General features: G+C 41.1%; 69 protein-coding genes and 1 CRISPR repeat array. Of the genes, 34 read left to right on the top strand and 35 right to left on the bottom strand.

Features of this window, described 5'->3' with window-relative positions; all coding sequences use genetic code 11:
- Positions 1-112 precede the first annotated feature (112 nt).
- From RM049_RS22155 to RM049_RS22145, 3 genes are all read left to right on the top strand, one after another.
- Positions 113-907 (top strand): hypothetical protein, encoded by a 795-nt coding sequence (locus RM049_RS22155; RefSeq protein ID WP_322691168.1) that lies wholly within the window; start codon positions 113-115, stop codon positions 905-907.
- Positions 908-1,309: 402 nt separating this feature from the next.
- Positions 1,310-2,530, top strand: coding sequence for an MFS transporter (locus RM049_RS22150; RefSeq protein WP_322705697.1), 1,221 nt, complete (start codon positions 1,310-1,312; stop codon positions 2,528-2,530).
- A 244-nt stretch (positions 2,531-2,774) separates the two neighbouring features.
- A complete protein-coding gene (locus tag RM049_RS22145; RefSeq protein WP_322705696.1) occupies positions 2,775-3,752 on the top strand; it encodes a hypothetical protein in 978 nt (325 codons plus the stop codon).
- A gap of 319 nt (positions 3,753-4,071) precedes the next feature.
- Here RM049_RS22145 and RM049_RS22140 read toward each other — a convergent pair whose 3' ends face one another.
- A complete protein-coding gene (locus tag RM049_RS22140; RefSeq protein ID WP_322705695.1) occupies positions 4,072-5,517 on the bottom strand; it encodes a deoxyribodipyrimidine photo-lyase, 8-HDF type in 1,446 nt (481 codons plus the stop codon).
- Between the two features lie 361 nt (positions 5,518-5,878).
- Here RM049_RS22140 and RM049_RS22135 point away from each other — a divergent pair, with 361 nt between their 5' ends.
- Positions 5,879-6,433, top strand: a complete 555-nt coding sequence (locus RM049_RS22135; protein ID WP_322705694.1) for a cupin domain-containing protein — start codon at positions 5,879-5,881, stop codon at positions 6,431-6,433.
- A gap of 30 nt (positions 6,434-6,463) precedes the next feature.
- Here RM049_RS22135 and RM049_RS22130 read toward each other — a convergent pair whose 3' ends face one another.
- The 9 genes from RM049_RS22130 to RM049_RS22090 all read right to left on the bottom strand — a co-directional run bounded on the left by RM049_RS22130 (position 6,464) and on the right by RM049_RS22090 (position 16,443).
- The gene (locus tag RM049_RS22130; RefSeq protein ID WP_322705693.1) at positions 6,464-7,513 is read right to left on the bottom strand and encodes a glycosyltransferase family 2 protein; all 1,050 of its coding nucleotides are present in this window, start codon (positions 7,511-7,513) and stop codon (positions 6,464-6,466) included.
- Positions 7,514-7,640: 127 nt separating this feature from the next.
- The gene (locus RM049_RS22125) at positions 7,641-8,663 is read right to left on the bottom strand and encodes a glycosyltransferase family 2 protein (RefSeq protein ID WP_322675031.1); all 1,023 of its coding nucleotides are present in this window, start codon (positions 8,661-8,663) and stop codon (positions 7,641-7,643) included.
- Between the two features lie 261 nt (positions 8,664-8,924).
- The gene (locus RM049_RS22120) at positions 8,925-9,059 is read right to left on the bottom strand and encodes a hypothetical protein (protein WP_322705692.1); all 135 of its coding nucleotides are present in this window, start codon (positions 9,057-9,059) and stop codon (positions 8,925-8,927) included.
- Positions 9,040-10,029, bottom strand: coding sequence for a glycosyltransferase family 2 protein (locus RM049_RS22115; RefSeq protein ID WP_322682867.1), 990 nt, complete (start codon positions 10,027-10,029; stop codon positions 9,040-9,042). The genes RM049_RS22120 and RM049_RS22115 overlap by 20 nt, the downstream gene beginning before the upstream one ends.
- A 69-nt stretch (positions 10,030-10,098) precedes the next feature.
- Positions 10,099-11,067, bottom strand: coding sequence for a glycosyltransferase family 2 protein (locus RM049_RS22110; protein ID WP_322675029.1), 969 nt, complete (start codon positions 11,065-11,067; stop codon positions 10,099-10,101).
- 153 nt (positions 11,068-11,220) lie between these two features.
- On the bottom strand, positions 11,221-12,285 hold the full coding sequence (locus RM049_RS22105) for a polysaccharide pyruvyl transferase family protein (RefSeq protein ID WP_322705691.1): 1,065 nt from the start codon (positions 12,283-12,285) through the stop codon (positions 11,221-11,223).
- 101 nt (positions 12,286-12,386) lie between these two features.
- Complete coding sequence (locus RM049_RS22100; protein ID WP_322675027.1) at positions 12,387-13,658, bottom strand: lipopolysaccharide biosynthesis protein; 1,272 nt, start codon at positions 13,656-13,658, stop codon at positions 12,387-12,389.
- 47 nt (positions 13,659-13,705) lie between these two features.
- A complete protein-coding gene (locus RM049_RS22095; protein WP_322705690.1) occupies positions 13,706-14,998 on the bottom strand; it encodes an O-antigen ligase family protein in 1,293 nt (430 codons plus the stop codon).
- Entirely contained in the window at positions 14,995-16,443 is a 1,449-nt protein-coding gene (locus RM049_RS22090) for a hypothetical protein (protein ID WP_322691180.1), read from the bottom strand. Before RM049_RS22090 ends, RM049_RS22095 begins: the two co-directional genes overlap by 4 nt.
- 373 nt (positions 16,444-16,816) lie before the next feature.
- On the opposite strand from RM049_RS22090, the gene RM049_RS22085 reads away from it, so the two are divergent.
- From RM049_RS22085 to RM049_RS22075, 3 genes are all read left to right on the top strand, one after another.
- The gene (locus tag RM049_RS22085) at positions 16,817-18,955 is read left to right on the top strand and encodes a hypothetical protein (protein WP_322705689.1); all 2,139 of its coding nucleotides are present in this window, start codon (positions 16,817-16,819) and stop codon (positions 18,953-18,955) included.
- 391 nt (positions 18,956-19,346) lie between these two features.
- Complete coding sequence (locus RM049_RS22080) at positions 19,347-20,798, top strand: ATP-binding protein (RefSeq protein ID WP_322692130.1); 1,452 nt, start codon at positions 19,347-19,349, stop codon at positions 20,796-20,798.
- Positions 20,788-21,468, top strand: a complete 681-nt coding sequence (locus RM049_RS22075) for a response regulator transcription factor (RefSeq protein ID WP_322701013.1) — start codon at positions 20,788-20,790, stop codon at positions 21,466-21,468. Before RM049_RS22080 ends, RM049_RS22075 begins: the two co-directional genes overlap by 11 nt.
- Positions 21,469-21,470: 2 nt before the next feature.
- On the opposite strand, the gene RM049_RS22070 is transcribed toward RM049_RS22075, so the two are convergent.
- Positions 21,471-21,764 carry a hypothetical protein gene (locus RM049_RS22070; RefSeq protein WP_322705688.1) on the bottom strand — a complete coding sequence of 98 codons (294 nt, stop codon included), beginning with the start codon at positions 21,762-21,764 and terminating at the stop codon, positions 21,471-21,473.
- 1,082 nt (positions 21,765-22,846) lie between these two features.
- On the opposite strand from RM049_RS22070, the gene RM049_RS22065 reads away from it, so the two are divergent.
- From RM049_RS22065 to RM049_RS22055, 3 genes are all read left to right on the top strand, one after another.
- The gene (locus tag RM049_RS22065; RefSeq protein ID WP_322705687.1) at positions 22,847-23,731 is read left to right on the top strand and encodes a WecB/TagA/CpsF family glycosyltransferase; all 885 of its coding nucleotides are present in this window, start codon (positions 22,847-22,849) and stop codon (positions 23,729-23,731) included.
- Positions 23,732-23,829: 98 nt separating this feature from the next.
- Positions 23,830-24,087: an STAS domain-containing protein gene (locus tag RM049_RS22060; protein ID WP_322705686.1), complete on the top strand. Its 258-nt coding sequence runs from the start codon at positions 23,830-23,832 to the stop codon at positions 24,085-24,087.
- 275 nt (positions 24,088-24,362) lie between these two features.
- Complete coding sequence (locus RM049_RS22055; RefSeq protein WP_322682876.1) at positions 24,363-25,022, top strand: sugar transferase; 660 nt, start codon at positions 24,363-24,365, stop codon at positions 25,020-25,022.
- A gap of 395 nt (positions 25,023-25,417) precedes the next feature.
- Here RM049_RS22055 and RM049_RS22050 read toward each other — a convergent pair whose 3' ends face one another.
- Positions 25,418-26,215 carry a hypothetical protein gene (locus RM049_RS22050; protein WP_322705685.1) on the bottom strand — a complete coding sequence of 266 codons (798 nt, stop codon included), beginning with the start codon at positions 26,213-26,215 and terminating at the stop codon, positions 25,418-25,420.
- Between the two features lie 628 nt (positions 26,216-26,843).
- On the opposite strand from RM049_RS22050, the gene RM049_RS22045 reads away from it, so the two are divergent.
- Positions 26,844-27,290: a molybdopterin-binding protein gene (locus tag RM049_RS22045; protein WP_322675018.1), complete on the top strand. Its 447-nt coding sequence runs from the start codon at positions 26,844-26,846 to the stop codon at positions 27,288-27,290.
- A 289-nt stretch (positions 27,291-27,579) separates the two neighbouring features.
- Here RM049_RS22045 and shc read toward each other — a convergent pair whose 3' ends face one another.
- Positions 27,580-29,496 (bottom strand): squalene--hopene cyclase, encoded by a 1,917-nt coding sequence (gene shc, locus RM049_RS22040; protein ID WP_322705684.1) that lies wholly within the window; start codon positions 29,494-29,496, stop codon positions 27,580-27,582.
- Positions 29,497-29,620: 124 nt separating this feature from the next.
- Between shc and RM049_RS22035 the strand changes: the two genes are divergently transcribed.
- The 3 genes from RM049_RS22035 (at position 29,621) to RM049_RS22025 (ending at position 31,949) form a co-directional block, all read left to right on the top strand.
- Positions 29,621-30,856 carry a glycosyltransferase gene (locus RM049_RS22035; protein WP_322705683.1) on the top strand — a complete coding sequence of 412 codons (1,236 nt, stop codon included), beginning with the start codon at positions 29,621-29,623 and terminating at the stop codon, positions 30,854-30,856.
- Between the two features lie 80 nt (positions 30,857-30,936).
- Positions 30,937-31,173, top strand: coding sequence for a hypothetical protein (locus tag RM049_RS22030; RefSeq protein ID WP_322705682.1), 237 nt, complete (start codon positions 30,937-30,939; stop codon positions 31,171-31,173).
- Positions 31,170-31,949: a nucleotidyl transferase AbiEii/AbiGii toxin family protein gene (locus tag RM049_RS22025; RefSeq protein ID WP_322705681.1), complete on the top strand. Its 780-nt coding sequence runs from the start codon at positions 31,170-31,172 to the stop codon at positions 31,947-31,949. The genes RM049_RS22030 and RM049_RS22025 overlap by 4 nt, the downstream gene beginning before the upstream one ends.
- A gap of 59 nt (positions 31,950-32,008) precedes the next feature.
- On the opposite strand, the gene RM049_RS22020 is transcribed toward RM049_RS22025, so the two are convergent.
- The gene (locus RM049_RS22020; RefSeq protein ID WP_322705680.1) at positions 32,009-32,359 is read right to left on the bottom strand and encodes an ArsR/SmtB family transcription factor; all 351 of its coding nucleotides are present in this window, start codon (positions 32,357-32,359) and stop codon (positions 32,009-32,011) included.
- Positions 32,360-32,439: 80 nt separating this feature from the next.
- Here RM049_RS22020 and trxA point away from each other — a divergent pair, with 80 nt between their 5' ends.
- From trxA to RM049_RS21990, 6 genes are all read left to right on the top strand, one after another.
- Positions 32,440-32,763: a thioredoxin gene (trxA, locus tag RM049_RS22015; protein WP_292829099.1), complete on the top strand. Its 324-nt coding sequence runs from the start codon at positions 32,440-32,442 to the stop codon at positions 32,761-32,763.
- A gap of 218 nt (positions 32,764-32,981) precedes the next feature.
- The gene (locus RM049_RS22010) at positions 32,982-33,776 is read left to right on the top strand and encodes an SDR family NAD(P)-dependent oxidoreductase (RefSeq protein WP_322689702.1); all 795 of its coding nucleotides are present in this window, start codon (positions 32,982-32,984) and stop codon (positions 33,774-33,776) included.
- 118 nt (positions 33,777-33,894) lie between these two features.
- Positions 33,895-35,007, top strand: coding sequence for an alkene reductase (locus RM049_RS22005; protein ID WP_322705679.1), 1,113 nt, complete (start codon positions 33,895-33,897; stop codon positions 35,005-35,007).
- Positions 35,008-35,235: 228 nt separating this feature from the next.
- A complete protein-coding gene (locus RM049_RS22000; protein WP_322705678.1) occupies positions 35,236-35,667 on the top strand; it encodes a YybH family protein in 432 nt (143 codons plus the stop codon).
- Between the two features lie 98 nt (positions 35,668-35,765).
- Positions 35,766-36,431, top strand: coding sequence for a nitroreductase family protein (locus tag RM049_RS21995; RefSeq protein ID WP_322705677.1), 666 nt, complete (start codon positions 35,766-35,768; stop codon positions 36,429-36,431).
- Between the two features lie 385 nt (positions 36,432-36,816).
- Positions 36,817-38,106 carry an MFS transporter gene (locus tag RM049_RS21990; RefSeq protein ID WP_322705676.1) on the top strand — a complete coding sequence of 430 codons (1,290 nt, stop codon included), beginning with the start codon at positions 36,817-36,819 and terminating at the stop codon, positions 38,104-38,106.
- 14 nt (positions 38,107-38,120) lie between these two features.
- Here RM049_RS21990 and RM049_RS21985 read toward each other — a convergent pair whose 3' ends face one another.
- Positions 38,121-39,014: a phosphorylase gene (locus tag RM049_RS21985; protein ID WP_322705699.1), complete on the bottom strand. Its 894-nt coding sequence runs from the start codon at positions 39,012-39,014 to the stop codon at positions 38,121-38,123.
- Positions 39,015-39,337: 323 nt separating this feature from the next.
- Here RM049_RS21985 and RM049_RS21980 point away from each other — a divergent pair, with 323 nt between their 5' ends.
- Complete coding sequence (locus RM049_RS21980) at positions 39,338-40,594, top strand: HhoA/HhoB/HtrA family serine endopeptidase (protein WP_322689697.1); 1,257 nt, start codon at positions 39,338-39,340, stop codon at positions 40,592-40,594.
- A gap of 364 nt (positions 40,595-40,958) precedes the next feature.
- Complete coding sequence (locus RM049_RS21975; protein ID WP_322705675.1) at positions 40,959-41,210, top strand: hypothetical protein; 252 nt, start codon at positions 40,959-40,961, stop codon at positions 41,208-41,210.
- 396 nt (positions 41,211-41,606) lie between these two features.
- Here the strand turns inward: RM049_RS21975 and aroF are convergent, their stop codons facing one another.
- The 8 genes from aroF to ldpA form a co-directional block, all read right to left on the bottom strand.
- Positions 41,607-42,665, bottom strand: a complete 1,059-nt coding sequence (aroF, locus tag RM049_RS21970) for a 3-deoxy-7-phosphoheptulonate synthase (RefSeq protein WP_322705674.1) — start codon at positions 42,663-42,665, stop codon at positions 41,607-41,609.
- 282 nt (positions 42,666-42,947) lie between these two features.
- Positions 42,948-43,418 carry a PAM68 family protein gene (locus tag RM049_RS21965; protein WP_322668932.1) on the bottom strand — a complete coding sequence of 157 codons (471 nt, stop codon included), beginning with the start codon at positions 43,416-43,418 and terminating at the stop codon, positions 42,948-42,950.
- A gap of 11 nt (positions 43,419-43,429) precedes the next feature.
- Positions 43,430-43,699: a 30S ribosomal protein S15 gene (gene rpsO / locus RM049_RS21960; protein WP_041565894.1), complete on the bottom strand. Its 270-nt coding sequence runs from the start codon at positions 43,697-43,699 to the stop codon at positions 43,430-43,432.
- Between the two features lie 313 nt (positions 43,700-44,012).
- Positions 44,013-44,333: a hypothetical protein gene (locus RM049_RS21955; RefSeq protein ID WP_322689695.1), complete on the bottom strand. Its 321-nt coding sequence runs from the start codon at positions 44,331-44,333 to the stop codon at positions 44,013-44,015.
- A gap of 13 nt (positions 44,334-44,346) precedes the next feature.
- Positions 44,347-45,259: direct repeats of the CRISPR family, unit length 37 nt; unit sequence GTTTCAATCCCTAATAGGGATTTTAGTTGATTGCGAT.
- A 346-nt stretch (positions 45,260-45,605) separates the two neighbouring features.
- The gene (locus RM049_RS21950) at positions 45,606-45,929 is read right to left on the bottom strand and encodes a hypothetical protein (RefSeq protein WP_194046858.1); all 324 of its coding nucleotides are present in this window, start codon (positions 45,927-45,929) and stop codon (positions 45,606-45,608) included.
- 179 nt (positions 45,930-46,108) lie between these two features.
- Positions 46,109-46,288 (bottom strand): high light inducible protein, encoded by a 180-nt coding sequence (locus RM049_RS21945; protein WP_322705673.1) that lies wholly within the window; start codon positions 46,286-46,288, stop codon positions 46,109-46,111.
- A 449-nt stretch (positions 46,289-46,737) separates the two neighbouring features.
- A complete protein-coding gene (locus RM049_RS21940; RefSeq protein WP_322701928.1) occupies positions 46,738-48,471 on the bottom strand; it encodes a R3H domain-containing nucleic acid-binding protein in 1,734 nt (577 codons plus the stop codon).
- An 83-nt stretch (positions 48,472-48,554) separates the two neighbouring features.
- A complete protein-coding gene (gene ldpA, locus RM049_RS21935; protein ID WP_322705672.1) occupies positions 48,555-49,715 on the bottom strand; it encodes a circadian clock protein LdpA in 1,161 nt (386 codons plus the stop codon).
- Positions 49,716-50,021: 306 nt separating this feature from the next.
- Between ldpA and RM049_RS21930 the strand changes: the two genes are divergently transcribed.
- Positions 50,022-54,743, top strand: a complete 4,722-nt coding sequence (locus RM049_RS21930; protein ID WP_322705671.1) for a PAS domain S-box protein — start codon at positions 50,022-50,024, stop codon at positions 54,741-54,743.
- A complete protein-coding gene (locus tag RM049_RS21925; protein WP_322705670.1) occupies positions 54,740-56,365 on the top strand; it encodes a response regulator in 1,626 nt (541 codons plus the stop codon). Before RM049_RS21930 ends, RM049_RS21925 begins: the two co-directional genes overlap by 4 nt.
- A gap of 61 nt (positions 56,366-56,426) precedes the next feature.
- Here RM049_RS21925 and RM049_RS21920 read toward each other — a convergent pair whose 3' ends face one another.
- From RM049_RS21920 to RM049_RS21910, 3 genes are all read right to left on the bottom strand, one after another.
- On the bottom strand, positions 56,427-56,693 hold the full coding sequence (locus RM049_RS21920) for a hypothetical protein (RefSeq protein WP_322705669.1): 267 nt from the start codon (positions 56,691-56,693) through the stop codon (positions 56,427-56,429).
- Positions 56,683-58,437, bottom strand: a complete 1,755-nt coding sequence (gene mutL, locus RM049_RS21915) for a DNA mismatch repair endonuclease MutL (RefSeq protein ID WP_322705668.1) — start codon at positions 58,435-58,437, stop codon at positions 56,683-56,685. Before mutL ends, RM049_RS21920 begins: the two co-directional genes overlap by 11 nt.
- A 252-nt stretch (positions 58,438-58,689) precedes the next feature.
- Entirely contained in the window at positions 58,690-59,739 is a 1,050-nt protein-coding gene (locus tag RM049_RS21910) for an adenosine deaminase (protein WP_322675189.1), read from the bottom strand.
- A 387-nt stretch (positions 59,740-60,126) separates the two neighbouring features.
- On the opposite strand from RM049_RS21910, the gene RM049_RS21905 reads away from it, so the two are divergent.
- A complete protein-coding gene (locus RM049_RS21905) occupies positions 60,127-60,336 on the top strand; it encodes a hypothetical protein (RefSeq protein WP_094352741.1) in 210 nt (69 codons plus the stop codon).
- A 364-nt stretch (positions 60,337-60,700) separates the two neighbouring features.
- Here RM049_RS21905 and RM049_RS21900 read toward each other — a convergent pair whose 3' ends face one another.
- Together RM049_RS21900 and RM049_RS21895 are read right to left on the bottom strand one after the other, a co-directional pair.
- The gene (locus tag RM049_RS21900; protein WP_322705667.1) at positions 60,701-61,012 is read right to left on the bottom strand and encodes a threonine dehydratase; all 312 of its coding nucleotides are present in this window, start codon (positions 61,010-61,012) and stop codon (positions 60,701-60,703) included.
- Between the two features lie 106 nt (positions 61,013-61,118).
- Positions 61,119-61,994, bottom strand: coding sequence for a phosphodiester glycosidase family protein (locus RM049_RS21895; RefSeq protein ID WP_322705666.1), 876 nt, complete (start codon positions 61,992-61,994; stop codon positions 61,119-61,121).
- Positions 61,995-62,412: 418 nt separating this feature from the next.
- Between RM049_RS21895 and RM049_RS21890 the strand changes: the two genes are divergently transcribed.
- The 3 genes from RM049_RS21890 to RM049_RS21880 all read left to right on the top strand — a co-directional run bounded on the left by RM049_RS21890 (position 62,413) and on the right by RM049_RS21880 (position 67,409).
- Positions 62,413-63,603 carry a sigma-70 family RNA polymerase sigma factor gene (locus RM049_RS21890; RefSeq protein WP_322705665.1) on the top strand — a complete coding sequence of 397 codons (1,191 nt, stop codon included), beginning with the start codon at positions 62,413-62,415 and terminating at the stop codon, positions 63,601-63,603.
- A gap of 25 nt (positions 63,604-63,628) precedes the next feature.
- Entirely contained in the window at positions 63,629-64,822 is a 1,194-nt protein-coding gene (locus RM049_RS21885) for a DUF1822 family protein (protein ID WP_322705664.1), read from the top strand.
- Between the two features lie 208 nt (positions 64,823-65,030).
- Complete coding sequence (locus tag RM049_RS21880; RefSeq protein WP_322705663.1) at positions 65,031-67,409, top strand: CHASE2 domain-containing protein; 2,379 nt, start codon at positions 65,031-65,033, stop codon at positions 67,407-67,409.
- A 180-nt stretch (positions 67,410-67,589) separates the two neighbouring features.
- Here RM049_RS21880 and RM049_RS21875 read toward each other — a convergent pair whose 3' ends face one another.
- The 5 genes from RM049_RS21875 to RM049_RS21855 all read right to left on the bottom strand — a co-directional run bounded on the left by RM049_RS21875 (position 67,590) and on the right by RM049_RS21855 (position 73,160).
- The gene (locus tag RM049_RS21875) at positions 67,590-69,092 is read right to left on the bottom strand and encodes an HlyD family efflux transporter periplasmic adaptor subunit (protein ID WP_322705662.1); all 1,503 of its coding nucleotides are present in this window, start codon (positions 69,090-69,092) and stop codon (positions 67,590-67,592) included.
- Between the two features lie 29 nt (positions 69,093-69,121).
- Positions 69,122-71,320 (bottom strand): peptidase domain-containing ABC transporter, encoded by a 2,199-nt coding sequence (locus RM049_RS21870; protein ID WP_322705661.1) that lies wholly within the window; start codon positions 71,318-71,320, stop codon positions 69,122-69,124.
- Between the two features lie 290 nt (positions 71,321-71,610).
- Positions 71,611-71,970, bottom strand: coding sequence for a hypothetical protein (locus tag RM049_RS21865; protein WP_322705660.1), 360 nt, complete (start codon positions 71,968-71,970; stop codon positions 71,611-71,613).
- A 325-nt stretch (positions 71,971-72,295) separates the two neighbouring features.
- The gene (locus tag RM049_RS21860) at positions 72,296-72,652 is read right to left on the bottom strand and encodes a hypothetical protein (protein ID WP_322705659.1); all 357 of its coding nucleotides are present in this window, start codon (positions 72,650-72,652) and stop codon (positions 72,296-72,298) included.
- A gap of 148 nt (positions 72,653-72,800) precedes the next feature.
- Entirely contained in the window at positions 72,801-73,160 is a 360-nt protein-coding gene (locus tag RM049_RS21855; RefSeq protein WP_322705658.1) for a hypothetical protein, read from the bottom strand.
- A gap of 287 nt (positions 73,161-73,447) precedes the next feature.
- Here RM049_RS21855 and RM049_RS21850 point away from each other — a divergent pair, with 287 nt between their 5' ends.
- On the top strand, positions 73,448-76,285 hold the full coding sequence (locus RM049_RS21850) for an S-layer family protein (RefSeq protein WP_322705657.1): 2,838 nt from the start codon (positions 73,448-73,450) through the stop codon (positions 76,283-76,285).
- Entirely contained in the window at positions 76,251-78,875 is a 2,625-nt protein-coding gene (locus RM049_RS21845; protein ID WP_322705656.1) for a CHAT domain-containing protein, read from the top strand. Before RM049_RS21850 ends, RM049_RS21845 begins: the two co-directional genes overlap by 35 nt.
- Before the next feature lie 39 nt (positions 78,876-78,914).
- Here the strand turns inward: RM049_RS21845 and RM049_RS21840 are convergent, their stop codons facing one another.
- Together RM049_RS21840 and RM049_RS21835 are read right to left on the bottom strand one after the other, a co-directional pair.
- On the bottom strand, positions 78,915-79,754 hold the full coding sequence (locus tag RM049_RS21840; protein ID WP_322705655.1) for a DUF928 domain-containing protein: 840 nt from the start codon (positions 79,752-79,754) through the stop codon (positions 78,915-78,917).
- A gap of 347 nt (positions 79,755-80,101) precedes the next feature.
- On the bottom strand, positions 80,102-80,284 hold the full coding sequence (locus RM049_RS21835; RefSeq protein ID WP_322705654.1) for a helix-turn-helix domain-containing protein: 183 nt from the start codon (positions 80,282-80,284) through the stop codon (positions 80,102-80,104).
- Positions 80,285-80,429: 145 nt separating this feature from the next.
- Here RM049_RS21835 and RM049_RS21830 point away from each other — a divergent pair, with 145 nt between their 5' ends.
- From RM049_RS21830 to RM049_RS21815, 4 genes are all read left to right on the top strand, one after another.
- The gene (locus RM049_RS21830) at positions 80,430-81,278 is read left to right on the top strand and encodes a prohibitin family protein (RefSeq protein WP_322675310.1); all 849 of its coding nucleotides are present in this window, start codon (positions 80,430-80,432) and stop codon (positions 81,276-81,278) included.
- 269 nt (positions 81,279-81,547) lie between these two features.
- On the top strand, positions 81,548-81,964 hold the full coding sequence (locus RM049_RS21825; RefSeq protein WP_322675311.1) for a DUF1824 family protein: 417 nt from the start codon (positions 81,548-81,550) through the stop codon (positions 81,962-81,964).
- Between the two features lie 72 nt (positions 81,965-82,036).
- Entirely contained in the window at positions 82,037-83,965 is a 1,929-nt protein-coding gene (locus tag RM049_RS21820; RefSeq protein WP_322705653.1) for an ABC-F family ATP-binding cassette domain-containing protein, read from the top strand.
- Between the two features lie 27 nt (positions 83,966-83,992).
- Positions 83,993-85,755, top strand: a 1,763-nt coding sequence (locus RM049_RS21815; RefSeq protein ID WP_322705698.1) for an NB-ARC domain-containing protein, incomplete at its 3' end; no start/stop codon positions are given.

Raw genomic sequence — 85,755 nt, 5'->3', positions numbered from 1 at the left:
ACTCGCGAATAAATTGGTCTTTTCACCCTCTTTTTGCAAAATTGGGATGCTCCCGAATATTTAATTGTTGCATTTTGATGATATTATCTTAAAAAATTAAGGAGAAAACTTTGTGAGAGTTACAATAAATAAATTATTTAAGTTATCTGTAAAATATTTTTCAGCAATCGCAGCTATAATAACGGTTCTCCCATTACCAGTTAAAGCCGCTACATTTTTAGTAACTGACCGCGCTGGTTTAGGAGGCAATGATGAAGTTAATTGGGAAAGTTTAGGTAAAGTCTTTAATCCTTCTGCCCCTGATTTTTCGGCTTTTCTACCTAACTCTTTTTCAGCAACATCGCAACGTGGTTTAGGCTTGAATATAAATATAACTCCAACTAATAAGCCTCAAATTACTCCACCATTTGTTTTTCAAACTTTACCTCCACCTGGCATTCGGAGTAACTTCGCTCTAGGTGATTTTATTCTCTTCGGAGGTATAGACCCAACAGGTTTTATTCCTCTTCCTCCCGGTACTCCCGATCCTGGTACTCAGGGAAACGGCGGGCCTTTTTCGATTAGTTTTGCCCAGCCAGTTTTTGGCGCTGGAACTCAGATAGCTGTAGACACTAGTAAATTGAAAATTGAAAATTCGATCGCCGCTTTTGATAAAGCTAATAACCTATTAGGTACTTTCTCAGTTCCAAATATTTCGTCTTTAGCATTAGATAATTCGGCAGTATTCTTGGGGATTCGTAGTGATACTCCAAACATCTCACGGCTTGTTTTTAGCAGTTCTGCTCCACAATACGGCTTGGCTATTAATCAGGTAAGTATTCTTGCAACTCCCGAACCAACTTATACCTTAGCGATATTAGCTTTTGGTATTTCAGGTGGTGTTTTGAAACGACGTAAAAGTTCTTGACACTCGCACTGCATTGAAATAGTTTTCATTTAATAAGTTAGACATAAGTTAGAGATTTCGGACATACTCTAACTTATGTAAGTAACGTAAGTTTCAGATAATTCTTGTCTTTAACCAAATTCAACTCAATGTTATACAAAGAATTAGAAAATATCATAGACGCTAAGATACAAAAAGCCATACGGAAGCACGAAATTATTGTTGCTTTCATTAGTAGTATTATTGGCTTGATTTTTATTATGGGTTTGTTCCATGCTATTTTGCTCAATCACACTGAAATTCATACACTTTGCTTGTACTGATTACTGGTTGTATTCAATAGGTCTTTACGATCGAGCATTCACTGCTGTGCAGAAAGCTAATTCAAGTTACACATCTTTTTTATAAAATGGCATTGCCCAGATGGAGAGTAAAAATAATCGCAGGGCTATATTCGTCTTATTTTTGACTGTATTTATAGACTTGCTCGGCTTCGGAATTATTCTGCCGATACTGCCTTTGTATGCCGAACAATTTGGTGCAAAACCTAATGAAGCGACTTTACTTGTAGCTATTTATTCTTTAATGCAGTTCTTATTTGCACCATTATGGGGCAGATTTAGCGATCGCTACGGTCGCCGTCCGATTTTATTACTGACTTTATTCGGTTCGGTAATTGCATACGCAGGTTTAGGTTTTGCCAACTCTTTATGGATTTTGTTTATTGCTCGTAGTCTAGCTGGGATTATGTCAGGGAATATTGCCACTGCTCAGGCGTACATAGCAGATATTACTACGCTAACTAATCGAGCTCGTGGCATGGGTGTAATCGGCGCAGCTTTTGGTCTTGGCTTCATTCTCGGCCCAGCGATTGGAGGTCTTCTAATCGGGTCAAATCCGAACAACGCTAACTTTCATCTACCGTCATTGTTTGCAGCCGGATTATCTTTATTGGCATTTCTTTGTGCTTTAATATTACTTCCAGAATCTCTAAATTCTGAGACTAAAGCCAAAATCCAACTTCATCGCCACCGTCAGCAATCCCTAAACTTGTTACAGTTGTCACAGCGATCGCAGTTTTGTGTACTTGTTGGCATCTACTTTTTAGTCACCTTTGCTGTTGCAGCTATGGACTCTACATTAGCTTTATGGTCTAAGCAGCAATTAAATTGGGGCCCTCAACAAGCTAGTTATCTTTTTGCCTTCATGGGGATTGTCAGCACAATCATTCAAGGAGGACTAATCGGATTTCTCAAGAAACAATTAGGTGAAATCAAGTTACTTATCTTGGGGATATTAGGATTAGGTTTAGGATTACTGTTAATTGGATTCTCGCAAAGCTTAATTTTATTATTAGTCGCCGCCACACTTGTGGCATGGGGAATTAGTGTTAGTCAACCAATATTGAACAGCTTGATTTCCCAGATGACAGCCCCAGAAGAACAAGGACAAATATTAGGAATTGCCAGTTCTTGCTCTGCATTGGCACGCATCGCTGGGCCAACATGGGCAGGGGCGAGTTTTATGAAATTTGGAAGTTCTGCTCCTTTTTTGAGTGGATTTTTAGTAATGCTAGTAGCTTTAACTCTTAGTTTTCGAGTAACGAAAAGTGCATCTGAATCAAAAACAGAACGTATCGCCTGACAATCTTGATTTCAAAGTTTAACAATTTTTTGAAACAGCCTTGTATTAACGTGAGTTCGATGAACCTCTCCCTCCCAGCCTCCCTCTCCCACGGGAAAAGGGAGGAGCAACGAGAAATTAGGGTTTTGGCTCCCCTCTCCGACACGGAGAGGGGTTGGGGGAGAGGTCAAAAAAGGGCTTATCGAACTCACGTTGGATTAAAAATTTTTAATCTAAAATCAAAAATCTAAAATCTAAAATTACTATGACTGGTCGCCGAGTATTATTTTTAGGTATCTTTGTAAGCATCCTCCTCACCTACGGAATTTGGATCGGTGGGAGCATTCCTGCAAGCATTATCAAACTTCCTGACCAAGGATTAAACTGGTACTACTGGAAACTTCCCCAACCAACCTTTTGGAGTCGAGCAACGGCTTGGGGTATGTACATTGGGCATCAGTTTAGCATCTGGGCGTGTATCTTGTGGGCGCAGCGATCGCAGTTGAAATACAAATCGGCGTTGCACCCGATAAATTACCTCATGCTTGCCATCAATGGTGGATTTATCGCTTTACACTTTCTCCAAACATATATTTGGTACGATGCTCTAGCTCAAGATACTTCAATTTGGGCTTCTCAAGGTGCAGTTGTACTTTTACTAGTCTTCGTACTGATTTTAGAAACACCTCGACGCGGTTTGTTTTTTGGCAATTCTGTTCCATTTCATCAACAGTTTTTGCAAATTATCAAACTGTACCACGGCTATTTTTTCTCTTTCGCCGCTATCTACACCTTCTGGTATCACCCAATGGAAGCGACTTTGGGGCACTTGATTGGTTTTCTCTATATGTTCTTCCTTCTGCTCCAATCTTCCTTGATTTTTAACCGCACCCATGTAAACCGTTGGTGGACATTTACTTTGGAGGCTTCAGTGCTTTTACATAGTGTAATCGTGTCATTAATACTAGGACAAAGCAAGTGGCCCACATTTCTCTTTGGTTTTTTTGGTATTCTCGTGCTTACTCAGCTTCACGGTTTACCTGTGGCTATCTGGGCTAAACGTACTATCTACGGAGCCTTTTTAGTGAGTGTCCTGGCCGTTTATGCACTGACTGAACGCGGCTTGGGCAGAATTTACGAAGTAACCTACATTCCTCTGATTGAGTTTGGATTAGTTGGTGCAATTTACTTAATCTTCCTACTCATCTTATGGACAATTTCTCATTTACCTGTCAAGACATAATGTCATATAGCAATCTGATTTGATTTCTGAATTAATCGTAGGGACTAGGGACTGGGGATGGTGGGGCCCCTGAAGGGGATAAGGGGTAATGGGGACTGGGGACTGGGAAGAAGGAATAAAGCTGTACTGAGTTTTTTTCAAAAATCAAATATGAGTCCTATATATATCAAAATACCCATAGGTTTGTAGTAAGGACTTTAGTCTTTTATCCAAAGCACTATATGAACAAAATCAGGATTAAAGTCTTGACTACAAACATTTTTGAAGGAAGGTTGATTAGCCAAAAATACTATCAATAAACATTAAAAAATTAGCAATTTTACTCACCACTACTAAGGATTTTTTGCTGTTGATAACGCAGTTTAAACTGCTGTTGCTGTATTTTATGATCCACAATTGGGTCAGGGTAGCCAACAGCATGACGTTCTAAAGGTGGAATTTTCCCAGTAACTAAATATTCTGTATCTACAGACCGCAATTCTGATACCCATTGCCGAATATATTCCCCATCTGGATCGAATTTTTGTGTTTGACTGGCTGGGTTGAAAATCCGCACAGGTTTGGGGTCCATACCGCTAGAAGCACTCCATTGCCAACCGCCATTATTGGCAGATAAATCACCATCAATCAGGTGCTGCATAAAGTATTTTTCTCCCAATTGGGGATTAATTAGCAAGTCTTTGGTAAGGAAACTGGCGACAATCATTCGACAACGGTTGTGCATCCAGCCACTTTCATTCATCTGGCGCATTGCTGCATCCACAATGGGATAGCCTGTTCTCCCCTCACACCAAGCTTGGAAGTGTTCTTCGTTAGTTTGCCAAGGAAAGTTTTTAAAGGCGTCGCGGAAAGCACCATCAGCTAATTCCGGGAAGTTGTACATTGCGTGTTGATAAAACTCCCGCCAAGCTAATTCCTGTTGCCATGTGCGGATATTAACTGCTGTTTCCTCACTGCGGCTATTTTCCTGTGCCTCTATAGTGGCTTGCCAAACGGTGCGAATGCCAATTACGCCAAATTTTAAAGCTGCACTCAGTTGTGATGTTCCGTCAACTGCGGGAAAATTGCGCTGTTCTTGATATTCAGTAATAGCTTTATTTGTAAATTCTTCTAATCGTTCTTGTGCCGCCGCCTCTCCTGGTGAAATAATCAAGTCACCATCCCAAATAAATCCTAAATCTTTCGCTGAAGGTAGTGCGATCGCTCCTGCAACTTTGGCAATTTCCTGTTCGGCTTCCGTTAATCCCTCAACATTTTGCAGTGTTTCTACTGGTTGAGCTTTCGGTTTGGCAATCCAATTTTTCCAGAAGGGTGTGTAAACCGTGTAAGGATTGTTACTACCCGTGCGTAACTCCTCTGGAGAGTTGAGGATTTGATCCCAGTTTTGGTTAAGAAACTCAATACCTTTTTCTTTGAGGGCATTTATAATGGTGCGATCGCGTTCTTGTGAATAAGGCTCTACATCCCAATTCCAAAAAACAGCTTTGGCATTTATTGCTTCGGCTAAAGCTGGTATCGCTTGTACAGGATCGGCGTGGAGGATTAACAACTGGCTACCAACTTGAGCATATCGCTCTTGGAGTTTCTGCAAACAGCCAATCATATAAGTTATTTTCACAGGAGCAACATCATCCCGTTCCAGAAGATTTGGATCTAGGCAAAACACGCCCACTACCTTCGGACTTTGCCGTTTTGCCGCAGCCAGTCCCGTATTATCAGAAATGCGTAAATCGCGCCGATGCCAAAACAGAATTAAGTCAGACATTCCATGCTGGATATAGTTCACCCGTACTAGCTTAGATGCTAGTGGTACCAATAAGCATCATTCTGGCGATAAATTTATTCTTTTAATGGGTATTGGGTATTGGGTATTGGGCATCGGGCATTGGGCACTGGGCATTGGGTATTGGGCATTGGGCATTGGTTATTTTTGTTGTCCCTCTAAAATTCTGATCTAAGGAAGCCTTATCTTAGTTTTTGTATACATTCCCTATTGCCCATGCCCCATGCCCCATGCCCTATTCCCTATTCACCATGTCTCATTCCCCGGTTTCTCAGTCGGGAATAGTGGTTTTTCATTTCAAAATTGAGTATACTCTTCTTAACAGTTAATTAGTCTTTTTGTCATGGCTAACCTACTACTTGACGACGGTACGATTGAGAGTGATTTAGACGAAATAGCCCGCGAACTTGCGCCTCTTGGCATTCAACTCAAACACTACGACCCAGGAACATCGCTACTCTTCCCTAATCTGCGAGACCAGGACGTTTTAACTGAGACCGAGAAACGTTATTGCATAGAACTCCATAACAGCGTCTTTGAATTTCTTCAGCAAGAAAATGGCGCTCTCTGGTGTGACTTACTAAATGTGCATCCAGGTTCGTTCAATCTTCACCACCTGATCGCAACCTACGGTCGTTACCATACTCATCCTGCGCCTGAACCCCTGTATGTGTTGTCAGGAGAAATGATTTATGGCTTCGTGCAACCTGATGGCAGCCAGGTACAGCTTTTAGTTCAGGCACAAGACTATCTCTACATCCCGGCTGGAGTTGAGCATTGGTGCAGCCCAACTGCATCGTTGAATTTCAAAGGGATACGCTATTTTGCGATCGCAGAAAGTTGGGTTCCCAATTATACAGGGACTCAAGTGAGTGATTCGATCCAAAAGCCGCGTTAAAGCTCATTTATGCACGTCCTTTGGCCGAGGTCACGAAATCGCGTTGCTCCCCCCTAAGCCTTGTGAAATGCGCTGTCTTTGAGTATATCCTGTAGTCTTTAAAGCAACAGTCTCAATTCGACTGTAAAGGAACTGGGGCAAAAGACGAAGGAAATAGGCAGCTCCCAGGGTCAAAAGTGTACGGCGTGGTTCTTTAGAGAGAATATGCCAGTTGGTTGCTAATGCTTGATTCACCAACTTCACAGCCATTGCACCATCTTGCAGGCTGACTGCTCTGCGGGCTAAGTAACGCAACATATAGGCTCTAGCTAGTGTTTCCCATTGATTAACTATTTCTGGAGCATATAAGCGTGCCCTACTAACCATTAATTCCCAAGCATCTAACTGCTTGAGAACGTTTGCTGATAGTCCCCCTGAATTTACCCTATATAAAGTCAAAGCTTCAGGAATACCCTCTATTTCCAGATCGCTCTTAACAGACATCCGAAACCAACATTCAACATCTGTTGTGTCACCATTAGGATGGCGCGATCGCTCATCGAAATAAAAATTTTCAACTGTACCGTAAAGATTGTCTTGGAATTCAATAGCTTCAAAAACTTCTCTTTTAATTACTGCTACCGAACCATTGCTAATTGGATTGCGGCAAAAGACAATTGCTGGAGTTATTCCTTCCATCTGAGGCATTTGATAAATACCTAAAGGGTTGCCATTATCATCAATAAAAGCAGAGCGGCTAAAGCTTACCCCGACATTAGGCGAATTATCTAAATGCTTAACGTGTTTTTCTAATTTTTCTGGCAACCATAAGTCATCAGCATCTAAAAGAGTTAAATATTCTCCCTGTGCATGGCGAATCCCAGTGTTTCTTGCCCCAGGTAGACCCCGATTTTTTTGACGAATAATTTTAATTCTAGGGTCTGTAAATTGCTGACAAATTTCTATACTTTTATCAGGAGTACCATCATCAATAATTAAAATCTCGAAGTTATCGTAAGTTTGTTCAAGAGCCGATTGCAGTGTAGCAGCTATATATTTTTCTGCTTTGTAAACCGGAATAATGATAGAAACTTTCTTCATTGTTGACTATTCCCATTGATTTAATTTAATTAATCTCTAATTAAATTTACTATGCATTATTAAGAAATCTAATTATGCTTTAGCATAGAAACTTCTTAATTATTTATAGAAAAGTTATTAATTATTTCTAGATATTTTCTTGAAGAATACGACGTTTTTGGTTAGCCCCTACTATATTATTTGAAACCAGAGCTTCAAATTTATTGTAAACATTTTGAGGTAAGAGTAAAAGTAAATAGGCTGCTACCAGTGTCAAAAGTGTACTTTTGGGATTTTCAAGAAGAATATGCCAATCAGCTATTAAAGCCCGATTAATTAATTTTACAGCCATTAAACCTTCTCGTAGTCTTACGGCATTACGAGCTAAATACTGCAACTGGTAAGCTCTAGCTAGTGTTTCCTCTTGAGTAAATATTTCTGGAGCGTAGGAGCGTGTCTTTTCAATTAGCTTTTCCCAAAAATCTAACTGCTTGAGCATATTTGCTGAAAGCCCTTTTGAATTAACCCGATACAAGGTCAAGGGTTCTGGAATGCCCTCTATTTGCCAATTGCTTTTAATGGAAATACGAATCCAAAATTCGTTATCTTCTGATTGGAGTAAGCGTTCATCAAAATAACAATCTTCATTAGTACCGTAAAGATTATCTTGAAATTTAATCGCTTCCAAAACTTCTCTGCGCATTACCGCAGCCGAGCCATTACCAACCGGATTGCAACTGAGCAAATAGGATGGCGTGATTTCTTTAAGCTTGGGCATCTGATACGTACCTAAAGCTTGTCCAGCTTCATCAATAAAAGCAGAACGACTGAAGCTAACACCGACTGCTGGTGAATTTTCTAAGTGAGCAATTTGTTTTTCTAACTTTTCTGGCAACCAAAGATCATCTCCATCCAAAAAAGCTAAATATTCTCCTTGAGCATGGCGAATACCAGTATTCCTAGCTCCAGATACCCCTCGATTTGCCTGACGAATAATTTTAATTCTGGGGTCAGTAAATTGCTGACAAATATTTATACTCCTGTCCAAAGAAGCATCATCGATAATTAGAAGCTCGAAATTTGTATAGGTTTGCTCAAGAACAGATTGTACAGTAGCAGCTATATATTTTTCGACTCCATAAACCGGAATAATTACAGAAACTTTTTTCATTTTCCAGACTGACTTTAGTTTCAGTTTGCTCTCAGGTTTTACTAGTAGTACAGTAATCTTTGATATGGCAATGGGAATACTATCTGATGGATACGATCGCACCTTCTAGTGATAGCATCTAAAAAAGTGAGATATTTATCCACTTGGCTATCCGTCTAGTTATAAGACGAATCCGACTTCCTAACTTTTCACCGGATCATGTAAGATATTTCCTTCTAGTATGCGTTATAAAGCAATTGTTGTAGTTAATGATACATTTTTCTACGTGTGGATAGTCTGATTGAAATTCTTAGCAAGCGATCGCTCCACCATTATCCAGAATAAGACTGAGTAACTATCCCATTGAGTTACCAAGTGGCAAGTACTACAACTTACCTCAACCGATTCTTTTTTCATGAATATTCAACTTTTGAACGTGAGCAACGCGAATTTTACTAATAATCTGGAGCAAGTATGCAGAAATATTTTCTACAAGTATTTTTTTCAACAACAATTTAATAATTAGCTTTTGAGTTTCCTTTTCCAGGAGAATTTTTGGATATAGCTGAATTGCCTTCCCCAATTTTTGACTTGCTTTTTCAACTCCTTCATCACCTGTAATTCTTGTTAAGCATAGCTTACAAGAATATCGGTAAACATAAGCTAAACTATAATTTTTCAGTATTTGAATTTCTGGCGATCCTGATTGAAAAGCTCGCTCCAATACTTGGAACTGACAGTCTTCCATAAATTCAACTTTAGATGACATTGAATTTGAAGATTGACGATAAAAAATCTGCGGTTTGCTAACTACAACAAACGACCATTTTGCAGCTAAACGTAGCCAATAATCCCAGTCTGCTGCTCCTGATACTGAAGGTTCAAACTCTCCTACAGATTCAATCGCTTGCTTACGGATTAAGGGATTTGAACCACTAGCAATAAAGTTCCAGGTTAATAAATTCGCCAAAACCTTACCTTGGAAAAAGATCGGCCGATCCAGATGGCAATTTCCAGTTTGTTCATCCATAAAATAAGTCCAGCTATAAGCAACACCTGCCTCTGGATTTTTTTGCAAAGCTTCTAACTGAAGTTCTAGCTTGTCGGCTGTCCATAAATCGTCAGCATCAAGAAAGGCTATAAAATCTCCCTTAGCATGAGAGATACCACGATTACGAGCTACTGATAAACCCCCATTCTCATAGGAAAAGACTTTTATACGACTATCTTTCAACTCATCCAGTAGCTTAAGAGTTCCGTCTGTTGAACCATCGTTGATAACAATTATCTCAAAATCAGAAAAAGTTTGTTGTTGTACCGAGACAATTGTATCGACAATTGTGCGCTCAGAATTATAAGCGGGAATAATGACAGATATAGTTGGCATATGATTTCAATAAGTTGCTAAATTCTACTAGCGAATTAGTATCAAAAGATTGCTTTCTAATAACAGCCTCTATTGCAGCCTTGGAACCGCAACAGACCTAGCCAAAGAAAAAGGTCGAGTCAAGTACTTAGCAATTTGAGGAGAAAGGACTTGCATTACTAGCCATTTCATTAAATAACGCTGAGTTACTCTTTCTCGCAAAATCTGAGGATATAAAGAAACCGTCTTCCACAATTTACGACCAGCTTGGTTGAGCTGTTCTCTATTAGTCACATGAGCTAGTTCCATACCCGTTAAATATTGATAGATATTTGCTAGGCTTTGATTTTTAAGATTTTGTAACTCTGGCGGTGCTGCTTGAAAGCCTCTCTCCAAGACAATAAGCAAATATTTCTCCATCTTCTCAACTTTTGTTGACATAGATTTTGAAGAGTGACGATAGAAAATTTGAGGTTTGGGAACTACTGCAAAATCCCAGTGCTGTGCTACACGAAACCAATAATCCCAATCTTCCACAGAAAAAAGAGTTGGGTCGAATTCTCCAGCAGATTCAATTGCTTGTTTACGAATTAAAGGATTAGAACCATTGGAAATAAAGTTACTAAGTAATAATTTGTCATATACATTACCTTCGTAGACTACATTATGACCAGGGTGAAAAATCTCTGCTGTTTCACTCATGTTCAGAGTCCAGCTATAAGCAAGTCCTGCCTCTGGATGTTTTTGCAATGCTGCTAGTTGTAGCTCTAATTTATCAGGTGTCCATAAGTCATCGGCATCGAGAAATGCCATAAACTCTCCCGTGGCATGAAAAATACCACGATTACGAGCTACTGATAGACCAGCATTGCTGTATGAAAAAATCTTGAGACGAGAATCTTCAACAGTCTTCAATAGTTCTAAAGTCCGGTCGGTTGAGCCATCATTAATAATAATTAACTCAAAATCAGAAAAGGTTTGTTGAAAAACGGATTTTATTGTTTCTAAAATAGTGCGTTCAGCATTGTAAGCGGGAATAATAACGGATATAGTTGTCACGTTGCTTCGCTCCGAATTCAAAATTCAAAATTAATGATCCCTATAAATAAATTTAGTTGCTCTGTATCATGAGTCGTTTTCGGTCATAGAGTTTAACCAGATGGAAAGTAGAAAAATTTTTGTAATTTTTCGTGTAGGCAGAGCATAAACCAGTTAGTTTGCGAATAGTTCCAAGAGTTCTTGTGCAGCCACCTGAATTTGTGAAGATTCTTTTACAAATCTGCAAAAGGGAATTGAGTAAGTCCAAGCTTGATAAAATGCCTCATTTTTATGGTAAGCATTAGGTAGAAAGACATGAGGAATACCCATAAGAATGCAGAGAATATGTCCGTGCAGGCGGTTTGTAATAATTAGACGATGCTGTTTAAATTGATACATCCCATGATGCATATAACTTAAGGATTTAAGATGCATTGAGGAGTTATATAAGCTATTGAATCCAAAGGAATAATGATGGAAGTATTTCCAAAGATGTCGATATATCCACTCACCAGGAATCACTGTACCTTTTTGCAAGCCTTCCCGAATTCGCTCCATACGTTCAGTTGTGTCATATTTGAAAGAAGTCCAATCTTCTACAACTAAATTAGGGAGATCAATAGAAGTCTGAGAATTACTTTGATTCAACTCTTTGTCATTTCTATAGTGATATAAAATAGAGTTACTACGGTTAGACCTAGATAAGAGACCAGGTAGATTGACCATTTGAAAAGCCATATCAGGTGCTTGAATTACCTGACAGTTGTAGAAATATTTTAGAGCAAGTTCATAGCTGTATTCGTCACGCACAAACAAAGTCAAATTAGGATGTGAGTTGAATACATTTGCTGCTTCTATTAAATTGGTAGGTTCAACAAAATAAATACTTTGTGGTAGGATAATTATTGGTCGATCTCGATATTTAGAAATAATCTGTTCGCGAAATTTTTGATGAGCAGTCCAAAGATCGCCTAAATTCCCTCCTCCTTGCAGGAAAATAGGAGATTTTCCAATTCTTTCTTCCATTACTTTGCTAGAAAAGTTATTAGGACTAGCAGTATATTTAATTTTTGTTTTTTGCACATTAATTAAATAAAGTATAGTACCTAAACCGATAAGGTGATCGCCAATATTAGGATAGTCAGGATAGTCTAGTAATGCACACTCTGGAAATGTCTCTAATTTCCCTAGTGATTTATGCAGAAGTTCTTTCAGCTGTTCCGGTTGGGGGGTAGCCATTAATTTTAGTTCCTCGTTGTTATTCGTTATGTCTCAATGAACAAGTGTAGTTAGAAAAAGGTATTTTTCTAACAAGCCAAATTTTTACTCAGCTTTAGTTTTTATTTTGCAATTGATAAAGATTGAGTTCTAGATAAAACATATTTACTAACCCAAATGCTGTAAAGAGGTAATGCTAATATATGAGCCATGAACACCGCAACAGCTACCCAAAAAATTCCCCATTTCACAGCTACTAGTAATGAAATTGTAAAAATTACAGTAAAAATTAAGTTCCAGTAAAGATTAATATGACTTTTATCTACAGAGTTAAGTAACATAGAAGCGCCATCAGCAAATGGGCGTGGTATGGCTGACAAGCAGATAACTATCAATACTGGAATTGCTGTTATCCACTTTTGCCCAAAAACAATTGGGACATAAAATGGAGCTAGGCTTGACTGTAGCAAAACCAATGGAAAGACAATTAAGGCAAATGTTTTGAGGCTACTAAAATAACGTTCTCGAAGCTGCTTAACGTTTCCCCGAGCAGCACAAAGATGCGGGTATAAAGACCAAGTCATTGTATTTATTACATTCATGCTGATTCCTAAGCCAGCATTGAAAGCAAAATAGTAAATTCCTAGCGCCTGGACTCCTAAAAAACGTCCAATAATCAGGTAATCAAGATTAGCTCTTAGCTTATTTAGTAACTCAACGCCAAGAATATTTCTAGCATAACTAACAACTTCCTGCCACTTATTAAAACTAAAGAACATGGTAGGACGCCAAGGATGATTCATTAGATTGATAACAATCCAGACTGGAGTCGTAATAACAATAGGTATAACAACAGCCCACATTCCCATCCCTAATAGAGCTAAACATATAGTGAGAATATTGATTAGAAACGACTGAGTAGCATTACATAATGCTGTGATTTTCAGGCGGTTCTCTCGCTGGATTAAGGCAGATTGAACTGCAAAGATTGGTAGCATTAAGTAAACTAATGCCATAATGCAGATAGGCAAGATAACTTGGTTATTACTATAAAATAAAGCAACTGGTAAAGCGGCAAGACACTGAAGAATAAACATTACTCCACATAGTATCCAATTAAGGCAGTAGGATGTCTGACAAATAATTTTCAGATCCTTCTCTGCTGCCTGAACAATCTTAGAGCCAATTCCAGCTCTTAAGGTAAAAACAGTTGCGAATTCATTGGTAGTCAAAACGATTGCTATCAATCCATAATCGTAAGGATTTAACAGTTGAGATAAAGTAACTGTTGTTCCCAATCGGAAAACACGATTTACTAACTCTGCTCCCCCCATCCAACCAATATTACGCACATATTGACTAGATACTTTTTGCCTTAGCTTTTTGATTAACATGAGGGCATCCTTAAGAGAAAATTAGATATTTTTTATCAATTTTAAATTTAAGTATAAGCAGCTTCAGGCTTCTTATTAAGAGAAGATTTAGGAAGCTGCACTTCTTCTTTAAATGCAATTCCCATGATAATTAAACCGGGATAGTATAAGTAACCTAAAACCTCTTGGCTATCATTAAATGTAAAAAGTAATAGAGTGACAAGAAAATATAATGCTACCCTAGCAGTTGTGCTTTTCTGTGCTTTAATCAGCAAAACTATAAAACTCAATAAAATTGGTACTAAAAAAGCAATGAAGCCAACTATCCCTTTCACAAACAAGAGACCAAACCAAGTATGGTGAGAGCCGATAGGCATTTCCGCTAATGCTTTAGGCCCTGGTGCTTCTCGAAAACCATGACCCCATATAGGAGCTTCTTTCCATTTCTCCAAGGCAATCATACCTAAAGCTTCATGCACTCGTGAAGAGTCCGGTCTAGCATTATAAAATGCTTCTTTAGCATCCCTAATAGTACCAAGAAGTGCCGTGCTAAAAATACCTGCTAAAAAGCTAACAAATCCAAGTGCAATTTGTGTAGTAGGTTTAGTAATTTTTGTAAGTAACAAAACTAATATGAAAACTATTGGTAAAGCTATAAAAGATAAGCGAGAAACAGATACTATACTCATCGCTAAAGAGCCAGCTATACCAATCCAGCGCCACTTTTTGTTACGTTCTTCAAGAGCAAGGAAGAAGTAGATGTTTCCAATAAGACCGAGCGCAGGTGCCCAAGGTGCAAATAGAAATAGACGGATATCATTCGTACCGTAATCACTACCATAGAGATTTACATTGTAAAAAAGCTCACCATTCTGGATTAATCTTTCAATTGGAGAAGAATATAGGTGTGCAGGTAACTTTAGTATCCAAGCTAGATAAAAAAAGGGAATTAAAATCAAACTTTGAAGACATAAGATGCAGACGGCCCTATAGATTAGTTGTGGTCGAATATTGAGACAGCCGCTTAATGGAAATAGTGCTAGCAAAGCCCAATCTGTAAACCAGTTAATCAATGACCTAAGAGTTTGATTTGTACCTACATCATAAGTTATACAGCCTACAATTGTAGCGATCGCTACGATCAGAATAGAGACAATCCAAATCCAATGTATCCAATAAACTTTGATTCTTTTTTCAATACGAGTTTGCGCTGTTTGGTTCCAAAGCCGCTTACATAAGTAAAAAAACAGTATCCAGGCTAATACAAAGTTTACAGGATATAAAATACCAATAAAATAAAATACATAGGTACTAATTATCCAATACCAAACAAGACTTTCTTCAAAGTTTTGAGGTTTCATTGTTCCATTCTCTTCCTCTCTGTACTCACAGTCTTATCAGATATTAAATTTTTACGTTCGCGCCACCAAAGTAACACCAGTCCAAGGGATACGAAAAGGGAGCCTAAAGTTGAACCTAGTAAAACTAATTTATCTTTTGGTGAAGTCGGTTTCTCAGGTAATGTAGGCTGTATAACAAGTTGAATCAGTGGATAAGATCCAAAAGTATTCGACTTGCCAATATCCAGTCTGGTCAAATTTGAAGAAAAGACCGCTCCAGCAATTTGCGTATTTCGCTTCAACGAATCCAAGGTGCTTTCCAACTGTGTTAAATTCTTGAGCCTACTCTCAAGCTGGTTAATCTGTTGTTCTATTGCTTGAGCTTGAGCAGTGAATCCCTTTTGGTCTGCCTGAACTATAACTAGTTCTTGGGAAAGAGCGTCTCGAGGAACGTTGTTACCAGAGTTATTGCTACTAAGGCTTAATTGCTTTAGAACTGCCAAAGTGAATTTTCGCCCTAAAAGAGACTGACCTCGAACTAGCAGGGCCTCTTGAGCAGCGTCTCTTTTCGCTTTCTCTGTAATTAATGTCGGATGGCTAGGCAGAAATTTGGATTCTAAAACTACCACAGAAGCGCTAGCATCACTATAATTTTTTAAGTTTTGTTGAAATATCTGGTCTGTTTGAAGGGTAAAAGCATCTGTAGCTTGTCCAGCAGATAGTTTTAAATTATTCGATAATTGTGCCAAACGAGTAGTAGCCTGTTGCTGTTGACCGATTATTTCAGCTCGTTGTCTGCGGAGCTGTTCAATGTTGGTTGTCAAATCCTTAATTTGATCTTCAGAATTCAAACCCGAACGTGCTTTGTAATCGGAAAGCCGCTTATGAGCATCTGCTAATTTTTTTTGCGAAGAAATCAGGGACGTTTGATAACCTATATCTCTTTGAACAGCTTCTTGATTTCGTAGCTTGTTGAGTCTTGTTTGCAAGGCTTTGTAAAAAGCTAAAGATTTATTTTGAGCTTCCTGGGGACTCGCGCCTTCGAAGTCAACGCTCATCATGGAAGTATTAATTATTAGCTTGAGCCGAGGTTTGCCAAACTCTTCTAAAGACATATTAAGTTGCTCGGCTGCCGATCTTAATATAGGTTCGCTTTCAGCTATAAATTTATAAATTTCTCTTGGATCTTGAGAAGAAAGAGCAGCGTATGGAGACACATTTTCATAATTAGCATAGCCAATGTCTGGTAGATTAATATTGGCATTTGACCATGCTCCTGGCAGATTAATAGCTGAAGAACTAGTGTAGGTCGGTGGTGTAAGTTTTAGATAAAGAAAAGTTGCAGCCCAAAATGCTATGTTTGTTGTTATACCTAGAAGTAAGTAACGCTGCCAACATCCTTTTCTCGCTACTAATTTTCTCAAACTGCTAGGGTAACCCGCAGAGATTTCTGTATGATTGGCCATTAAAAATCCTCTAAAGTCGGGAACTGGCTGCGGAATTACAAAGTCTAGGTGGGTTTTACGATTTGCCTAAGTAAACTTACAGGATCGTACTACATTGTTACTTAAAAATTGATTAATAATTCTTAGTAAAGTTTCCTTCCTAAACAGCAATGACAAAACCGCCTGATGGTCAATATTGCATCCATGCAGACAGCATCCTCTAGGGTTCAATAAAATTATCCACCCGGATATCCACTTAGTACTGCAAGGCAAAATTCAAAATTCAAAATTAATACAGCGTAAGCGTTTCATTGATTTTGAATGGGTGTACCTGATTTACTTGACTTTAATTTACTTCCTGTAACGTCAATTAAAATAAATACGTGCAAATATCATGAAAATAGCAATGAGCGATCGCCGTTTCTGGAGACTGCTAGGGAAAACAATTTGTATTGCTATACTTGCGCTGGCTATTATCGTCAAATTTACACCCCTCAAGTCTAGTTGGAGTACTACATCAAGGTATCACTGGAATAATGTCTCTATCGGAGGAGGTGGTTATGTTACAGGCATTTATTTGCATCCACAAGAGCGAAATTTAGCCTACATCAGAACTGATATGGGTGGCTTTTATCGTTGGAATTCAAAAGATTACAAATGGATTCCGCTAACAGATATATTTAGCTTGCAACACAGCAATTACTACGGGGGAGAAGCCTTAGCACTTGACCCAAATAACCCAGATATTGTATACATCGCAGCAGGGAAATATACTACTAGTTGGGGTGGATTAGGAACAATCTTCAAATCGAGCGATCGCGGTCAAACCTGGAATAAGCTGAAAATAGACTTGCCAATGGGTGGCAATGAAACTAAACGTTGGCTCGGAGAGAGGCTAGCCGTTAATCCCTTTAATTCCCATGTTATTTTATTTGGTTCGCGATTGAATGGGCTATGGAAGTCTTCAGATGGTGGTACAACATGGGGCAAGGTTAGCTCCTTTCCCGAAAAGCCGGAAACAAAGATTGGAATTACAGGTATTGTATTTAGCAAAAATGTATCTGAACTAGTCTATGCCAATGCCTATGGAAATGGCATATATGAATCCACTGATGCGGGTGTTACCTGGAGCAAAATACCAGGAAGCCCATCAAAAGTGAATCGAATGGCTCTGGCAAAAGACAAAGTTCTGTATGTAACGCATACGTCGGGTGTCAGCAAATATGCAAACAGTATTTGGAGCGATATCACACCAAGTAACGCGAAAACTACATTTAATGCCATTGCTGTAGATCCAAACAATCCCAATCATCTTTTAATTGTTTATGACCAGTATGTTTCCACAACAAACAATCGTGTCATATTTCAATCTACTGATGGTGGAGCTACATGGCAACAGAAAAAGCATACTTTGAAACCTCAAGTGCCCTGGTGGCCTAAGTGGTTTTTTGCCTCCTCAACCTCAGCGATTGAGTTTGACCCAAAAGCTGCTGGACGATTATGGTTAACAGACTGGTATGGAACATGGCAAACAGACAATATCAACGCAGAGTCATCTGTTTGGTCAAACTATGAAAAAGGACACGAGCAGCTAGTTAGCTTCGCCCTAGTCTCACCTCGAAGTGGCTCTAAATTGTTGAGCGGTGTTGCTGATACGGATGGGTTTGACCACAGCAATGGATTAGATGTCTACCCATCTACGCAGTTTGGCGGCAAAAATAGTCCTCGGTTCCAAGATACCTATGGTCTTGCTTATAGCGAAAGCAATCCTTCACAAATGGTACGTGTTGGTGGTAATCGGTGGAACAATACTTATACGGGAGCAACTTCGCAAGATGGGGGACTGACATGGAAACAATTTTCCTCGTTTCCGAAGAACACAATCCCGTTGCGTGTAGCCATGTCAGCAACAAATTCAAATCTATTTGTCGCAATTATTAATCAAGGACAGCCTATTCGTACAACCAATGGCGGATGTTCTTGGAGCAAAGTATCAGGATTACCCAAAGGCCCCAAAGGCCCGTGGTACTGGGGTCAACCATTAGTAGCTGACAAATTAGATGGCAACACTTTTTACTACTACAGTGGTGGCAAGTTATACCGCAGTAAGAACGGAGGCGCATCCTTTAGGATTGTAAACTCATTATTGCCTTCTGAAAGTTGGTCTATGCTCAAAACAGTTCCGGGGGTTAATGGCGAAGTTTGGCTCAGTCTTAACTCTCACGGACTTTATCGCTCAACAAATGGCGGTGTAAAATTTGCCCAGATTCCTAAAGTGAAGAAAGCTTACTTATTCGCCCTTGGTAAGGCACAAAAGGGAAGCAAAATTCCTGCACTGTATTTGTATGGGGAAATTGCTGGTATGGGCGAAGGAGTATTTCGCTCTCTCGACAAAGGAAAAACATGGATAAATATCGCCTATTTACACCAACCTATGGGCAATGAGCCTAATGTCATGGAGGCTAGCTGGCAGAAATTTGGACTAGTCTTTATTGGCACTAACGGTAGGGGAATCTACTATGGAACTCCGTAAAAAAATACTCTTGTGTTTTTCTCTCACGCAACTGACATCAGTTGCAAAAAAACCACGAAGCTAAAAGATTATTAATTTTTGTGCATTATGTTAATTTTTGTAAAAAAGGTAGTAGTATATTTTTGCTACATTATTTAATACAATTAAGTTGTTAATATGAAGGATATTGATATGTAACACACGCATAGTTAACGCTTTTGAATCACAGCTGAACACCAGCAAAGCTTTTTCAGTACTGGTGTATAAGGGTTTTAAGTAGTATTCTAGGTAACTTTAATTAAGGTGGTAGAGATATTAAATAGTGATAGCTATTAGCTTGATACCTTTCTTAATTCACTCATCTAGGAAAGGTAATTTTTTAAACCCTCTGCATACTAGTATTTTACTGCTAGTGTTCTTTTTATTTGGACAGCAAGTCTTCAATCTCTTGATAGCACACCTAAATCATGAGGCATATAACCAGATAACCCATGCTTTATTCATAGGGCGAGAAGGAGAACGTCTACTTAATGCTGTAATAGATAATCAAGAAAAAGGTTTTCTAGAAAATTCTAATCAGGGACAAACTAATCCGATAAGTTCTCGTCAGAAGAAGCCCAGCTTCCACAACAGCTTCAACCATCTGTACAATCTCGTACAAGACAACCCTGCTCAAATAAAGCAACTCGATAAAATTAAATATATCTATAACCAGTGGCAAAGGGAGTTGAAGCAAAAAGCGCTTTCTGGGTCTGTAAGGAATTCTGCTTTGACAAAAAGCACTTTATTTGATTCTTTGCATAAGGAGATTGAGAAACTCATTCAGCACGAAGAGATGCTTTTGAGAGTTCGCAAAAATCGTATACAGCAATTGAATAGTATTAACAGTGCGATCAATATTTTCAGCACATTCATCATTTTATTAGTAGCAATTTTAAATATCCAGTTGTTGCATTGGCGAGTCAAACTTCCATTAAACAAATTGACACAAGTTTGTAAACTTTGGCAAGCGGGACAAATGGAAGTGCAACTATCCCATTCTTCTATAGATGAGATCGGGCAACTAGCTGGAGTTCTTAACGCGATCGCTGATAAGACTCGTCACCGTCAACAAAGTATTGAGGTGCGTAACCAACAGCTTGAAGACATGATATCTGCACTTTCCCACGACCTACGTATTCCTTTACTTGCGACTCGTAACACTTTAGACTGTATGCTCAAAGGAGCTTTTGGTTCAGTCAATGACACTTGGAAGGAAGTTTTTGAAGAGTACCATGAAGCCAATGAGGATCTGCTTAAGCTTGTGGAACTCCTTTTAGATATCTCCCGTTATGAAGCAGGCAGCACTTGTTTAATGTGCGATCGCCTAAACTGGGAAAAGATTTTAATTAAAGTAATTAGTCAGATAAAAGCAACATCTACACGTGAGTTAGCCTTCATTTGTAAAACTTCTCAATTGCTGCCAGCTGTCTATGGTGATGAATTAGAAATTCAAAGAGTTCTACAAAACTTACTTGATAACGCTGTGCGGGTAAGTAAGCCTAACGGGGAAATTCTGATTGAGATAATGCCTTATGAACAAGAGCAAGTGCGGATTTCGGTGCGCGATCGCGGTTTGGGAATTGCACCGCAAGCTCAGGAAAAGCTGTTCCACCGCTTTATTCAAGGACGAGGGCATCGTGGAAGAAGTGGGCTTGGTCTGTACTTATGTCGTCAAATTATTGAGGCTCACGGAGGAAACATTGGTGTTGAAAGTTCTCTTGGAGAGGGAAGTACTTTCTGGTTTACTCTCCCAAGTGCCATAAATCAAGTTGATAGTAATGATGAACAGAATATAACCAGATGTAGCAATAATGATATCTAATATTGACGAAAAGAAAACTGTACGGATTCTATTAGTTGACGATCACGCTTTAATCCGCCGAGGGATAAAAGGGCAATTTAGCTTAGAACCTGGTTTTAGTATAGTTGGAGAAGCATTGGACGGTGGAGAGGCTGTTGAATTAGCTAGTCAACTCCAACCAGATGTAGTTTTAATGGATATCGATCTACCAGTTATGGATGGGATTACAGCCACCCAGCATATAAAAAGCAACTGCTTGACTACTTGTGTTTTAGCCTTAAGTGCCTTTGACGACGATATTCAGGTCATGGGGATGCTTGCAGCTGGTGCTGATGGTTACTGTCTTAAAACCATTGAATGGGAACAGCTCATCGCCGTTATTCAATTGATACTCCAAGGTGGCGCTTATTTAGATCCTCTAATCGCTCAAAAAGTTGCTCGGATGCTTAGGTCAACCGCTGTTGCTCCCGATGTTCCTGTATCTCAGGTAATAGCGCAACCTATTCTCAGTAATCGCGAACGCGAGATTCTTAAACTTATTGCACAGGGGCGCTCAAACCAGCAGATTGCAAACCAACTCTACCTCTCACTCGGAACCGTCAAGTCTTATGTACGTATGGTTCTCAACAAACTTAGCGTTGACGATCGCGTTCAAGCAGCAGCTTTAGCTGTACGCCAAGGGTTGATTTAAGCTTAGAGGAATTTATGTAAACAGTCAGATAATTCTGTAAAAGTAGTAGCCAGTGGTGAGATGTCATTCACGAGTTGTTCTGACCACAAAATGTAAGGCTGAAGTAGTTGATGCTGGAATTGCTCAGGTATGGGTAGACATAACACCAATATATGAGGTTCAAACAAAGTTATCTCTTCCGGCGTGGGAATACAATAATATGGAAAAACTTCTGCATTTTGTTTTAAGCAATGACTGCTGACGCGCTGCACGGTCATGACATTTTTACCAATAACCATAATTCGGTGTCTTTTCATATTTCTATACTTATCTGCAAACGGGAAATGCCTACTATACAACAATGGTTTTAGCGATCGCAAAGGAAGTGCGATGGCGTAACCGCCCAGCGTTGAATGGATGTAACAATAAGGCTTGGGCCAATAAGTTGAGCTAAATCATCAGTTAAGAGCAAAAAGATAGAAAGAAGAAAGATTTATTTTTCTCACAGAGGCTCAAGTCATTAACAGATAAAAAGCATAAGCAATTAAATTGCAATCTGACAACTCTACAGACTGCCATTATTACCTGAATATAAAAATGACGAGAGAAACAGAAATTCTCACTCGCTACTGGAAATATTTTCACTCAACATATCATCTGTTCAACATCAATTCTGGGTGGCAATAATTGTTTGTTATCTTATTTCTGTAGTTGTCAAAGCTCTGATTTTTTTGGTTTTTTATGTCCTGTAGTCAGTCAATCAGTGTTAAAAAAGTAAGCTATGTAAAGAAATGTAAATTCGCTGAATAGCTTATAAGTTGGTTACTGTACAGGTTTGAAAAAACTAAACATACGTTTGTTTTTCCGTGCCTAATTATCTTATTATGAAATTTATACTATCTGTACGCCACAGCCAAACGGATAGTTAGCTGGATAATTTTATTCCTCATTAGGATACTGTATAAAAAATAATTTAAGTAGCCATCAGATAGTATTTTCTATCGGTATTTGCGTAAGAAAGTATACGTAGAGTTCACTAAGTCTTGACTCAACCTCGCGAACAAAGTCTCAAGTCCTATCAAATCTATGGCGTTGCATGAATGCGGTATAAATTGGCAGTTGAAACAATTGAAAGGCCGTTCAAAACTGAGTGAAATCATCCCATAATTCAGCAACACCAAATCTTTTATGGTGCTTATGCGTAGCAATGCAACTGTATTAAAAGCTTTGACAGATAAAAATTGAAGTCTGGCAACAGACATTGTTCATATTTTTAGCATTTATATGGTTTGATATCACCCAAACGTAACACTCTAAATATACCCGCATAAGCAGAAAACATCGGCAATGTTCTAAATTTTACTATTTCTCAATTGTAGATAGCGAACTTCAAAGTTATATGGCACAAAAAAATAGTCTCTTTAACATTCGCTTTGACCGTATTTTTTCATCTGAAACACTCAGTTTTTTCCTAGTACAGCTTTTAAGACATCAGGGTAAATCCTTTGAATGGAAGAACAACCAAGTACAAAAGGTTAATCTCTTAAATATTGAGATTAACAATGTCTTAACAACAGAAGTTTTAGAAAATCTTAAATATGGTACTGTATTTACTCCCAATGTAGATCACATAATGAAATTGCAAAACGATCGTGAATTTCTTGAAGCTTATAAGACTGCTGATTACAAACTATGTGATAGTCAAATTTTAATATATGCATCTCGTTTCTTAGGTCAGCCCATCCAAGAAAAAATTTCCGGTTCTGACTTTTTTCCAGCATTTTATAACTTCCACAAACAAAATGAAACAATTAAAATATTTTTATTAGGTGCAGCACAAGGTGTAGCTATTAAAGCTCAAGAGAAAATTAATGCCAAGGTTCATAGAAATATAATTGTCAGCTCATATTCACCACCTTTTGGATTTGAAAAAAAAGAAGCGGAATGTAGAAAAATAGTTGAGATGATTAATTCTTCAGACGCCACAGTATTAGCCGTTGGGCTAGGCGCACCAAAACAAGAAAAATGGATATATAAATACAAAAACCAACTGCCAAATATCAAAATATTTTTAGCAATAGGTGCCACTATTGATTTTGAAGCAGGTAATATACAAAGGGCACCAAAATATATAAGTAATATGGGTTTTGAATGGTTATATAGAATGGTATCGGAGCCTCAAAGATTATGGAAAAGATATTTAATAGAAGGATTACCATTTTTTTGGTTAATTTTGCAACAGAAATTTCAGATAAATAAAATAACAAATAATCCTGGCTCTTAAATACCTTATCAGTTAAATATAATGAAACGAGTATGTGTGGTTTACCACACAGTTTCATGCTTTTGAAAGTCAGCTTCTTAGTTAAATCTATAAAACTTATGACTCTGACACAAGAAAGGCAACCGATCGTGATTCAAACTCAGCAATGCTTAGATTTTGAGCATGGCAATACCTTAAGGGAACAGCTATCTAGCTTAGTACCTCACCCCAAACATCTTTGGGTGATTGATCTAGTCAAAGTAAATTTTATGGATAGTTCAAGCTTAATCGCTTTACTTAAGGAGGTTTTGTCTAGACGTTCAAGTGCCTATTGTTCGGTAATTTGCAAGCACTTGTTCGGACGATTTTTGAACTGACTCAGATGGATTCAGTGTTTGAAATTTATGATAACTAAATGCCGTCGTAATGATGTTGAATGCTTAAATATGAAGCATCGATCGCTACCGTCATTGCAAATATCTTAAAGAACAGATTGACTGGTGACATATTTACTTGCTTAACCTATTAAAAAATCTCATTCTCGCTTTTACAGGGTACTGAAATAAGTAAATGTACAGACGATCGAGTTGATCGACTTACTACTGAAACTGCAATTACCATGTCTAATACTTTTACTCCCCATCGTTTTGATATGCAAGTTCTAGATGATACCCATACTCTTCCTAAAGTTAAAGTTCCAGTTCATCCCTCTGTCATCAGTAAAGCCAAGCGAATGATTGACATCTTGGGTGCTGTTATTGGGCTATCGATTACAGTATTCTTAGCAATTCCGATTGCGATCGCGATTAAGTTAGATAGCCCAGGTTCTATATTTTACAGTCAAATTCGCTGTGGTTTGAATGGGCGTCACTTCCGAATTTGGAAGTTCCGTTCGATGTCAGTTGGAGCTGACCAACTTAAGCATCTAGTTAAGAATGAAGCTCAAAGCGATCGGATATTCAAAAATGAGAATGACCCCCGCATTACCTGTGTAGGAAGGTTTCTCCGCCGCACTAGCTTAGATGAACTCCCTCAGTTTTGGAACGTGCTGCTGGGGGAAATGAGTCTAGTAGGCACCCGCCCTCCTACTCCTAATGAAGTGATACACTACTCAAAGCACCACTGGGAACGTTTGAATGTCAAGCCGGGTATGACTGGTGAATGGCAAGCTCATGGTCGCTCCAGTATTAAAGACTTTGAAGATATTGTTCATATGGACTTAGACTACCAACGTAAGTGGTCTATAGTTTATGATATTAGTCTAATCTTCAAAACTTTAAAAGTTGTGTCAGATAAGAGTGGTGCTTGCTAACGCAGAGTTAATCGAAAAAAGTTATAACTTCACTGAAAAATAAGCTTGCAACAGTTCCTCCGAAATTGTGTAGGCGAACGCAAGTGCATCTCGAAAAAAAACCGTCGTAGACATCGCAGATTGAAGTATTGTCTCTGACTCAATTAAAGGATTTAAGAGGTTGTTTGAAAAGTATTTTGTTGTGACTTTAGGCACTTTTAGATCCGTCCTAACCCACCTGAAAAAGGGAATTTAGAGGAAGCTAAAACTTTTGATAACGACAACGAACTTTTCAAACATCCTCTCAGTTCAACTTTATTCAAACAAGACACGATTTATTACGTCTCTACATGAGTATTTTGGACAGCAGCGGATTTGATTTGCTAGTTCAATAATTTTAAAAAAACCTAACTAATTTACTCAACTTCCTCACAATGAATTAACAGCTTTTCCATCGCTTCTGCTAGAGAAATCAATTCTGTCCAAGAGGAACCACTAACTAAATTTTGGGCGTGAGCTAATCGGTTTCGCAACTGTTCAGCAGACTTGAGGAAACGTTCGCCAAACCGTTTTGATTTTAGTCCTAGTTGCTGGAGAAGTTCTGGTTGATTTAAAATCAACTCTCGCTTATCGCAGAATTGTAGATAATCTAATAAATCGGTGGCTTCGTTTCTTTCCTGACTTTCTCGCCATAGTCGTTGAGCAACTTCTAAGCGCTCAGGTTTAAGGACTTTTTGCCAAGAATCTTGAGGATAGTAAATCCGCACCAGCCGTAGTAAATTCATTTCTAGCAGCGTTACTAAGCCAAATAGTAACATTCGCACCGGTGCTTTCTGCAAGTCACCACAGGTGACAATACCACTTACCTGATTGCAATCCAAGACAAACAATCGCGGAGTTTGTTGCAAAATGGGTAGCAACTTTATCAGTGGGGTGGAAATGGCAATTAGTTCTTTGGGATGAAACACCCGTTGATAGTCGCTACATTTACCTTTTTTGTCTGGGATCAAACTAGAGCGTTCTACATAACCGCTAATAATATCTCCCGTCTCAACACCGATAACATCAAAATTTTGTGCTTGCATCCAATGCAGCACTTCTTTCGCCTCCGCATCAGCTGGCATAGCTTTTAGGGGTTCTGCCACGTATTCAATGGTGATATTGTTCTCAAATAAACTCCGCAGGTCTTGAGAACGTGATTTTAGGTGTTTCATCCCCTGGCTGTGAACTCACGTTAAATAATCCTACGGCACTCACGCGATGTCTGCGACGGGCTATTCGGCGTCGCCAGTGGAATTTTCTGTTAGGGACTGACAAATAAAAAAATATCCAATTAACTCTTGTGGGGTGGGCGTCTCGCCCGCCCTATGGACTGGGCGGGCAGGATGCCCACCCCACAATATTGGATAATTTATTTCTTGGAGTTCTCTTAGGGACTTCCAATTAAAAAAATATTCCGTCGCTTAGAAGGCAGGGGGCAGGGAGCAGGGAGCAGGGGGAGAGAAAGTCGTATTGATAGGGGTGAAATGGGATAATTTATTTTCTGGAAGTCCCTTAGATTATCCTTGCGTAAGCGTAGCTATCCCAACAAATACCATAGACTAATGTTATACCATCTTAGTTGGTATCATGTTCGTGATGATTTAGACAATCTCAAGTAACAAAATATTTCGCATCTAGAAAAAAATAAATATATATGTAGTTAACTATATGAGAATAGTTGATTAATTGCGGTAGAAATGCCGAAAATACCGACAAAAAAATGTTATTACTAAAACGACGTATCGAATTGATACTTGGTAGAATTTTACCAAGATAACCAAAATTGATAATAATATTATTATGCCAAGAAAAGAACAAGGATGGGTTACATTTCAAACCTCAGAGGACGAGCGGAAGATTCTAGAGGAGTTCTGCGAACAGTCTCAACGCACTAAGACTGAGATTCTGCGGGAACTCGTGCGTAGTCTCACTCAGCAAAACTTAGCACCAATATCACCACCAACTCAGCAGGAACAACAGGCAGATATCTATTACACTCAAAAGCCTAACATAGAAAGTAGTATTCAAAAAAAACCACTAAAAGTTAGCTCTCGCAATATTCTTAAAGGTGTGGTTAAACGAGTTGTTTATGGAGCAGTTAATAGTGAGGTTACTTTGGAGATTATTCACAAAGTAGAATTAACTTCGATTATCACCAGAGCTTCCGCAGAAGAGTTAGAATTATCTGAAGGAAAAGAAGCTTATGCAGTTATTAAATCTAACGATATTGTCATTGCTAGAGAATAGAAATACATTGATTTTGGGCATTAAATATTAAAAGAATAAACTTTCTTTACTTGAGTAAATATAGTTGATGCGATCGCTTATGTAATAACCAATACTTTTGGGTTAAGGGGGAAAGGAAAAAGGGAAAAGGTTTGAATTTACCTTTATCCGCAAACCCATTAGCCTTACCCCCAGACCAAAAAAGAGATTGTTGGGTTTATCCGAAAAGTATTGATGTAATAGCTGGTTTTCGTATTAATGAAATACACGATAAGGTAGCATAGGCGTGCTACCTTACTAAAAACGAATATTAACCTTCTTTAATCGCTGCTTGATAGCGACCTAGTGCGATTAAAGGAAAGTATTGTTGATACAGATGATACTTGAGATAAAAATGGCAAGGGAAGCCAGTACCTGTAAAGTCAGCCTCAAACCAAGTACCATCTGGCTTTTGAGTTGTCACCAGATAGCCAATTCCCCGCTCGATCGCACCAAGAGCTAATTTACCTGTTGCTTCACCTGCTGCTATTAAGCCTATTATTGCCCAAGCAGTTTGAGATGCAGTACTATTTCCTTTGCCTTTGAGACTGGGATCGTTGTAACTACGGCAAGTCTCGCCCCAACCACCATCTGGGTTTTGACATCCAACTAACCAAGCTGCTCCCCGTTCTATACTGAGTTTGTGTCTTTGAGGATCGATTAACGCCAAAGCTGACAAAACGCCACTGGTGCCGTAGATATAATTTACACCCCAACGCCCAAACCAACAGCCTTCGGTTTCTTGTTCGCGCAGAAGATAAGTAAGCGATCGCTCCAAATTATCACTATCAATTGCCAAATCACAAGCACCAAGCATTTCTAGTACTCTAGCCGTAACATCTGCGGTGTTTGGATCGATCATGGCTTTCAAATCGCCATAAGGGATGGAATTAAGCCAATCTTGGTCATTATCCAAATCAAAAGCAGCCCAACCGCCTGGTTTACATTGCATAGATGCAATCCAGTTTAACGCACGAGCGATCGCAGCTTGCTTGATTTTTTCATTTGGGAGTTTGACCAAATGTAGAGCCATCACCACCACCGCCGAGTCGTCTACATCGGGATAAAAGCGATTCTCAAACTCAAAAGCCCAAGCCCCTGGTTTTCCTTGGCGATTTTTGACAGCCCAATCACCGTAATCTAAAATTTGTTTTTGCAGCAACCATTCTCCAGCCTTGACGACAGCTGGGCGATCTGGTGCAAAGCCAGATTCTATCAAAGCACGTATCGCCCAAGCTGTATCCCAGACGGGTGAAACACAAGGCTGAACTCGATAACTATCTTCTGTTTCAATCACAAAGTTATCAATTGCTTGCAAACCTCGTTCTACAATCGGGTCGTTTGTGTCATAATTCAGACACCGCAAAGCCAGCATGGAATTCAACATCGCCGGAATAATGCCGCCCCAGTCGCCTGTAGCTTCTTGGCGCTCTAAAATCCATTTTTCGGCGGCTTTGATGCCTTCTTCACGAAAGGGTACTAAATTAAGGCTTTCTGCCAACTTAAAACCTTTATCGAGAGTGAGGAATAAATCCGTCCAATCGCCACTTTCAGGTAATTCCCACTGAACTCGATCGATACCTTCAGCGTATAGCTCATCTAGGTTGATAGCGGAGTCGGTGAGAAAAACAGGTTTGCGATCGCATACAATCAGTAATGGTACTGTACTAGAACGTGCCCAGCTAGACATCTCGTAGATATTGACAGGGAAAGCTTTCGGCAACAGCATTATCCAAGGTGGTAGCGAGGGAATACCGCGCCAGTTGTAGCAGCCAATCAAGGCTAGGTGCAACTTGGTAAAAATCCGAGTTTTGCCGATCCCACCCCGTTGAAGAATAAAAGCTTGCGCCCGAATCATCGTCGGATCGGTTGCTGGTACACCTAGTAATCTTAGAGCCATGTAGGCTTCAACCGAAGTGCTAAGTTCTCCGCCATCACCGTAGTAAAGTTCCCAGCCGCCATGCTCTCGTTGCTGTTGACGCAAATATGTTTCAACTTTGTGCAAAGGTCTGGTTTGGTCTGTTCCCCAAATTTTATGCAGGAGGACGACTTCAGCAGTGATGGTGACATTAGACTCCAACTCTGCCCACCAGTAACCTGCCGGATTTTGAATTGAAAGCAGATATTCTTGGCTAGCTGCGATCGCATCTGCAACTTTATTGACTTTTACCCTGTCTTGTGTTTGCATGAAAAACTATTTAACCTCAACACCCAACACTAGATATAAACGCGGTATTACAGCAAAAAATTTTTTTTTCCTCTATCAATAGACATAGTATTCTGTCTGAGTCACTGATAATTTGCAATAGGTCATGGATGTAATTGTATTAGGATTGATGCTCTTATCGTTGACAATTTGGTTAGTATTACTGGGTTTTTGGGGACAGTTTTGGCGAACAGATCAGCAATTAGAGTTTACAGAAACTCAGCTAGAATCGTTACCTGTGGTTTGTGCGGTCGTTCCAGCGCGTAACGAAGCTGAGTTAATACCAACTAGTTTGCGATCGCTCCTACTCCAAGATTATCCTGGTTCTTTCAACGTGTTTTTGGTAGACGATCGCAGCACAGACCGGACAGCAAACTTTGCCGAAGGAGTTGCACACGCTGTTGGGAAACCTCAGCAATTGCATATTATTTCTGGCGCTTCACTACCTCCTGGTTGGTCGGGTAAACTTTGGGCAGTTGAGCAAGGTATAAAAAGTGCGAGTTTATTAGCACCTGACTATTTTTTGCTGACTGACGCAGATATCGAACACGATCCTGGTAATCTCCGCCGACTCGTGAAGAAAGCTGTGCAGGAAGATTTAGACTTGGTTTCGGTAATGGTGCGACTCAGGTGTGAGAGCTTTTGGGAAAAACTTTTGATTCCAGCTTTCGTCTTTTTCTTCCAAAAACTCTATCCTTTTCGCTGGGTGAATAATCCCAACAATCCCACAGCCGCCGCCGCCGGGGGATCTATTTTGATTCGTAGAGAAGCTTTAGAGCGAATCGGGGGAATTCAAGTGATTCGTCAAGCTTTAATTGACGATTGCACCCTGGCTAAAGCTGTTAAGAAGAGTGGGGGACAAGGGGACAAGGGGACAAGGGGACAAGGGGACAGGAAGATTAACTCAATGCCCAGTCAAGGTCGTATCTGGCTGGGATTGAGTGGCTTGACTCGAAGCTTGCGCCCTTATGACTCGCTAGCGACGATTTGGGATATGGTTGCTCGTACTGCCTATACCCAACTGAATTATTCACCATTAATATTATTGGGAACTTTGGTGGGAATGCCTCTGATTTATTTAACTCCACCTGTATGTGTGATTCTCGGTGCAGTTTGGAGCAATTGGGCGATCGCACTTACAGGTATATTAGGATGGCTATTAATGATTTTCGCTTACTACCCGACGATCCGCTTTTATAAATGTTCTGTCTGGTTCGCTTTTAGTTTACCTGCGATCGCTTTTCTCTATACTTTAATGACTCTAGACTCAGCACTACGTCACTGGCAAGGACGCGGCGGCGCTTGGAAAGGAAGAGTTTATCCCAACACAGATAATTTATAGTTAGAATAAAATTGAATTTCAAAATCGTTAGTGCTAATCTAAAATTAAAGTTAAGCCTAAAGTGGTTGATTAAAAGAGTTATGACAACCGCAACACCAATAACTAATCCAGTTATTGTACCCAAAAAACTGCCTTTTCTGGAGTCGATTTGTTGGCAGACCGCCGATGTATATCGCTTTACTTCAGAACAAATGCTGAGTCGCTATGAACGTGGCTGGCAATATCACGACCTATTCAATAATCTTGAGGGTGAAGAACTCAATTTCCTTAAGGAACTTGCCAGACGCTATAAATCCTGGTTACAAGTTTCTTTATGACCTTTCGGTTAGAACACCATAATCAAATTCTCACAGTTCTTGAATCCTTAGATTCTGAAATACTTAGCAAGGGTTCTGCTTACTTCGGTGGCGGAACCCTTCTTGCATTTGAGTTTGAAGAATATCGCTGGAGTAAGGATGTTGATTTTATCGCTTCTGTTGGTACAGAAGGCTACAAATACTTACGGGAAGTAATATTTGAAGATGGGCATGAAGCATTATTTCGGGATTTAAGTAAAATCCAAGTTGGACGTAGTACAACTGACCAATATGGAATTCGGATGATCGTTTTTGTGGATGATGTGCCGATTAAAACGGAAATTATTGCCGAAACTCGTTTTCAACTAGACCCACCAAGATATCCAAAGTGGTCAGTCGTTCCTTGCTTAAGCTTCAATGACTGTTTTACCTCTAAGCTGCTGTCAAATTCTGACCGTTACGCCGATCATAGCGTAGAGGCAAGAGATTTAATCGATTTAGCTGTTCTCAGGCTGCGATCGCCAATACCTCAAGTATCAATTGAGAAGGCTGAAAAAGCTTATCAGGTTATGCGCCCTTTGAAAAGAGCGATCGCACTTTTTCAAGGAAGACCAGATTACAGGGAAAAATGCTTTCTTGGTCTGCAAGTCGATCGACCTCAGATACCCAAAATTATCGACGGTATTGATTTGCTATCTACAGATTTAGGTTTATCTCACACTCCAAGGACTTTTCGAGAACAACATGATATCTTGGCTGATTTAGAAACACAAATTGAAAAACAAGCAGATTATTAAACAGGTAGCGATCGCCCAATGCCCCATACCCCATGCCCCATACCCCATGCCCAACACCCCTAAATCCTTGAAGCTGTTTGTTTAGTACTGGCGGATTCAACAGGTAATGGTTGAGCAGCTTTCAATACCACATCCAACAACCCTGGAAACAGCATCTCTAAATCTTCACGCCGCAGGATGTTAATATGGTGTGTCCCTTCTTTGCGTGTCAAGACTATCCCCGACTCCCGCAAAATCTTAAAGTGGTTGGACATAGTTGATTTGGCGATCGCAAAATCAAACTTCGCACAGCATTGTTCCCCCTCACTCGCTAACAGCCGCACAATCTCTAGCCGCACCGGATCGCCCAATGCATACAACACGCCTGGTAAAGAAATATTTTTTCTATCTGGATGATAAAGGAATCTCATAGTTGCATTATCTCATCAGGTGGCATATATTTTTATTATTCGATATTATCGAATTATAGAATTAAGTAGGAAGGCAATTTATGTCATCCATTACAAACGTCACAGAAGCCACATTCAAGCAAGAAGTCTTGGAAAGTGAAATTCCGGTATTAGTAGACTTTTGGGCACCGTGGTGCGGCCCTTGCCGGATGGTGGGCCCAGTCGTCGATGAAGTTGCTGTTGAATACGAAGGACAGGTGAAATTTGTGAAGTTGAACACAGATCAAAATCCTACTGTCGCTAGCCACTATGGAATTCGCAGCATTCCGACATTGATGGTTTTTAAAGGAGGTCGCCAGGTTGATACTGTCGTCGGGGCGGTTCCAAAAACTACCTTGAATAAGACCTTAGCACAGCATCTTTAATTTAAGTTAAGGGGATTAGGGACTGGGGACTGGGGACTGAGGATTGGGGAGAGACTTGTTGAATATTCTTTGTCCCCCTTCCTTGTTCTTCTAAAGTTCTGAGCGCCGACTTCCGGCGCTTAGACCTTTGTGCTTGTCCCCCTCGCATTCTCCCCAGTCCCCAGTACCCAATCCCCAATCCCAGATCATTTTGTTTCAAATAACGGGGAAAGAGCGAAATGGACTTGAAATTGCATGGTAAATCCGCACTGGTCAGTGGCTCAACCGCAGGTATTGGTTTGGCGATCGCTCTTGGGTTAGCTCAAGAGGGTGCATCAGTAATTGTCAACGGTCGGTCTGAAGAAAGAGTAGCTCAAGCGATCGCTAAAATTAAGCATTCTACACCCGACGCAAAAGTTTCTGGTGTTGTTGCTGACACAGCCACTGCATCAGGGATAGAGAAACTCATTCAAGAGGTTCCTCACGTTGATATACTCATAAACAATGTGGGTATTTATGAGCCAAAAACCTTCTTTGATATTACTGATGAAGACTGGTTAAAAATATTTGAGGTTAACGTTCTCAGTGGAGTTCGTTTGAGTCGGCAATATCTGCAAAAGCAGCTAGAGCAAAACTGGGGGCGGATAATTTTTATCTCCAGCGAATCTGCTATTCAGATCCCAGTGGAAATGATTCACTACGGCACAACTAAGACGGCACAACTTGCCATTGCCAGAGGTTTAGCCGAAATGACTGTGGGGACTGGAGTTACAGTAAACTCTGTCCTCCCAGGGCCAACTCGTTCCGAAGGAGTTGAAGATTTTATCACCAACCTGGCACAGGAACGCGGTATTACTCGCGCTGACGTTGAGGCGGAGTTTTTTCAAAATGTGCGTCCAAGTTCCTTAATCAAACGCTTTGCAACTAATGAAGAAGTAGCAGCGATCGTAGTTTACCTTTCTAGTCCCGTAGCATCGGCAACTAATGGTGCAGCTTTGCGGGTAGATGGTGGCGTTATTCGATCGATTGTTTAGTGTGTGGGATTAGGGACTGGGGACTGGGGAATGGGGAATGGGGACTGGGGAAGAGTTACCAATGCCCAATGCCCAATGCCCAATGTCCAATGACTAAAATAATTTGGAGATATAACCAATGACTACTGAGATCGACTTATTCTCTCCTTACCAATTAGGAAATCTGGAACTACCTAACCGGATAGTGATGGCACCCTTAACCCGAAACCGCGCAGGTGAAGGAAACGTACCACACCAACTGAATGCTACTTACTACGTCCAACGTGCTTCCGCCGGACTGATTATTTCTGAAGCAACACAGGTAACTCCTGAAGGACAGGGCTATCCCGCGACACCAGGAATTCATTCACCAGAACAGGTAGAGGGATGGAAGTTAGTAACCGATGCCGTACATCAGCACGGCGGCAGAATTTTTCTGCAACTATGGCACGTAGGCAGGATTTCTCACCCTGATTTACAACCGAATGGAGTTTTACCTGTGGCACCTTCTGCTATTGCTCCTAAAGGTGATGCCTCAACTTATGAGGGGCCAAAACCCTTTGTTACTCCCCGTGCTTTAGAAACTTCGGAAATACCCCAGATAGTCGAACAGTACCGTCAGGGAGCCGCAAATGCCTTAGCGGCTGGGTTTGATGGAGTAGAAATTCATGCAGCTAATGGTTATTTAATAGATCAGTTTCTCCGGGATGGCACGAATCAACGCACAGATAAATACGGGGGTTCGATTGAGAATCGCGCCCGATTTCTGGTAGAAGTGACAGAGGCGGTAACTAGTGTGTGGGATTCTAATCAAGTTGGGGTGCGTTTCTCTCCCAGTGGGACTTTTAACGATATGCATGACTCCAATCCCCTGGAGACATTTGGTTATGCGGCTCAAGCCTTGAACCAGTTTAATTTGGCATATCTGCATATTTATGAGGCAACAGAAGCAGATATTAGACATGGCGGGATAATTGTACCCACTAGCCATATACGCGATCGCTTTACAGGTACACTGATCGTCAATGGCGGTTATACCCGTGAAAAAGGTGATGCAGTACTGGCAAATAAAGCAGCAGATTTAGTTGCCTTTGGCACATTATTTATCTCAAATCCCGATTTACCCCGACGCTTGGCTTTGAATGCACCACTAAATGAACCAAATCAAGCAAGCTTTTATGGCGGCGGTGAAGAAGGATATACAGACTATCCATTTTGGTCGCCTGCTAACGAACAGGTGGTCAATGCCTAATTCCAATTCGTAATTCGTAATTCGTAATTCGTAATTAAGAAAGTCAGGTAGGGTCAGGGTTTCGGGGTTTGAATCTGTTGCCAGATTTTAGAGAATTGGTATAATTCTTCTCATCTAAATAATCAAAACCCACTTTCTGCACTCTAAAGTATCAAATCAAACTGAGGATTTTTAGATTTTTCCCAGATACAACATCAGTAAAATGATTGTAAAAATTGGTTGTGAACTATGAAAGATACTTTAGATGCAGTAAAAATCAAAGAACGCGTTAACGATTGGCTAGCTGCGTTTAGTCCAGGCAACAAATCCTTTGATTTTTCTCTTTTAGACAATCTCTACTGGCAAGATGAACAATTCCTCGCCTTCGATACCCTCTCACCCCAGACCACTCGAATTCAAGGATGGCAATCCTACGAGGAAATATGGAAGCCGTTCATGACAGCAATAACCCAGTGGCAAGTTAAATCAGTTGGGGATATTCAGATATTTCCAGGTGATAACATTACCGTCTCTGCTTTGATCTTCTACAGTACAGCAACCACCATAAAGAATGAGGCGGTTGGAATTACGGCTCATGCGACACTTGTATGGGAAAAGCGAGAGGGACAATGGCGCATTATCCACGAGCATATCTCTAACCCAGTTAACATTGCCAATTAGAGAGGAACATATTTGGATTGTCCTGCTCTTTAGAGCTTTTAATCACTTGAGATATAAAATCCGAAACCCTCTTATAATCCAACTATCAGGAGAATATCATGAGTTCCATCATCCAAACCCAACCTTTAGATGTACCCAGTGCGATCGCTCAACGTCGTTCTATCAAAACTTTTAAAACAGACCCCATCGCCCCAGAACTGCTCAAGCAACTGGTAGAGTTAACCGTAGCTGCACCCAGCAGCTATAATCTCCAGGACTGGCAAATTATTCTTGTGCAAGATGAAGCGCAAAAGGCAGCACTGTCAGCAGCATCTTTTAATCAACAGCAAATTGTTCAAGCACCTGTAACCTTCGTTTTTGCCGCCGATCCTAACGCAGGCGAAAAAAACTTGGCCCCAATTATAGAGCAAGGACTGGAAACTGGGGCATGGAATGAAGGCACAGTAAACTACTTTAAAACCGCCGTTCCGCAATTTCAAGCAACGCTAGGCGATAAGCGACGCGAATATGCGATCAAAGATGCGATCATTGCCGCTACCCATTTGGTGCTAGCGGCAGAAAGTCTAGGATTGTCCACTTGTTTTATGAATGGTTGGATTGAGGATCGAGTAAAACAAGTGATTGGTGCAGGAGATAATCCAGATTTAGCGATCGCTGTTTTAGTTCCTGTGGGTTATGCAGCCGAACCACGGTTAAATCCAGGTCGTTTGCCATTCTCTTCTAACGTGTCTGTAGACAGAATTGGCAACCCTTATGCAGGGTAGTTCTCTCTAAATTGGCAATGGGAAATGGGGAATAGAGAATGAGTCTTTGATACTCGCCGACGAGTCTTTGATACTCGCCGACGAGTGTTTGATACTCATGAATGAGTCTTTTATACTCGCCGACGAGTCTTTTATACTCGCCAACGAGTCTTTAATACTCGCCAACGAGTCTTTTATACTCGCCAACGAGTCTTTGATACTCGTGAATGAGTCTTTTATACTCGCCGACGAGTCTTTGATACTCGTGAATGAGTCTTTTATACTCGCCGACGAGTCTTTGATACTCGCCAACGAGTTTTTGAACCTGCTCCCCCTGCCTCCCCTGCTCCTCTGCTCCCCTGCTCCCCTGCTCCTCTGCCCCCTGCTCCCTACTCCCCTCCAAACCATGTCCTTACCCTCCTTCCTAGCGCGTCGTTCGTTCCACTATGGCTGGATCGTCGCGGGTCTAACATTCCTAGCCTTGCTGGTGGCAGCCGGAATCCGCTCTGCTCCTGGGGTTTTTATAGTGCCTCTCGAACAAGAGTTTGGCTGGAGTAGAGCGACTATCTCTTTGGCAATCTCCATTAACTTAGTACTTTACGGATTAATTGGCCCTTTTGCTGCCACAGTTATGGAGCGAATCGGCATTCGTCGGATGATGGTATTCTCACTTGCTGTCATCGCGCTTGGTGTCGGTTTAACCACTTTGATGTCAGCTTCCTGGCAGCTAGTTTTGCTGTGGGGTGTAGTTGTCGGTTCTGGTAGCGGAGTTATTGCCCTAGTTTTGGGTGCTATTGTCGTCAATCGCTGGTTTCTGGAAAAGCGGGGTCTAGTTCTGGGGATATTAACCGCCAGTACAGCTACGGGGCAACTAGTGTTTCTGCCGATGTTAGCCTCAGTAGCCGATCGCTTTGGGTGGCGAACTGCGGCTCTGGCTCTGACTGGTGCAGCACTTCTAATTATTCCAGCGATCGCAGTCTTTATGCGCGATCGTCCGGCAGATGTCGGTTTGCGAGCCTTTGGCGACAACAGCGAAACTGTAGAAGTATTACAGCCTAGAGCAAATTCCATCGCTTCCACTCTTAACGCCCTTTGGCTGGGAATGCGTAATCGAGACTTCTGGCTGTTATTTGGTAGCTTTTTTATCTGTGGCGCAAGCACAAATGGGTTAATTGGAACTCATTTAATTCCTGCTTGTATTGACCACGGTATCCCTGAAGTCAAGGCTGCTGGGCTTTTGGCAATTATGGGACTATTCGATTTTTTTGGAACTACCATGTCCGGTTGGCTATCTGACCGTTGGAACAATCGCTACTTATTGTGCTGGTACTACGGACTGCGGGGTTTATCTTTGATTTTCTTGCCCTTCAGTTTCAACTTTTCCTTCTATGGACTTTCCATTTTTGCCGTCTTCTATGGACTTGATTGGATTGCTACCGTACCACCGACAGTACGTCTTGTTGCCAACATCTTCGGTAAAGAAAATGTCGGCGTGATGTTCGGTTGGATTGTCGCAGGACACCAGCTTGGTGCAGCTACAGCCGCATTCGGAGCCGGAGTTTTGAGAACTTGGACGGGTAGTTATTTACAAGCGTTTATTTTATCAGGCGTTCTCTGTCTGATTGCCGCAGTTTGTGTGCTGCAAATTGGTCAAACTCCCACTAAAGATAATTATCTCGTAGAGAAGAATTCGTAGAGTATGCGTAAGTATTAGGATACAGCAACATTTTTGAGGATAGTCATCGGCCCTTGGGTTTTGAGAATCTCCATTTCTGCTGCGTTTCGCACCAGCAGCGCACCAGCGAATCCTAATGAATTCACAGAGATAGATTGGAAATGCTCTTGCGATCGCGGTACGATTAACATCCATTCTCGTGTCGCTAACAGATTGTAAGCACCAGACTGCTTGTCATCTAAACCGACAGCGTGACGCAAAGTGTGATAAAGTTCCAATGTTGCTTGACCCCCTGCCAATGGCGATCGCACCCAATTAGAATTTAATGGTGCGAAAGCGTGTACAAAAGGAAGTTTTGCTGAAGGTGGGTTCGATTGAAATTGTGCTGATGTTAGTAAAGTTTCAATCGGTATTTGCAACCCTGAAGGGGCAAGTGGTAGAGGTACTAATTGTAAGTGCTTGTGTCGCTGACTAGCACCTGCGGTTTTGCTACTGTTGTAAAATGCTAAACCATCGAAATCAGCCAAACACGCCCACATAGCCGTAAAATCTTCCAGGGTGAGTAAGCTTTCTTGTTCCTCGAAACCACGGGTGATAATTAGCAGATGATAATCTACAACATTGAATTTATTTAAAATACATACATGGGTATCGGAGATATCCGCCACAAATAAATCTTCTTCGTAGGGCAAAAAAGGATTAAACTCTACACCAGAAGTAACAGATTGTTTTTTCTGTTTATCCTTCGCTACTTTTTTGCGATTCAGGTTAGATAAAATCCGTACCAAAAAGCGCACGCCATCCTGTTCAACAAATTCAAATTCTGTCGGAATCGAGAGTAGCGCCCCGCATTGCAAAGCATATTCAGTTCGTTCTTTAACACTTGTCCATAAAGTGTCAGATTTAAGTAAAATTTTCCCCTGTGCCATTTTCATTCCTTCAGGCATGATGAAGAGTAGACTTCTTGCAGAAGTCGGGTAAAGGGGAAGGGTTAAAGGGGAAAGGATGGAATTTTCCCTTCCCCTTTAACCTTTAACCTTTCCCCAACATCTTGGCATTTGTTACTTTTGTAAGATGTCTAATGCTAAGTTTGGTAAAGAGTACGCAGCGATGTAGGTCTCTACTAATGACTATATTCCAATACGGTTCAATAAAATACCAAAGCTTTCACAACAACGCAATACCTTTGCAACAAAACTGTCATAAATCATATCTACATTAGTAATACATCTAAATATCCTTCCAGACAGCAATGCAAAACGAATCTCGCGACAGAGAACACCCATCAAATAGCATTTTACATAACACTGCTGATGCCAAATATTATAAACCCTGGCGAAAAGCTGCCGCCTCTCTATCGCTGGTGCTGCTGGGATCGGGGATGACATTGGCAGGCGGTTATATAGCTGGACACTCTCAGCAGGTGTCTGAAAATGCATCTAATTTGGCAGTAAGTCGAGTAAATGCTGCTCCTCCAATACCAGCAGGCACAGATCCTAACTTTGTTACCCAGGTGGTGCAAAAGGTAGGGCCTGCTGTAGTGCGAATTGACTCTTCCCGAACCGTAAAAACCCAGTTACCAGATGAATTTAACGATCCACTCTTCCAACGCTTTTTTGGTTCTCAAATACCGCAACAACAGGATCGCGTAGAACGGGGTACAGGTTCAGGTTTTATTATTAGTGCCGATGGTCGTATTCTTACCAACGCTCACGTAGTTGATGGTGCTGATACCGTAACAGTAACACTCAAGGATGGGCGTAGCTTTAAAGGAAAGGTATTAGGAAAAGACGAGTTGACCGATGTTGCTGTTGTGAAGATTCAGGCAGATAATCTTCCGTTAGTAGCCTTGGGTAACTCAGATCAACTGCAACCCGGAGAATGGGCGATCGCGATCGGCAACCCCCTTGGATTAGATAATACAGTAACTACCGGAATCATTAGTGCCACCGGACGCAGTAGCAATCTAATCGGCGCTCCTGATAAGCGAGTAGAGTATATTCAAACCGACGCAGCAATTAATCCCGGTAACTCCGGCGGGCCTTTGCTAAATTCTCGCGGCCAGGTAATTGCCATGAATACTGCCATTATTCAAGGGGCACAAGGATTAGGCTTTGCTATTCCTATCAACACAGCACAACACATTTCCAGTCAACTAATAGCTACAGGTAAAGTACAACATCCTTACTTGGGAATTCAGATGGTGGGGTTAACACCTCAGCTAAAACAAAATATCAACTCAGATCCTAATAGCGGTTTGAGTGTGAATGAAGATAAAGGTGTATTGGTTGTAAAAGTTGTACCAAATTCACCAGCCGCTAAAGCAGGGATACGTGCTGGTGATGTGATTCAAACCCTTGGAGGTCAAGCAGTCACAGATGCCAGCAGTGTCCAAAGGGCAGTAGAAAATAGCCAAGTCGGGAGCGATTTACGTATGGAATTACGTCGCAATGGGCAGAATCTTAACATAGCTGTGCAACCTGGTGCTTTCCCCACCCAAGTGCAATAAAAGTTTTGCGATCGTTTTCTATCAATTGAATAAAAGTGAATTTTCTGGGATGGGTATTTTACCCGTCCCTTTTTTTCAGGTGGCAAAATTGAATTGCAGTAACCGTATTGCCGTCAGATAGGCACTGCCCCAAACATCAGAATCGGAGTTTTCAGTATTAACAGTTCTACCTTGTAAAAATAGTTTTATTCAATAGCGAGTCATCTTTACAATTTTTATCCATGACATTAGTCACGGTTCAACTAATGACCTTTCTCACTAGTGAATAGCTCTTTTCAATCCTAGTATTTATTTGTCAAAGAGATTAATATTTTGGCAACTATTAATCTCTTTGATGCCAATATCATAAAAGGGAAGTTTGCGAATGAGTATTAAAAGAATGCTTGCTAGTGCGGCACTGATTTTACCAATTGCTGTTACCTTTATTCCTTTTCAAGCTGATGCTCAAATCAGACGACCAGTTAGGCGATCGGTTCCAGCTAGAATAATCAGAAGACCAGTACGATTTAGAGTTCATACCCCTGTTCAAGCGAGAAGGAGAATAGTGGTTCCTGGACGTTGGGTGCAAACAAATCGTGGTCGCCGCTGGATACCTGCTCGCTCTGTATATAGATAAGAAGTTTTACAATTGCAAAAAATATTGTCTATCAATATTGATTGCAGATTTCTTTTTTCATAGCTTTAGTTAGTGTTTAAAAATCCCCCTTTAGAAATATTCTAAAGGGGAATTATTTCACTTTTACAATAGACCTCTTGCATAAATCAAAAATAAGAAAGAACCCCACCCCGCCAAAGCTACGCTTTGTCTCCCCTCCGCGCAAGCGGGGAGGGGTTGGGGGTGGGGTGTTAGAGACTTTTGCAAGAGGTCTAATAAATAGTTAGGCATAATTAAACATCTAAGAAAATCTTAGTTTGTAGTGAGCGATTTTCCGCTTCTTCAGATTTATCAAAACTCAAGTCCTGACTACAAACTTTAATTTATTTATGCCTAGCAATAAGTTGCAACTGAATTTTAAGCTAGAGCTACAGCTGGTTGTTGCCAGCGTCCCACCGCCTTACCAATTACTGCCAATTCTTGCATCAAGTTATCGAAACGGTCTGGTGTCAGAGATTGGGGCCCGTCGGATAAAGCTTTGGCAGGATTAGGGTGAACCTCTATCATCAGGGAATCTGTGCCAGCTGCGATCGCAGCCATTGCCATTGAAGGCACAAACTCAGACCAACCTACGCCGTGGCTGGGGTCAATCATGATTGGCAGGTGAGTCAGTTTTCGCAACACTGGCACTACCGATAAATCCAGTGTATTTCGCGTATACTGACGGTCAAAGGTGCGTATTCCCCTTTCACACAAAATTACATTGGGATTGCCAGATGCCAAAATATACTCGGCTGCCATCAACCAATCTTCAATAGTAGCTGCCATTCCCCGCTTCAACAGAACTGGTTTCGGTTGCGCTCCCACTTTTTTGAGCAAGGAGAAATTTTGCATATTTCTTGCCCCCACCTGAATCACGTCAGCAACTTCGGCAATTTTCTCCAGGTCTACCGCATCCATCACTTCTGTAATAATACCTAGTCCGCTAACTTCCCGCGCCTTCGCTAATAAATCTAAAGCACTCTCGCCGTGTCCTTGGAAGGCATAAGGTGAAGTCCGGGGTTTGTATGCCCCTCCGCGCAAAAACGCGGCTCCAGCAGCCTTGACGCGCCGCGCCGTCTCTACAATCATTTCTTCATTTTCTACGGAGCAGGGGCCAGCAACGACTACCAAAGGCTGATGTTCGCCAAATACTACCGCTCCATCAGGAGTATTAACCACCACATCTGAAGCTTCGCCGTGGCGGTACTGACGGCTAGCTCGTTTGTAAGGCTGCTCTACCCGTAACACCTGCTCAATCCAGGGGCTAAGTTCCTGAATTTGTAACGGGTCTAAGCTGGCGGTTTCACCTACTAGACCAATAACTACTTTGTGTTGACCTACAATTTTTTCTGGAGTTAGCCCCCAGCTACTAAGTTCCTCATCAATGCGGTTTATTTCCGCCTCTGGGGAACCACTTTTCATTACTATAATCATCTGAAAGTTCCTGATTAATTGAGTAAAATTTTATGTGAATAGGCTAACTTTATTGTTGCCTATTGGCCTAATTACAAATAGTTAAAAATAAAATTTGTTTACAAAATAAATAGATAGAATGTAGCGCTCAGTCAGTATTTTTACTGCTAAATAACTAGATATCAGGTATAAAAAATATTTTAAAATTTTAACTAGCAATGTTGAAGCGATCGAATTTCAACTTCAACATTAACTTTTTCATTTACCCAATATCACAGTTACTTAATACCTGAGCGCCGTTCATCATAAGTTTTTTTGCCGAGTTTCGCGCCAAGCCGCCACCATTCGTCCCAAATTGGTGTTGAACTCACCCAAACCCAGAAAACTTCCGACTTTTTCTTCATCCCAAGAGGCAGAGAGAACGCCATAAGTTATCCCTAAAACCCCCAAACCAAATAATCCCATGTTCACCAATAACACGGCGATGGGAGGTAGTCGGATATCAGAGTAGGCAGCAAGCAGATAGCTAGCAACCAAAGCGCTAATGCCCAAAGCTGTTGGTACACCAGAGAACCCAGCTACCCGTCGGATCATCCGTTGGCTGACTACTTGGGGAATTGCCATCTCTTGTTTGGTGTAAACCACTTTTTTATCAGCCTTTTTGACAGATTCTTGGGGCTGTGCTGCTGGTTTACTTTGAGCTTTTGCGGGTTTTTGGCGCTTTTTGTTCGGTTCAAAAGGCAAACGACTGCGTTCAGATTCTTCAGCAGACATAAGCAGTAGTCCTATCCACGAATACCGAGACGAGCAATCAAAGCTTGATATTTTTCCCGGCTTTCCTGCGATATATAAGCTAGAAGACGCTTACGCTGTCCGATTAGCTTCAACAGTCCTCTTCGGGAAGAATGGTCTTTTTTATTTGCTTGGAGATGTTCGCTGAGGCGGTTAATGCGCTCAGTTAGCATAGCGACTTGGACATCGGCCGAGCCAGTGTCAGTTTCGTGAACTTGGTAGTTGGAGATTATTTCTTGTTTCCGCAGTTGCGTGAGGGCCATGGTCGATTCAGTTTCTAGTTTTTCTAAAATGTATGCAGCAGTCTCCTATAATATCACAGCCCTCAAGCTGGATGTGGAATGACCCTTGAAATAATTTTTGTAATTTTTAATACTATTTTCAGAGGCTAGCTCTCGGTATACTTCGTTCCAATACCTGATAGGGATATTGATTGCGATCGTATTGCACCATCAGGCGATCGCACCAAGACGATAGAAGAAAAGTTTCAATGCCTAAAGGGATTTTAGTTGATTGCGATCTCTACAACATCGATTCTGGCTCTGAGAGTTTCTGTTTCAATGCCTAATAGGGATTTTAGTTGATTGCGGTCGTTGGATCTTCCCGTCCAATTCCTAAGTCTAGTAACTTACTTTTTACTCCCACTGGCTCAGTCCCACAGTAGTAATATTTTTTGTTACGGAGATCAGCCAGGTAATAGCCAGCTTTGTCGCTGTTAATTTTGCGTAGCTCAACCGCTACCTGTTGCTTGCTGATGCCGTACAGAAGCTCAAAGTCGCTCATGTCAACAGCAAATGGTAATGTTGTGTGAAATAATTCACCTTTCTTAAATAACCATCCATTAGAGACGCGCTCAATTATGCGGTAGTAATCAGGATGATAAACAATTGTATTCATAAGCTATGATCCTATTTCAATCCCTAATAGGGATTTTAGTTGATTGCGATCCAATCTGGAAATCATTGGCGGTTGCCGATGTGTTTCAATCCCTAATAGGGATTTTAGTTGATTGCGATCCGATTATCCTCAAACGCGATCGCGCCTTCATGCGGTTTCAATCCCTAATAGGGATTTTAGTTGATTGCGATCTGTTGAAGCTGCTTTAACTAGTGGCGGCACTTACAAGTTTCAATCCCTAATAGGGATTTTAGTTGATTGCGATGCTGTTGGTCGCTATCACCTGGAAAAGGAGCGATCGTGTTTCAATCCCTAATAGGGATTTTAGTTGATTGCGATACGCATCGCTGACGAGCGTCTGTTCACGATTCAATATTACAGTTTCAATCCCTAATAGGGATTTTAGTTGATTGCGATACGCATCGCTGACGAGCGTCTGTTCACGATTCAATATTACAGTTTCAATCCCTAATAGGGATTTTAGTTGATTGCGATGATATCGAACAACTTGATGAAAGAATTTCTCAACGTGTTTCAATCCCTAATAGGGATTTTAGTTGATTGCGATCTTGGAGGGGTTCAGTTGTACTAGTTTTTGAATCTAATGTTTCAATCCCTAATAGGGATTTTAGTTGATTGCGATAGTGCCAATGAGTGCCAATACACTATTGTCTTCGTTTCAATCCCTAATAGGGATTTTAGTTGATTGCGATTCTCTTTTGAGCAAAGGATATATTTATGCAGGTAAAAGTTTCAATCCCTAATAGGGATTTTAGTTGATTGCGATCTTAATATTGAATCAGCAGATACTAATATAATGTTTCAATCCCTAATAGGGATTTTAGTTGATTGCGATTTTGAGCGGTATTCAGCAGTCCACTCTTCTTCTGTTTCAATCCCTAATAGGGATTTTAGTTGATTGCGATGCAGGCGTCTGAAAGACTTGTGTTATTTGGTTTTCAAGGTTCAATAGCGCGAATGCAAAAATCATAACATAAGGAGTGGCAATTGTGCTAAATGTAAATAGCTGAAACTCAGTCTACATAAGGTGCGCGGATGGTTTGAAGATGCTACAGCCCTCAAAACCTTACATATAGGGCAATTCAGCTATTTTTGTATTCCCCCCTTCCTCAACACCTACCCATCCGCGCATTTAGCTAAAAAACTAATTTGATTAGAAAGCTGTTTACTATAGATATCCCACTCAACTAGGTCAGATGGCTTTAAGGTGATGCCTACGCTTACGCAATTCCAACATCCCCATAACTAGCCTTATTTGGCAACGTCTTCAAAGTCTGTTATCGCATAAGCAAATTCTCTAAAAGCTGTTTTAATCAGAACCTCTTTCGTTCCTCTTTCCAGAGAAGAGTTGCGGATGAGGTCTGTTAATTCTATGAACAACAGAGAAAACATAAAACGATCTTGGCGGTCAACTTGTTTTAAGCAAGACGATATAAACTGATAAAGCTCTGTTTTTCTGGGTTTAGTTTGTTCATCCCATATTTGCAACCCAAGCCGAAAAGTTCTCAAGCGGATTTCATTGGTGTTGAAGGACGCGTCTTTGTAGCGGACTGATACGCGTTGGGGTAGTTCCATGAGTTTTAGCTATACATATTCAATGTAAAGTAATTATTCACTTATATTTTGGCTTAACCGGAAAAATCTGATATTTTGCACCAATGGCAATAGCCGCCAGATGTTAGAAACGAATGACTGGCGTAGAATATAGAGAATTTTGCAGGGTAGTATAGCAGTTCTACCCTGCGATCGCCAATTTAGAGGATACCCCAGAAATGGAGTAGCCCTTGACCAGAAAAAGCTTCAATTAAAATTGCAGAGATAAAACCAATCATTGCAAGACGACCATTCCAATTTTCACTCTGAGGAGTGAAGCCAAAACGCACAGCATTAGGATCTTCTGAAACAATAGACGCAGAATTCTTAAAATCTGACATGAGCATAACTCCAAAATTCAAGTGTTGTAGCAGTTATAACTGTCTGTAAAGTAATGTAACAGATGTTTAAAAAAATGCAAGATTGAGTGAATTAGGGCTTACTCACTCTTTACGAATTCTTTGTCTATGAGACGCTGCGTAATGTTGATGATAACAGCGAATTAGGGCGAGAAAATTGGACTATTAGCTTGAGTGTAGATCACGATTTTGGCGATTTTTGATAGTTAAAGCGCTTTCCAAATCCATAAACTTTTCTCCTAAAAGGTTACGCTGTACACATAAGTTATCCGATTACCCAAAAGTCCTCCAAAACCTCACCCTGTCTTATCCTTAGTCAGGATAGGACAGGGTGAGGTATCTCAGGGGCTATCTACGAGACTAACCGTAAATTACCTTGACAAAGGCTTGTGTGTACATCGTAAGTAAAGTTTTTGGTAAAGTTATTAAAGTTACGCCGGATAAATCCGTAATCTTCTATTTGGTTCTTCGCCAAAACTATGCGACTTGAGGCGATAATGTTCTACCAACTCATGTTGCATTTTGCGAACTTGGGGAGAACGTGGCAATAACTCGACTGGCTGTCCTTTAGGAATCACAATTTGCTCAACGGCAAGTCTAGCTTCTTCAAGAGCATCCATCTCATCATCGCTACCATTGTGCAAAAACAATTGTAGTTCTCTATCATCGGCCATCTCTGGGTCGTCAATATTCAGCAACCGCCGCAAACCACGGGTAATTTGGGGAATGGTGCTGGACTTAATCATGTGGATGGGTACATGACGAGCTTTGGCCATTTGGCGTAATTTGGCGTGGTTTTTGACGTGCGATCGCAGTGCTAAAATTGCATCAGCACTATCTATATCTTTTGTCAATAGTACGGGCAAAGTTAGCACGCTAATCACCTGTTCCAGTTGGTGACGGCTAACGCCATAAGGGTAAACGTGCAATGGCAAATCTTCACCATTGGGCCCTGGGTGTCTGGTAACAGCATCAAAATCAATGCTCTCAGAATAATTGAAGGATTCATCCAGCAAACGGTCAAACTCACTGCGCCCAGTTACCCGCTCTACAGGCAATTGGGGTAGTGCAACCATTTGTCCAGATGAACGCCAGCCATTAGACGGTCGCGCCGGTGGGAAAGAATCCTCTACTGTTCCTAGCTGTCCACCACGACCGTTGACAACAGCTAACTGCCTTGTAACCGCGATTTTGCCGTGGTCATCAACGGTTCTCGTTTGTGGAGTAGGCTGACGCCCCCGCAGCAGATTATCTACGGTGTCAGCAACACTTTCGTGTACTGTCCAGCGTTGGCGTTCCAACATTTCCACAGCAATTTCAAAGGTAGGTGGGGCTTTCCGCTCCAAAACAGTCTTTTGAGAGCCTCGCCGTCTGGCTTCATCGTCTCCCAAGGTCACAGCTTGGATACCCCCAACTAAATCAGCCAGGGTGGGGTTTTTAATCAGATTTTCGATCTGATTTCCGTGGGCAGTACCTACCAACTGTACGCCCCGTTCTGCAATGGTACGAGCCGCTAAAGCTTCCAGTTCCGTGCCAATTTCATCAATAACAATGACCTCTGGCATGTGGTTTTCCACTGCCTCAATCATCACCTGATGCTGTTCGTTTGGATGAGCCACTTGCATCCGTCTGGCGCGACCAATGGCGGGGTGAGCAACATCACCATCGCCAGCGATTTCGTTGGAGGTGTCAATAATCACCACTCGCTTATGCAGATCGTCAGCTAAAACACGGGCTATTTCCCGTAAGGCGGTAGTTTTACCCACGCCTGGACGCCCCAGCATGAGAATCGATTTACCAGTTTCTACCAAATCACGGATCATGCCAATGGTTCCGAATACGGCTCGACCAACGCGACAGGTCAAGCCAATAATCTTACCAGTGCGGTTGCGAATAGCGCTGATCCGATGCAAAGTTTGCTCAATTCCTGCCCGATTATCTCCGCCAAAGATTCCGACTCGTTGAATGCAATCATCTATTTGTTCTTGAGTAACGGGTACTTCGCTCAAATACTCAGCTTGATTAGGAAAGCGAGCCTCTGGGCGACGACCCAAATCCAAGACCACTTCTACTAAACTATCTCGTTTGGGATGACTCTCTAGTACTTGTTGCAGGTCTTGGGGCAAAATGTCTAATAACTTTTGGAGATCGTCTGTAATCGTCATGCGTTCTATGGTGACGTTTTTAGAGATAGCGAGGACATTTGCGTGCAGGAGAACCCGCTCTGGGGATTTTTCCGAACGAGCAATTAACGCTCCTGCTGTGACTTGATCTGGGAAACGAGAGAATGGGCAAGTTCTACAGCTTGCCAAAGCAATACTTCATCTTCTTCTAGGCGAACAGTCGCCTTCATATTGGTGTTACTTACCTCCTTATTCTCTAACTGTTCGAGAATTGGTGACAGCAGTACGCGGGCGTAGCTACCGTAGGCGACCCCAGAAATTTTGGATTTTGGATTTTGGATTTTAGATTGTGGATTAGCTTCTTCTAATCTAAAATCTAAAATCGGCAATCCAAAATCTTTGAGTAGTTCCATTGCCTTTAACTTAGCAACGGTATACTTATTTGTGCCACCTGCTAACTGCACATATCCTGGTAACTTAGCTGCCAAAACTTTTTGCCCTAATTTCACTGCGGCTATTGTGGTGCCATCGCCAATATCACCACTCATCGGACGACCATCGGTTTGCCAAATTAAAGCACCCTTGAATGGGGCAATCTTCTCGTAGAGCGTTCTTAAGTAATCAATCATCCCTTCACCATCAGGACAGCTGATGGCTAGTAACTTTAGTTTATCAACCCACGGTGAAATTGCTAGCCATAATCGCTCAAATTCTGCCAATCGCCCGACTTTTGTATGGATTTCTACGGCATCTACTCCCGTTGACATTACCAATGGCGCGATCGCTCCTGGCGTTGTCACGTATGAAGCTGTATAAATTATACCATAAGGGCAAACTGGAATGCAACGACCGCAGCCATAACACTTTTCGGATACTACTCCTGAAAAGTCTTCTTTGATACTGTCAAACACAATCGCTTGTGCCGGACAAATCCGTTCGCAGGGTCTAGGGCAGTCTGTAGGACACTCATGAGGATTAAATTCTGCTTTGCGAAAATGGGGGTCTTCTCCATCGTTTAGGCTGACCATCAAAAACGGTAAATTGCCTTTGTAGTCAAAGCCTCGCTTTTGGGCATCCTGAGCCAGAGATTTGGCTGCTTGTAGCCCTGATTGCGCTGCTGCAATTACTGCTGGATCAGCTGCAACATCTATGCAGTCAGCGCCCGCCAAAGTATAGGCTAACGTTAAACTTCTGACTGCCGGCAAATGCTGGAAGCTGGCTCCGCAGATCAGCTTGAACCAGTCACCTTGTTTGAGAGATTGTAAAGGGGCGAACAGATCAGTCACTATTCTATTATGCGTTTATACGACTAAAAATAGTAGTCTGCGATCGAGAAAAAGTCCGAATTTGCTAATTTAGGGGGCATGGGGCATTGGGGACTGGGGACTGGGGACTGGGGCATGGGGCATTTGTCATTGGGCAAAACAGTGTTGAGTAATGAGTAATGAGTGCTGAGTTAGGAGTTATTCTACCCCTGCTCCCTGCTCCCTACCCCCTCATCTCCCTGCCTCCTGCTCCTCTGCTCCTCTGCTCCTCTGCTCCTCTGCTCCCCCACTCCTCACTCCCGCAGCTGTCTTTAGGAGGCCGACAACATGACAACTATATTTTTTGTAGAAGACTCTGCTGAAGATAGAGCTTTGTATCGACGCTTCCTAGAGCGGGACGATCGCTACACTTATGATATTTCCGAATTTGAATCTGGCAATCAGGCGCTACAAGCTTGTCAAGAGAAAATACCAGATGTGATTTTGTTGGACTATCGATTACCAGATTTAGATGGGCTGGAATTTCTTACTCAGCTACAGAGGCAAACTTCTAACAGCCAAATTTCAGTAATTCTACTGACTGGGCAGGGAGACGAAACGATCGCAGTCCAAGCCATCAAGAATGGGGCGCAAGATTATCTAGTCAAGGGAAAACTGACTTCTGATAATTTACGTCGAGCGGTTCATGGGGCGATCGAGCAGATGCAGCTAATGCGGCAGCTAAAACAACAACAGGAACAACAAAAGTTAGTAGGAGCGATCGCTCTTAATATTCGCCAATCGTTGAGGCTTGAAGATATCCTTGCCACGAGTGTTCAAGAAGTCCGCCAGTTACTGAGCGCCGATCGAGTACTGCTATATCAATTTACGCCTCAAATGCGGGGCAACATCGTCGCGGAGTCGGTATTACCCCAATGGACACCAATCTTCGGAATGCAGATTGAAGATACCTGTTTTCAGGAAAATCAGGGGGGAGAATATCGCCGAGGAAAAATTTGGGCGGCGACAAACATCTACGAAGCAGGTTTAAGTGATTGCCATATTCAACTTTTGGAACAGTTTCAGGTGAAGGCGAATTTAGTTGTCCCGATTTTGTTTGAGAGCAAGGAGACTCAAACAGTTGAACTTTGGGGGTTATTTATTGCACATCAATGTTCTGCCCCGCGACAATGGCAGACATTTGAGGTAGAATTGCTCTCTTCACTGACGGTGCAACTAGCGATCGCTATCCAACAAGCCGAACTCTATCACAACCTCCAAACCCTCAACACTGAGTTAGAAGCCAAGGTACAAGAACGCACTGCCAAATTGCACCAAAGCGATCGCCGTTTCCGTGCCATCTTCAATAATACTTTCCAGTTCATCGGACTGCTAACGCCAGCTGGCATTTTACTGGAGGCGAACCAGACGGCGCTAAGTTTTGCCGGACTGAAACTAGAAGATGTAATCAATCGCCCTTTTTGGGAAGCACACTGGTGGACAATTTCACCGCAAACTCAAGCAGAATTAAAACAAGCGATCGCTCGTGCAGCCCAAGGAGAGTTTATCCGCTATGAAGTTGATGTTCTCGGTGCAAATAATCGGGTAGCAACAATCGATTTTTCACTCCGTCCGCTTTTAGATGAGACAGGTCAAATTGTTTTGTTGATTCCAGAAGGGCGAGATATTACCGAACTCAAACAGGCTAAAGAAAAACTCCAACAAAGTGAAGCACTGCTAGCCACTACTCAACAAATCGCCCATGTAGGCAGTTGGGAATTGAATTTAGAAACGAAAAAGCGCTCCTGGTCAATGGAAACCTTTCGCATCTCTGGTCTAAATCCCACTCAAGGCGAACCCAGCCAGACGGAACTTCTCCAAATAGTTCATCCAGACGATCGCGCCTGGATAGAGGCTCAACTGGAACAGGCGATGTCTACGACAGACTACGCTCAACAAGCCCCTTTCAATCTTGAGTATCGAATTATCCGACCTGATGGTTCGGTGCGCTACGTTGAGTCGAAAGCAGAGATAGCTTATGATGCTCAAGGGCAGCCAGTTAAGCTATTGGGAGCGGTTCTAGATATTACAGAACGTAAACAAAATGAGTTAGAAATAATCCGTAGTCGTGACCTGCTAGAAGCTGTTTATAACGAATCCGCTGATGCACTTTTTTTGGTAGATGTTGAAACATTACTGATCGCTGACTGTAACGATCGAGCAGTGAAGCTATTTGCAGCCTCTAGCAAAGCCGAATTAATTAACATTAAAGGTAACACTCTGCAAAAACAACCGTTTACTTCCGATGAGATTGCCACCTTTATACAAGAAATTCACCAGCAAGGGTTTTGCAGTCGAGAAGTTGAATATATTACTAAGCAGGGCAAATCCTTTTGGGGAAACATCGCAACCAAACAAATTACGGTCGCTGGTACTGTGATGCAACTAGTACGAATCACGGATATTACTGCCCGGAAGGATGGTGAAAAAGAGCAGCAACGGGCAGAAATAGCTCTCCGAGAAAGCGAGGAACGACTACAATTAGCCCTTGAGGCTTCTGGGGATGGTTTGTGGGACTGGAATTTTTTGACTGGAGAGGTGTATTACAGCCCTCGCTATTTAGAAATGCTCGGATACCGCTTTGATGAACTCCCACAGAATTTGAGTACTTGGGAGCGATTAGTTCATCCAGACGATCTACCTTGGACAAAGAAAATCTTGGCAGCTCATTTCAAGGATAGTTCAATACCGTACAAATTTGACTATCGACTTTGCACTAAATCGGGCGAATGCAAATGGATTGCCAACTACGGCAAGGTTGTGATGCGAGATGCAGATGGTAATCCTCTGCGAATCACTGGTACTCATCGAGATATCAGCGATCGACAAGCCGCACTACGCGAACACAAACAAGCCGAAGCAGCCTTAGCCAAAAGTGAAGAACAACTGAGACTAACGTTGGAATTTAATCACATCGGTCTTTGGGATTGGAATGTTCAAACAGGCGAAGTTATCTGGAACGACAACCATTTTCGTTTGTTAGGTTTAGAGCCAGAAATATCAGCCAGCTATCAATTATGGCGCGATCGCGTGCATCCAGAGGATGTTGACGGAATTGAACAGACTGTATCAAATGCACTGGCACAACATATTAATTTTCAAGCTGAATATCGAGTGATTTATCCCGATGGCAGGGTTCGCTGGCTCACGGGAAAAGGGCGTGCTGCTTACAACGAAGCAGGCGAACCTGTACGGATGTTAGGAGTAATTATTGATGTAAGTGAGCAAAAGCAAGCAGAAGCAGCTTTGCAAGAAAGTGAAGCCCGATTTCAGGCATTTATGAACAACAGCCCAGTGCTAGCTTGCATCACTGATACAGATGGCTGTGTACTTTACTTAAATCAAACATACCTGCGGACATTTAAATTACTACCCGAACAGGTGATTGGGCAATATATTTCTGACCTCTACCCAGATGAAATTGCTAGGCAGCATTTCGATCACCTTCGCACAGTCATAGAGACAAATCAGGCAATTGAGGTGATTGAATTTGCTCCTCAACCAGACGGTTCCCTCGGTGAGTTCTTGGTATACAAATTCCCGATTCTCGGATTGTCTGCACAAAAGCTAGTGGGTAGAGTGGCGATTGATATCACAGAACGCAAGATTCTAGAGCGAGAAGTAGCTCACAAGCAAAAGTTATTGGATACCTTCATCAATAATGCACCTGTTGGTATAACCATTCTCGATCGGGAACTGCGTTATTCATTGATTAATGAAGCATTAGCAGAAATTAATGGCATTCCCGCAGCAGAGCATATTGGTAAGACACCGTGGGAGATTGTCCCTGATATTGCACCAAAGCAAAAGCAACTCTTTCGACATGTCTTAACAACAGGTGAACCAATTTTAGATTTGGAAATCAGTGGAGAAACCCCAAAATTTCCAGGTGTAATCAGAACTTGGCTAGCTTCCTATTTTCCAATTCAGTCTGAAGCTGATGAACCTATTAGCATGGGCATTGTTGTAGTTGAAATCAGCGATCGCAAACGCGCTGAACAAATGTTAGAGTTGCAAGCAGTCATTACCCGCAACATGGCGGAGGGAATTTGCCTAGTTCGTGCAACAGATGGCGTGTTTGTCTACGCCAATCCTAAATTCGAGCAGATGTTTGGTTATGAGCCTGGTGAATTAATCGGTCAGCATGTATCGATCGTCAACTATGGTGATGAAAATAATACACCTGAAGATGTTAATCAGGCGATTAGCACTGCTGTTTTAGAACACAGTGAAGTAATCTATGAAATTTATAATATTAAAAAAGATGGCACTCCATTCTGGTGTAGCGCTACCGCTTCCGTTTTTGAACATCCTGAGTATGGAAGTGTCCTTGTGGCTATCCAACAAGATATCACCGAGCAAAAGCAAGCGGAAGAAAAAATCAAAGCCTCTTTAAAAGAAAAGGAAGTATTACTCAAAGAAATTCATCATCGTGTTAAGAACAATTTAGGAATTGTCAGCAGTTTGTTGCAAATGCAATGCAGACGAACACAAGATCCTGGGGTGACAGCTATTTTGCGCGATAGCCAAAACCGCATTGCTTCCATTGCCCTAGTTCATGAAAAACTATACCGTTCTGAAGACCTCGCTGATATTGATTTCGCTCAATACATTCCAGATTTAACAACTCATTTATTTGATTCCTATAATGTCAGTTCTAGCCAGATTCAACTACATATTCAAGTTGATAATGCTAGCCTTGACATCGAAACCGCCATTCCTTGTGGCTTGATTATTAATGAACTGGTTTCTAATGCTTTAAAATACGCTTTTGTTGGTAATCGTGGAGGCAAAATTGAGGTTAAGTTTTATCAAGAACCCGCATCTACTTTGACACTCATTATTAGAGATAATGGTGTTGGCTTACCCGAAAACTTTGATAGTAAGAAAACTAAAACACTGGGTATAACACTTGTCCAGGGTTTAGTCAAGCAGCTAAGAGGAAAACTTGAAATTGACTCTCAACAAGGAACAGAGTTCAAAATTACTTTTACAAACAGCCGGATATGAACATAATTGACCTCTCACCAAACACGCACACAAAAGAGACAGTTCGAGTCCTTGTTGTTGAAGATGAATATATCCTTGCTATCAACTTACAAGAAACTTTAGAGTCTTTAGGATATGTTGTTTTAGATATTGCCGATTCTGCCGAAGAGGCAATTGCAAAAGCAACTGAATTACGCCCAAACTTGATTTTAATGGATATCAGATTACGCGGTGAAATAGATGGTATCCAGGCATCAGAGCAAATTTGGCATCATTTGCAAATCCCGATTATCTACGTCACCGGGCACTCCGATCAAAGTACTGTCGAGCGAGCAACGCTGACATCCCCCTTTGGATATATTCTTAAACCCATTAAAGAGCAAGAACTTTACGTTGCCATTCAAACAGCACTCAATCGCTACGATCGCGAGCAATTTTTGAGTTCTGTGCTTCGAGGAATGGGGGATGGGGTAATTGTAGTCGATACTAATTTAAATATTAAATACATCAATCAGGTAGCTGAAGCTCTAACAGGGTGGCAATGGAATGAAGCTAAAGACAAGACGTTAACTGAAGTTATCAAAATCATTGATGAACAAACTCAGTTGCCGACAGAAAATCCAATTATTGCAGCCCTCCAACAAGAAACTACTATATATTTAGGCAGTGGTGTTCTACTAGTTGCTAGAAACGGGACAACTACACCAATAGCTGATAGTGCTACTCCCCTGAGAAATAATAATGGTGTAATTACAGGAGCCGTATTTGTTTTCCGAGATGACACGCAACGACGGTTAACCGAAGAACGCAATCTCGCAGCTGAACGTGCCCAACAACTAGAAGTTCGAGTGGCAGAACTGCAACGCCTGAACCAATTAAAAGAGGATTTTCTGGCAACCACTTCTCATGAAATGCGAACGCCCTTGTCAAACATCAAAATGGCAATCTCTGTGCTAGAAAATATTCTCGATCGCCAGGGTATCTTAAATTCAAACACACTTCCCCCATCTGAATCTGTAGACCGCTATTTACGTATTGTGCGCGAACAGTGCGAACAAGAACTGGATTTGGTTGACAATTTACTGTATCTACGAATGATTGATGCAGATGTCTATCCATTGGAATTAACATCAATTCAACTCCAAAACTGGCTGCCTCACGTTGCCGAGTATTTTCAAGAACGCGCTCAAGCTAGAGAACAGTCTTTGCAAGTTAGTGTTTCTCCAGATTTACCACCTTTAGTTTCAGACTTGGCTAGCCTGACTGAAATTATCTCAGAGTTACTCAACAATGCTTGTAAATACACTCCACCTGATGGACAGATTGTGTTAAACGTTCAGCTAATTTATATCACAAAAAGTCCGATCGATGAGGATGCTAAATCTGGTGTATTAGATAATTTTCAAGTTCCTTATTTTCAAATCACATTTAGCAATTCTGGGGTGATAATTCCAAAAAAAGAACAATCTCGAATTTTTGAGCCGTTTTACCGGATTCCTGAAAGCGAACGCTGGCAACAAAGCGGCACAGGATTAGGTTTAACATTGGTTAAGAAATTAGTAGAATATCTCCAAGGCACGATTGAAGTTACCAGCTCTCAGGGCTGGACAACGTTTACAGTTCAGCTACCTTTAAGTTTGTAATGGTATTTGTCATTTGTTATTTGTCATTAGCTCGACTTTATCCATTTTTGCCTACGGGTCATCACAAATGTAGGCGATCGCTAAAAGATACGGGTTTTGCTGCATACATAACATTTAAATACAGCCTTGGCGAATAGTGATGGCACAAGTAATACACTGAGGCTGAAGGATAATTGTGTGTATCTTCCCATGAATACAACAATACCATTTGAAATTGCCAATATCCTACTACCGTAATGGATAAAGTCGAGCTTAGGACAAATAATTTGGCAAACGACAACAGCAAACGACATTTAGTATTGGCATTACTGAAAACATCAAATTCCATGACTTTTTCCAATTACCCAATTACGCCGGAAAAACCGAGCTAAAGCTGATTCTTCTAAAGATAAATAAATTGGTCGTCCATGAGGACAGGTGCGAGGGTTGCGAGTACGTTGCCAATTATCTAAAAGTGTCTGCATTTCTTGCTGATTCATGGGTGTACCATTACGAATAGCACTGCGACAGGCAACAGCGACTTGGGCTGTTTGTAAATCCCCTCCCCAACTAAGCTCTAAAATTGCTTCTGCACAGTCGTTTCGCTGTTGCAAAGGTGCGGGGATATTACGGACTGCCCAAAGTTGTTCGCCAAAGGGTTCTATTTCTAAACCAATGCGTTGCAGTTGCAATACTTGCGCTGGCGATAATTGATAAAGAATTATTGGCGGTTCGACGGGTAAAAGTTGCCAATCATCGCATAATTGCTCATACAAAACTCGCTCATGGGCAATGTGCTGTTCTACTAACCACATCCCACCTGAATGTTCCGCCACAATATAAGTGTTGCTAACTTGAGCGACAGCTTTTAAAGAGTTAGGAGTTGGGAGTGAGGAGTTAGGAGTTTTGGGATTTTCATTAGGATTTTGAGAATTGAAATTATAGCTGCCTTTGGCTTCTGCGGCTTTGAGTAATTTACTAACTCGTGTTGTGTGAACAGCTTCTTTGAGATTATTAGAAGAGATGCTGAGTGCTTTATTAATTGCTTGGGTAATTTGCTCTTGCCAATAAATGATTTCGTTGAGGTAAATTTCTGTTTTTGCTGGATTGCGATTCCAGTTAATTTGATCGGGAGAAATGGCAAGATGTAAGAAACAAATTGGATAGCGATCGCGTGGTAATGTTCTATGAAATGCTGATAATATGGTTTGCTCTAGTTCCGGTGTCTTAATCATACGTCTGTTGATAGCTACACGTACCCAATCTGGACGATGACGATGAGTGCGATCGGGTAATCCTACCACTAAATTTAGTGCTGAGTGGGGAGAGACGCGATGAATCGCGTCTGTACAAGTGTCCGTAGAGACGCGATTCATCGCGTCTGTACAAGAGTTGGGGGGGTTGGGTATTTCGAGTTTTACTTCTTGCAAGTCACCTTGTCGCACTTGCGGTAAAATTTGCGGTAGCAATTGCCCAGTTGTCGCAGCCGGACAAATGGTGAACCATTGACGGTCATTTTGCCAAATCTGCCAGGTGACGTGGGGATGACAGAGGGCGATTTGGTGAATTGTGGCTTGCACAGCTTTCATTTGCTGTGCTGTTGTGGGTAATCCCTGACGACGAGATGAGCAATTACCGAAAAGATGAGAAACTGTAACTACTGTACCAGGTGCGATCGCAGTTGCTTCAACTTGTACAACTTTCCCGCCATCGCCATAAATTATCCGCCATCCTAAATTTCCCTCCAGAGGACGACTCAAAATTTCTAAATTAGCCAGAGTCGTTAAACTGTGCAACGCCTCACCACGAAACCCTAAACTGTTAATTTTCCACAAATCGGCACTAGAGCGAATTTTACTAGTGCTGTGGGCTGTGGCTGCTTGTTGTAAATCATCTAGGTTCATTCCACAGCCATTATCTGCCACGCGAATTCGCCATTGCTGCGGCCACAAAGAAACCACAATTCGCGTTGCACCTGCGTCTAGGGAATTTTCTACCAATTCCCGCACCACAGAGGCTAAAGAGTCGATTACCTCTCCAGCTGTAATGAGATATACAACTTCTGTTGGTAGAGCTTGAATAGTAGATGCCATAAATTATAGTTTATAGCTTCTGGGGCACGCTATATACGACTTATATCAAGAATCCTTTCTCAGCAACAAAAGAACCACAAATAAACACTGATAAATTATCTGTGTGCATCTGTGGTTTAATTTATAAAACATTAATTTTGCAAGATATCTATTGTGTATTACAACTTTTTCTATAGCATCAGAAAAAGTTAGTAATTGCAACATTAATTAACATTAAATCACCTGACTTTATAAATATTTTTAGGCGATTCGTTAATTACTATCTCTCATGGACAAAATTTTCGGTGGTTCAGGTTTGAGCAAACCGTTCAACAGTGATGCAGGACGTTGACTATAAGGCCAAGCAAAAGCATGACGGAAAGCCGCATCTTGACAAGCTTGTAGTTGTGCAAAACTAATAATGTTGTAAGTCAAGAGATTCTCATACTCAAATGGTAGACGCACATTGTGCAATCCAGCATTATCAGTACAGATAGCGATATCAACTCCAGCATCAAGACAACGGTCAAAAACTAATTTGAGTTGACGTATATCTTGCAAAGTTCCAGTTTTTAGGTAAGTTGTCGGACAAACCTCTAAACATTGCCCGCGTCTAGCTACATCATTAAGTAGCTCTGGATATAGTAGAGGAATTTGAATGCCGTGACCAATCCGCATCAGATATGGTAACAGTTCTGGGTAACAACCAGCGGTGGTTTCATATAGATGTCCCGTGGTGTTAACGCCCAGCGATCGCGCATAATCATATAAGCTAATCCATTCTTCTAAGCGATCGGCGTAATAACTATCACCTCCTGCTACATCTACTGCACAGACATACTGTTTATTTTGCGCCGCTAAATCAACAATCGCCTTGTTCACCTCATAAGGTAGGCGCGTATGCATACAGAGAATTTGGCTAGTAACAATCGGATATTCTGGCTGTTGGCTGGCAAGTCCTACTACTCGCACAATTTCTGCCATCTTGTCAATTCTTGCAGATTGACTCAGATGCTCAGGTGTCCGCAAATAAGGAGTGTAGCGCAGTTCCAGATAAGCCAAATTTTCAAATATGTAAGCACCCCGCACCAAGCGATAGATAAAGTAAGGCAAAGTTTCTACAGTTTGCACGCTTTCTACCAAGGTGTGTAATTCTAGATACTCATCTAGAGTGTTACGTGGGCGGGTATAAAAATCTTCAAATTCTGAATAGTCAGCAAAGCGGGAAATTAACTCCGAAGAATGCCGCTCGAAATATCGCCATAAAACTCGTGGTACGACCGAGCCGCCTAGATGTCTATGTAATTCAGCGTATAAAGCCATAGTGGTATTTTTAGGTAAAAATTTCAATGATTGTAACAAAAACATCGAAAGAAAAATTTGTCTTCAAACAAATTTTGCTCCAACTTCTTTGGAGTAGAGGTTTCCCTACATCTTAATTTCAACAAATACTCCGACCTGTAAACTGTGCAAACGATTTGGTGGCTTGGAATTAGATAGGGTTGAGAGCAACAGATAAATTTCTGCTTCCTACCTCCTGCACTAATATTTGCAGCCCGAACAAACTTGACATTACCAAGATTAAATTGATAGCATTGATATCCTTGATTTTTGTGCTATAGTAAAGAAACATTGCTATTGTTAAGCGAGTGAAATATAGCAATATATTTTTTCTTTAACAAAGCAAATTCCTGGCAAGGTTGGTATTAATTGAAAATTCAAGCGTTGGAAGTCAAGGCTGGCGATCGCATTATTGCTTACTGCAACAATAAAATGCAAACCTGCAAGGTAAAACGCATTTTAGATCCAGGTCAAGCCAATATCACACTATCAGTATTCACCTCTGAGAATTATCGCGGTTGCTCAGTTTCATCTATAGTTCGCTTCCAAAGCAACGCTTTAGTTGATTTGGTAAGTTAGCTAAAAACCAAGTAAATATTCAAACTCAAAAATATTTCTAGCTATTGTCCAGCCTCAAACTGGACAAAATTTTTGTGAAAGGTGCGATGCCTGCGGTAAAGATCGCCTACGCACATCCAAATTCGTTAATTGTGGCTAGATGATTTTTCTAAAAATGTAAAGCCCAATTTAGGTATTGCTAAACTGTTCCAGATATAATTTGTACATCTAAATTTAATTAAAATATTGTGGGGTGGACAGCGTTCGGCTGACCTGTACTGAGCGTTATTAAAGTAGCGCTGACGCCAAATTATTGCCCACCCTAATTATGCAAGTTAAAGGTGGAACAGCTTATTACTATTAACCCTCTACTTGATGGCTTTTGTTAGTTCTTTTTCACATCACGAGCCATGTTGAGGTAGTAGTCGTCAAGTTTAGCATTAGAACGACGGCGGTTAGGGGCAGGAATTTTAGTAGTGTTATCCCGATTCGTTTCAATTGGCTGTTTAGTTGAAACTTGATTTACGTCTTGCACCCGATCGGATTCCAAGAAATAACCAGACTCAGAGAATCCGAAAAGCTTGGCAAACAAACCAAATAAATTTCCGAAAAAATTAGAAATACTTTGGAATAAAACACCAAACAAGCCTTCAAGACGAAGGAACAAGTTCCGAATAATTTGAGTTAGACGAAGCATAATAGTACCTTCAATGATTGCCTATTACTATTGTGACGCAATTCGGATTCGGGAATTGAGGATATGGCAAAAATCTACCAGTAGGTAGGTATAATTCCCACAATCCCTACCTTTCCTGAACCAGCAAAACCGACTTTACAGGACGCTTGATAGAATTTCCCTCCAAATCAACCTTCCCGTAAAAGGTTTTCCCATTGTAATAAAGCGAAGACGAACTTCCTCCATCCAGATTCATGGCGCGATCGGCTCCAAGAGTTTTCATCAAATCAGCTAATGCTGGCAAAGATATTCCATTCGCGGGAGCCGAGGGTTTTTGAGCCACCATAACTAAAATAACGCTGCCATCAGGGGTGATACCTACAGCAGTTCTGGCATTGGGTTGATTGCTGCCAAGCGCATCTCGTTTATTAGCATTGTCTACAAAGCCCTCTTTTTCTAAGGTGAGTTCTGGTAATAAGCGCGGGCCAGCACCGATAGCATCAACTAACTGACAACCTGCTGGTGTTGACTGACTGTGTAGGGCAATGGAATAGCGGCTAGTTTGCCCGCATAAGTAGCGACGGAATTCTGTGCGATTGAATATTTGACCCAAATAAGACTTTAAGTTGGGATTGTTCACCAGCCGCTCATTTTCCTTGGGATTGGCTATCAACTTTCCTTGTCGGACAACATAAGATGTAGTTTTTTGGTTGACTGGGTCAAAAAAGCCTGCATTCAAAATAGCCACAGCTTGATGCTTTTGGGCAAATTCTTCTACAGTGGCTACCTTCTGTGATAGTGCAGGAGTCACCAAAAATTTGCTATTAACTGGAATCAGCACGATGTGAGCGATGCTTTGGGGCAAAGTGCGATCGAAGTAGCGGATAGTTTTTGCTGGTGAAGCTGCAATAGTGGGTATTGAAGGTGTTGAAAAACGCAAATTAAACCACAACACCATTGCTAAACTAATTAATATCAAAGCCAGTAGTTTGATTTTTCTCACTTTTAAACTCACGTGCGGTTAGCTCAAAAAAGTTGATTTAATCGATTTAATTAAAATACTTTAAGCTGAAAAATAAGCAATTAACTTTAATTATTCCCGGTTCGCCCATTTTTTAAGGATTTAGGAAAAATAGATAGTCAAAAGTATACCGAAGGGCGTATTCCCAAAAAGGCTCAATTAGGTATATGTTCGCAATTATGGCTACTAAACCCATAATTACAAAAATTTAACTTTAAAATAACTAAACTATCTAGATTCAACAGAATATGAATAGAGTTATCTTCAAAAACATCAAGGAATAAAATATGTGCGCTATTGAATTGGAAATTAGCAAACCAGTATCTTGCAATTGTCCACAGAGATATCTGCGGTTTTGATAGTTGCTTAAGTTCGGATCGATTGAAATTGTTAACTGCTTATGCGTCCTCGTCAAAAAATTATCGAGATGTTCTCAACCTTCGTTGAGTTGGAAGGAGACAGATTCAGCAAATGGTTGATTGATATCAAACTACATCGAAATATTCAAAATTGCTTGGAGTCTTCATCATTCGTCCCTAACTCAGAAAACTTTTGGGCATTACATTGGTACAAATGCTGGCGAGAGGAATCTAATAGCCTTGCTAGAATGCATTTATCTGCTTATTTACAGGAACAAAATTATTGGGCTGCTAAAAAGACTATTGCCAAATTTACAAATAGTCAACATAGCCTAGCAGATTATTTTCAAATGGCGAATGCTGAAATTGAAACAATTCTCAAAAATTTTAATCTAGAAAAATGCTCTAGCTTAAAAACCTATGCTACTATTGCGGTTCCCAGTCGGCTAAAAGATATTTTACGCCAACGCAAAGAAGCTGATATTTGCACAAATTGGGCATTGTTACGCAAAGTAAGCAAAAAGCAGTTATTAGAAGCTCTTGCTCAAGCTGGATTATCAGCAATTCTAATTGCCCAATATCGACTCGCCTGGACTTGTTTCAAAGAACTGTATGTTCAAAACCAACCAGGTGGCACAAAGTCACTACCAGAACCAGAACCTCAACTTTGGGAAGCTATTGTCAAGCTCTACAACCGCGATCGCCAAAATCAGTTAACTCAACCTACTCCAGAATGCACGAGAGAGAAAATTGAACAGTGGTTAACCCAGGCAGCTATCTACGTGCGTGGTTATCTGTATCCACCTGTTAGTTCTCTAAATGTAGTGATACCAAAAGATGACTCCACAACAACTTTTGATTTGCCAGATCCATCCTCTGAATCATTAATCACGGAGATGATAGCCCAAGAGGATGCCCAAAACCAACAAAATCAACAATCTCAGATTGAAGCTGTTTTGTTAAAAACTTTACAAGCTTTTGAGGCAAAAACTCAAGAAATACTTCAACTTTATTACCAACAGGGATTAACTCAGCCACAGATTGTAGAACGCCTACAAATGAGTCAGCCTACTGTTTCTCGTCGGCTGATCAAATGTAGAGAATCAATGCTGAAAGCATTGATCCAATGGAGCCAAGACACGCTTAATATTTCTGTGACTTCCAACCTAGTTAATGATATGAGTAGTGCTTTGGAAGAATGGTTGAAAGTTAAGTATGGGGAATATCGCTGAAATTATGAATGATGAGGTAGTAAGAATGACTTCGGCTTTTACTGAACCGCAGGAACTGTTGTTAGAAATATCACCATCATTACAGACAAGTTCTTGGCAAGAAAGCCAAATGTACGCCACACCTAGCAGTCGCTGGCGCGCTTACATAAATCAAATTTGCCTTCATGGGTTTTTGAATTGGGTAAAAGCTGAATATGTTCCAGAAGCAAGTATCTGGCATAGTTCCCCTGGTATTCCTGCTTTTTGGGAATTTGTCAATGGCACAGCAATTTTGTTAAACCAAAAGCGAGTCGTTTTAATTCCTAGCGAGGCAATTGATGATAGTGAGTTAGAAGTTCCTCAAGAATGGGTAGACATTCCTACTTGGGCAGCAGATTATTATTTAGCAGTACAAGTTACAGCAGATGGGGAGTGGGTAAGAATTTGGAGCTATATAACCCATGAAAAACTTAAATCACTAGCAGACTATGACCAAGTAGATAGGACTTATTGTATAGATGCACGGCACTTAATTAAAGACCTTAATGCTTTTTGGATGACCTACCAATTTTGTGGAACAGAGGAGATGAAAGGTGCGATCGCTCCACTCCCACAATTATCGACTCCTCAAGCAGAAAATCTTGTGCAAGAGTTAGGAAATCCCTCTGTAACATTTCCTAGACTGGCAGTACCATTCACAACCTGGGGAATGCTACTAGAGAATGAGCAGTGGCGGCAGCGTTTGTACCAAGAAAGACTGCAATCTGCACCTACGCAATTTTCACAAGTACAAGTGAATCTCAGTCGTTGGTTGAAGGAGATTTACGATGCTTCTTGGCAAGCTATAGACACTTTTTTTGAGCCAAACTCTAGTAGCCTAGCTTTTAATTTCCGCACTTCTTCCGGGTTAAATGCTGCTGCGATCAAACGCGCCAAGCTAATTAACTTGGGAATAGAAATAGAGACTCAAAAAGTTATTTTATTAATCGCCTTAATACCAGAAGCTAACCAACAAGTTAGTATTCGCGTGCAACTACATCCAGCTTGTAATCAACTTGACCTACCTGCTAATATCAAGCTAATTTTACTTTCAGATCGAGGGGAAATACTTCAACAAGTACAAGCAAGAATTCAAGATAGTTATGTGCAGTTAAAACTCTTTGATGGGGAAGTAGGAGAATGTTTCAGCATCCAGGTTGGCCTTGATAATTATCAAATAACAGAAAATTTTATAATTTAGTTATTATGAGCCAGCAGTATCAAATTGGTTGATGCGATCTCTTTGCACCAGGTTGTAAACGTTGTTTTTGCTCGAAGGTCATAAGTTTATACCAAATTTGTCTTGTGTAGTCCTTATACTGCACTTTTATTTGGTATTTTTGCATAAGTAGAATGCTCTCTGTTGATTAGTCATTAGTTAATCACGAATGACTAAGTCCATTTAACTTATGAGTAAGCTAGTTGTCTTCAGCTTCTTAGGAGGAGATTTAAATCAAGGATTTCCTGTTGTCACGGCTCAAGTTTGGTGTGATAACCAATTTGTACCTGTGAAATTAACAGGGAGTCTACCACCAGCACCAGAACTAAGCGAACTCTACCGCAGATGGCAATTACTCTACGCAGCAGTTCATCAACGCCTGGGTAGGAATCAACGGATAAAAGTACATTCGCAAGACATAACCAATATTTCTGTCAATGACTTTAATGAAGTGTGTCAACAGCTACAAGCCAATATCAATGCTTGGTTAAAATGTGAATCATTTCAGAATATTGAACGGCAGTTGCGAACTCTACTCAGTCGTAATGATGAAATTAGAGTCATTATTGAAACAAATATAGTTCTACTGCATCGCTTGCCTTGGCATCTATGGCATTTTTTTGAAGATTACCCGAAAGCGGAATTAGCTTTAAGCAATCATGAGTATGAATCTACTCACTTATTGCAAAAATCTCCTACAGGTAAAGTCAAAATTTTGGCAATTCTAGGCAATAGAGTTGGTATTGATATTGATAAAGATGCCTCTGCTTTACACGGTTTAACAGATGGCAAAACCACTTTTCTTATAGAACCAACACGACAAACACTTGACGAGCATCTATGGAATCATGATTGGGATATTCTATTTTTTGCCGGACATAGCACTAGTCTTACTGACGGAGAAATTGGGGAAATTTGCATCAATAAAACAGAAAGTTTAACAATTTCGCAGTTGAAAAATGGACTTAAGGCAGCAATTAGACGGGGTTTAAAACTAGCAATTTTCAATTCTTGTGACGGAATTGGCTTAGGACGAAATTTAGCTGATTTAAACATTCCCCAAATGATTGTAATGCGGGAAGGAGTACCAGATTTAATAGCACAGGAATTTTTAAAAAACTTTCTTACCGCCTTTGCAGATAGCAAACCATTTTACTTGGCTGTGCGAGAAGCGCGAGAAAGACTTCAAGGACTGGAAAATGAATTTCCTTGTGCCAGTTGGTTGCCAGTTATCTATCAAAATCCTACAACTATTTCTACTACGTGGCAAGAATTGTGCGGTAATTTTGCTGATACTAAATTTGTAGGTGAAGTTTTGACAAAAGGTAAAATTGCAACACCAAAACTCAAACTTTCGACTGTACTACTTAGTACTTTGATTGTGGCTGTTTCAACACTAGGTTTGAGATACTTGGGAATTTTTGAAAAAATAGAACTACAAACTTTCGATCAAATGCTACGGTTGCGACCTCAAGAAGAGCCAGATCCAAGGTTAATAATTGTAGAAATTACTGAAAAAAATATTCAATCACGACAAGAGATGACCAAAGGACTGAAATCTATTTCGGATACTACGTTAGCTAAATTGCTTAACAAAATACAAAAGTATCAACCGCGAGTTATTGGACTGGATATTTATAGAGACTTAGCCGATCCTCCAAATAAATCAAATCCAATACAACTTCCGACTGAACTTAATAAAGATAATGTTGTTGTTGTCTGCAAAAGCCGCGATCGCAAATATGACCCACAAGGTGTTAAACCTCCGAAAGACGTACCTGTAGAACGTCAGGGTTTTACTGATGCAATTCAAGACCCAGATGGTATCGTCCGTCGCCAAATTTTGATGATGGCACAAGAGCCTTCTTCAACTTGTACAACGCCTTATTCGCTGTCGTTGCAATTAGTTACTCGTTATTTATCTTATAAAAATATTAAAACTAAATTTAATGAAGATTATGTACAGTTTGGCTCTAAAGTATTTAAACGCTTAAAATTTAGCCGGAGTGGTGCCTATCAACAAGGAGTTGATTTAGGCGGAAATCAAATACTTGTCAATTACCGTAATACAGATTATCAGAGAGTTTCTCTTGATGATGTACTGAGCGATCACTTCGATCGTAAATCACTTAAAGATAAGATAGTTATCGTTGGAGTGACAGCTAATACAGTTAGCGATACTTGGTCAACTCTCTACAGTACTGCACAGCAAGATTACCAAGAAATACCAGGGATATTTATACAAGCACAAATGGTTAGCCAAGTTTTGAGTGCAGTTTTAGACCAACGTCCAATTCTTTGGGTTTTGCCTTACTGGGGTGATATTCTTTGGATATGCGGCTGGTCTGTAGTTGGGAGCCTGATTATTTGGCGGGTGCGATCGCTCTCACATAAGGGATGCACAATCTTTGCAACAATTGTCACTTTATATGGAGTTTGTGCGATCGCTCTTTTAAAACAAGGGCTATGGTTGCCATTTATTCCTTCTGCCTTTGCTGTGGTTGCAAGCGGTGTTGTTGTAGTGTTGATTCAACGCCGTCAGGAATTTTTCACAATTTCATATCCATAATAAAAGAACCCCACCCCCAACCCCTCCCCGCTTGCGGAGAGGGGAGACAAAGCATAGCTTTGGCGGGGTGGGGTTCTTCGAGTTTAATAAGCAATCAAGCGGACATGATTTCACAACCCTTAGTTGAATAAAATTTCCCTTTATAACTGAAAAATAACGTCAATTTGGCGATTGACGATTTCAAAAATCCGTCATTAATTTTGCTTTGCGGAGCACAAATTGCAGTACAGTTTCTTCGCGGGTAATAATATCAACTCTGCCATCCATACCCAATTGAATTTGACATTTCTTTGTACTGCGACCTAAAGCAAGTTTCTCTGGTTCAATTGTGACTTCGTAAAAAGCACCTACAGCAGTTGCTTTTGGGATAGAGTTCGTATCAGCATCAGCATCGTTTTTTTGCGACCTAACAGCATCCGGGGAAATCGCATTGACAACGCCATTGAGAGTACCGTAATCAGGATAAGGACAAGCACTAACTCGCATTTGCACCTTTTGACCAACTTTTATCTTACCTTTTTCCTCAGAACCGACAGCTGCTTTGATAACTAAAGGTGCATGACTAGGAACAATTTGGACAACTTCCTCCCCAGCCCGGAGAGTTTGACCGGGGTTTCTCAAATTGAGCTTGGAAATAATCCCGTCTGCTGTAGCGGTAATAGTAGTTTGTTTCAGGTCAATTTCAGCTTGCTTGAATTCGCTAGTATCGCGCTCTAATTGTTTTTGGGTTTCAATTTTCTGTTTTATAAGTGCTTGAAGTTCTCTTTCTAAAGATGCTTTATTTACTTCCCCAGAGGCTTTTTCTTGAGCAATGCGTTCAGTCGCCATTGCTACCTCTGCATTGCTTGGGTTGAGAACTGCTTGAGCGCGATCGCGTTTAGCAATAGCCCCATTCACAGCTTGTTTTAGCCGTTCATTTGTTTTTTCTTGGGCCTTATAAATTGCTTTTTGCGCCTGTACGGCTTGTTGTTGTTGTTTGACAGCCAACTGTACTTCTTCTAGTTGATCGCGGGATAATGCCCCTTGTTTAGCGGCACTTTCATATCGGTTCTGCTTTGATGTCGCTGCTCCTAAAGCCGCCTCAGTTGCGTGGAGATTAGCTAATGCTGATTGTAACTGTGCTTGACCTGCATATAATTCTTCTTGAGCCATTTTGACATTGGCTGATGCTTCTTGAAGTTCAGTGATACTGGTAATTTTTTTGTCTTGATGATCGCGATCGCGTCCCTGCAATTCAGCTTTAGCAGAGGCGATAGTCCGATTAGTGCGATCGCTTTCGGCTCGAATTTGACTATCGATTGCATTAATTTGGGGAACGGTTTGAATTAGTTGTAACCTAGCTTGTTGAATATTAGTTTGCAGCTGGTTTTTTTTAGTTTGCAGTCGAGAGTCATCAATAGTAGCAATTTTATCTCCTTTTTGCAGTGTTTGATTTTCTTTGACGTAAATCTGCATTACCTGTCCTTCTGTCGCCGCCTGTACAATTGGCAATTCACCCGCAGGACGCACAACCGCTTGTCCAATCACCGTAACTTTATATTTAACCACCGCAGCCACAGGAACAGCTAACGCCAAGGCAAACACGATAAATAGTCCGCCAAATGTAGTCCAACGACTAATTGGTGGGAGAAACTCGTTGTCTTGAACTAAGGGTAAAAAATTTGTTTGAGACTTACTAATCATGAGTTATAAATATCTCTAAAATACCTAAACTAATTCCGAAAAAGTAAAGAAGATTTCAATCCATTACCATTATTAGAAGAATAAATCTCATCAAGAAAGCTTAAATGCTCTCCAGGTATCTGACGTAATTCTTCTGGAGTTCCTTGAATTTTTAAACGTCCATCTTCAAGCAATACAATCCAATCAGCCCGTTTGATAACTTGAGGACGATGGCTAATCATAATTGTAGTTTTGTCTTGACGGTGATTAAGTAATCTATCCAAAACTTGGGTTTCACTTACTGGGTCAAGAGCGCCTGTAGATTCATCTAGAATTAATACAGATGGGTCAGTCATAATTGCTCTAGCTATAGCTAATCTCTGCCTTTGTCCACCAGAAATATTTGCACCAAATTCGCCTAAAACAGTTTGATATTTATCGGGTAATTTACTAATAAATTCATCTGCACCAGCAATTTGACAAGCTTTGACTATCTCCTCAAAACTCATGTTGGGATAACTGAAGTGAAAATTTTCTACAATCGAACGACTCCAAAAATGAGGTTCTTGGGGAACTAATACTACTTGCTGTCGCAAACATTCTAAAGATAAATCTTGCTGGTTGTATATGCCATAACGAATGTTACCAGATTGGACTTGATATAAGCCAGTAATTAATTTACCAAGGGAACTTTTACCACAGCCAGATTGACCAATTAAGGCTATTACTTTACCACCAGGAATAGTTAAAGAAAAGTTTTCTAACAGGTCAGTTCTACCAGGATGGTGAAAATTAACTTGAGAACAACTAATATCTGCATTGCCAGGAATTTCTGCCCAAGGTTTTTTAAAGTCATTTTCATCTTCTGGGGTAGAATCTATCACTTCTGTCAAGCGTTGAACGACAATTTGAGCAGTGATAAATTCATCAATTAGCCCGACTGCTGATTCTAAAAATTCAAGAAAGCTACCACTCATACCGCTGTACGCCAGCAGTTGACCGATAGATAATGTCTGATTAATCACCAAGCTAGAACCTAACCAGAGTATGCTAATACTCGTCAATTTGGAAAGAATACTAGTGACTGTGCCGCTGTAAAGCTCCAACTTCATCGTAGTCCAGTCTAAGTTAGCAAGGCGACCAAAATTTGTCTGATATTCTTGCCAAGCTTGCTCTGTAGCTTGGGTGGTTTTTAGGACTTGAACACCACGAAAGGTTTCGACTAAAAAGCCTTGATTTTCTGTACCTTTAACGATGAGGCTGCGGGTTTTTTGGCGCAAGGCGGGAAGAAAAAGCAGGTTAACAAAAGTGACGATCGCAAAGGCGGCGAGGGAAGCTAGAGTCAGTTGCCAACTATAGAAGAGCATGAAACCCAAGGAAACCAGAGCCACAAAAAATTGACTGGGTAAACCAAGGACAATTTCGGAAACTAGATTATTGATGGTATGAACATCTGCAATCCGGCTAACGACTTCCCCACTGCGGCGTGCTTCAAAATATGATAGGGGTAAGCGCAACAGTTTTCGGCCGTATTCTAGAATTAGTCCGTATTGCAACCGTTGAGCAAAATGACCAATCAGGTGAGATTGTACCAAACCAATGGCACTTTGAATTAGGTTCATGGCAATGACGCCAATTGCCACCGTTGTTAGCAGTTGGGTATCTCCCCGCACTAGCACATCATCAGTGAGGAGTTGCATCATTAAAGGGGAAGCCAGGGACAACAGCCCGATCGCGAAGTTGATAGTGATCGCCTGAACCAAAAGATTGCGATAGGGCATAACACGGGCAATAAAGCGCCCAAAGCCGCCAATTTTATCTTCTGGTTGCTCATAGAAGCGGCTATCGTCTGGCATCAGCAGCAACATCACACCATCACTCCAACCCGCGATTAACTCCTGGGAGGTGAGGTACAAGATGCCAACGGCAGGGTCAGAGATAACATATTTTTTCCCCTTTTTCCCGTATAACACTACCCAGTGGTAGCCTTTCCAGTGAACGATCGCTGGTAAGGGGACTTCATTTAATTTCTCAAGCAGTTCTGGGGTAGCTTGGACTTGACGGGCATGGAATCCCAGGGTTTCTGCTCCCCGCCTTAAACCTAATAGTGTAGTTCCTCGCGTTCCCGTGCCCACTGCTTCTCGCACACGATTGAGGGCAAAGGTGCGTCCGTAGTATTTGGCGATCGTGGCTAGGCTTGCTGCACCACAATCTTCTTCACTGTGTTGCAATATGCTGTGGTATTTCATTGTTTAAAAAATCAGTAACAGCCGCAGTTAACAGTACCAGCCGCAGCGAACAAGGGGTGGACGAGTCCGTTTCCTACCTAATAACTGTTAACACCGTTTACGTTTATTTATGCTATTTTGATATGAATGAAAAAGTAGGAGCGAAAACGACCTCGCCCCTACGAACTGGAAGAGAAGAATGTTACTCAGCTAAAAGCTTATGTGAGAGCATTCTTTTCTCTTTTAGGTTTTGAAGGATTCGAGTACACGGTATGAAATAGACCAGAGCTAATTATCCAGGTTTAACAGACTCAGTTTTTCACAGGTCTGGCAGACTCGATGTCCATGTACAAACGAGGCCCTAAGCGACCTCTTGTACCTGATTCCAGACGCCTTGATTGACCTTTGAAATTCTTACCACTGTAGACAATCCAATCTCCACTACCAGCCACCACGTAGTAAGATGCTTTATTCCTTGCGAAGCCGGGTAAACTGCGTGTTGCTTTTTTAAGCGTTATCCCCTTAAGACTAATATCCCCTAAGAATAATTGACTACCACCACTAATAGTGGCAGCGGCTTCATGGGAAAGGTCTCGTACAGCTTCGATGCTGTAGAAGTCTTTGATTTGCTTGTTGTTCATATCGACTCCGTGGTTATTGATGTTAGACATTGTTTTTCCCCTTAGTTTGAGATTAGGGTTTGAACTGAATCTAAGCTTGTTTTCCTCCTTCTGATTGTTAATTGATAGCAGTATTTTCGTCTATTCACGGCTGGGAATCAGAGGTTTTTTAGCTTTGCCTTCTGATAACTGTTAACACCGTTTATGTTTATTTGTGCTATTTTGATATGAATGAAAAAGTAGGAGCGAAAACGACCTCGCCCCTACGAACTGGAAGAGAAGAATGTTACTCAGCTAAAAGCTTATGTGAGAGCATTCTTTTCTCTTTTAAGTTTTGAAGGATTCGAGTACACGGTATGAAATAGACCAGAGCTGATTATGCAGGTTTGACAGACGCGATGTCGTTGTTAAAAGGACCAGTGAAGTTACCTTTTGTACCTGCTTTCAGACGTCTTGATTTACCTGTGAAATTCTCACCAGTGTAGGCAATCCAATCTCTTTTACCCGTCACCTCGTACCAAGATGCTCTATTGTTAAAGCTGCCTAAACTGCGTCGTGCGTTTGCGATATTATTTAGCCGCCCTCCTTCACCATCCTTCTTGTCGGAAAAGTCTAAGGCACCACCACTAATAGTGGCAGCGGCTTCATGGGAAAGGTCTTGCACATCGATGCTGTAGAGGTCTTTGATTTGCTTGTTGTTCATATCTACTCCGTGGTTATTGATGTTAGACATTGTTTTTCCCCTGAGTTTGAGATTGGGGTTTGAACTGAAGGTAAGCTTGTTTTCTTCCTTCTGATTGTTAATTGGTAGCAGTATTTTCGTCTATTTACGGCTGGGAATAAGAGGTTTTTAGCTTTGCCTTCTGATAACTGATAGCTGATTATGCAGGTCTGGCAGACGCGATATCGTTGTTAAAGGTACCGGTGAAGTTACCTTTTGTACCTGCTTGCAGACGCCTTGATTTACCTGTGAAATTCACACCAGTGTAGACAATCCAATCTCTTCTACCCGTCACCTCATACCAAGATGCTTTATTGTTAAAGCTGCGGAAACTGGCTACTGCACGTCCGATATTATTTCGCCGCGCTCCATCACCATTGCTGCCGTCGGAAAGGTCTAAGGCACCACCACTAATAGTGGCAGCGGCTTCATGGGAAAGGTCTTGTACAACTTCGATGCTGTAGAGGTCTTTGATTTGCTGGTTGTTCATATCGACTCCGTGGTTATTGATGTTAGACATTGTTTTTCCCCTGAGTTTTAAATTGGGGTTTGAACTGAAGGTAAGCTTGTTTTCTTCCTTCTGATTCTTAATTGGTAGCAGTATTTTCGTTTATTCACTGTTAGGAATCAGGCGTTTTGGGCTAGTTTGACCTTCTAATTTTTAATTGGTAGCAGTTACATGATTTTATTCACTTGATTCAGCAGTGCCAATTTGGTAATATCCTCTCTTATGCATAAGTCGATCGCCCTGACACCTATACTCTTAATTGAGGACTCGCTGAATTTCCTCTTTAATAGGAGAGTGCAATGTCTGAGATATCTAAACGTTTGGACTGGTTACAAGGTCTAGGAATTGTAATTGTCAGTGCGATCGCGATCGCCTTGAATGCAAATATCTCAGTTGCCCAAATCACCCCAGACGGCACTCTGCCAAATAGTTCCAACGTGAAATTAGAGGGCAATACCAGCATTATTGAGGGTGGAACCACAAGAGGTGCTAATCTGTTCCACAGCTTTCAAGAATTCTCTGTTCCTAATGGCAGTACTGCTTTCTTCAATAATGCACCCGATATTCAGAACATCTTGACACGAGTAACAGGTAAGTCTAAGTCTGAGATTGATGGCTTAATCAAATCTAACCGCCCAGCCAATCTGTTTTTGATTAATCCCAATGGGATTATTTTTGGTAAAAATGCTAGTTTGAACATCGGCGGTTCCTTTGTCGCCACAACAGCCAATGCCCTTGAGTTTGGCAATTTTGGATTTTTCAGCGCCTCGAATCCAGAAGCACCTTCACCCTTGTTAACAGTAAATCCAAATGCCTTACTATTCAATCAAATGGCGGTTTCCCCGATTCAAAATAGTTCAACTGCGCCAGCAGGAAAAGATCCAGCAGGTTTTAAAGTATCTGGTTTACGTGTTGAAGATGGAAAGAGTTTGCTGCTAGTAGGCGGCAATGTCAACATGGATGATGGTCAATTGAATGCTTATGGTGGTCGAGTCGAGTTGGGAGGATTGACATCAAGCGGAACTGTAGCGCTTCAAATAGATGGTAACAACTTTCGCTTGGGCTTTCCTGCTGAAAGTGCACGAGCAGATGTTTCTTTAGCTAACGAATCTAGTGTACATGTAGAAGCTGTTGATGGTGGTAGCATTGCAGTTAACGCCCGGAATTTAGAAGTTTTGGACGGAAGCGTAATCAGTGCTGGAATCGGAAGTAATTTGGGGTCAGTTAATTCTCTTGCGGGAGATATTACGCTTAATGCCACAGGGGAAATAAAAGTTCTAGGCGAAGGGAGCTATGTCTTCAATAGGGTGCGATCGCAAGCACTGGGCAATGGGGGGAATTTAACTGTTAATACCCGTGAATTGCTGGTAAGGGATGGGGCACAAGTTGCCACTGGCGCATTCGGTGCAGGTTCAAGCGGGAATTTGAAGGTAAATGCTGAAACTGTAGAAGTTATTGGTAGCAATACTGTTGATGGTTCTTCTAGTAATTTGACTACTCAGAACCAAGGTGCAACAGGAAATGCAGGAGATTTGATAATTAACACTAAAACCTTACTAGTACAGGATGGGGCACAAGTTGGCACTGGCACATTCGGTGCAGGTAAGGGAGGAAATTTGACAGTAAATGCTGATACTGTAGAAGTTATGGGTAGCAATGCTGTTGATGGTTCTCCTGGCGGCTTGTTTGCCAATGCTGATATAGGTGCAACTGGAAACGGGGGTAACATAACGATTAACTCGAATGAGTTGCTAGTGCAAGATGGAGCATTAATCTTTACTGGTGCAAGGGCTGGTAGAAAAAGTCCAAGTAATGGAGGAGACATAACAATTACTACCCAAAAATTGCTCCTTCAAAAGGGTGGAGTAGGTGCTGCCACTAGAGGTGCTGGTAGAGGAGGAAATGTGAGTGTTAAAGCTGACATAGTACAACTGAGTGGCTTTCCTGCTGCTATCTATAGTGATACAGATTCAACAGGGGATGCAGGAAATTTGACGATTAACACTAAAATTTTAACAGCACGGGATGGGGCACAAGTGAGTACTGGCACATCAGGTGCAGGCAAGGGGGGAAATTTGACGGTAAATGCTGATACTGTGCAAGTAATTGGTACTTCTGCCGAAGTTTCTACCAAAGATTCTACAAAACGTTTTCCTAGTGGCTTGTTTACCAGTACTACACGAAACTCAACCGGGGCGGCGGGAGATTTGACAATTAATGCTCAACAGTTGTTGGTTACAGATGAAGCGGGAGTGTTTGTACAAAGTCTAGGAACAGGAATTGCAGGCAACTTATTCGTGAATGCTCGCTCTATCCGTTTGAACAACAATGCCATCCTAACCGCTAACACGCGCAGCATCAACACTGATCCCAATCAACCACAGGCAACTATCACCTTGCAAGTGAAAGATTTATTATTACTAGGTCGTGGCAGCAATATCACGACTAACGCCAGAGGAGAAAATGTCATCGGTGGCAATATTAACATCAATACCAATATTCTTGCCGCCTTTGAAAACAGTGATATCACTGCCAATTCCACTGACTTTCGTGGTGGAAGAGTCAAAATAAATACTCAAAGCCTCTTTGGCATCCAGTCTAGAAAAGAGCCTTCCCCAAACACAAGTGATATTACCGCCAAAGGAGCAACGCCTGATTTAAGCGGCAATATAGAAATTACTCCACCTGGTGTAAACCCTAGTAACGGTTTAGTCGAACTCCCAATTAATCTAGTTGATGCTTCTAGGCAAATTTCCACCGCCTGCACACCTGGAACTCGGCAATTCCAAAATACATTTGTAGCAACAGGACGCGGCGGACTACCCATGAGTCCCACTGAACCATTACAAGATTCAAGTACTGTGTCTGCGTGGGTAAAATTAAGACCAAAATCAGAAAACTTGGCAAACACAACGCCTTTACCACAACCAACAGCAGTTTCAACTACTCCCATTGCTGCTACAATTCCAATTGTGGAAGCTTCTGGCTGGGTAATCGATCGCAAGGGAAATATAGAATTAGTAGCAGAAGTTCCTCAACTCAACCCCCACAGTTCTTGGCAAACACCTGCTTCCTGTCCTGTATCTCAGGGAGGTGTGAAATATGGCAAAATTTCAGCTGCCAAAGCGAATAATTAGATTTGCGGTAACTCCCGTACTCCTATTTACCCTTGCTGTTTTCCTGACTATTATCCCTAGCACATTCGCTCAACAACAAAAAATAAATTCACCAAACGGGTTTCACATCCAAACCAATAAACCCCCAGCGACAAAACCACAGCAACTTCTTGAGCAAGGAGAAGCACTTTATCAAGCTGGACGCTTTACTGAAGCCGTAATTATTTTACAACAAGCTGTCCGTATCTATCAACAAGAAAGCAATAACCTCGCACAAGCCGCAGCGCTGACTAATCTCTCTGTTGTATACCAGCAACTCGGCTCGTGGAAAGAAGCTTATGCAACTATTGACAGTAGCTTAAATTTACTTGGCTGGGATGAGATAAATCAAAAGTTAAATGTCAACAATCCAAAATCTGAATTGTTAGAAATTCTGGCACCAACTCTAAATATTCAGGGCGAATTGCAACTATCACAGGGACAAACTGATGCATCTGTGAAAACATCACAAGAAGCAGAGCAAATTTGGAAGAAATTAGGTGACAATGCTGGAGTAACGCGCAGCCGGATTAACCAAGCACAAGCTCTACGAGTTGCTGGTTTTTACCGCCGTAGCTTAGATATATTGAATGAAGTATCCCAACAATTAATTTCCCAACCTGACTCACCCGTAAAAGTAACAGCTTTGCGATCGCTTGGCAATGTCTTACAACAATTAGGCGAACTAGAGTCATCCCAGAAAAACTTACAACAAAGCTTAGAAATCGCTCAACGTCTGCAACTGCCTCTAGAAATTAGTTTGACAGAATTTAGCCTCGGTAATACTGCTAGGTCGTTAAGTAATATTAAAGATGCGATCGCTCATTATGAAAATGCTGCCAAAATTGCACCAAACTCTCTGTCCAAAGTTCAAGCCCTGATTAATCGGCTGAGTTTGCTGGTCGAAAACGAACGCATCACTGAAGCAAAGTCATTAATACCCACAATCCAATCTCAACTCCCCAATCTGCCTAGCAATCAAGCTGGTATTTATGCACAAATCAATTTTGCTCAGACTCTAACCACAATTGCTAATAAAAAAGACATTGCAGAGATTCTGGCAACTAGCGTTCAACAAGCCAAAATCATCGGCGATGAACGTGCCCAATCTTATGCACTAGGCAGCTTGGGAGAAGTTTACGAGCAGAACCAACAATGGCAAGAAGCACAGGATTTGACGCAGCAAGGGTTGTTTCTGGCTCAAAAAATTGATGCCTCAGATATAGCTTATCGCCTTGAGTGGCAGTTAGGGCGCTTGCTCAAAGCACAGGGAAATATCCCAGCCGCTATATCTGCTTATGATACTGCTGTAACAACTCTTCAATCTCTTCGCAGCGATTTAGTTGCGGTTAATCGAGAGGTACAGTTCAATTTTCGCGATCGCATAGAACCTCTTTATCGACAGTCTGTAGAGTTGCTTTTACAAGAGAAAGGACAAGGAAAACCAGATTTAGATAAAGCACGTCAGCGAATAGAAGCCTTGCAAGTTGCAGAACTCGACAATTTTTTCCGAGAAGCTTGCTTGAGCAACCAATTTGTGGTACTGGACAAAGTAGTAGACCGTGACAACCCGTATACTGCTATTTTCTACCCGATTATTCTAGATAACCATTTAGAAATTATTATCAAACTTCCTAATCAAATATTGATGCATAAAACTTCTCGAGTTAATCGTCAGCAAGTAGAGCAAGTTATTACAAAAATACGAAAGACAATAGTCGAACCTGATGCTAATCTGCAATTTCAAGCAGTTTCTCAACAACTTTATAACTGGTTAATTAAACCAGTTGAAACAGACCTTAAAAATAGTAAAGTTAATACTCTAGTCTTTATTCCAGATGGGTTATTGCAAAATATCCCAATGTCTGCATTATATGATGGCAGAGAGTATTTAGTCCAAAAATACTCTGTAGTTATTAGCCCTGGACTGCAACTATTTACTCCCAAACCTCTAGGACAAAAAAAATTAAATGCCCTTGCTGGAGGGCTATCGCAACCACCCAAAAATGAAAATTTTGCACCACTTCCCAACGTTAAAGTTGAACTGAAATTAATTCAGGAATCAGGCGTATCGACAACTACATTATTGGATAAAAATTTTACCAGTACAAATTTAGGGAAAACCATCAACGCTCAACCTTTTAGAGTTGTTCACTTGGCAACTCACGGGCAATTTAGCTCTAAAGCAAAAGACACTTTTATCCTAGCAGCTGATGGACGCATCAATGTGAGTGAATTAGATAGTTTGCTCAAAAGTAGAGAGCAAAAACTAACAGAACCAGTTGAATTACTTGTTTTGAGTGCTTGCGAAACAGCAGCAGGAGATAACCGAGCTGCATTGGGATTAGCAGGAGTTGCTCTTCGTGCTGGTGCGCGGAGTACTTTAGCCTCACTATGGCAAATTGGCGATAACTCTACAACTTTATTTATTGAGGAATTTTACCGCCAGTTAGTGACTGGTAAAACTACAGCAAAAGCTTTACGCTTTGCTCAATTAAAATTACTTGAAGCTCCTGAATATAACCGTCCGATGTACTGGGCACCCTACGTTATAGTTGGTAATTGGTTGTAGAAATCTAGGCTTATAGATACTTTACTGGATATGAAATTATTAACGGCTTGGTAATTTTATTAGAGGCATCATAGTAAGATTATCTAGATTGATGGATTGCAATAAACTTTGCCAATCTTTTTTAAGAGATGCATCATTAGGATTAGAAACACGTATTTGTGCTAGCATATTTAAAGCATCAAACCAAATCCCTTTTTCAGCATAGATTATAATCTTTCGTCGAGGCTCATTTGCAGCTGCTAATTGTTGCATAAGACGAACATCTAAATTGATTCTTTTAATGTCGCCTTCTACATATACAGGAATGCTTGCTGTCTCTTGGTTACAACGTATTTTGAAATACCAGCGATATGTATTATCTACTTTTAATGAAGCAGTACTAGGGAGAGAAATACCAATGATGCTTGGCTTTGAAGGTAGGGCGATCGCATTTCTATAAACATCATTTTCGGCGCTATCCTGTAAGCTAAATTCAGCACTTGAATTAGACAAATTCTTAGTGTAGGGAATGTAAAACCAAAACGTAGGCCGTTCTAAAGTGGTTAGTCCTTCTACAGTCCCGATAATTGAATTGTTTGTCTGTTTGCCAACCTTTTGTTCCTCTTGAAATGGTACTAAGGCAGTGAGCGGGGTCGAAACCGCAGGACAATTATCTCGACTACCCATTCCTGTTCTACGCCCAGATACAGGACTTAATGGAGCAGGTGCTTTTGGCAAAATAAAAACTGGTGGAGAAGTAGGTTGTTGAGGTGAAGCAGGTGTTTTAACTGGTTGTGCAGGCTGTTTATTAGTAGTTGGTTGTTTAGCTCGATCTATTACTTGTGCAGAATATTGAGTAGTGCTGCTCAAAATCAAAGCAGTTGTTAAGATCCATTTCATTGACTTAATAGGTACGATTTTTGCTTGTTGCTATCGTCATCATAAAGGTTAACGTAGCATTTGGTGAAATCGATCGTTACCATTTTTTTTGTATGCGATCGCATTTTATTTGAATTGAAGCTACATATATTTACCCCCCGGCTACGCCGTCCCCCCAAGGCATCGAGGGGACTACAGTGGGGTCTTTTTATGTGCATCTTCATACAGCATTGGTATTACGCGATCGCATCTAAGAATTATTCGACCAACTTACTTTTGAGCAGGTGATTTCTGCCTCTTCTTATAATTTTATCCTAGAAGCTCTTTTCTATGCATCTTCATAGAGAATTGCTACTCATACCAATTCTCTATGAAGATGCATAAAATCCTTGTCGATACTTTTGTAACCACCTTGTTACGGTTGAGCCATCTCTACCCAGTCGTTGGCTTAATTCCTTATGCTGTCTAACTTGTTCTGTTTTTATCCACCACATCATTTGTAAACGTTCTTTTTCAAAAGCTGTGCGAGCCTTCTTGAGACTTTTGGACAAATACTCAGCACTCTCCGATATTTATACGTTGAAAGGACGTGCCATCGTTTGCTTTTGCTCTTTAATCTTCCATGTTTTTTATTCTATATTTCTATGCAGCCTCATATAGAATTGGTATGACTAACTAAATATTGGAGAGGGGAATTTGAAAAATCAGCAATTGGGTAATTGGCAAACCACAGTTTTGGGAATTGTGTTAGCAATACTGGTGATTATTGGGCTAAATTCCTTTATCATTATTAACCCAGGACAAGCAGGAGTAATCAGCATCTTGGGTAAAGCCAGAGATGGCGCTTTATTGGAAGGTATTCATTTAAAACCGCCTTTTATCACCGTGATAGATGTATATGATTTAACGGTGCAAAAATTTGAAGTACCAGCAGAGAGTTCCACTAAAGATTTGCAAAATTTATCTGCAAGATTTGCAATTAACTTTCGCCTCGATCCGATAAAGGTAGTTGAAGTTAGAAGAAAACAAGGAACATTAGAGAATATTGTCTCAAAAATCATTGCCCCTCAGACACAAGAAGCATTTAAAATTGCCGCAGCTAGAAGAACAGTAGAAGAAGCGATTACCAAACGAAGTGAGTTAAAAGAAGACTTCGATAATGCGTTAGGCGATCGCTTAGACAAATATGGGATAATTGTGTTAGATACTAGCGTAGTTGATTTAGCATTCTCACCAGAATTTGCCAGAGCAGTTGAAGAAAAACAAATTGCTGAACAACGGGCGCAAAGAGCCGTTTATGTAGCACGGGAAGCCGAACAAGAAGCGCAAGCAGACGTGAATCGCGCCAAAGGTAGGGCAGAAGCTCAAAGACTTTTAGCAGAGACACTCAAAGCCCAAGGAGGGCAGTTAGTTCTGCAAAAAGAAGCCATTGAAGCTTGGAAGACTGGCGGCGCTCAGATGCCGAAAGTCTTGGTTATGGGTAATGACTCAAAAAATGGCGTACCCTTTATATTCAACCTTGGGAATGTCCAAAATCAACCGTAAAAGGGAAGTGGGCATGAGACCGCCAGGTCTAAAATTATGGAATTTGCTCTGACCTCAGACAAATTCTCCAATACATTGGACTATTTCCAATTAAAAACCTAAAATCCAAAATGGTATAAGTTGGGTTAGTACAGGTCAGTGGAAACGTTCTATTTCATTACAGCCAGAAAGCCCAAAATTCAAGCATGAGTGACTTTTGACTTTTGCCTTGCGGTACTAGTCCCAACTCAAACACCACAGAAAAGCTAACCAGATAATAGTCGAAGTTTATGTCAACCTCCAATCCTCAAAATCTCACTGCCGAAGAAGCGAAAAAATTACTGAACAAATTCAACTGTCTAGACATTGCCCCTATCCTCAACTCATCAGAAAAAGTAGTAATTCGTAATGCCTTAATTTTGCTCACCAAGCTTACTGATTACCAAATTTTAGGAATTTGTGCTGATACGGCAGAAGAAGGAATATTGGCAATGAAAACCTATTCTCTGGCTTTGGGTTATGAACCGCCAAACAATTTACTTACACCCGAAGGGCCAGTTTATATCAAATTAAATGGCAAAAACGGCTTGTGTTATCTTGATTCCTATGATGGACATCATCGTGGTGTATTAGTATCTTGCCAGTCTTATGACGAAGATGGAATCAACGAAATGTATGGACACCTTCCCTTGGACTTATTTGTATAGAGTTTTGCGAATGTAGGTAAGGCAAATACCTTACCTACTCACTAATGAAAAATAATTAATGACTTCAATCTTATGAGTATTATTACACTACAATCAGTAAAAAAAGACTTTGGTATCAAGGAAATTTTAAAAGATGCTAGCTTTAGCCTTGATGCTACCGATAAAGTGGGATTAATTGGTACTAACGGTTCAGGTAAATCAACTCTATTAAAAATGATCGCTGGGTTAGAATCCATTGATAGCGGTCAAATTTTAATTAATTCCGGTTCTAAAATTATCTACTTACCGCAGCAGCCAGATTTAGATGAAAATCATACAGTTTTAGAGCAAGTTTTCGCTGACAGTGGCGAACACATGGCTTTAGTACGCGAGTATGAAGAACTTTCTGATAAATTGGTTCACTATCCAGATGATAGTCAACTGATGTCTCGCCTTTCTGTGGTGATGCAACACATGGATACGACTGGTGCTTGGGAATTAGAAACTAATGCCAAAATCATTCTGACAAAATTAGGAATTTCTGACTTTGATGCCAAGATAAGTACTTTATCTGGAGGCTATCGCAAGCGCATTGCTTTAGCATCAGCTTTGCTATCAGAACCAGATGCTTTGCTCATGGATGAACCGACAAACCATCTTGATGCTCTTTCTGTGGAATGGTTACAAAGTTATTTAAATCGCTATCGAGGCGCATTGTTTCTGATTACCCACGATCGCTATTTTCTAGATCGCGTTACCAACCGGATTATTGAAATCGACCGAGGCGACATTTACACCTATACAGGTAACTACTCATATTACCTCGAAAAGAAAGCTTTAGCTGAAGAATCTGCCGTCAGCAGTCAACGCAAACACCAAGGCTTGTTGCGCCGCGAGTTGGAATGGCTCAAAAAAGGGCCAAAAGCTAGAAGTACCAAGCAAAAAGCGAGAATTGACCGCGCTCACGCTCTGCGGGATACTGAATTTAAACAAGTTCAGGGTAAAGTTGATATTTCGACAGTCGGTCGTCGGATTGGGAAAAAGGTTATTGAGTTAGATAACATTTCTAAGGCATACAATGGACGCACCCTGATTAATAATTTCACCTACGAATTTAGTCCAGAAGACCGCATCGGCATTATTGGCGCTAACGGTGCTGGTAAATCCACTTTAATGGATATCATTACTGGACGGATTAAGCCAGATTCAGGTATTGCAGAAATTGGTACTACAGTTCACATCGGTTATTTTAACCAGCATTCGGAAGAATTGCTCACAGCCTTAAACGAAAATCAGCGCGTGATTGACTATATCAAAGAAGAAGGAGAATTTGTCAAAATTACCGATGGAACTCAAATTACTGCTTCGCAAATGTTGGAGCGGTTTTTGTTTCCTGGTAATCAACAGTATGCTCCAATTAGTAAACTTTCGGGTGGGGAAAAACGCCGTTTATTTCTGTTGCGGGTTTTGATGAGTGCGCCCAATGTCTTAATTTTAGATGAACCGACAAATGATTTAGATGTTCAGACATTGGCAGTATTAGAGGATTATTTAGAAGATTTTGTCGGGTGTGTAATTGTAGTTTCTCACGATCGCTACTTTCTCGATCGCACCATCGACACAGTATTTTCCTTTGAAGAAGGCGGTAATCTGAGGCAATATCCAGGTAATTACTCGATTTATCTGGACTATAAAAAGGCTGAAGAAGCACAGCAACAAGCTGCGAACGCTAAAGAGAAACCCAAAAATGCCGAAGTCCAAAATGGTGCGGCTTCACCCAAACAGGTAGAGAATACCAAGCGGCGGAGGTTATCGAATTGGGAAAAGAAAGAATTTGACCAGTTGGAAGGTAAAATTGCCGAGTTAGAGGCCCAGAAAGCGGAAACCGAGAAAACACTGGCGAATGTCTCACCGGGGAATTATAGCGAAGTGCAAAAACTCTATAATCAGGTGGAAAATCTTAAGCACGCGATCGATGTAGCAACTGAACGCTGGTTAGAATTAGCTGAAATAGAGTCTTGAAATTACTAGCTAGCAAGCCACACAAGTATATTTCAAGCGCCACCTTTACCCACATACTTCGTAGAACGCCCAGAGTATAGCGATGATTTAAAAACTCGTCTTTTAAATGGTTCATCGTCTGATAGTCGCACTTTAGTAATTACTGCGATTCACGGTTTGGGTTCGGTGGGCAAATCTACTTTAGCTGCGGCTTTAACCCATAATGCAGAAATACAATCTCGTTTTTGTGATGGCATTCTTTGGGCAACATTAGGTCAACAACCCAATGTGCTTGCTTTACTTAGTGGCTGGGTGCAAGCATTAGGAGACTATAGCTTTAAACCTACAAGTCAAGAAGCAACTTCTATGCATTTACAGACTCTGCTTTATGACAAAGCTGTGTTGCTGGTGGTTGATGATGCTTGGAATACCGAAGATGCACGAGCATTTAATTTTGGTGGGGCGCGTTGTCAAGTTTTAGTAACTACTCGTGAAGGTCATATTGCCGATGCCTTAGCAGCCAGCATCTACAGTCTGGATATAATGAAACCAGAACAGGCAATGGAATTGCTGACGAAGAAATTAAGACGCGAGATTACTGGCACAGAACGTCACTCAGCCGAAAATTTAGCCAAAGGTGTTGGTTATCTTCCCCTAGCATTGGAACTTGCAGCCGCCGAAGTTGCCTGTGGTACGACTTGGAATGAACTATTGGCGGATATTCAGCAAGAAGTAGCCAGATTAACAAGTTTTGACCGACCGGAAGCTGAAGAAATTACTGATGAGGCTAGTTTAAAACGCCTGAGTTTAACCGCATCATTAAATTTGAGTGTCAAGAGAATGCCACCAGAAAAGCAGCAGCATTTCTCTTGGTTAGGGGTATTACCGGAGGATGTCAACATTAATAAGATGATGGCGGCAACGCTGTGGCAGATGGATAAGCGTGATGCTGCCAAGATGTTGCAATATTTACGGAATAAAGCATTGCTATTAACAGGAGTACCGCTTGCTGATGGTATGCCTACCTATCGCTTACATGACTTATTCCACGATTTAGCTTGTAATTTGTTAACTGCTCCCTCTGAGCCAAAGCACCCAGGAGATTTGGCTGGGTTGGGTTTAAACCTTGCTGATGTTCACGCTGCTTTTTTAAAGAAGTATCGGCAGAAAACCCAGAATGGTTTATGGCATACTTTACCCAATGATGGTTACATTCATCAGCGTTTAGTTTGGCATTTGGAAAAGGCTGGACAGTTAGAAGAGATTCACCAGTTATTGCGGGAAGAGTCTGCAACTGGAAGCAATGGCTGGTATGAAGCGCGGGACAAATTGGCACAAACTGGCGGTTACATTACAGATATTTCTTGTGCCTGGGAACTAGCAGAAGTGAATCGGACTGAATTAACACTAAGCTTGCAGTGTCGTTATGCTTTGATTACTGCATCGATGAATAGTTTGGCAGCTAATCTATCAGCAAATCTGCTGGTAGCGTTGGTCAAAAACAAGATGTGGACTTCCGAACAAGGACTAGCTTATGCTCTGCAAAAACCAGAATCACAAGAGAAAGTCAATTCATTGGTAGAACTAGTTAATTATTTAACACCAAATCTTCAAGAATTAGCACTGCAAAAAGCCCTTGCTGCTGCCAGGGCGATTCAGGATGAGCATTCTCGTGCCAATGCCTTGAGTGCCTTAGCCCAGAAACTGCCACCAGAGTTGTTGCCAGAAGCCCTTGCTGCTGCCAGGGCGATTCAGGATGAGCATTCTCGTGCCAATGCCTTGAGTGCCTTAGCCCAGAAACTGCCACCAGA

The sequence above is a fragment of the Nostoc sp. DedQUE04 genome, from assembly GCF_034530995.1.
Classification (GTDB): domain Bacteria; phylum Cyanobacteriota; class Cyanobacteriia; order Cyanobacteriales; family Nostocaceae; genus Nostoc.
The sequence above is the reverse complement of the archived record's forward strand: the minus strand, read 5'-3'. Positions and strand labels throughout refer to the sequence as shown.

Excerpts from the sequence above, each read along its gene's own strand:
- RM049_RS22150 (WP_322705697.1), top strand. The coding sequence starts at position 1,310 with ATGGAGAGTAAAAATAATCGCAGGGCTATATTCGTCTTATTTTTGACT.
- RM049_RS22145 (WP_322705696.1), top strand. The coding sequence starts at position 2,775 with ATGACTGGTCGCCGAGTATTATTTTTAGGTATCTTTGTAAGCATCCTC.
- RM049_RS22140 (WP_322705695.1), bottom strand. The coding sequence starts at position 5,517 with ATGTCTGACTTAATTCTGTTTTGGCATCGGCGCGATTTACGCATTTCT.
- RM049_RS22135 (WP_322705694.1), top strand. The coding sequence starts at position 5,879 with ATGGCTAACCTACTACTTGACGACGGTACGATTGAGAGTGATTTAGAC.
- RM049_RS22130 (WP_322705693.1), bottom strand. The coding sequence starts at position 7,513 with ATGAAGAAAGTTTCTATCATTATTCCGGTTTACAAAGCAGAAAAATAT.
- RM049_RS22125 (WP_322675031.1), bottom strand. The coding sequence starts at position 8,663 with ATGAAAAAAGTTTCTGTAATTATTCCGGTTTATGGAGTCGAAAAATAT.
- RM049_RS22120 (WP_322705692.1), bottom strand. The coding sequence starts at position 9,059 with ATGAAAAAAGAATCGGTTGAGGTAAGTTGTAGTACTTGCCACTTGGTA.
- RM049_RS22115 (WP_322682867.1), bottom strand. The coding sequence starts at position 10,029 with ATGCCAACTATATCTGTCATTATTCCCGCTTATAATTCTGAGCGCACA.
- RM049_RS22105 (WP_322705691.1), bottom strand. The coding sequence starts at position 12,285 with ATGGCTACCCCCCAACCGGAACAGCTGAAAGAACTTCTGCATAAATCA.
- RM049_RS22100 (WP_322675027.1), bottom strand. The coding sequence starts at position 13,658 with ATGTTAATCAAAAAGCTAAGGCAAAAAGTATCTAGTCAATATGTGCGT.
- RM049_RS22095 (WP_322705690.1), bottom strand. The coding sequence starts at position 14,998 with ATGAAACCTCAAAACTTTGAAGAAAGTCTTGTTTGGTATTGGATAATT.
- RM049_RS22090 (WP_322691180.1), bottom strand. The coding sequence starts at position 16,443 with ATGGCCAATCATACAGAAATCTCTGCGGGTTACCCTAGCAGTTTGAGA.
- RM049_RS22085 (WP_322705689.1), top strand. The coding sequence starts at position 16,817 with ATGAAAATAGCAATGAGCGATCGCCGTTTCTGGAGACTGCTAGGGAAA.
- RM049_RS22075 (WP_322701013.1), top strand. The coding sequence starts at position 20,788 with ATGATATCTAATATTGACGAAAAGAAAACTGTACGGATTCTATTAGTT.
- RM049_RS22070 (WP_322705688.1), bottom strand. The coding sequence starts at position 21,764 with ATGAAAAGACACCGAATTATGGTTATTGGTAAAAATGTCATGACCGTG.
- RM049_RS22065 (WP_322705687.1), top strand. The coding sequence starts at position 22,847 with ATGGCACAAAAAAATAGTCTCTTTAACATTCGCTTTGACCGTATTTTT.
- RM049_RS22060 (WP_322705686.1), top strand. The coding sequence starts at position 23,830 with ATGACTCTGACACAAGAAAGGCAACCGATCGTGATTCAAACTCAGCAA.
- RM049_RS22055 (WP_322682876.1), top strand. The coding sequence starts at position 24,363 with ATGCAAGTTCTAGATGATACCCATACTCTTCCTAAAGTTAAAGTTCCA.
- RM049_RS22050 (WP_322705685.1), bottom strand. The coding sequence starts at position 26,215 with ATGAAACACCTAAAATCACGTTCTCAAGACCTGCGGAGTTTATTTGAG.
- RM049_RS22045 (WP_322675018.1), top strand. The coding sequence starts at position 26,844 with ATGCCAAGAAAAGAACAAGGATGGGTTACATTTCAAACCTCAGAGGAC.
- shc (WP_322705684.1), bottom strand. The coding sequence starts at position 29,496 with ATGCAAACACAAGACAGGGTAAAAGTCAATAAAGTTGCAGATGCGATC.
- RM049_RS22035 (WP_322705683.1), top strand. The coding sequence starts at position 29,621 with ATGGATGTAATTGTATTAGGATTGATGCTCTTATCGTTGACAATTTGG.
- RM049_RS22030 (WP_322705682.1), top strand. The coding sequence starts at position 30,937 with ATGACAACCGCAACACCAATAACTAATCCAGTTATTGTACCCAAAAAA.
- RM049_RS22025 (WP_322705681.1), top strand. The coding sequence starts at position 31,170 with ATGACCTTTCGGTTAGAACACCATAATCAAATTCTCACAGTTCTTGAA.
- RM049_RS22020 (WP_322705680.1), bottom strand. The coding sequence starts at position 32,359 with ATGAGATTCCTTTATCATCCAGATAGAAAAAATATTTCTTTACCAGGC.
- trxA (WP_292829099.1), top strand. The coding sequence starts at position 32,440 with ATGTCATCCATTACAAACGTCACAGAAGCCACATTCAAGCAAGAAGTC.
- RM049_RS22010 (WP_322689702.1), top strand. The coding sequence starts at position 32,982 with ATGGACTTGAAATTGCATGGTAAATCCGCACTGGTCAGTGGCTCAACC.
- RM049_RS22005 (WP_322705679.1), top strand. The coding sequence starts at position 33,895 with ATGACTACTGAGATCGACTTATTCTCTCCTTACCAATTAGGAAATCTG.
- RM049_RS22000 (WP_322705678.1), top strand. The coding sequence starts at position 35,236 with ATGAAAGATACTTTAGATGCAGTAAAAATCAAAGAACGCGTTAACGAT.
- RM049_RS21995 (WP_322705677.1), top strand. The coding sequence starts at position 35,766 with ATGAGTTCCATCATCCAAACCCAACCTTTAGATGTACCCAGTGCGATC.
- RM049_RS21990 (WP_322705676.1), top strand. The coding sequence starts at position 36,817 with ATGTCCTTACCCTCCTTCCTAGCGCGTCGTTCGTTCCACTATGGCTGG.
- RM049_RS21985 (WP_322705699.1), bottom strand. The coding sequence starts at position 39,014 with ATGGCACAGGGGAAAATTTTACTTAAATCTGACACTTTATGGACAAGT.
- RM049_RS21980 (WP_322689697.1), top strand. The coding sequence starts at position 39,338 with ATGCAAAACGAATCTCGCGACAGAGAACACCCATCAAATAGCATTTTA.
- RM049_RS21975 (WP_322705675.1), top strand. The coding sequence starts at position 40,959 with ATGAGTATTAAAAGAATGCTTGCTAGTGCGGCACTGATTTTACCAATT.
- aroF (WP_322705674.1), bottom strand. The coding sequence starts at position 42,665 with ATGATTATAGTAATGAAAAGTGGTTCCCCAGAGGCGGAAATAAACCGC.
- RM049_RS21965 (WP_322668932.1), bottom strand. The coding sequence starts at position 43,418 with ATGTCTGCTGAAGAATCTGAACGCAGTCGTTTGCCTTTTGAACCGAAC.
- rpsO (WP_041565894.1), bottom strand. The coding sequence starts at position 43,699 with ATGGCCCTCACGCAACTGCGGAAACAAGAAATAATCTCCAACTACCAA.
- RM049_RS21955 (WP_322689695.1), bottom strand. The coding sequence starts at position 44,333 with ATGAATACAATTGTTTATCATCCTGATTACTACCGCATAATTGAGCGC.
- RM049_RS21950 (WP_194046858.1), bottom strand. The coding sequence starts at position 45,929 with ATGGAACTACCCCAACGCGTATCAGTCCGCTACAAAGACGCGTCCTTC.
- RM049_RS21945 (WP_322705673.1), bottom strand. The coding sequence starts at position 46,288 with ATGTCAGATTTTAAGAATTCTGCGTCTATTGTTTCAGAAGATCCTAAT.
- RM049_RS21940 (WP_322701928.1), bottom strand. The coding sequence starts at position 48,471 with ATGACGATTACAGACGATCTCCAAAAGTTATTAGACATTTTGCCCCAA.
- RM049_RS21930 (WP_322705671.1), top strand. The coding sequence starts at position 50,022 with ATGACAACTATATTTTTTGTAGAAGACTCTGCTGAAGATAGAGCTTTG.
- RM049_RS21925 (WP_322705670.1), top strand. The coding sequence starts at position 54,740 with ATGAACATAATTGACCTCTCACCAAACACGCACACAAAAGAGACAGTT.
- RM049_RS21920 (WP_322705669.1), bottom strand. The coding sequence starts at position 56,693 with ATGGAATTTGATGTTTTCAGTAATGCCAATACTAAATGTCGTTTGCTG.
- mutL (WP_322705668.1), bottom strand. The coding sequence starts at position 58,437 with ATGGCATCTACTATTCAAGCTCTACCAACAGAAGTTGTATATCTCATT.
- RM049_RS21910 (WP_322675189.1), bottom strand. The coding sequence starts at position 59,739 with ATGGCTTTATACGCTGAATTACATAGACATCTAGGCGGCTCGGTCGTA.
- RM049_RS21900 (WP_322705667.1), bottom strand. The coding sequence starts at position 61,012 with ATGCTTCGTCTAACTCAAATTATTCGGAACTTGTTCCTTCGTCTTGAA.
- RM049_RS21890 (WP_322705665.1), top strand. The coding sequence starts at position 62,413 with ATGCGTCCTCGTCAAAAAATTATCGAGATGTTCTCAACCTTCGTTGAG.
- RM049_RS21885 (WP_322705664.1), top strand. The coding sequence starts at position 63,629 with ATGACTTCGGCTTTTACTGAACCGCAGGAACTGTTGTTAGAAATATCA.
- RM049_RS21880 (WP_322705663.1), top strand. The coding sequence starts at position 65,031 with ATGAGTAAGCTAGTTGTCTTCAGCTTCTTAGGAGGAGATTTAAATCAA.
- RM049_RS21875 (WP_322705662.1), bottom strand. The coding sequence starts at position 69,092 with ATGATTAGTAAGTCTCAAACAAATTTTTTACCCTTAGTTCAAGACAAC.
- RM049_RS21870 (WP_322705661.1), bottom strand. The coding sequence starts at position 71,320 with ATGAAATACCACAGCATATTGCAACACAGTGAAGAAGATTGTGGTGCA.
- RM049_RS21865 (WP_322705660.1), bottom strand. The coding sequence starts at position 71,970 with ATGTCTAACATCAATAACCACGGAGTCGATATGAACAACAAGCAAATC.
- RM049_RS21860 (WP_322705659.1), bottom strand. The coding sequence starts at position 72,652 with ATGTCTAACATCAATAACCACGGAGTAGATATGAACAACAAGCAAATC.
- RM049_RS21855 (WP_322705658.1), bottom strand. The coding sequence starts at position 73,160 with ATGTCTAACATCAATAACCACGGAGTCGATATGAACAACCAGCAAATC.
- RM049_RS21850 (WP_322705657.1), top strand. The coding sequence starts at position 73,448 with ATGTCTGAGATATCTAAACGTTTGGACTGGTTACAAGGTCTAGGAATT.
- RM049_RS21845 (WP_322705656.1), top strand. The coding sequence starts at position 76,251 with ATGGCAAAATTTCAGCTGCCAAAGCGAATAATTAGATTTGCGGTAACT.
- RM049_RS21840 (WP_322705655.1), bottom strand. The coding sequence starts at position 79,754 with ATGAAATGGATCTTAACAACTGCTTTGATTTTGAGCAGCACTACTCAA.
- RM049_RS21825 (WP_322675311.1), top strand. The coding sequence starts at position 81,548 with ATGTCAACCTCCAATCCTCAAAATCTCACTGCCGAAGAAGCGAAAAAA.
- RM049_RS21820 (WP_322705653.1), top strand. The coding sequence starts at position 82,037 with ATGAGTATTATTACACTACAATCAGTAAAAAAAGACTTTGGTATCAAG.